Below are 114021 nucleotides of genomic sequence, written 5' to 3'. Positions count from 1 at the left end.
TCCACGACTTCATCACCCGGTACGCCTGGGGCGAGACCTGGACCAGACCGGGCCTGGACCGCCGTACCCGCAGCATCATCACGCTCACCGCGCTGGTCGCCCGCGGCCACCACGACGAACTGGTCCTGCACACCCGCGCGGCCCTGCGCAACGGCCTGACTCCCACGGAGATCAAGGAAGTACTCCTGCACACCGCCGTCTACTGCGGTGTCCCGGCCGCCAACTCCGCGTTCGCCGTCGCCCAGCGGGTGATACGGGAGGAGACCACGCCGGAGGCGTGAGCGCGGGGCAAGATGGCCCCATGGAACTCACCAAGAAGACGCACGCCTGTGTCCGGCTGGAGAAGGACGGGCGGGCCCTCGTCATCGACCCCGGTGTCTTCAGCGAAGCGGACGCGGCCGTCGGTGCGGACGCGATCCTCGTCACCCATGAGCACATGGACCACTTCAACGAGGAGCGGCTGCGGGCGGGCATGGAGGCCAACCCGGCGGCCGAGATCTGGACGCTGGCCAGCGTCGCCGAGCAGCTGTCGGCCGCGTTCCCCGGCCGGGTGCACACGGTCGGCGAGGGGGACACCTTCAGCGCCGCCGGCTTCGAGGTGGAGGTGCACGGCCAGCTGCACGCCGTCATCCACCCCGACATCCCGCGCATCACCAATGTCGGCTACCTGATCGACGGCGGTGCGGTCTTCCACCCGGGCGACGCCCTCACCGTCCCGGAGGGCCGGTCGGTCGACACTCTGCTGCTGCCCGTCCACGCCCCCTGGAACAAGGTCGCCGAGATCATCGATTACGTCCGCGAGGTCGCGCCCCAACGGGCCATCGACATCCACGACAGCCTGCTCCAGGACCATGCCCGCCCGATCTACGACTCCATGATCGACAAGCTGGGCGGTACCGATCACGGCCGGCTGGTCCCCGGCACCAGCACCGCACTCGGCTGACGGCCTGACTGTCAGTCCCTCGCTGTAGGTTTACAGACATGCGCATCGCGACCTGGAACGTCAATTCGATCACCGCCCGCCTCCCGAGGCTGCTGGCCTGGCTGGAGAGCACCGGCACGGACGTGCTGTGCCTCCAGGAGACCAAGTGCACCGCCGAGCAGTTCCCGCGCGACGAGCTGCGCGAGCTCGGCTATGAGGCCGCGGTCAACGCCAACGGCCGATGGAACGGTGTCGCCCTGCTGTCCAAGGTGGGGCTCGAAGACGTCGTCATGGGCCTCCCCGGCGGTCCGGACTACGAAGGGGTGCAGGAGCCGCGGGCCGTCTCGGCGACCTGTGGCCCGGCCCGCGTGTGGTCGGTGTACGTCCCCAATGGCCGCGAGGTCGGCCATGCGCATTACGCCTACAAGCTCGGCTGGTTCGAGGCGCTCAAGACGGCGGTCGCCGGGGACGCGGCGGGCGCCCGCCCGTTCGCGGTCCTCGGCGACTACAACGTCGCACCGACCGACGAGGATGTCTGGGACCCGGCCGTCTTCGAGGGCGCCACCCATGTCACCCCCGCCGAGCGCGCCGCCCTGACGGCCCTGCGCGAGGCGGGCCTGGCGGACGTCGTCCCGCGGCCCCTCAAGTACGACCGGCCGTACACCTACTGGGACTACCGCCAGCTCGCGTTCCCCAAGAACCGCGGTATGCGCATCGACCTGGTCTACGGCAACGAGCCGTTCGCCAAGGCCGTCTCGGACGCCTATGTGGACCGCGAGGAGCGCAAGGGCAAGGGCGCCTCGGACCATGCCCCGGTCGTGGTGGATCTCGACGTCCAGGGCTGAGTGGCAGGGCAGGGCCCCGAGGTCACTCCCCGGGGCCTGCCGCCCGTCTCCCGTGCGACGGGCACCGGTGCGTCAGCTCCGCCCCGGTACCAGCGACCGGAGGTCCACCGATTCGCCGAGGGCCTTGAGGCCCGCGTCGCCCGGGTGGAGATGGTCGCCGCTGTCGTAGGCGGGCAGCATCCGCTGGGGCCGCTGCGGATCGCGGAGCACGGCGTCGAAGTCCAGGGTCGCGTCGAAGACGGCGCCGGTGTTGGCGCGGAGGAAGGCGTTGACGGCCTGGCGGCGGGCCTCGACGGCCGGGGTGCAGTCGTGGTAGCCCTCACAGGGCACGACGGTGGCCACCACGACCCGCAGCCCCCGCTCGTGCGCCCGCCGCGCCAGGGCCCGCAGACCGGCGATGACCTCGTCGGACGACGTCCCCCAGCGCATATCGTTGATGCCCTCGAACACCACCACCGTCCGCGCCGAAGGCTGCGCCAGCACATCCCGCTCCAGCCGGTGCTGGGCACTGACCCCGCCGGTGTCGGTGCTGACCCCGTCGCCCGGGTAGCGGTCGGTGACGATGCGGTTCGCCGAGATGCCGTGGTTGAGCACGCCGTAGCGGGGCAGCGCGTGCTGCGTCTGGAAGCGGCGGGCCAGTACGTCGGGCCAGCGCCGGTTGGTGCCGCTCGTCGACCGCACCCCGTCGGTGATCGAGTCGCCCAGCGCCACGATCGAGCCGGGGCCGCCCTCGACCTCGACCCCCGTCAGGAACGGCCAGACGGCCAGCGTCTCCGGGTAGGCCGCGCCCCCGGCGTCCGCGGTGCGGTCCCCGCTGCCCGCCGCGCTCAGATACGACAACTGGGCCGCCTCCTGGTGCACCGGCGCCGCTGTCACCGTCCCCGGCAGATGGATGCTCACCAGCAGATCGGTGCCGGCCGGAACGGCGAAGTCCACGGGATCGCTGAACGCCTCGGCCCCGGCCGCTATCCGGGTCCCGTTGTGCCCCTGCCCGAAGGTCAGCGGTACCGGCCCGTGGTCCGCCGCCGCCCCCGTGCCGCGGACCGCGATGCTGGCCGCCCCGATGTCCACCGGTCCGGCCGCGAAGGTGTTGGCGAGCCGTATGCGTGCCCGTGGCCCGCCCGCGCCGCTGTGCACGACGAGCCGCAGCGTACGGTCCGTCCAGGGCCCGACCGCCCGGTAGCCCGCGGTGCTCGCCGCCCAACTCCCGGTCCGGCGCCCGGTGTCACGTACCGACACCGCGAACACATGGAGCGCGCCCGCCGCCCCGTCCGCCGTGGGCAGCACCACCGAGGCCACCTCCCGCCCGGCCCGCAGCGGAACGGTCACGGCGTACAGCCGAGCCGGCCCGTCCGACGGTCCGTCCGGAGTGTTGAGGTGCGGCAGTGCCACCGCCTTGGTGCTCAGTGGCCCCGACCGCCAGTCGGGCGCGGTGAGTTCATAGCTGCTGCGGGAGCCGTCCCGGTAGTGCACGGTCCCGGTGCCGGAGGCCGCGCCGCCCGTCCCGGTGATCAGAAAGGTGAGCGCCCCGCCCCGGCCGCGGACCGCCACCGCCTGGCCGTCCGCCACCACGTTGTCCGGCGCGCCGGGTGCCGTACGCGGCAGGCCGAGCCGCGTACCGTCGAGCGTCAGGGCGCTCCCCGGCGACCAGCCGGCCGCCGCCAGGTCCTGGGCGGACAGCGAACGGCCCGCACCGTCGAAGTCGGCCGCGCCGGGTGCGGAGTTGTCACTGACCGCCCGGTTGTCGAAGTGTCTCGCCAAGGGCAGCGGGCGGTGCGGAGTCCGGGCCGGGCCGGCCGGCGCGGCCGTGGCCGTGCCGGGGCCGGTGGCCGGCAGTGTGGTCGTGGTGAGCAGCAGTGTCAGGGCGGTGCCCCATCGTCGTACACGCATCGGTCCGTATCCCTCCGGATGGCGCCAACGGGCAGGTGGTGCGCTGCGATCCAGGCCGGTCCCGCGAGGGGCAGAGGCTTCTGCGGATCCCGCAGATCCGATCCGAGCGCCATGAAGCTAGGGAGACGAGGGGGGAGCGTCAAGGTGACGAACGGGGCACGATGGCGCCGCGCGCCTGTGGCCGCGTCCGCAGGTCGGGTGGGACCCTGCGCAACATGAACATGTCTTTCCTGGACAAGTGGCGCAAGCGTCAGCGAGCGCACCGGTCCGTGCCGCTCGCGGAGTCGGTGCGGGCCGACCCCGAGAGCGTCGTCGAGCTGCTGTCCGAGTGCGAGCTGCTCCGGGCCCAGGCGGCCACGGCAGGCGTGGAACTGGACGACTCCGTGCGCTCGTTGGAGCTGCTGGACCAGCTCCAGCCCGTATGGCGGGACGATCCGGAGGTGCTGCCCTGGCTCGGCAACGACGCCGGCCTCTACCTCGGTACGGTGCTGGTCCGCACGGTGCGCGGCGCCGTCTGGCATGTCTGGCCGGACGGACAGCCGGTGGTCCGGCTGGCGTCCGGGCGGGAGATCGATGTGGTGGCGGCGGGCCATGAATGGGCCGACACCGGCGTACCCGAACTGTCCCAGGTCTGTGCGGAGGTCTCCGAGGCCTGATACCGGCGTCGAGGTGCCGGGTGGCGGTCCCGTACCGGGCCCGGGGGACGTTCATCGGTAACCCTGATTTATCCGCCCATCTCCGCCCATCTCCGTGCATGCGTGCGTGTCAGTGGGGAAGTGCCCCATTCGCCCCGGTAGGTTGCGGGCTCTCCGCTGTACGGATGAGAGTGGGCAGGTCTGCATATGGCCGGTGATGCGCTGATTGAACTGCGCGGGGTCAACAAGCACTACGGAAAACTCCATGTCCTCCGGGACATCGACCTCACCGTCGGCCGCGGGGAGGTGGTCGTGGTCATCGGGCCCTCCGGGTCCGGGAAGTCCACTCTGTGCCGGGCCATCAACCGCCTGGAAACCGTCGAGTCGGGCAGCATCGAGCTGGACGGCAGACCGCTGCCCGAAGAGGGCCGGGCGCTCGCCCAGTTGCGCGCCGACGTCGGCATGGTCTTCCAGTCCTTCAACCTCTTCGCCCACAAGACCGTGCTGGCCAATGTGATGCTGGCGCCGGTCAAGGTCCGGAAGAAAAAGAAGGACGAGGCCGCCCGGCGCGCCCGCGAACTCCTGGACCGGGTCGGGCTCGCCTCCCAGGCCGACAAATATCCCGCGCAGCTCTCCGGCGGCCAGCAGCAGCGCGTCGCCATCGCCCGCGCCCTCGCCATGGACCCCAAGGCACTGCTCTTCGACGAGCCGACCTCCGCCCTCGACCCCGAGATGATCAACGAGGTGCTGGAAGTCATGCGCCAGCTCGCCCGGGACGGCATGACGATGGTCGTGGTCACCCATGAGATGGGCTTCGCCCGCTCCGCCGCCAACCGTGTGGTGTTCATGGACGACGGCCGCATCGTCGAGGACCGCACCCCCGAGGAGTTCTTCACCGCGCCGCGCAGCGACCGGGCGAAGGACTTCCTCTCCAAGATCCTCAAGCACTGAACGGGGGCGTCGCGATGCCGCACAGTCACTCCTCGCCCCTGCGCCGCGCCTTCGTGGCGCTCGCGCTCACCGTGCTCGCGCTGGCCCTCGCCGGCTGCGGCCGGGCCGGCAGCCCGCCGGTCAAGGGCCCCAAGGGCAGCGAACTGCCCCAGTACCCGGTCGCCAAGAACTTCTCCCTGCCCGAGTCCCCGACCTGGGTGGCGGCCAAGCGCCGCGGCCATCTCATCGTCGGGGTCAAGGAGGACCAGCCCTACCTGGGCGAGAAGGACCCGGCCTCCGGCCTCTACACCGGCTTCGACATCGAGATCGCCAAGATGATGTCCGCGGCCCTGGGCTTCCCGCCCCGCACCATCGAGTTCAAGACGATCGCCTCCGCCAACCGCGAGACCGCCCTGCAGAACGGCCAGATCGACCTCTACGTCGGCACGTACACCATCAACGACAAACGCAAGAAGCTGGTCGGTTTCGCCGGCCCCTACTACATGGCCGGCCAGTCGCTGCTGGTGCGCACCGACGAGAACGACATCAAGGGACCGCAGGACCTGGCCGGCAAACGGGTCTGCTCGGCGGCCGGCTCGACGCCGTACCAGCGCATCCAGGCCGAGTACCCCAGGGCGGTGCTGGTCGCCTACGACACCTACTCGGTGTGCGTCGACAACCTGCTCACCTACCAGGTCGACGCGGTCACCACCGACGACGCGATCCTGCTGGGCTACGCCGCCAAGGTGCCCGACGAGCTGAAGGTGGTCGGCAAACCGTTCTCCGAGGAGCCGTACGGCATCGGCGTCCCGCGCGGTGACAACGCGCTGCGGTTCGCGCTGGACGACGCCCTCGCCGCGGGCGAGAAGAACGGGCTCTGGCGGAAGGCGTACAACGCGACCCTCGGCCTGTCCGGAGTGCCCGCCCCCAAGCCGCCCCCGATCGACCGCTACCCGGCGACCTGAGCCGGCAAGGAACTGACCCATGAACGTTCTCCTGGACAATCTCTCCCTGTACGGGGAGGGCCTGCTGGGCACCGTCGAACTCACCGTCTACGCCTCCCTGCTCGCTCTCGCGCTCGGCTTCCTGATGGCCGCGTTCCGGGTCGCGCCGGTCGGCTCGCTGCGGGCCTTCGGCACGGCATGGGTGACGGTGCTGCGCAATACGCCGCTGACGCTGCTGTTCTTCGCCGTGGTGCTGGGGCTGCCGCGGTTCGGCCTGGTCCTGCCCTTCAAGCTCTTCGCCATCCTCGCGCTGGGCTGCTACACCTCCGCCTTCATCTGCGAGGCGGTGCGCTCCGGCATCAACACCGTGCCGGTCGGGCAGGGCGAGGCGGCCCGCAGTCTGGGCATGACCTTCCCGCAGACCCTCGGTGACATCGTCCTTCCGCAGGCCTTCCGGTCCGTCATCCCGCCCATCGGCTCCACGCTGATCGCGCTCGCCAAGAACTCCGCGATCGCCGGCGCCTTCAGCGTCGTCGAACTGCTCGGGGTCTACAAGCCGCTCAACGAGATGGGCTACAGCATCATCTGGACCTTCGTCTGGATCGCCGTCGGCTATCTGCTCGTGACCCTGACCATCAGCGCGATCTTCAACGTGCTGGAGAAGCGCTTCGGAGTCGCCCGATGACCACCGCTCTCTACGATGTCCCCGGCCCGCGGACCCGGCAGCGGCACCGGCTCTACGGCCTCGGCGGGACGGTCGTCATCCTCGGGCTGATCGCCTGGATCATCTATCTCCTCTTCGCCAGCGGCCAGTTCGTCGCGGCGAAGTGGACTCCCTTCACCTACACGGGAATTCAGGAACTCCTGCTCCGGGGCCTGGGCAACACCCTGAAGGCCTTCGCCTTCGCGGCGGTGCTGTCGGTGGCACTCGGCGCGGTGCTCGCGACCGGCCGGCTCTCCGAGCACCGGATCGCCCGCTGGGTGTGCACTCTGCTGGTGGAGTTCTTCCGGGCCATGCCCGTGCTGGTCATGATCTTCTTCATCTATGTCGCGCTGAAGGTGGAGCCGCTGCCCGCCCTGGTCGCCGGGCTGACCCTCTACAACGGCTCGGTGCTCGCCGAGGTCTTCCGTACCGGAGTCCACTCCGTCGACCGCGGCCAGCGGGAGGCCGCCTACGCCCTGGGTATGCGCAAGACCCAGGTCATGACGCATGTCCTGGTGCCGCAGGCGGTCCGGGCGATGCTCCCGGCGATCATCAGCCAGCTGGTGGTCGCCCTGAAGGACACCTCACTCGGCTTCCTCATCACCTACGAGGAGTTCCTGCACGCGGGCAAGCTCATCGCGTCCAACCTCGACTACGACCTGCCGTTCATCCCCGTCGTCATGATCATCTCGCCGATCTACATCGGGATGTGCATGCTGCTGTCCTGGCTGGCCAACTGGGTCTCCAAGCGGCAGAAGCGCAACCCCAAGGTCGAGGCCGTCGAGGTGGCCGCCCCGGAACCGGGCACCTTGCTGCCGGGGGGCCGCCCGAAGCCGCCGGCCTGAGGGCCGGGCACCCCCGGTTCAGCGGGCGCTGCGCGCGAGCCAGGGCGTGCGGGCGCCGCGGAAGATCAGCTCCTTGTAGGTCTCATCGCCGGGCAGCGGCACGACCAGCCACTCGCCCGGCGGGAAGAGCCGCCCCTTGACGTGGGCGAGACCGCCGTACACCGACCGCAGAAACGCCGGCACCGCATCCCGGGGGACATCGGCGAACTCCACCCCGTCCACGGTGATTTTCGCATCGTCCTCGGGGAAGAGCTGGACGGTGACCGCGGGCGAACCGCCCAGCTCCGCAAAGGCCTCGTGCGGCAGCGAGCCGTCCGGGTCCAGGACGGTGAACGGCCCGGCGGAGGTGCGGCGGGAGGCCCGGTCCGCGCCGATGTCGTCCGTGACGGTCAGTTCGCGGTGGTACTCGGCCGCGAGGTCACGGAGGGCGCAGACGGCGGACTCGGTCGTGGGCAGATGCGGGTGCGGGTGCGGGTGCGGGTGCGGGTGCGGATCGGATTTCCCCATGCCCTTGATCATTCCCCATGGGGCACGTCCCGTACGCCGCGGACGGAGGGGACCAGGCCGTCCGGGACGAACCGGCCCGGCCCGGCCGCCCACTCCTCGGGCCCCTCACACCCGCCAGACCCCGTCCCGCATCAACTCCCGCTCCGCCAGCTCGTTCACCTCGCGCCACACCAGCACCCGGCGCGGCCGGAACACGAGGAACACCCAGGCATCCCGCCCCCGCGGATCCCAGCCCAGCTTCTTGACGAAGGCCTCCCCGGCGCCGTCCGGCAGACCGTCCGAGGCGATCACCTCCGCCGTGCTCTCGATGAGCACCACATCGCGGGTAGGTCCCAGGGCGACCCAGCACGCCCCCTGCGCCCGGAGGTTGCGGGTCGTCGGGTTCTTCGCCTTGGTGGCCATCCACAGCCGCTCGTCATGCCAGACGAAGGACAGCGGCACGAGACAGGGCGGGCCCTCGCCGGGCGCCGACGACACCCACGCATCCTCGTCCGTCTCCAGCCGCCTGAGCGCATCCCGCTTCCGCTGACCGGCCTCGCGCGCCGGTGGGTAACCCGTCATGCCAGGAGGTTATCGATCACGCGCCGGTGCCGCCTCGGCCCGGAGCGGTACGTCGCAGGTCGTACGACCGGGCGTCCGGGTCGCCGGGTTTCCCGGGCGGAGCGCCGGTGGGCGCCCCGCGCCCGGGAGTTACTGGTCCCGCACCGGTACCGACACATACGACGGATCGCTCGCCGGGGAGGAGAACGTCAGCCGGGCGCCGGACGGGTTGTGCTCGATGTACAGCGGATCGACGGTGTCCATGACCACGGCGAGGCGGTGGCCGGCCGGTACGTCGTAGGCGGTGGAGAACAGCTCCAGGTCCACGCCGAAGGGCTGGTTCGGGGTCTTGCCGTGGAAGGTGTACGGGGCGTGGGTGACCAGCTTGCCGATGCCGAGCGGGCCCACGTCGTAGAGGTAGGCGATGGCGGTGCCGCTCTCGGCGGTGCTGGTCACCGTGGTGTGCAGCCGGGTGGTTCCCCTGACCCGCTGTCCGGTGTCGTAGCGTTCGGACTTCCAGACGGCGGCGAGGGGGCGGGGCAGCAGCGGGATCGAGGCCATCGGCGGCAGCCGGAAGAACTGGTCCATCATGCTGGAGAGGAAGATCAGGCCGCCGTTGGCGCCGGAGTCCCAGTTGGTGTGGATCTGCCGGCTGTCGCCCAGCTCGATCTTCCGGTGCGCGGACGGCACGTCCTGCCAGCTCTTGTAGCCCTCGTACGCGCCGGTGGAACGGGACTTGAGCAGCACCGGCGACTCGTGGTCGATGCCGTTGTCCGCGCCCTGGAGGTAGTGGTCGAACCACCGCTTGGTGTTGGTCCAGGTGTCGTTGGGCAGCCCGAAGAGTCCGAGCCCCTCGGCCGTGGCATGGTCACCCGGGCGGAACTCCAGCCGCTTGGGGCCCTTCAGCTTCTCGTAGAAGTCGGCGTACTCGTTGGGCGGGAAGAGGGAATCGCCCCAGGCGTTGCCCAGCATGATCGCGGCGCCATTGGTGTTGATCTTGTCGAGGTAGGTGCTGGGGGAGCGCTTCTTCCCCCACTCGATCATCTCCTGTTCCTTGGAGAGATCGGAGGCGAGGAAGTCCTTGAGGATCTTCCGGAGTTCGGGGCTGGGGCGTCCCGTCAGGGCGCCGGTGCCGCCGAGCATCGCGGCCGCCTGCTTGTGCTGTGTCCGGCCGCTGTAGATCGAGCTGATGAGGTCGCCCCAGCCGCTGAGTGCCGCAACTGCCTTGATCCGCTTGTCGAATGCGGACGCCAGCAGGCTGATCCCGGCACCGTAGGAGACCCCGGCCATGCCGACCTTCTGCGGATCGGCGGGGGTGTGGGCCAGCGCCCAGTCGATGACCTTCGAGGCATCGGCGATGTCCTTCGGACCGGCTGTCTCGATCTCCCCGCCGGACTGCCAGAACCCGCGGGAGTTGTATCCGACGACCACATAGCCCGCTTCGGCCAGTTTCCTGGCTTGCGCCAGATACTCGACCTGCGGCATCGACCAGCTCGTGGGCAGCACGATGACGGGGTGGCGCCGGGTGCCGTCGGCACCGGCCGGGGTGAAGACGTTCGCCTTGAGGGTGATGCCGCCGTCGCCCTCGATGTCGACGAACCGCAGGGAGGCGGAGCCGCCCGAAGTCGCCGCCGCGGGGGCGGATTCCGGTGTCGCCGCCTCGGCGGTGGCCGGTGCGCCGGTAAGCACCGTGGCGGCGAGGACGGCGGTGGAGACGGTGCCGATCGCGACGCGCAGCGTCGTACGGGAGGGCGTCATCTTCTGCTCCAGATCTCGATGCGGGCGGCCGCACGCTGTCCGGGGACAGGTGGGGCGTACGGCGAACCCGAATTTGACTGGAGAGTAAGGTCCGCTCCTTACCTCTGGTAACCCGTCGGTAGGTTACGGGTGGGTAACGTCCTTGGGTCCAGGGGGAGTCGGGGGTGCAGTAGGGGCTGCGCCCCCGGGGCCACCGCCCGGCCGGCCGGCGGCTTACGATCCGGGGGCGAGAGAGTCGTCACCGTCGACCGAGGGGAGTGGGGGAGCGGCATGGCTGCGGGAGAAGAGGTGCTGGTCGTCGGGGCCGGTGTGGTGGGCGCTTCGGTGGCGTATCACCTGGCGCGTCTCGGCCATGAACGGGTGACCGTGCTGGACTCCCGGGGCCCGGACGCCCTTCCCGGTTCAACGGGCCTGGCTCCGGGGTTCGTCGGCCAGCTCAGCGCCACACCGGAGCTGGCCGTATTGGCGCAGGACAGCGTGGCCACGTACCGGGAGCTGTCCGCCGCCGCGGACGAACCGGCCTTCTGGCAGGTCGGCTGCCTCGAAGTGGCCACCACCGAGGAGCGCCTCGCGCAGGCCCATCAGGATGTCGCGCACGGCCGCGGGCTGGGCATCGGGGCGCGGGTGCTCGACGCGGCGGAGGCGGTGGCGCTGGCTCCCGCGCTGGTCGATGCCGAGCGGGCGCTGGGGGCGCTGCACATCCCGTCCGACGGAGCCGCCGATCCGGTCGGTCTGACCCGGCTCCTCGTCGCCGCCGCCGAGTCGGCCGGCGCCCGCTTCCGCTGGCGGACGCCCGTACAGGCGCTGGAAGCGGACCGCGGGCGGCTCGTCGGGGTGCGCACCGGCGCGACGGGCGAACTGCTGCGCGCCGACCGGGTCGTGCTCGCCACCGGCATCTGGGGTCCGGTACTGGCCGCCGGGGTGGGGGTGCGGCTGCCGATGGTGGACGTCCAGCATCCGTACGTCTTCACCGCCGAGCGGCCCGAGCTCGATGACACCCCCGTCGACGCGCCGATCGTGCGCTACCCCGACCACGCCGTCTACACCCGCCGCCACGGCCGCCGCTATGGCCTGGGTAGCTATGCGCACCGCCCCCTCCCCTGGGAGCCGTCCGCCACCCGTGACAGCGCCGAACTACCGTTCCGCGAGGCTGATTTCGGCTCGGCGCTCGCCGAGGCGCGCCGGCTCGTCCCGGCCTTCCGGCAGGCCTCGCCGGGGCGCCGGCTCAATGGTGTCTTCGCCCTGACGCCCGATGAGCTGCCGCTGGTCGGCCCGGTGTCCGCGGTGCCCGGTCTGTGGGTCGCGGAGGCGAGCTGGGTCACCCATGCCGCCGGCGTCGGACGGCAGGTGGCGGCCATGCTGCTGGAGACCGGGAGTCCCGCCGTGGACCCCGGCCGACTGGCGCCGGGACGCTTTGACCACTGGAGTGACCGTACGGTGCACGAGACCGCGCTTGGCCACTATCAGGGCATCTACGACGCGCACTGAGGGCCGTTGAGAGGGAGGCGGGCGCGCGAGGCGGATCAGCCTCCGCGCCCTTTCCCGGTCCGGCGTCAGCCGCTCGCCGCCGCCGTTTCCGCGCTTTCCGGCAGGGAGCTGAGGAATGCCGCCAGCACGGTGTTGAACTCGTCCGGCCGTTCCAGGTTCGGCATATGAGCCGCCTGCTCGATGACCGCCAGCGTGGCGTCCGGGACCCGCGCATGGATGTCGCGGGCGTCGCTCACGGGGGTATAGGCATCCTCCGTGCCGACCACCACCAGGGCCGGTACCGAAATCTGCGACAGCAGTTCCGTGTAGTCGGGGCGTTCGGCACGGCCGCGCAGTGCGGCAGCCGCGCCCTCGGGAGGCGTGGCCGTCATCATGGCCAGGACGTGGGCGGCGACGTCCGGCCGTTCGGCGAGGGTGCGCGGGGACACCATCTTGGCCAGCACCTCCTGCGCATAGCCGGCCATTCCTTCGCGGAGCAGCCGTGCCGCCATGTCGTGGCGCGCGGTCCTGCCCTCCTCGGTCTCCGCCGCGGCGAAGGTGTCGGCGAGCGCCAGGCCCCGGATCCGCTCCGGGAAGAGCCGGTAGCACTCCATGACGATCTGGCCCCCCATGGACAGCCCGCCGAGGACGAAGCGCTCGGCCCCGAGCCGGTCGAGCAGGGCGAGGAGGTCGCGTGCGAAGACCTCCAGCGGGGTCGTGCCGGGGATGACCGTGCTCTCCCCGTAGCCGCGGAGATCCGGGGCGATCACCCGCCATCCGGCCCGGCTGAAGTGCTCGGTCTGCGGGCGCCACATCGAGCGGTCGAAGGGGTGGCCGTGCACGAGCACCAGCGGCTCGCCGCTGCCCTCGTCCTCGAACCCGACTGTGATCTCTCGGCAAGTGACCGAACCCATGGACTGTCCCCTCTGCTGCGACTTGACGCCTCGATGCTATAGAGGGCAATCTCTCGGTGCAATGTAAATAATGTGCTCGGTGCAATATTGGTTCCGGGTGCCACAGGGGAGACCGATGGACGACTATCGCGCGATTGCCGATGAACTCGCGGCCGACATCGCTGCCGGCCGCCTCCGCCCCGGGGACCGGCTGCCGCCACTGCGCCGGTACGCCCGGGACCGGCGTATCGCGAGCTCGACCGCGGCCCGGGTGTACCGGGAACTGAGCCGACGCGGGCTGACGGTGGGAGAGGTCGGCCGCGGCACCTTCGTCCGCACCGCCGCGCCCGCGGCCGAGCCCGCCCTGGCCGAGCCGGGCGAGGCCCGGGTCGACCTGGAGCTGAACTTTCCGGTGCTGCCCGGCCAGCCCGCGCTGCTCGCCAAGAGCCTGGGGCATCTGCTGCGTCCCGACGCGCTGGCCGGTGCGCTCCGCCCGGTGGGGGCCGTCGGCACGGCCGTGGCCCGGCAGACCGCGGCCGCGCACCTCGCCCGGGGGGACTGGACCCCCGACCCCCGGCAGCTGCTCTTCGCGGGCAATGGCCGGCAGGCGGTGGCCGCGGCGATCGCCGCGCTGGTCCCGGCCGGTGAGCGGCTCGGCGTCGAATCGCTCACCTACCCCGTCGTGAAGGGCATCGCGGCCCGCCTCGGCGTCACGCTCGTCCCCCTCGCCATGGACGAGCACGGCCCGACCCCCGAGGCGCTGCGCGCCGCCCCTCCGCTGCGCGCCGTCTACGTCCAGCCTGCCCTCCACAACCCGCTGGGTGTCACCATGCCGGCCCATCGGCGTGCGGAACTGGTGGAAATCCTGCGGGAGTTGGACCTGTACGCCATCGAGGACGCGATCTACGGATTCCTCCGCGACGACCTGTCCCCGCTCGCCGCCCTCGCACCGGAGCGCACCGTGGTCATCGACAGCCTGTCCAAGCGGCTCGCGCCCGGACTGTCGCTGGGGTTCCTCACCGTGCCCGAAGGCGCCACACAGGACTTTGCGACCGCCCTCAGAACGGGGACCTGGACCGCTTCCGGCTTCGCGCTCGACGCGGCCACCCGCTGGATGGCCGACGGCACCGCGGCGGCCATCGAGGAGGAGAAGCGCGCCGATGCCGCGGCACGTCAGCGGATCGCCGCCGAACGGCTCGCCGGCTTCCGGATCCGGGCCGATCCGCAGGCGTATCACTGCTGGTGGGAACTGCCGGACCCCTGGCGGGCCGACACCTTTGTCGCCGCCGCCGCGCGCCACGGCATCGCCGTCACCCCGTCCGGAGCCTTCGCCGTCGGTTCGGGCCACGCCCCCAGCGCCGTGCGTCTGGCGCTCGCCTCGCCGCCCCTCGGCGTCCTGGCCGAGGCGCTCGACGTCCTGGCCGGGCTGGCGCAGGGGGCGCCGGAGGACACCGGGGCGGAGTAAGGCGGTGCCGGGCCGGGCGGCGGCTCAGGTGCCGCTCATCAGCTGTCCGAGACCGGTGCGCAGCTCCGCGGTGTTCATCACCGGCTGCAGCGAGACCTTCGCGTGCAGATCCATGAAGAACGATTCGAGGAGCGTCGGCATCTGCGACGACTCCTTCATGTCGAAGTAGAAGTAGGCGGTGCGGTCACCGCCGTCGAGGGTGAAGTAGGCCGCCTCCGGCTGCAGGGCGGCGATGGCCGTCTCCATGATCTTCGGCAGACTGCCGTTCTGGATCACTTCGTTGCCTGTCTCTGTCGGTATCCGGGCCGTCAGAACCATCCTCATCGGGCTCACTCCTCGCATGGAGGGCGTGGGGCGGGTGGAGCGCGGCGGCAACCGGGAGCCCGCGCGCTCGGCGCCTCCACGGGAAGCTCCGGTGCACCGCTGGTAGGTGTCTGTCCCTTTCTGTTCTCAGGATCTCACGGTCCGGGAGCCGGGGTCGGGTTCCGGCCGCCGGGGTGCGGACGCGGGTCAGGAGCCGGTCAGCAGATGCTCGGGGCGTCCACCGGGCGGGACCTCCTCGGCCGGCGGCACCGGGCCCGGCGGGGTGCCGTCACTGAACGGGCGGCCGCCCAACTCCTCGCGGTGGTGCGGCGTCAGCCAGCCGGAGAGGTCCGGACCGTCCGGGACGATGCCGGTCGGGTTGATGCCCGTGTGTACCCGGTAGTAGTGGTGCTTGATGTGGTGGAAGTCGACGGTGTCGCCGAAGCCGGGCGTCTGGAAGAGGTCCTTGGCGTAGGCCCACAGCACCGGGTCCTCGGCCAGCTTGAACCGGTTGCACTTGAAGTGCCCGTGGTAGACGGCGTCGAAGCGGACCAGCGTGGTGAACAGCCGGATGTCGGCCTCCGTGAGGGTGTCGCCGACGAGATAGCGGCGGTCGTGGAGGCGCTCGGACAGCAGGTCCAGGCGGCGGAACAGATCGCGGAAGGCGGCGTCGTACTCACGCTGCCCGGTGGCGAAACCGGCCCGGTACACACCGTTGTTGACGTCCCGGTAGATGCCCGCCATGACGACATCGATCTCCTCGCGCAGCGGCTCCGGATACAGATCGGGTGCGCCGGGCCGGTGCAGCGCCGTCCACTCCGTCGCGAAGTCCAGGGTGATCTGCTGGAAGTCGTTGGTGACGAGCTGCCCGCTGGGCACGTCGACGAGGGCGGGGACGCTGACCCCGCCGGGGTAGTCCGCCTCGCGGGCGTCATAGGCCTCGCGGAGGAAGCGGATGCCGAGTACGGGGTCGCGGCCGTCCGGATCCAGGGTGAAGCGCCAGCTGCGGCCGTCCTGGATCGGGTCGGTGACGGCGAGCGAGACCGCCTCCTCCAGACCGAGCAGCCGTCGTGAGATGACGGCACGGCTCGCCCAGGGGCAGGCGCGGCTGACCACCAGCCGGTAGCGGCCGGCCTCGACCGGCCAGCCGTCGCGGCCGTCCGCCGTGATGCGGTCCGCGAAGTGGCTCTTGGACCGCTTGAAGGGTTTCCTGCCGTACGCGACGTTGCCGTCGGTGGTGGCGCCCGATGTGCCGTCCGATGTGCCGTCCGTGGGGCCGCCGTTGTCACCGGCGTCGGGGTGGGGCATCACCGACTCCTTCCGTCTGCGGTTGCTCCGGGTCCTCAGGGCGATCCTTCCCGGCCGGGGGCGGGTATTCCCCCGTGTCAGCCGCCCGGCGCACGGCCACGCAGGTGCCGCGGCCGGGCCACCGGGCGGCCCGGCTCAGCCGAGGTGGGTGAGATCGGGCCGCAGCCGGTGCCAGATCGGATGCCGCAGCCGGCCGGCCGAGGTCCAGCCGGTGAGCGTGATCTCCGCGACGAGCCGGGGCTCGGCCCAGTGCGCCCCCGCCGTGTCCACGGGGTTGATGAACGGGGAGCGGTCGAGCGGAATCACTTCCAGGTACCGCGCCAGCTCATGGCGCTCCCGGTCGGACAGCCCCGAGCCGACCGAGCCGACATAGCGCAGCCCCGAGGGTTCCGCCACGCCCGCCAGGACGGAACCGGGGAGCCCGGCCAGCCCGCCATGGCCTTCCGTCCAGCCCCCGATGATCACGTCGAGGGTCAGCAGATGCTTCGTCTTGCGCCACTCGGGTGACCGCACACCCGGCAGATAAGCCGAGGTCAGCCGCTTTGCCACCACCCCTTCCAGACCGGCCTGCAGCGAGGCCTCCCACGCCTGCTGCCCATGACCCTCCACATATCCGGGCGCCGACCAGTTCGGGCCGCGCAGCCCCAGCCCGGACAGCAGGGACCGGCGCTCGTAATACGGCGACCCGAGCAGCGAGCCGTCCAGATACATGAGGTCGAAGAGGACGAGGTGTACGGGGTGCTCCATGGCCAGCCGGGCCGTGCGGCGCGGGTTCACCACGCCCATCCGGCGCTGCAGCAGCCCGAAGTCGGGCCGTCCGCGCGCGTCCAGCACCACCACCTCACCGTCGAGCACCGCGGCCCGGCCCCGCAGCTGCTCACCCATGGGCGCCAGCTCCGGGTAGGTGCCGGTCGCCTCGTTGCCCGCCCGGGTCACCAGCCGGACGGTTCCGTCGCCGGAGGTGTTGACGATGCAGCGCGCACCGTCCCATTTGGCCTCGAACGCCCAGGCCGCCTCCTCGTGCCCGGCAGGCAGCGGGCCGACCGTGGCCAGCATCGGCCGGATCACGGGGTACGAGGCCGAGCCACGCTCGGCGGACGGGGCCATGGTTCGATGATCGGGCGATACGGGGGCGTTCGCAGATCGGACGGCGGCCGGGCACGGCGGTCACGCCGTGAGCGCTCAGGCGCCCCCGCCCGGACGTGCCCCGCTCCGAGGGGCGTCCCCGCGCGGCGCTCCCCCCGTGGGCAGCTGCTCCTCGCCCTCCGTACGGACATGCGGCAGGATCCGGTCCAGCCACCGGGGCGTCCACCAGGCCGCCCGGCCCAGCAGGGTCATCACCGCGGGCACCAGCAGCAGTCTGACCACGGTGGCGTCGATCAGAACGCTCACGGCCAGCCCGAGGCCCAGCATCTTCACCACGATGTTGTCGCTGATGATGAACGCGGCGAACACGCTCACCATGATCAGTGCGGCGCAGGTGATCACCCGGGCGGTGATCTCCAGGGCGTGCGCCACGCTCGCCTTCGGGTCGGCGGTGCGCAGCCATGCCTCGTGCACCCGCGACAGCAGGAAGATCTCGTAGTCCATGCTCAGCCCGAAGACGATCGCGAACATCATCATCGGCACATAGCTCTCGATCGGCACCGTGCCCGAGACCCCGAGCGCCGGCCCGCCCCAGCCCCACTGGAAGACCGCCACCACCACCCCGTACGAGGCGGCGATCGACAGCACGTTGAGCACCGCCGCCTTCACCGCGACCAGCACGCCCCGGAAGACGGTCAGGATGATGACGAAGGCGAGCGCGACGACCACGGCGATGATCAGCGGAAGCCGGCTGGCGACGATGTCCAGGAAGTCCACCTGGCCCGCGGTCGTGCCCGTCACATAGCCGTGCGCGTCGCTCCCCTGCACGGCCGCCGGCAGCAGATCGTGCTTGAGGCGGTTGACCAGATCCGTGGTGTCCGCGCTCTGCGGGGCCTGGGCGGAGTAGGCGGTCCCGGTCAGCACCGCGCCGTCCGGGGTGGCCTTCAGCGGCGTGATGAAGGCCGCGCCCGGGACATCCGTGAGCGCCTGGTGGGCCTGTGTGGCCAGCATCGGGCGGTCCGCCTGCGGGACCGCGGACTCGTCGATGACGAGGGTCAGCGGGCCGTTGGAACCGGGGCCGAACGCCGAGGACATCAGATCGAAGGCGCGCCGGTCGGTGAACGACTTCGGGTCCGCGCCGTCACCGATGTGCCCCAGCTGGATCGAGAAGACCGGGAGGGCCAGCACGACCACGACGAGCGCCCCGCCCGCCAGATACCACCACGGGCGGCGCTCCACCCGCTGCGCGTACCGGTGCCAGCTGCCGTGCGCCTCGGCACCCGGTCCGGCGTCCGTCTCGGCGATCGGGCGGCGGACCCGGAGCCGGTCGATCCGGCGGCCGGCCAGCCCGAGCAGCGCCGGGACGAGGGTGAGTGCGCCGAGCACCGCAGAGACCACGGTGATGGCGGCCGCCACGCCCAGTTTGCCGATGAAGGAGACGCCCGAAACCCACAGCCCCATCAGCGCGATGATGACCGTGCAGCCGGACACCAGCACCGCCCGGCCGCTGGTGGCCACGGCCCGGCCCGCCCCGGTGACCGGGTCCGCACCGTCCATGAGGTGCTGCCGGTGCCGGGTGATCAGGAAGAGTGCGTAGTCGATGCCGACGCCGAGGCCGATCATCGTGGCCAGGGTGGGGGAGACGGTGGCGAAGACGAAGACGGCGGCGATCAGCCCCAGACACGCCAGCCCGCAGAGGGCGCCGATCAGCGCGGTCAGCAGCGGCACCCCGGCCGCCAGCACACTCCCGAAGCCGACCAGCAGCACCAGGATCGCCACCCCGAAGCCGATCACCTCACTGGTCCGGTCGTCGGGCTCGGGCCGGGCCAGCTCGCCCAGCGGCCCGCCGTACTCCACCTCCACACCGGCGGAACGCAGCGGCCGCACGGCCGCGTCGACACCGTGCAGATAGTGCGGCTTCAGGGTGGACGGCTGCACGCTGAACCGCACCGTGATGTACGCGGTCCGGCCGTCGGTGGACAGCGGCCCGACGTTCGGCGTCCCGGGCGGCGGTTTGGCGGGCGGTGCGCCGGGTGCCGGCAGCGGGTTCTGCGCGGAGAGCACATCGGGCAGCTTGCCGAGCGCGGTGACGGCGCTGTCGATGCCGCTGCGGAAGTCCGTCAGCGGCCTGTCCGTGTCGTGCAGCACGACCTGGCTGCTGTAGCCCCCGGCCTTCGGCTCGTGCTCCTGGAGCACCTCGCGGCCCTGTGCCGACTGGACGCCGGGCAGCGCGAAGTCGTCGGAGTACTCCCCGCCGTACGCACGCTGCAGGAATTGCAGCCCTACCAGGGCGACCAGCCACAGCACGAGGACGATGACGCAGTGCCGGGCACACCACTCGCCGGTCCTGCGCAGCACACCCCTGTCGCCGGACGCGCCGGGCGCGTCCGCCCCGCTCGGATTCCTCGGCAACGACATATGTGCTCCCGATGCGGGCCGGCGCTCCTGGCACATGCGGACACGCAGCAGTCAACGCCCGTTCCGCCGCCGCGGCATGCCCACCGGGGAATACGGGTGTCGGCCGAACGGGTGCGCCGGCGGCGTCAAGCGCCGGTGGGGGCCGCTTCCTTGCGGAACACCAGCAGATAGCGCCAGAAGAGCAGCCGGCGGATCCGGCACCCGGGAAGCAGTGCGGCGGCCTCCTGGCCGATGCGGGGCAGCGGCATGCGCGGCTGTGCGACGGGCGGTTTCACCGGAGCCGTACCGGCCGGCCGGAGTCCCTCCCAGGCGCCGACGGCGAGCCTGGCCACCGCATTCACCGGCGCAGCAGCCAGGCCCCAGCTCCAGTCGGCCGGCCCCTTCTCCGCATAGCAGCCCAGGATGACCAGCACACCGCCCGGCGCGAGGGCCTCGCGCAGTGCGGTGACCGTGTCGAACGGCATGTGATGGAGGCTCGCCAGGCAGGAGATGAACCCGTAGTGCCGGTCGGGCAGTTCCAGCCGGGTGACGTCCGCGTGCTCGTAACGGGGCGCGCCGCCACCGTCCGCGGCCTCCCCGGCCGCCGCCCGCGCCTGCGCGAGGACTTCGGCCGACGGGTCCACCGCATGGACATCGAGCCCCAGCCCGGCCAGCCGGCGCGCGAACCGGCCGGTCCCGCACCCGACGTCGAGGGCGGTACGGCAGTCCCGCGGCAGGTGCCGTAACAGCAGACGGTGGTAGTGGTCGTTGTGGTCGAAAGGCATCCACCGACCCTAGGGGGTGTCCGAGGGGGCATGGCCGGGGTCCGCGGCCCCTGTCGGCAGCCCCGCCGGGATTTATCCGCTCACACCTGCCCCCTGCCGCTCCCTACGATTCCTTTCGATCATTCGAAGCACGGCATGAGGTAAAGGACCGATCTGTTGATGATGAGCCATTCCTGGGCGCCTGTTGAGCGCGCCATGTCCCTGAGGTGTTCCGGCTGTCGCCGTCGTACGTGTGCCGGGGCGGGGGGTGCCCGATGAGCCGGGCGGTGCTGGTGACCGGGGCGTCGCGGGGGATCGGGCGGGCGGTGGCGGAGACCTTCGCCGAGCACGGGGACCGGGTCGCGCTGCATTACGCGTCGCGGCGGGCGGCCGCGGAGGAGGCGTTCGCGGGGCTGGCGGGGAGCGGGCATGTGCTGGTGCACGGGGAGGTGAGTACGCCCGAGGGCGCGGCGGCGCTGGTCGACGCGGCCGTGGACGGGCTGGGCGGCGTCGATGTGCTCGTCAACAATGCGGCCACGAATGTGGCGCACCCCCTGGACCGCACCTCGTTCGAGGACTGGCAGAACGCCTGGCGGCAGGTCGTGGACGTGAATCTGCTGGGGGCGGCGCATGTCAGCTACTGCGCGGCGCGGAACATGATCGAGCGGGAGGTGGCGGGGCGGATCGTCAGCATCGGGTCGCGGGGCGCGTTCCGCGGTGAACCGGATCACCCGGCGTACGGCGCGTCCAAGGCGGCGCTGCACGCGATGGGGCAGTCGCTGGCGGTCCACCTGGCGCCGTACGGCATCGGTGTGGCATCCGTGGCTCCGGGATTCGTGGCGACCGAGCGGGTCGCGGACCGTCTCACGGAGGATGTGCAGCGGCAGAGCCCGTTCGGCCGGGTCGCCGCGCCGCGGGATGTGGCGTCCGCCGTCCACTACCTCGCCTCGCCCGAGGCGCTCTGGTCCTCCGGGACGGTGCTGGACGTCAACGGGGCGTCGTATCTGCGCTGAGAACGGGGAAGCCCCGGCCGAACGGGGGAATTCGGCCGGGGCGGTTTCGGGGGCGCGGGCGGCGACGGCGGTGGCCTCCGGGCCTGCTGCCGAGCGGCGGTGGGCCGGCTTCCCTGCTGCGGGCCCTGCGGCACCGTCGGGTCGGCACCCGCTTCCAATTGAACGATAAACCATTAGGGCGGTTTTCGGCCAACGAGTGGCCACTCTCCCCCATCGCCGGGCAGCCGTCGCCGGAGGGGGAGCCGGGGCACCGGCCGCGATGCGGCGCGGGGCCCGCGAGCCTCCCTCTCCCTCTGCCGGGCGGCCCATAGTTTGTCCGCCTATGAGCCAATTCTTCAGGCCGAAGCGGATGATGGTGGGCCGTCCGCTGGACAGTGCGCGGCTCGGGGAGACGCTGCTGCCGAAGCGACTGGCGCTACCGATCTTCTGCAGTGACCCCCTGTCCTCGGTCGCCTATGCCACCGAGGAAATCCTGCTGGTCGTCGGCCTCGGCGGGATCGCGCTGCTCCATCTGACCTGGTACGCCGCGGCTGCCATCGTGCTCGTGCTGGTCACGGTCGTGGCGTCCTACCGGCAGACCTGTTACGCGTATCCCGGCGGTGGCGGGGCGTACCGCGTCAGCGCGCAGAACCTCGGACGGAACGCGGCGCTCACCGCGGCCAGCGCGCTGCTGGTGGACTATGTGCTGACCGTCGCGGTGTCCGTCGTGTCCGGCGTCGCCGCGATCACCTCCGCGATTCCGTCCCTCGGCGGCCATGACGTGGCGCTGTCCGTCGGGTTCGTGGCACTGCTGGCTGTGATGAATCTGCGCGGGGTACGGGAATCGGGCCGGGTCTTCGCGGTGCCCACCTATGGCTTCGTCTTCTTCATCTACCTGATGTTCGCGTGCGCGGCCGTACGGCTGGCCACCGGCGCGAGCCTCCGCGCCGAGTCCGCGGACCTGCCGCTGCACGCCGTCTCGGACTACACGGGGCTGGCACTGGTCCTGCTGGGGATGCGGGCCTTCGCGTCCGGCTGCACCGCGCTGACCGGTGTCGAGGCGATCAGCAACGGAGTGCCCGCCTTCCGCCGGCCGAAGAGCCGCAATGCCGCCAACACGCTGCTGGTCATGGGCTTCTTCTCGGTCACCATGTTCGGCGGGATTACGGTCCTGGCCATGCTCTGCGACGTGCATGTCGCGGTGCAGCCCACCGAACTCGGGCTGCCGCCGGACACCCCGACCCCCACCGCGCTCGCCCAGATCGCCCGCGCCACCTTCGGCGATCTCGACACGCTCTTCTATCTGCTGCAGGCGTTCACGGCCGGGGTACTGATCCTCGCCGCCAACACCGCCTTCAACGGCTTCCCGATGCTGGCGTCGATCCTCGCCGAGGACGGATTCGTGCCCCGGCAACTGCACAACCGCGGGGACCGGCTGGTCTTCTCGAACGGCATCATCCTGCTCGCGCTGGCCGCGATCGGACTGATCGTCCTGTTCGACGCGGAGCTCACCCGCCTCATCCAGCTCTACATCATCGGCGTCTTCGTCTCCTTCACGCTCTCCCAGACGGGCATGGTCCGGCACTGGCGGACCGTACTCGCCGGACCGGGACTGCCGTCACGGGAGCGGGCCCGGCACCGGCGTTCCCAGGCGATCAACGCGGTCGGCGCGGTGCTCACCGGGGTGGTCCTGATCATCGTCCTGATCACCAAATTCCTGCACGGCGCCTGGATCGTGGTGATCGCCATGCCGCTGCTGTTCCTGGGGATGCGCGGCATCCACCAGCACTACCGGCGCCTCGAACGGGAGTTGGCGGTCGCCCCCGGCGCACGTCCCTGGGAGCCGGCCGGAAACCATGTGCGGGTGCTGGTCAGCTCCCTGCACGCACCCACTCTCAAGGCCCTCGGCTACGCCCGCGCGATGCGTCCCACCTCGCTGGAGGCGCTGACCGTCGCGGTCGATCCCGGCGATGTGCGGGAGCTGCGCGAGCAGTGGGACGCCCATGACATCGCCGTACCGCTCCAGGTGCTCAGCTCGCCCTACCGGGACTTCACCCGGCCGGTGATCGACCACATCCTGGACGTCTGTGCGCGGTATCCGGGCGCTGCCGTCACGGTCGTCATCCCGGAATACGTCGTCGGACGCTGGTGGGAGCAGCCGCTGCACAACCAGAGCGCACTGCGGCTGAAGGCCCGGCTGCTGTTCACGCCGGGCGTGACGGTGGTCAACGTGCCCTACCGGCTCCCGTCCGGGAAGGAGCCGGGGGTGGCCTAAGGGCTGTCCCGTACCCCCTGGCGGGCGCACGACGACAGCTGGCGAGGAGAGGCTGCCAGGGCGCTTCAGCGTCCTGGCAGCCTCTAGATCAATGCGCGCCGACTGCTGCTTTGTGACGGACTACCGGCCGGCGAACGACGTGATGATCTTCGTGAAGATGCCCCAGGCGGTTTTCACGCCTTCCGCGAACCAGTGGCCCGCGGTGGCGTCAGTTCTGCACTTCTCCTGGCCGCTCGACTCCTTGATGAACAGCTGACTGTCAGGATCTTGCTTGAATTGCGAGTACGAGTCGCACGCTGCGCCCTGCATGTGGAAACTCGCGTTCGCGTGGGTGCCGCCAATGACCCAGACGGACGTGACCCTGTCGTTCGCTCCGGAGCCGGCGAAGGTATTGCCCGCCACGTCGTCGAACTTGTAGTCGTTCGCCTTTTCCCACGTGAACCGGCGCAGCGTCACGGTGGCGGAGATCTTGCCTGCCGGCAACATTTCCGTCCTGCACTGCGTGACCGGGAACGAACTGATGGCGCGATGCTCCTTCTTCGGGGTATCGCTGTTGGGATCCGTCATGATCTCGTAGTCGATTGTCGCCCTGGCCGAGTAGCCGCCCCAGTTGCAGACCGTGATTTTGTTCTCGCCCAGTGCGATCGCCGAAGCGTTGCTGGGAATGGGAGGTGCCGCGTCGTCGGCGGTGTGCAGCTTCCACTGCTTGGTGACGTCGTCGCCGACGCATTCACTGAAGCTGACATCCTCGCCCCATTTCACGGCATTCGTGGGAGCCAGGCATTTGTTGCCCGGGCCGCGGATGAGGTAAGCGCCGCCCCCGTCGCTGGCAGGCTGGAGGGTGTAGTTGGTCGCACTGGAACAGTCACCGGCGTCGGAGATGCCCCCGGTGGAACTGTCCGCGTTGACGCATATCCCGGAGGAATCGTGCCGCAGGTGGAAGGACCCGTCGGCGTTGACCAGCATGCTGAACCCGACGTCCGTCGTGTCGCCCCAGGTGCCCGTGTTGCCCGTCGGGGTTCGACCGTCCAGATTGTTGTAGGCGAACACCGGGTTGCAGAGCGACGCCGTCACGACGCACCGTTCCGGCACGTACCGGGCAAAGGCGAGCTGGCCATTGCCCTGGTCCGCGGCCTGCATGAGGACGGTAATCTCGCGCGGCTTCTCATCCGCCTGAGCGGCGCCGGTGGCCAGGGGGGAGACCACGAGCCCCAGTGCGGCGACGAGCACCGCCAATACAGCATTCAGGCGCGCGGTACATCTGCGCCTGAGAAGATGAACGGTCATGGTTGTGACCTGCTTTCGGTAAGAGATCATGCCTTGCTGGCACCCTGTGCGCCTGAAAAGACTGATGAATTCCACGAGGGCGTGGCACTTGGTCAAACCGTCCGCGCTCTATGCGGTCTCCACGGGATGAGCAATTTATGGGCAGGCGCAGTGCCCTGCATCCGCCACATGACCTATTTGTTCGCCCAATGGCGCGGTGACAGGTGGGAGGGGCACCGACCGGATCCTCCCGATGCCCGACCCCCTCGGGGAGGCGGTGCCAGTGACCGCCCGAACGCCTCGTACGCCACCCCGGCCGCCGGCACCACGTCGACCAGCGCCGTCACCATCGGCTCCGGAACGCGCAGCACCATGCCTGACCGCTGCCGCCCTGACCGTTCCTGACCGCTGCCGCCCTGCAGACCTCGCGGCACCGCCCATGGGGGAAGTGGACCTGGGCAGGTCAACGTGCCCGGACAACCCCTCTAGGGGGTGCGTCCAGGTGCCCCCGTACGGGCCGGGGGCCGGCGCGGAACACCCGCGGCCGATGGGCCCCCGGTCGCCGCCGCCCCGCGGGGCTCAGGCCGCCGCCCGGTGCCCCTTCGGCTCCGCGGCCGTGAGCGCGGCCTTGGTGACATCCGCGACCAGCTCCACGACATCGGGCCCGTAAGCCTGCGAGTTGACCACCTTCAGCAGCAGACAGAACTGACCGTCGGTGCCGTGCTTCCGGGCCAGCCGGGCCCGGTTGCGGACGAGATGACGGACCGCGGCCCGGTGGGTGACCGGGCGCTGGCCGGCCGCCAGGAACACCGGACGGTCGCCCTCCCCGGCGGTCAGCCGGGCCAGCAGGACATACTCGACGGCCCCGGGCTCCATCCGGTACGTCGAGCCGCCGACCGTGAAGGTGCCGCGGCCCGCGCCGGACTCGTCGCCGGGGTGCACCGCGAGGCCCGGCAGCAGATTGGCCAGATGGGCCGCCAGCCGCCGGTGCGCGGTCGGGTCGCCGACACAGAACTCGGTACGCGCCCCGAAGCCCTGGAGACCGGTGTCGTGCGGGGCGACCTCGGGGTGCGCACCGCAGTTCTCGATCACCGCGGCCAGCCCCAGCAGCGCCAGCGCATCATGGCGCGGGATGCTCCAGTGGGCCGAGGAGCTGTCCCGGTGGGTGACCAGCACGCACTCCGAACCGCCCGGCAGCCCGAAGAAGCCTTGCTCGCGGGTCAGCTTCCGGCGGGCCACCGCGGATTGCACGGCCCAGCCGGCCGCCAGGCCCACGATCAGGGCCGCGGCCGCCACGGTCAGGAGCAGCACGGTGTCGTCCATGGCCGGGGAGCGTAGCGGCATCCCGGGTGTGCGTTCGAGGGCGGGGCGGGCGGCTGGGACGGCTTGTCCCGGTCCGTACGGGCATACCTGATCCGTACGGAAACGGGCAGCTGATCCCTTCCGTGAACGGGGCATCGGGCCCGAAATGCCCTCTGTCGGCGGGCTGTTGCCGCGAGTAGGCTCCGGGCCCCTGCTGCCCCCCGCGCACCCTCTTGGAGGAAACCCCGGTATGACCAGAGCCCGACGCCTCACCGTCCTGGGAGCAGCCGCCGCGCTGGCCGGCTCCCTGGTGGCGGTCCCGGCCGCCGCCGGATCCGCCGCGCCCGCGCGGCCCGCCCCCGCGGACCGGGGCAGCGCCACCGCCACACCGGAGAAGACTCCGGTCGCCGTCGGCTACGGCGGGGCCGTCTCCAGCGTCGACCCGGATGCCTCGGCCGCCGGTATCTCGGTGCTCAAGAAGGGCGGTAACGCCGTCGACGCCGCGGTCGCCACCGCCGCCGCCCTCGGCGTCACCGAGCCCTACTCCGCGGGCGTCGGTGGCGGCGGCTACTTCGTCTCCTACGACGCCCGGTCCAGGACCATACGCACCCTCGACGGCCGGGAGACCGCCCCACGCTCCGCCGGCAAGGACCTCTTCCTGGAGAACGGCACACCGCTCCCGTTCGACGACGTCGTCACCAGCGGGCTGAGCGTCGGCACCCCGGGCACCCCCGCCACCTGGGACACCGCCCTGCGCAAGTGGGGCAGCCGGTCCCTGCGCCAGGTGCTGCGCCCCGCACAGCGGCTGGCCGCGGGCGGTTTCACGGTCGACGAGACCTTCCGCCAACAGACCGCCGACAACGAGGCGCGCTTCCGCGACTTCCCGGCGACCGCCCGCCTCTACCTGCCCGGCGGCAAGCTCCCGGTGGTCGGCTCGACGATGAAGAACCCCGATCTGGCCCGTACGTACGGGGAGTTGGCGAAGAAGGGCGTCGGTGCGCTCTACGACGGTGCGCTGGGCCAGGACATCGTCCGTACCGTCCGCAAGCCGCCGGTGCGCGCCGGCTCCCCGCGCACGGTACGGCCCGGCGATCTGACCGCGGGCGATCTGCGGGCCTACCGGGTCCGGAGCCAGGCGCCGACCCATACCGGCTACCGCGGGCTCGATGTCTACGGCATGGCGCCGTCCTCCTCCGGCGGCACCAGCATCGCCGAGGCGCTCAACATCCTGGAGAAGAGTGAGGTCTCCCGGCTGAGCGAGAAGCAGTACCTCCACCGCTTCATCGAGGCGGCCCGGATCGCCTTCGCCGACCGCGGCCGCTGGGTCGGCGACCCGGCGCAGGAGGACGTCCCGACCAAGGGCCTGACCGCACAGCGGTTCGCCGATGCCCGCGCCTGCCTCATCCACGACAACAAGGCGCTGACCAGCCCGCTCGCGCCCGGCGACCCGCGCCACCCGCAGCGCTGCGCCGGCGCCGGCAAGGCCACGCCGACGACCTACGAGGGGGAGAACACCACCCATCTGACCGTCGCCGACAAGTGGGGCAACGTCGTCGCCTACACCCTGACCATCGAACAGACCGGCGGCAGCGGCATCGTCGTCCCGCACCGCGGCTTCCTGCTCAACAACGAGCTCACCGACTTCTCCTTCGCGCCCGCCGATCCGGCTGTCCATGACCCCAACCTCCCGGGCCCCGGCAAGCGGCCGCGCTCGTCGATGTCGCCGACGATCGTGCTGCGGCACGGCCGGCCGGTGGTGGCGCTCGGCTCGCCCGGCGGCGCGACCATCATCACCACCGTGCTGCAGACCCTGGTCAACCACCTCGACCGCGGCATGCCGCTGGTCGACGCCATCGCCGCGCCGCGTGCCAGCCAGCGCAACGCGGCGCGGACCGAGCTCGAACCCGGCCTGTGGAACAGCCCGCTCCGCCGGCAACTCGAAGCGATCGGACATGCCTTCAAGGAGAACCCGGAGATCGGCGCGGCGACCGGCGTCCAGCGACTGCCGGACGGCCGCTGGCTGGCCGCGGCCGAAAAGGTACGCCGCGGCGGCGGCTCGGCGAGGGTCGTGCACCGGTCGTAACGCCCGCGGCACAGGAGCTCGATGTCACACCGCCGACACGGACGGACCGCTGTGTGCCGTCCGTGTGTCGTCGATGTTCCGCTCCGCGCGGCGTCGTTGATGGCCATGGCGGTGGCGATTAGCCTCCTGGGACCGTTCGTTCGAATGAGCGGTCCCAGGGAGGGCACGCAGCGTGAGCGTTGACGAGAGCCAGGACAGCGAGACCGGGCAGGTCCCGGCCCGGCACATCGGTGCCACGGCGGGCGAGTTGGAGGGCCTCGCCGAGCAGGCGCGGGCGCTCGCCGAGGGCCGGGTGACCTCGACCGCGCTGGTACGGCGGTCGCTGGAGCGCATCGAGGCGACCCAGGACACCGTCAACGCCTTCCGGCGGGTACGGGCCGGGGCGGCGCTGGCGGAGGCCGCGGAGGCGGACCGCAGACTGGCGGCCGGGGAGCGGCTGCCGCTGCTCGGGGTGCCGGTCGCGGTCAAGGACGACACCGATGTGGCGGGCGAGCCGACCGCGTTCGGCTGCGCCGGAGAATTCCCGCCCAAGGAGCGCGACGCCGAGGTCGTCCGGCGGCTGCGCGCGGCCGGCGCCATCATCGTCGGCAAGACCAACGCCTGCGAACTGGGACAGTGGCCGTTCACCGAGGGCCCGGCCTTCGGCAACACCTGCAACCCGTGGAACCTCGCCCACACCCCGGGCGGCTCGTCCGGCGGTTCGGCCGCCGCGGTCTCGGCCGGGCTGGTCCCCGCCGCCCTCGGCACCGACGGCGCCGGTTCGGTCCGGATCCCCGCCGCCTGGTCCCACCTCGTCGGCATCAAACCCCAGCGCGGCCGCATCTCCACCTGGCCGGACCCCGAGGCCTTCCAGGGGATCACCGGTATCGGACCGCTGGCCCGTACGGTCGAGGACGCGGCGCTGCTGCTGGACGTGGCCAGCGGCAACCACGACGGCGATCTGCACCGGCCGCCCGCCATCGCGGCCCGCGAGGCGGCCGGCCGCGACCCGGGACGGCTGCGGATCGCACTGTCCTGGAAGGCGGCCTTCACCTTCACGCCCAAGCCGCTGCACCCCGACGTCCGGGCCGCGGTGACCGGTGTGGCCCGCACGCTGGCCCGCCTCGGGCACTTCGTCGAGGAGGCGGAGCCGGACTACGGGCTGGTCGGGCTGGCCTTCGTGCCGCGCGCCACGGCCGGGGTGGGGGAGTGGGCGGACCGGGTCCCCGACCGCTCGCTCCTGGACCGCAGGACGCGGGAGGCGGCCCGGATGGGCCGGCTGCTCGGCGGGCCCGTACTGCGCCGGGCGCGCGCCGTCGAGAAGCGCCAACAGCGCCGGATCGGCGCGCTGTTCGGCCCCTACGACGTGCTGCTGACGCCGACCACGGCCACCCCGCCGCCGCGGATCGGCACCCTCGCCAAGCTCAGCGGCTGGCGTACGGATCAGGCCATGATCGCCGCCTGCCCCTACGCCTGGCCGTGGAATGTCCTCGGCTGGCCGGGGGTGAGCGTCCCCGCCGGGTTCAGTACGGACGGCCTGCCGCTGGGCGCCCAGCTGCTCGGCCCGGCCCATGGCGAGCCGCAGCTGATCTCGCTGGCCGCCCAGCTGCAGGACGATCTGCGCTGGCACGAGCGGCGGCCGGCCGGACATCCGGTGCAGCACGAGGGCGTCCGTCCCTGAGCCGCGGGGGCGTCCGTCCCTGAGCCGCGGGGGCGTCCGTTCCTGAGCCGCGGGGGCGTCCGCCCCGAGCCGCAACGGCGTCCGCCCCTGAGTCGCGGGGGCGCGTCTGAGCCGCGGCTGCGGACGGCCCGACGCCGTCAGCCGGGCGCCGAAGGTGCGGCCGGAGCCGGTGGCGGAGGGCTCGCGGCACCGCCCGGCGTGTCCCTCGCGAGGCGTTCCGCGTCCCTTTCCGGCATATGTCCAGCGGGCGAGATTAACAGGCAAACTTATCAGTTTGGCTGTCGATTCTGTGAAGTGCCGGCGGACGCGCCACAGTGGAGATGGTCTTGCCACGGTCCGTGACGGGGCTTACGGTCACCTCCACACGCGTAGATCGCGGCGTAGATCATGCGCGGGCGCAGGCTGACGCATCGACAAAGGAGCAGCTCATGGCCGATGTTGTGCGTGCCGCACTGGTCCAGGCGACCTGGACCGGCGACACCGAATCGATGATCGCGAAGCATGAGGAGTACGCCAGAGCGGCGGCCGCGCAGGGCGCGAAGGTGATCGGCTTCCAGGAAGTCTTCAACGCCCCGTACTTCTGCCAGGTCCAGGAGCCCGAGCACTACCGCTGGGCCGAGCCGGTACCCGACGGCCCGACCGTCCGCAGGATGCAGGACCTGGCCCGCGAGACCGGCATGGTCATCGTCGTCCCCGTCTTCGAGGTCGAACAGTCCGGCTTCTACTACAACACCGCGGCCGTCATCGACGCCGACGGCACGGTCCTGGGCACCTACCGCAAGCACCACATCCCGCAGGTCAAGGGCTTCTGGGAGAAGTACTACTTCAAGCCGGGGAACGCCGGCTGGCCGGTCTTCGACACCGCCGTCGGCAAGATCGGCGTCTATATCTGCTACGACCGCCACTTCCCCGAAGGCTGGCGGCAGTTGGGCCTCAACGGCGCCCAGCTGGTCTACAACCCCTCCGCCACCTCCCGCGGCCTGTCCGCCTACCTCTGGCAGCTGGAGCAGCCCGCGGCCGCGGTCGCCAACGAGTACTTCATCGCGGCGATCAACCGGGTCGGCGTCGAGGAGTACGGCGACAACGACTTCTACGGCACCAGCTACTTCGTCGACCCCCGGGGACAGTTCGTCGGCGACGTCGCCAGCGACTCCAAGGAGGAACTGGTCATCCGGGACCTGGACTTCGCCCTGATCGACGAGGTCCGCCAGCAGTGGGCCTTCTACCGCGACCGCCGCCCCGACGCGTACGACGGGCTGGTGCAGCCATGACCCACGACCCCGCGGGCCTGCACGCCCGCCACCAGGCCGTCCTGCCCTCCTGGCTCAGCCTCTACTACGAGCGGCCCCTCGAACTCACCCACGGCGAGGGCCGCCACGTCTGGGACGCCGAGGGCAACCGCTATCTCGACTTCTTCGGCGGCATCCTCACCACCATGACGGCGCATGCGCTGCCCGAGGTGACCAAGGCCGTCAGCGAACAGGCCGGCCGCATCATCCACACCTCGACGCTCTACCTCTCCCGGCCCATGGTCGACCTGGCGGAGCGGATCGCGGCGCTCTCCGGCATCCCCGACGCCCGGGTCTTCTTCACCACCTCCGGTACGGAGGCCAATGACGCGGCCCTGCTCCTGGCCACCACGTACCGCCGCTCCAACCAGATCCTGGCGATGCGCAACAGCTACCACGGCCGGTCCTTCTCCACCATCGGCATCACCGGCAACCAGAGCTGGTCGCCCACCAGCCTCTCGCCCCTCCAGACGCTGTACGTCCACGGCGGGGTGCGCAGCCGCGGCCCGTACGCCGAGCTGAGCGACGCCGCGTACCTCGCGGCCTGCGTCGCCGACCTGGAGGACATGCTCCAGCAGACCGCGGGCGGGGTCGCCGCGCTCATCGCCGAACCGGTCCAGGGCGTCGGCGGATTCACCATGCCGCCGGACGGTCTGTACGCCGCGTTCCGCGAGGTGCTCGCCCGGCACGGCATCCTCTGGATCAGCGACGAGGTGCAGACCGGCTGGGGCCGTACCGGAGACCACTTCTGGGGCTGGCAGGCGCACGACGGCAACGGCCCGCCCGACATGCTGACCTTCGCCAAGGGCATCGGCAACGGCACGTCCATCGGCGGGGTGGTGGCCCGCGCCGAGGTGATGAACTCGCTCTCCGCGAACTCCATCTCCACCTTCGGCGGCAGCCCGGTCACCATGGCCGCGGGCCTGGCCAACCTCAACTACCTCCTCGAACACGATCTCCAGGGCAACGCCCGGCGGGTCGGCGGCCTGCTCATCGAGCGGCTGCGGGCGGTCGCGGCCGGCCTCGACCTCGTCCGCGAAGTGCGCGGCCGCGGCCTGATGATCGGCATCGAACTGGTCCGCCCCGGCACCGGCGAACGCTCGCCGGAGGCCGCCTCCCTGGTCCTGGAGGCCGCCCGCGAGCGCGGTCTGCTGATCGGCAAGGGCGGCCAGGGCGGCGCCTCGCTGCGGATCGCGCCCCCGATGACGCTGACCGTCGCGGAGGCGGAAGAGGGCGCGGATCTGCTGGCGGACGCACTGCGGACGGCGCAGGGGCGGCTGGCCCCGGCGTAGGGACACAGCCGTGGCCGGGGCGGGGGCTTCGTCGGGCGCGAGGCCCTCGTCCGCCTCCGCGGCCGGGCCCGGCACGCCTCATGCGCTCCCGGCGGTCTCCCGCACCGTGTCGGCCACCAGGGTGAAGAACTGCGTGTGGGCGCGCCGGCTGCACGGGGCCTCCGGGTTCCACGGCAGCAGCCGGGACCGGGCCTCCAGCGCACGCCAGTGGGCGTCGGACCGGAGCTGTTCGGGCCGGGCGGCGTTGGCCCGTACGTCCATCAGCACGATGTCCGGGGCCATCGCCGCGGCCTCCGCCCAGCCGACGGTGGACCAGTTCACCCCGGCCCCCGCGGCCGGCTGCAGCAGCCCCACGCCGTGTTCGGTCAGTGCCCGCAGATCCGGCCAGGAGCTGGGCCGGGCCAGATGCACCCGCTCCGGGCCCGCGGGCGACAGTGCCAGCACCCGCGGCCGTACCGCCCCGCCGGTCGCCTGCCGCAGGGTGTCCTCCGCGGCGTCCAACTCCCTTGCGCGGACGAGGGGTTCGCCCCGGCCGAGCGATCCGGCGAGCGCCGCGAACCGTTCCCGCACCTCGGCCAGGCTCCGGCCGGGGCCCACCGCGACGGTGGCGACCGGGACATGCGCCTCCAGCTCCAGGGCGGTCTTCTGCTCCAGCCCGTAGACCTGCTCGCCGTCATAGGTCACGGCCACCACGAGGTCCGGCTCCGCCTCCAGCAGGGCGTCCGGGTGCAGCGCGCCGCCCGAACCCAGATAGGGAATCTCCGCGAGCGGCAGCTCACCGCCCTTGGCGGGGTCGGGGGCGGCGCCGTCGTGCTGGGACCCGAAGAGCCCCACGGGGCGTATGCCGTGGTCCCACAGCGTCGCCCCCGCCTGTATGTACGCCACGATCCGTAACGGCCGGTCGCCGGCCACCGCCAGGCGCCCCCGGTCGTCGGAGAACTCCCACGGTGTGCTCTGCTCCATGAACCCGCCGCCTTTCCGATTCGTCCGTCAGAATGCCGCGCCGCCCGCGAGGTGCGCCCGCCGGTGTCGGCGGATATCTGCCCATCGCGCCACTCCCGCACCCCTCCCGCGGGTACCGCGCCCACCGTGTCCGTGCCCGGCGTTGAACCGTCCAGCTGATCGTCGGGGCAACACGAATGTCTCCGCTGATTAGCGGTCACGGTATTGCCACCGTGGGTGACATGCTTCTACGGTCTCCTTCTCGACCGTGATCTACGGGTGTAGACCGGTCGTGGCGTGGCGTCAGCGGAGCAGACCTGCCGAGGGGATGGTGCGCGTCGAGCTCCGCCTTCCCGTGCCGCCGATGTCGCTGGTGTGGAAGGGAGCAGGATTGTGAGCCGTACGGTCGTTCAGGGTGGATTGGTGATCACCGCCGCCGATGAGGTCCACGCCGATGTCCTGGTGGAGGACGGCCGGGTCGCCGCCCTCGCGGCGCACGGCAGCCCCACCGCGGACAGCTGGGCCGGAGCGGCGGACCGCGTCATCGACGCCACCGGCAAATACGTCATCCCAGGGGGTGTCGACGCCCACACCCACCTGGACTTCCCCTTCGGCGGAACCTTCTCCTCCGACAACTTCGAGACCGGGACCCGCGCCGCGGCCTGGGGCGGCACCACCACCCTTGTCGACTTCGCGGTCCAGTCCCGTGGCAAGTCGCTCCGCGCCGGCCTGGATGCCTGGCACGCCAAGTCCGACGCCCAGTGCGCCATCGACTACGCGTTCCACATGATCCTCTCGGATGTGAACGAGCACACCCTCAAGGAGATGGACCTCCTGGTGGCGGAGGGCGTCACCTCCTTCAAGCTGTTCACCGCCTACCCCGGCGTCTTCTACAGCGACGACGGGCAGATCCTGCGCGCGATGCAGCAGTCCGCCGACAACGGCGGGCTGATCATGATGCACGCCGAGAACGGCATCGCCATCGACGTCCTCGTCGAGCAGGCGCTGGCCGCGGGCCGGACCGACCCGCGCTACCACGGCGAGGTCCGCCGGGTCCTCCTGGAGGCCGAGGCCACCCACCGCACCATCCAGCTGGCGCGGGTGGCCGGCGCCCCGCTCTATGTCGTCCATGTCTCCGCGGAGGAAGCCCTCGCCGAGATCGCCCAGGCCCGCGACAAGGGGCTGAACGTCTTCGGCGAGACCTGCCCGCAGTATCTGTTCCTGTCCACCGACAACCTCGCCGAGCCGGACTTCGAGGGCGCCAAGTATGTGTGCTCCACGCCGCTGCGGCCGCGTGAGCACCAGGCGGCGCTGTGGCGCGGGCTGCGCACCAACGACCTCCAGGTGGTCTCGACCGACCACTGCCCGTTCTGCTTCCAGGGGCAGAAGGAGCTCGGCCGCGGCGATTTCTCCAAGATCCCCAACGGGATGCCGGGCGTGGAGAACCGGATGGACCTCCTCCACCAAGGGGTCGTGGAGGGCCGGATCAGCCGCCGCCGCTGGATCGAGATCGCCTGCGCCTCCCCGGCCCGGATGTTCGGCCTCTACCCGAAGAAGGGCACCATCGCCCCCGGCTCCGACGCCGACCTCGTCATCTACGACCCCACCGCCGAGCAGACCGTCTCCGCCGAGACCCACCACATGAACGTCGACTACTCGGCGTACGAGGGCAAACAGCTCACCGGGCAGGTCGAAACCGTGCTCTCGCGGGGCGAACTCGTCCTCGACCGGCGGGAGTTCACCGGACGTGCGGGGCACGGCCAGTACATCCCGCGTGGCACATGTCAGTACCTCATTTAAGGAGCGCCGCTGTGGATTTCGGAGTTGTCCTGCAGGCCGACCCGCCCGCTTCCGCCGTTGTGTCCCTGATGCGCCGCGCCGAGCGCAACGGCTTCCGCTACGGCTGGACCTTCGACTCGACCGTCCTGTGGCAGGAACCGTTCGTCATCTACAGCCGCGTTCTGGAACACACCGAGCGTCTGATCGTCGGCCCGATGGTCACCAACCCCACCACCCGCACCCCGGAGGTCACCGCCTCCACTTTCGCCACCCTCAACGAGATGTACGGCAACCGCACTGTCTGCGGCATCGGGCGCGGCGACTCCGCGATGCGGGTGGCCGGGCGCCCGCCCAACACCCTGGCCCGGCTGGGCGAGTCGATCGGCGTCATCCGTGATCTGGCCGAGGGACGGGAGGCGTACGTCGGCGACCATCGGATCAAGATCCCCTGGATCAAGGACGGCAAGCTCCCGGTATGGATGGCCGCCTACGGGCCCAAGGCCCTCGCCATGGCGGGCGAGTTGGCCGACGGTTTCATCCTCCAGCTCGCCGACCCCTTCCTCACCGAATGGATGATCAAGGCCGTACGGAAGGCCGCGGTGGACGCCGGCCGCGACCCGGCCGAGGTGACGATCTGCGTCGCCGCCCCCGCCTACGTGGGCGACGACCTGGACCACGCCCGAGAGCAGTGCCGCTGGTTCGGCGGCATGGTCGGCAACCACGTCGCCGACCTCGTCACACGCTACGGCGAGCACTCCGGCATGGTGCCGGACGAGCTGACCGACTACATCGCGTCACGGGAGAGCTACGACTACGCCCACCACGGCCGGTCGGGCAACCCGGACGCCGGCTTCGTGTCGGACACCGTCATCGACCGCTTCTGTCTGCTCGGCCCGCCCGCCGCGCACATCGAAAAGCTGCGGCAGCTCCAGGCGCTGGGCGTGGACCAGTTCGCGCTCTACGCCATGCACGACGCCAAGGAATCCACCATCGACGCCTACGGAGCAGAGATCCTTCCCGCATTCGCCGACTGAACGGGCCCTGGCCGCAGGCGCGTTGGGATCCCGCTCTCGTCGCGCCCGGCCGCCCGCCGGGCGCGACGACCGTGCCATCCGCCGCGCCGACCGGTGGCCGGCGGCCCGCACCCGGACGAAAGGCCCCGCATGTCCGCGCCCTCCTCACCCGTGCCGCCGGAATTCCCCCTCACACCGACGGGCCAGATCACCGCCCCGGACGGCCGCGTCGAACCGGCACCGGGCGCCATCACCCCGCACGGCCGGTACGTCAACGCCGACCTGCGCCCCGTACCGCTGGCCGAACGCCGCTGGACCACCTACAACTTCGCGGCCCTGTGGGTCGGCATGGCCCACAACATCCCCTCCTGGACGCTCGCCTCCGGCCTGGTCGCGCTCGGCATGGACTGGAAGCAGGCGGTCCTGACCATCGCGCTGGCGAACCTCGTCGTCCTGGTCCCGATGCTGCTCACCGGGCATGCGGGCCCCAAGTACGGCATCCCCTTCCCGGTGCTCGCACGGGCGTCGTTCGGGCTGCGCGGCGCCAATCTGCCCGCGCTGGTGCGCGCCGCCGTGGCCTGCTGCTGGTTCGGCATCCAGACCTGGATCGGCGGCCAGGGCATCTACATCCTGCTGGGCAAGATCTTCGGCGGCGACTGGGCCAAGGCGGCGTCCATCGGCGGCTACCCCTGGACCCTCTGGCTGTGCTTCCTGGTCTTCTGGGTCGTCGAACTCGCCATCATTCTCCGGGGCATGGAGACGCTGCGCCGCTTCGAGAACTGGGCCGCGCCCTTCGTCCTCGTCGGCGCGATGGCGCTGCTCGGATGGATGGCGGCCAAGGCGGGCGGGTTCGGCCCGCTGCTGGACCAGCCGAGCGCACTGGGCTGGGGCGAGGACTTCTGGCCGGTCTTCTTCCCGTCCCTCATGGGGATGATCGGTTTCTGGGCGACTCTGTCCCTGAACATCCCCGACTTCACCCGCTTCGGGGCCGGTCAGCGGGCCCAGGTCTGGGGGCAGTCCCTGGGGCTGCCGACCACGATGACGGCGTTCGCCCTGCTCTCCGTCCTGGTCACCTCGGGCTCACAGGCGGTGTACGGGGCGCCGATCTGGGACCCGGTCGCGCTGGCCGGCAAGACCGACAACGTCTTCGGCCTGCTCTTCGCGCTGGTCACCGTCCTGATCGCGACGATCTCCGTCAATATCGCGGCCAATGTCGTCTCGCCCGCCTACGACCTGGCTCATCTGGCGCCGAATCTCATCAACTTCCGTACGGGCGCGCTGATCACCGGCGTGGTCGGCGTCATCATCCTGCCGTGGAAGCTCACCGCCACCCCCGAGCTGTACATCTTCACCTGGCTCGGTGTGGTCGGCGGACTGCTCGGCACCGTCGCCGGCATCCTCATCGCCGACTACTGGATCATCCGCCGCACCGTCCTCGACCTCGCCGATCTCTACCGCCCCGGCGGCCGCTACTGGTACACGGCCGGCTGGAACTGGCGGGCCGTCCTCGCCTTCGTCATCGGCGGCCTGCTGGCGGTGGGCGGCTCGTACTCCCGGCCCGGCAAGGGCCCTTTTCCCGCCGACGGCCTCCTCCCGTTCCTCAAACCACTGGCCGACTACGGATGGGCGGTGGGCCTGGTGACCGGGCTGAGCCTCTACACGCTGCTCATGGCCAGGGCGATGAGCAGCCGGACGGGCCCCAGGGGTATTGATCACGAGCGTTGTTAACAGCCGTTGAGCCAAGGCGGCTGAAGCGACCGTCCACGTGGCCCCCCTGACCGGCTTGCGCGGCTGCAATGGGGGACTCACTTCCCTTCGGGGGCTACCGGTTGGTGATGATCCACCCAACGCCGCCCGATCCAGCGATGGTTGCGAAGGATACGAGTAACCAAGGAGGAATGCGGTACACGGAGAGACGCACGCTCTTGGTGTGGATCTTGATAATGGGGGTCTGAGGGTCGCTCACGGCTCTCTCCAGTGTTCGGGAACGCCAAATGACGCCCACGTGGGCGGTGTTGATGTCGAAGGCCGTGGACCCGGTTGGCCAGGTCCACCACCGTGGAGTGCCCGATCCGCCGGCCAGGACCGTCGACGAGCGAGGCGAACGGATCACCGGGCGGGAGGAAGTCGTCCACCGTGCGCAGTTCGGGTGAGGCGGTCGCTTCCTCTACAGCCGTTGCTGCCTCTGGCTCCCCCCTGGACACCCCTAAGACGGTAGCCAGGACCGGCAGCCATTCGCGCGGTTTCCGCTTCCACTGAGCCGTGTGCATCGTGAAGGTGCTGGTCACGGGTCTGGCGTGAGTTGTCTTCGGCGTACTCGTGCTGGTCGTGGGCGGCAGTCTGGGGCGTAGATCGTCTGGAAGGTGCGGGTTTTGCGATTTCTCGCCCGCCGTCTCGGGTTGCGCTCGTACGCTCCGGCGCATGGTGGACCCCGAGGTGCATGAGCGGATCACCGCGCGCTGCGCGGAACGGGGGGCACCGAAGCTGCTGGGCTGTTGCGGGAGCAGAAGCTCTTGGTCGGGCCGCTGCGGGAGCAGCGGCCGGCCCCGGTTAATCGGTTGCCGACCTTCGGGAGGGAGTGTCTGATCCCGGCTATGACGACTGTGCTGGGTACGCCGACTGTCGACGGGGTACGCGAGGCCATGGCCGCGCTGCGGGAGTGGCAGTACGACGAAGCGCCGATGCAGTTGCATTCCGGGGACATTGGCTGGAACTACCGGTTCGGAACGGCCGAGACGGCCGCGGTGGTCCGGACCTGGAGTCGGAACGGGCGGATTCTCGCGGTCGGGATGCTCGACTCGCCGACGCTGGTGCGGATGACGGTCGCTCCGGACGCTTTCCAGGATGAGGACTTGGCGCGGCGGCTCGTCGAGGACTTCTCGCTGCCTGAGCGCGGCGTGCTGCCGGAAGGAATGGTGTCCATCGAGGCCCCGCTGGGCCTGCTGCTCCACGACCTGCTGAGCAAGGAGTGCTGGGGCGTCGACGAGCCGTGGACGCCGCTCTTCCGCGACCTCACCGAGCCGGTGGAGGACCCCGGCGTGCGGATCAAGTCGATCGGCCCGGAGCAGGCGCAGGACTTTGCAGACGTCCTGCGGTCGGCGTTCAACACCTCCCGGCCTACGCGCGAGTACTGGCACGCGATGTCGGCGGGACCGTTCTACGCCGACGCCCGCTGCCTGGGCGCCTATGACGACCAGGGCAGCGTGGCGGCGGTGGTGACGGTGTGGTCGGCCGGCCCGGGGAAGCCGGGGCTGGTCGAGCCGATGGGCGTCCACGAGGACCACCGTGGTCGCGGCTACGGCCGGGCGATCACCGTGGCCGGGGCTGCCGCGCTGCGGGAGATGGGCTCGTCGAGCGTACGTGTGTGCACGCCGAGTTCCAATGTCGGCGGCGTCGCCACGTACAAGGCGGCCGGGTTCGAGGTGCGGCCGGAGGTGCGGGACCGGATCCGGACGGCCTGACGCCGGGGCTGCTCGGTAAGGCGGCAGTCTGGGGCGTAGATCGTCTGGCAGGCGCAGGTTTCCGGTTTCTCATCCGCCGTCGCGGGTTGCGCTCGTACGCTCCGGCGCATGGTGGGCCCCGAGGTGCATGAGCGGATCACCGCGCGCTGCGCGGAGCTGGATGAACTCGAAGAGAAGCTGGTCAAGCGTCTGTCCGAGGTGCGGGCCGAGCGGGACGAGCTGGCCGTGGCGGTGCGGGTGTGGCAGCGGATGAGCGAGCAGCTCGCTGACGAGCGGGCAACGGCCGGGTCGCCGGTGGTGCAGGTGGCGGGTCGGACGGTGCGGCTGGTCCCGGACCGGGCATCAGGGGTGGCCGAGTCCGCGCTGCCGGCGGACTACCAGCGCATCCCGGCCGCCGTGCGGCAGGCCGGTGGTCCGGTCGCCACCCGGGCCGTCGGTGAGGTGTTGGGTCTGGACACTGGGGTGCGGGGCAAGCTGGAGCCGCTGCGCGGGAAGTTGACCAAGCTGGCCGATCGCGGCTGGCTGCACAAGCGGGGGTGACGGCATGTTCACCGTGCGCCCCTAATCGCCGGACTCGAAGAGCTGTTGGGCCGACGACGGCCTGCACTACCCAAAGGGGTCGTACAGGCCGTCGTCACGCAGGCCCCCGGATGTGCCAACAGCGTCTGGGCATCCGGGAGGGGCGTCTGCGTTTCGGCGTACGCGCCTACGCGGGGAAGTCCCCTGCCTTTACGCCGGTGACGAACGCTGACCACGCGGCCGGCTCGAACGTCAGGGCCGGTCCGTTGGGGTCCTTGCTGTCCCGGACGGGAACGGTGCTGTGGGCGCCGACATGCGCCGGGGACCACTCCACGCAGTTGCCGCCATCTTGGCTGCTGTAGCTGGACTTGACCCAGGGGTGAGTCAGGGGAGTCACGATGCCTCCATAAGCTTTTGGATCATGCAGGTGGACACGTCACGCGCCAGGGCTGAAGCGGTGAGTACATCGTAAGACCGGGAGAGGTGGCGCACGGTTGACGGCTCATCAATGATCGCGCCCGACCTGATGCCTTCCGTGTAGATCACGGGTTGCCCATCGGCGGTGGTCAGAATCGACATGGATCCGTCCATCAGCCCGTGAGTCCCCGCGGAGAGCGGAAGCACCTGCAAAACGGTGGTGGGCCGGGCACCGTGGTGGAGCAGCGCGGCAAGCTGTTCCCGCATGACCTCCGGGCCCCCGACGTTCCGCCGAAGCACGGACTCACAGATGATGACGGAGAAGTCCGGCGGTGAGCTGCCACTGAGTACGTCCTGGCGGGCCATGCGCTTTTGAACCTTCTTCGCCAGTTCCTCCTCGCTGGCCCGCGGGTCACCCTCCCGGAAGAGTGCGTATGCATAGCCCGCCGTCTGGAGGAGTCCGGGCACGACGGTCGGTGACCACTCAGCAATCGCTATCGCCCGGGGCTCCAGCTTCATTCGCTTTCGGGAGTGCTCCGGAAAGGACTGGGCCATGATCTCTTCGTACAGCCGCTTGAACAGGCCGTCCGTCGAGAAGACCTGATCCAAGAGGGGCGGGAGATCGGCCGGCACCGGCCCCACGCACGTCTCCACACGGCTGATGGTGCTTTTGGACGTGCGGGTCAACCTCGCCAGTTGAGTCTGGCTCAGGGGCCCTTGCGGGCACAGCTCGCGGTGACTCCGGCACTCCTCACCGAATTGCTTGCGCGGGTCGTCTGAGTCCTCTGCGCCCCCTGGTGCGCCCCCGATACGGTCCATAACTCCCCCTGACCATTGACCTGGTCACGTGTGGTCGTCGCGTCATTTACGCCGGTCAACGGCGTACGCACATGCCGGCATGCCCAGTGCCCAGGTTGGGCGCTGAATCTCTCCTCACCGTACCGATTTCTACTCCACTCTTGTCACCAACCAGACGCACAGAGTGAGGGGTTCCGGTGACTGAGCGAACAGGTTCCGCGTCCACCGACGACGTGGCGGACCTGGGAGTGGCGATAGCTGAAGGCGCCCCCGGGCAGTCGACGCCGGACACCGTGACGTTCGCTCCGTGGATTCCGCTTCCCCCCGGTATCCCACGGGGTCCGTATACCCGACCGCACCGTGACCTCCTGAAGCGGCACGCTGCCGGACTGGAGCGGATGTGCGATGAGCGGGAGTGAAAAAGCGCCGGTGGGCCCGGTGTTGATCGGCCCGAAGCTGGAGCCCGTCCCGGTGCAGAGGTGCGATGTGTGTGAACTCTGCTGCCAGGAGCGGGAGGTGGCCCGGCGGGCGGGCCGTTCACTGGAGGTCCGGAGCCTTAACGGCGTCATTGCGGGCCACCCCCATGGAAGGGAGGCAGGGGAGTGATCGGAGCGGAGGCACCACTCGCCTTTTACACGACGCCCAAACAGATCACGACAGGGTCCGTCGTCTTCGACCGGGACGCCGAGATGGTGGCCGTGGTGCGGGACGTGAAGGGCCTGATGGTCGGACTGGAGCGACCCACGGGACTCACCTGGGAAGTGGCCTACGGCCGTCTGCGACCGGCCACGGAGCGCGAAGGGCTGCAGCTCCAGGCCCTGGCGAAGCTCCAGCGGGCACGGATGCGGGGTATGCCGTGAGCTGCACGAAGTGCGCCGACCTGGAACGGGAGTTGGAGGCGGCCGACAAGGCTGGTGACCGGAGCCGGGCCGTGGATTGCCGCGTCCTGCTCCGACGCCACCCGCAGCACGAGCCGGACGCCGACTAACCCCAGACTCCGCCCCCTTGTCGGATGCCCATTCCGGCGTCCCCCGCGTTGTGGAGTACTCCCGGCAGGGGGCGGGCAAGGCCGCGGCGACTGTCCACGGACAGCGGCAGTCGCCCGGGTAAACAATCACCAAGAGAGCACAGGAGGAACCGTGAAGTTCTTGATCCTTTCGAACGACGGTGGCGACAAGTTGCCGGGGGAGCCGTACCCCGGCCCGCATCAGCCTCCGTCCCCCGACGGTGGCCCGGGTCAGCCCAACCCGCCCAAGGACGCCTGACCAGTGACCACCGACGCACACAAGGAGCGCCCCGGCCTGGACGGGCTGGGGCGTGCCCTCATGTCTTCAGGGGCCCTTTCCTCCGACTGGGCTCCCTCGTACGCGGCCGTTCCCCGATCCACCGTGTTGCCGGACCTCATGTGGCCGTTCGACATGGAGGCCGGCCGGAGCGTGGCCGTTTCCAGGGCGGACGATCCCGCCAAGTGGCAGGAGTACGCGGACTCCGACGTACCGATCGTCACCCAGTGGGACGACGGGAAGCACACCGGCACGGAGCCGGGCCACGTCCCGACCAGCTCCGCGTCCATGCCCTCCGTGGTGTTCCGGATGCTCCAGGACCTGGACCTCCGGGCCGGCCACCGGGTGCTGGAGATCGGCACCGCCACCACCTGGAACGCGTTGCTCATGGCCCACCGTGCGGGGCCGGGGTGCGTGACCACGGTGGAGGTGGACCGGGCGGTGGCCACGGCCGCCATGGCGACGGTGGAGAGGCTGGGAATCCCCCTCTGTGTCGTCCACGGCGACGGGTTCCAGGGCTACCTGGAAGGGGCGCCGTATGACCGGGTGATCGCTACGTGTGGGCTCCGGTCCATCCCGTTCGCGTGGGTGGAGCAGTGCCGGCCCGGTGGGGTCATCGTGGCCCCGTGGGGGACGCACTACAGCCACGCCGACGCGGTGGCCCGCCTGGTCGTGGCGCCGGACGGTCAGAGCGCGTCCGGCCCGTTCACCGGCCCCGTGGAGTTCATGAAGCTGCGGTCCCAGCGGTTTGTCCACCGGGCGCATTCCGAGTACGTCGCGGGGAGCGTGGCGGACGGCGACGAATCGTCCACGACGATCACCGAAGCGGAGTTCGTGGGGGAGCAATTCGGCCCGGAACGGTTCGCCATGGGCGTCCGTGTCCCCCGGTGTTCGTACGTCGTGGCGGAGAAATGCGACGGCACACGGCCGGTCTGGTTCTACAGCCTGAGTGACACCTCATGGGCGTGTGTGCAGTTCCGCGACGGGAAGACGGCCCGTGTGTGGCAACAAGGCCCCCGACGGCTCTGGGACCAGGTGGAGAACGCGTTCCGCTGGTGGGTCCAGCGTGGAAAGCCGGATCAGACCCGGTTCGGTCTCACGGTGACGGCCAATGGCGAGCGGGTGTGGTTGGACGACCCGGCCGACTCCTGGGCCCTTTGACCGACGCCCGTCACGCGGCCGTACGCTCGCTACCGCCGGCCGCCGGCCGCCGGCTGGCGGCTGGCGGGTCCTTCGCCGTCAGCCCAGGACCAGCATGGTGGTGAGACCGGGCCGAGGGCTCGTCCCATGAAATTAGGTGAGCCGGCACAGGCCGATGCCGGTGGGGCGCCGGAGGCTGCGGCCTCCAACGGCGTCCGGCCTGGTCGGTCTGTTCGCGACGGCTGCGCGGTGGGGCTCGCTGCCGTCGCGCACACACAACTTCTCTGAGTTCACCGTTGGTTCCCGGCCTGCGGCGACCGCTGACGGTTAGGGCCGGCACCTGTCCGGCAGATCGGGTCGGGGCCGATGGAGGGTGTCCGAATGAGACCCGCTAGGGCACCCGGCCCAGCCACTCGGGCGAGCTGAACTTGCCCGCCGCCAGGTCCTGCGCCCGCGCCAGCTCCGCGTCCGAGACCACGCCGTCCGAGCCGCCGTAGCGTGCCCGGAACGACGCGATCATCCGCTCGATGACCTCGGCGCGGGGCAGCCCGGTCTGCCGTCGCAGCGGATCCACCCGCTTCCTGGCGCTGGCGATGCCCTTGTCCGACAGCTTCTCCTTGCCGATCCGCAGCACCTCGGTCATTTTGCCGGCGTCGATGTCGTACGACATGGTCACGTGGTGCAGCACCGCGCCGGCGCCCGAGGCGAGCCGCTTCTGCGCCGCCCCCGCGATCTTCCCGGCGTCCGTCGCGATGTCGTTGAGCGGCTTGTACCAGGCCTTGATGCCCATGTCGCCCAGCGCCGCCAGCACCCAGTCGTCCAGATACGCATAGCTCTCGGCGAAGGACAGCCCCTGCACCAGGGACTGCGGCACACTCAGCGAATACGTGATGGTGTTGCCCGGCTCCACGAACATCGCGCCACCGCCGCTGATCCGCCGGACGACGGTGACCCCGTGCCGCTCGGCGCCCCGCTCGTCGACCTCGTTGCGCAGCGACTGGAAGCTGCCGATGATCACCGCAGGCCGGTCCCACTCCCAGACCCGGAGTGTCGGGGGCCGCCGCCCCGCTGCCACCTCGCCCGTCAGCACCTCGTCCAACGCCATGTGCAGCGCCGGGGGTTGCGGGCCCGCATGGATGATCTGCCAGTCGAAGTCGGTCCACTCGGCGGCCTCCGCGACCGCCCGCCGGACCGCGATGCCCACCGCCTCGCTGCTGACCCCGAACAGTGCGGCACCGGCGGGCAGCGCCGCATCGATCCGCGCCGCCAGGTCCCGGGCCCCGGTGTCCGCCGGTGCACCCTCCAACGCGCCGTTGATGGCCTCCAGCGCCTCGTCCGGCTCCAGGAAGAAGTCCCCGGCGACCCGGACCCCGCGCAGCACCCCGCCCACCACATCGAGATCGACCACCACGAGCTTGCCGCCCGGCACCTTGTACTCACCGTGATGCCTGCCCTGCACGCCGCTCCTCCCTCCCTCGGAACCGCTGCCCTCTCTCACGGTCGCGCCGCCAGCTCCTCCAGCAGCCGGGGCAGCGCACTGCCGATCGGCTCGCGGATCACCTCGGCGGCGAGCTCGTCGTACGGCGTCGGCTCGGCGTTGACGATGATCAGCCGTGCGCCGTGCTCGGCGGCCACACCCGCGAGCGAGGCCGCCGGCTGCACCTGCAGCGTCGTACCGACCGCGAGGAAGATCTCCGCCGCCTTCGCCACGCCCAGTGCCGTACCGAGCACCTGCGGGTCCAGCCGCTCTCCGAACATCACCGTCGCCGACTTCAGAATTCCGCCGCACACCAGACACGCCGGATCCGGCTCGCCCGCGGTCACCCGCGCCAGTGCCTCCTCCATCGAGGACCGGGCATGACAGCGGGTGCACGTCACCGCGCGTACCGTGCCGTGCAGTTCGAGCACCTTGCGTTCGGGCATCCCGGCGCGCTGATGCAGCCCGTCGACGTTCTGTGTGATCACCCGCACCGGTGTCCCGGACCGTTCCAGCCTGGCCACCGCCTCGTGCGCGGCATTCGGCTGCGCCCGGAACGCCGGGCTCTCCTGCCGCATCCGCCACGACCGCCGCCGGATCTCCGGATCGCCCATGTACGCGTCGTAGGTGACCAGCTTCTCCGCCTCCGGGTCCCGCCGCCACAGCCCGTTCGGCCCGCGGTAGTCGGGGATCCCGGAGTCGGTGGAGACACCCGCTCCGGTGAGGATCGCGACGAGGGGGCGGCGGGGCGGCTGGTCGGGGGAGGGGGCGGTACCGGTCATGGGGCGAGCGTACGCAGTCCCTGTGCCGTCCGTCGTGTCAGTTTTCGGTGTCCGGGTGCCAGCCGGGGGCGTGCTGCCGGGCGAGTGCGTCCCAGGCGGGGGAGCCGCCGGGGAGGGGCCAGGCGCAGGTCCGGTCCGGGGTGGTGACCAGCTCGTGCAACTGCTGTCCCAGTCGGCGGTCGGCCGCCCGGGTCAGGGTTTCGACGAGCGGGGGGCACTCGGCGTGTGCCCGTTCCAGGCCGGTGACGTGTTCCTCGTGGTGGCTGATCAGGGGCTGGGCGTAGCGCGTGGCCCACTGGTCCGGGAGTTCCCGGGCCAGGGCGAGCACGTGCGGGCGGCCGTGCTCGGCGAGCGCGGCCGCCAGGCGGTCGTGACCGTCCACCACCAGGAAGGTGTCGAGGCCGCTCACCCACCAGAGGAGGACCGGAGGCAGGACGCCCTCACGGTATTGGCGCCGGTACGCCTTCACCCGCGCGGTGCCGGGGCCGGGCAGCGGGCGCAACGGCAGCATGTCACGGGCGTCCTCCTCGGGATCGCCGTAGCCGAACCAGGTGATGTGGCCGATGGCCGGGTCGTGTTGGGGCAGGCGCGCCCAGTTCGCGGTGATGTCCCACCTGGGGGGAAGGCCGCGGGTGAGCTGCCAATCCCCCTCGTGCAGCGGCCCGTTGGCGCTCTCCTGCAGCGCACTCGCGAAGTGATGCGCCCACCGGGCGAACCAGGCATCGTCGTCCGGGCAGGTCTCCCGGTACGTACGGGCCACCTCGGCGCGCAACGGAGGTATCGGCGAGGCGTACCGGCCGGTGCGTGCGTAGTGGACCCCGCGATGGGTGACGCGCTGCCGGGCCAGCAGGACGACCTGGTCTTCCTGGAAGAGCACCAGCCGCCGCCCGTCGGCGACTTCGGCCCGCAGCGGCGGCCGGGCCGGGCCGTCGACGCCCAGCGCCAGCCCTTCCCAGCGGACGCCTTCGGCGGAGCGGGGGAGTGTGGTGCGCTTCATGGGTGTCGCCTCGCTTCTTCGGGGGGCTCCGGAGGGGACGCCGGGCGCCGGGCGCCGGGCGCCGGGCGCCGGACTCCGGACTCCGGACTCCGGACGCCGGGCTGCCGGACCGGGCACGAGCCTATGGCCCGTGGTCCGGGGGCGTCTCCGTCCGGTCGGCGCCGGGCGCCATCGGCTACCCGCAGTGCCTCCGCTGCCCCCGCGGACCGTACGTAGGATCGCGAAGGGCGCCCGGCCGAACGGGAGCGGCCGCCCCGACCCACCGCACCACGATTCCACTGCACCGCGTTCCCACTGCACCGCGTTTCCACCGCACCGCGATTCCACCGCACCGCGTTTCCACCGCATCACGTTTCCACTGCACCCCGGAGGAGCCACCGTGTTCACCACCCGCCCGACCCTCCAAGGCACTTTCGGCATGGCCTCCACCACGCACTGGCTGGCGTCCCAGTCCGCGATGGCCGTCCTGGAGGACGGCGGAAACGCCTACGACGCAGCGGTGGCCGCCGGGTTCGTGCTGCATGTCGTGGAGCCGCATCTGAACGGACCGGCGGGTGAGGTGCCGATCATCCTGGCCCCAGCGGACGGGCCCGTGCGGGTGCTGTGCGGCCAGGGCCCGGCACCGGCCGGAGCGAGCGTGGCGCACTACACCTCACTCGGCCTCGACCTGGTGCCCGGCACCGGTCCGCTCGCCGCCGCGGTCCCCGGCGCCTTCGACGCCTGGATGCTGCTGCTGCGCGACCACGGCAGCAAGTCCCTCGCCGAGGTGCTGCGGTACGCCATCGGCTACGCCGAGCACGGTCACCCCGCCGTGGAGCGGATCGGTGAGACCGTCGAGACGGTCCGCGAACTCTTCGAGACGGAGTGGATCTCCTCCGCCGAGATCTACCTTCCCGACGGCCGGCCCGTCGCCCCCGGAGGGCTGCTCAGGAACCGTCCGCTGGCCGCCACGTGGCGCCGGCTGACCGCCGAGGCGGAGGCCGCCGCGGCCGGCCGCGAGGCGCAGATCGAGGCCGCCCGCCGCATCTGGCGCGAGGGCTTCATCGGCGAGACCCTCGCCGCCTTCGCGGCCCGCCCCGCCATGGACACCACCGGCGAACGCCACGCGGGCACCCTCACCGGCGACGATCTGGCCGCCTTCTCCGCCACCTACGAGGCGCCCGTCACCCACGACTGGAACGGCTGGACCGTCGCCAAGGCGGGCGGCTGGTCCCAGGGCCCGGCCTTCCTCCAGCAACTGGCCCTGCTGCCACCGGAGTTGCCCGCGTACGGCAGCCCCGAGTACGTCCATCTGCTCATCGAGGGCTGCAAGCTGGCGATGGCCGACCGCGAGGCCTGGTACGGCGACGCCGCCGACGTGCCGCTCGACACCCTGCTGAGCGACGGATACAACGCCGAACGCCGGGCCCTCATCGGCGAGCGCGCCTCGTACGAGCTGCGCCCCGGCAGTCCGGACGGCCGCACCCCGCGGCTGAGCAAGCACGCGGTGGCGGCAGCGGCGGGCGTGGACGGCTTTGCGGCGCGGAGCGTCTCCTGGCGCGGAGCGGGCGAGCCGACCGTCGCGCAGGGGGTGCCGGGGACGGCCGGGTCCGGCGGCGTACGGGTGGATGTGGCGCCCGAGATCGACCGGAACGGTGCCACCCGCGGCGACACCTGCCATATCGATGTCGTCGACCGCTGGGGCAACCTGGTCTCCGCCACCCCGTCCGGCGGCTGGCTGCAGTCCAACCCCGTCGTCCCGGCGCTCGGCTTCCCGCTCGGCACCCGGCTGCAGATGGCCTGGCTGGAGGAGGGCCTGCCCAACTCGCTCACCCCGGGGCGCCGCCCCCGCACCACCCTCACCCCGTCCCTCGCGCTGCGCGACGGCGTCCCGGTGATGGCCTTCGGGACGCCGGGCGGCGATCAGCAGGACCAGTGGCAGGTGCACTTCTTCCTGGCCGTGGCACTGCGCGGGGCGGTCCGCGGCGGTCTCGACCTGCAAGGCGCCGTCGACGCCCCGAACTGGCACAACGACTCCTTCCCCGGGTCCTTCTTCCCGCGCGGGATGCGGCCGGGGAGCGTGACCGTGGAGTCCCGGATCGGGCAGCGGACCATCGACGGGCTGCGCCGGCGTGGTCACCGCGTCACGGTGGGTGACGCCTGGTCCGAGGGGCGGCTGTGTGCGGTGGCGCGGGACCCGGAGTCCGGGGTGCTGTCCGCGGCGGCGAATCCGCGGGGGATGCAGGGGTACGCGGTCGGGCGCTGAGGCGCTCCGCCGGGCCGTGCCCGGGCGCGCGCCTGGGTGCGCCTCCGGTGCGCCCCGGGCGGCCCGGCGCCCGGCCGTGCCCGCCGCGGCATCCGGAATTCACCTGGAGTCCAGCCGTCGTGTCAGTGGCTCGTGTTTCGATGGACACATGATCGAAGCACTTCGTACCCAAGATTCGGGAGAGACCGCGATTACCCCGATTGCCACCACCCCGTCCGCCGCGCGCCCGGCCACCGCCCCGGAGGAGCCGTCGCTCGACCTGTCGGCGCTGGATCTGGCCGCCGTCGAGGCCGCCGTCCGCCGTGCCGCGGCCGACGAGATCATGCCCCGCTTCCGGCAGCTCGCCGCCGAGGACATCGTCGAGAAGAACGGGCCGCACGACCTCGTCACGGTCGCCGACCGGCTCGCCGAGGAGCATCTGACCGCCTCCCTCACGGCCCTGCTGCCCGGCTCCCGGGTGGTCGGCGAGGAGGCGGTGCACGCCGACCCGCGGGTGCTGGACGCACTGCACGGTGACGACCCCGTCTGGATCGTCGACCCGGTCGACGGCACCCGCCAGTTCGTGCACGGCGACCCGGGCTTCTGCACGCTCGTCGCGCTCGCCCACCGCGGCGAGGTGCTGGCCTCCTGGACGTACGCCCCCGCACTCGGCCTGATGGCCATCGCCCGCCGCGGCGCCGGCGCACAGCTGAACGGCATACCGCTGCAGGCCGGCAGCCCGTCCTCCGGTGCGGTCCTCGATGTCGCCACGTCCCACTACGACTTCACCGACGACGAGCAGAAGCGGGTGCTCGCCACCCTGGAGACCGGCGGTATCGCCCCCCGCCCCTGTGGTTCGGCGGGCCTGGAGTATCTGCACATAGCCCGCGGCGAGATCGACGCCATTGCCTTCAGCTGGGAGAACTCCTGGGACCACGCGGCCGGGCTGCTGCTGGTCCATGAGGCGGGCGGCGCGAGCGGCACGGTCGCCGGTCAGCCGTTCCGTATCGAAGGCGGCAATGCGCTGCCCTTCACCGCAGCGCGGGACGCCGAAACGGCGCGGCGTATCCTCGGACTGCTGGCAGCCGCCAACTGACCCTCAAGGACGAGGGCCGGACTTGAGGGGAGTGGCGCAGGTGCCGAGGATGCTCGATGCCGTGGTGATCGGGGCGGGACCCAACGGCCTGACGGCGGCCGTCGAACTGGCCCGCCGCGGCATGTCCGTGGAGGTCTTCGAGGCCCGGGACACGATTGGCGGCGGCGCCCGCACGGAGGAGCTGACCCTTCCCGGCTTCCGCCACGATCCCTGCTCGGCGGTGCACCCCACCGGCGTCGGCTCACCCGCCTTCTCCGCCATGCCGCTGGACCGCCACGGCCTCGAATGGCTGCACCCCGACCTCCCGATGGCGCACCCGTTCCCGGACGGCACGGCCGCCGTGCTCGCCCACTCCGTCGGTGAGACCGCCATGTCCTTCGGACCGCGCGACGCCGGCACCTACCGCAGGCTCATGGCGCCCTTCGTCGGCAAGTGGGACACCATGGCCCACGACTTCCTGCGCACCCAGTGGCTGGGCCTGCCGCAGGACCCGGTGACCTACGCCCGCTTCGGCCTGGTCGGGATGCAGCCGGTCAGCCTCCTCAACCGCCGCTTCCAGGACGCGAAGGCCCGCGGACTGCTGGCCGGACTCGGGGCGCACGCCAATGCCCCGCTCAGCGGCTTCGGGACCTCCGGTATGGCCCTGATGTTCGCGCTCGCCGCCCACCACAAGGGCTGGCCGGTGCCGCGCGGCGGCTCCCAGGCCATCTCCGACGCGCTCGCCGGGCTGCTGTCCGCCCACGGCGGAGTGGTGCACACCGACTTCGAGGTCAAGCGCCTGGACGATCTGCCGCCGGCCCGCGCGTATGTCTTCGACACCTCACCGACCGCGCTCGCCCGGATCGCCGGTCTGGGCAACGCCTACCGCGAGGTGAAGTACGGCCCCAGCGTCTTCAAAATCGACTACGCGCTGTCGGCCCCGGCACCGTGGACGGCCAAGGAGGCCCACCGCGCCGGCACTGTCCACATCGGCCCCACCAGCGGCGAGATCGGTGCCGCACTCAACGCCGCCACCCACGGCCAGGACCCCTCCGTCCCCTTCCTGATCACCGCCCAGCCCAGCCTGATCGACCCCACCCGCGCCCCCGAGGGCAAGCACACCTTCTGGGCGTACGGTCATGTCCCCAACGGCTGGGAGGGCGACGCTACCGACGTCGTCGAGCGGCAGATCGAGCGCTTCGCCCCCGGCTTCCGCGACCTCGTGCTGGCCCGCGCGGTCGCCGGCCCGCCCCAGATCGCCGCCCGCAACGCCAATTACGTCGGCGGCGACACCAACACCGGTTCCGCGGCCGGCCTGCGCCTGCTCATCCGCCCCAAGCTCGCCCGCGTCCCCTACGAAACCGCGCACCCCGCCGTCTTCCTCTGCTCCCAGGCCACCCCGCCCGGCCCCGGCGTCCACGGCATGTCCGGCCACTACGCCGCCAAGGCGGTCTGGCGCCGACTGCGCGCCAACCGCCGCTGACCGATCGGGGTGGGCTCCAGGGGGAAAGCGTGCGGGGTGGCCATGGTGTGGTTCCTTACTACGCGGCACGGGGTCTAGGTGGCAGAGCGGCTGGATCCACATGGCAGGCCCTGTCTCGCTCGGTGCGAGGCCGTGGAAGTCCGAGGTCAACGGCGGTGCGTCGTGGTGAGCGGATGACCTCGGCTTGTTTGGTCCGCAGGAAGGTCAGGGTCAGGTCGATGCCCTCGATCTCGCCGAGCCACTGCTCCTCGAAGAGGAGCTGATCGGCGTTGTGGGCTCGGATGAACACGCTACGGCCTCCCCGGGCCGCGGGTGCGACGACCTGATTCTGAGGAATGGACCCGCGGGTTCGCCCTCAACTCGCTGGGCCGGCCTCGGCGCCCTGCTCCAGCACAGTCTGTGCGGAGTCCGCGTGGCGCACTGCGGTGGTGTCATCCAGTCCTGAACCGATCATGGAGCTCACCGCCGCTCTTGCCGCAGCCACAAAAGCGGCGATCGCCGGGTGAGTACCGCCGCCCGCGCGGAAGGCGACCTTCGATCGACGGAACAACGGCAACTTGGTCAGCACCACACCTGCGCGGCTGTGCGCAGTTGCCATTTCCGGTACAAATCCGGCCCCTTGTCCGGTAGCGGCCAGGGCCAGCACTGTGCGGAAATCGTTGACCTGGTGGCGAATTCTCGGCTGGAACCCGGCCGCCTGGCAGGCGCGCACAGCCATCGCGTGACCGGTCGTACCGTCCCGCGCGGTTATCCACGGGACCTCGGCATAGGGTCCGAGCAGCTCTGCCAGCGTGCCGCTGCGGCTGGTGGTATGGGCCGCAGTATTGGTGACGAGGTACACCGCCTCGTCCAGCACGGGTACCTCGTCCACCGTGGTGTCCGGTGACGCGGGTACGAAGTCGTAGTCATGGACAAGGGCCACGTCGAGTTCGCCGGCTCGCAGGCCGTCGGAGACGCGCGCAGAGTCGATCTCTTGCACCATCGGTTCCAGCGCGGGATGCCGTTGAGTCAGCTCTGCCAGCGCGGCGGGCACGATGGTGTGGCCACCGGAGGGGAAGGTCCCGATACGCAGCGGTCCGCCGATGCCCTCCCGCGCGCTGGCCAGCTCGGCGACCGCCAGCTCAAGGCGTTGCAGCACGGCGTCGGCGTGTGCGACGAGGGACCGGCCTGCGGGCGTGAGGATCACACGCCTGCCGCTGCGTTCCAGCAAGGCCACGCCTGCCTCGCGTTCCAGCACCCCCAGCTGCTGGGAGACGGCGGATGCGGTGAAGGTCAGCGCCTCGGCCACGGCCGCGATCGTGCCCCGCCGGTCCAGCTCGCGAAGCAGGTGGAGACGACGAACATCAAGCATAAGTTCACCTTAGGCATAAAGGTAGAAATCAGAAATGGATCTACCGGGTCAGTGTGAGCCAGGGTGGGACCATGAAGCCCAACCCCCTCTTCAACGGCCTGTACGTGCCCTTGGTGACTCCGTTCACCAACGACCTGCGCCTGGCCCCCGATGCGCTGGCCCGACTCGCCGACGAGGCGCTGTCGGACGGCGCCTCCGGACTCGTCGCCCTCGGCACCACCGCGGAATCTGCCACGTTGACCGCGGAGGAGAAGCAGACTGTGGTGCGAATCTGCTCGGCCGCCTGCCGGGGACACGGCGTCCCGCTGATCGTCGGGGTCGGCACCAACGACACTGCCACCGCCATCGAGTCGCTGCGCGAGCTGGCGGCCACCGGTGACGTAGCCGCGGCGCTGGTTCCCGCGCCGCCCTACATCCGGCCCGGTGAAGCGGGGACACTCGCGCATTTCACCGCGCTGGCCGAACACGGGGGCATACCACTGATCGTGTACGACATCCCCTACCGCACCGGACAGACTCTCAGCGCCGCCACGATCGCCGCACTCGGCCGCCTGCCAGGGATCGTCGGGATCAAGCACGCAACCGGCGCGATCGACGCGACCACGGTGGAGTTGCTCGGCTGCGCCCCGCCCGGCTTCGCCGTGCTCGGCGGCGACGACGTCGTCATATCACCGCTCGTCGCGGCGGGCGCCCACGGCGGAATTGTCGCCTCGGCCAATGTCCGCACCGCCGACTACGCCGAACTGATCTCGTTGTGGCGTCTCGGCTCCGCTGCACCCGCCCGCAGGCTCGGAGCCGAGCTGGCCCGGTTGTCAGCTGCCCTCTTCGCCGAACCGAACCCGACAGTGATCAAGGGAGTACTGCACGCTCAGGAACGCATTCCCAGCCCGGCCGTCCGGATGCCGTTGCTGGCCGCCTCCACCAGTACGGTCCGCCGAGCGGCGCTCCTGGCCAGCAGTCGTGCACGCCAGGCCTCCCCAGCCTGACTGGTCACTCCAGCCGCTGCTGGTGGGAGGGGTATCGGTGGTCACGGTTCACCTCCGCCTGCGCGGAGAGAACCTCCGCGGCCTGACGTGGATGCGCGGCTGCGTTCCGGTGGTGCTACTAGTCTCAGCCACCATGAGCACCTCCCTCACCCTCATCCAGGGCGACATCACCGAACAAGCCGTGGACGCCGTGGTCAACGCCGCCAACTCATCACTCCTCGGCGGCGGGGGAGTGGACGGCGCGATCCACCGGCGCGGCGGCCCGGAGATCCTCGACGCATGCCGCGATCTGCGCGCCGCACAGTACGGCCGCGGCCTGCCCACCGGCCAGGCCGTCGCCACCACCGCCGGCCGGCTGCCGGCCCGCTGGGTCATTCACACCGTCGGCCCGGTCCACTCCGCGACCGAGGACCGCTCCGCCCTGCTCGCCTCCTGCTACCGGGAGTCCCTCCGGGTCGCTGACGAACTGGGCGCGCGGACCGCCGCGTTCCCGGCCATCTCCACCGGCGTCTACAGGTGGCCGATGGAGGACGCCGCTCGCATCGCCGTCGAGACGGTGCGCGACGCGGACACGGCTGTCGAAGAGGTGCGCTTCGTCCTCTTCGACGAGCAGGCGTTCGCGGTGTACGCCGCGCTCATTGGCTGACTGCGGCAGAAACGCATCCAGCGTGGCGAAGACGCCTGCTCCATCCCCTGATCTACGGGGTGACCTGCGGGAACGCAGGCTCAGCCGTTGCTGGGTCCGGCGGTCCTGGTCCGGTACGTGAGCCGGAGCGCCATGAGGGCGGAGACGGACTGCAGCCACCGGGCGACATCCTGGTCGCCCTCCACGGTACGCACCAGGGACGCCGCCGACTGCAGCCAGTCGCGTACCAGTTGTGCCGCGGCGTCGCCGGGCACCGGCTCGGGGAGCGCCGCGGCGTACGTGGTCCCGCCGCTGCGGACGACTTCGGCGAGGAAGGCCACCGCGCGCGGAAGGACGCCCTGCCGGTCGAGGACGACGGCGGCGCCCACCGCCCCGTCCCCGAAGAGTGCGGTGCGGTGCGGGCCACCGAATCCGATGCCGTAGCGCAGCAGCGCCGTGACATCCAGCGCGGCGAGTTCGTCGTCGGTCCTGCCTGGGGGAGGTGAGGGCTGCATACCTGTCTCGGAATCGGTCACTTCACGGTGACGGTGTAGGTGTGGTAGCTCGGACGGCTCGATGCCGGTGCGGCCGTGGAGCCGGCGGGCGGGGGCGGGGAAGCCGTGGCCGAGTCATCGCCCTTGTCGACGCAGGCGTGCACGGGGCAGTGGATCAGCCGGATCGTGGTGCTTCCCCGGCCGACGGCCTTGAAGCGGAACAGCTGACTGCCGCCGCCTGCCCCGTCCGCCTCGCTCCCCGGGTTCTCCTGATCCTCGCCCGCCGCGCGCAGTACACGGGCGGCGGGCTTCGGCTCGGCCACGTACCAGCGTTCACCGAGCGAGGCGTTGGAGGGCACGGACAGCGTGAACTCCTCGCCGGAGTCGGCCTCGATGGCGGTCTCGTCCGTGTCGTATGTGGTGGGACCGAGGAGACCGCATCCGGTGAGGGCGGCGAGGGCGGTGAGCGTGGTGAGTGCCGGTGTGAGTGCCCGGCGAAGGACGGTGTCCGGGAGTTGAGTACGCATCATGGATCGCTTCAGTCGGCGGGCAGGTGGACGGCGTAGGCGTCGGGCATGCGGTTGTCGGAGGCCTTGTCCATGCGGCCGTTGACGAAGTCGTCCTCACTGACCCAGGTGGTGGTGCCCCAGGGGTTGTAGACCTGGAGCATGTCGCCCTCCTGGCCGATGATCATCATCGCGTGGCCGGAGCGCTCATCGTCCTTGTTGTACCCCTCGACGCCGATCGGCACCGGCTTGCCCTCGGCCACGGATTTCTCGATGTCCGGCAGCACATCGCGCCGGGCATCGGCGCTCCTGGTCTCCTGGAAGTCGTACGCCGCTCCGGTGTGCGGGCTGATCTCCTTGTCGACCACGGTGGTCTTGCCGTCGTTGTCCATGCCGTTGGGGTGCCGGGAGAACGGGAAGTCATAGTCGTAGTTCCCGTCGCCCTCGTCGTGCACCCGCTGCTGCTCGGCACCCAACCGGTCGCGGAACGCCTCGGGGTCGTCCTCCTGGCCGGACGGGCCACCGGTGAGTCCAAGGGCATAGACGGGGTCGACCATGGCCCGTGCGCTCACGGTGGAGGACGGAACGCAGGTGTTTCCGTCCTGCGACCACCGTTCGCCGTTGAAGGCCTGGTCGTCGGTGTTGTTGTTCCTGCCGTCCTTGGCGCGCCCCTCGTTGTCCATGCTGTCCGCGGCGGTGGTCACCGGTGTGAGGTGGCGCTGGAGCCAGGCCGGGTCCTTGCCATGGATCTTTCCCTGGAATTCCGACACGGCGTTCAGGTCGTACCCCGCGGCCAGCGCCTTGACCAGGTAGGCGCGTTCCTGCGGCGTCTTGGAGTCGGCGAGCATCTTGTCGAACGCGGCGCGGTCGCGGGCGTTCATCTTCTCCATGTACTGGCCGGAGCGTTCGAGGTCGTTCGCGCTGAGCAGCTCGTTCATCTCCGCTGGGCCGTTGGGGCCCGCAGTGTCCGCGAGGGCGAGTTTGTCGGCGGCGGAGAGGCCACTCGTGTGCATCTTCCCGGCCCGCGCCTCGGATGCGAACTTGTTGAGGTCACGGGCGGCCGCGCGGCCCGCGTCGTCGGCGGACCGTGCCGCGGAGCGCATCTTCTCGACACCGGCGCAGGCCACGGTGCCGGCCCGCCAGATCGCGTCCTCCTCCTCGTCGGTGTCCACCATGTTGTCGAAGAAACCGTCCTCGGAACCGAGAATGGACAGCGCCTCGTGCAGTTGGCCGCGGCCGGTCTCGTCCAGCTTCTGGGCGGCGTCGACCGCGTCGCTCAGGGACAGCAGCGCATTGCCCCCCTTTTGCAGGGCTTCGGACATCTGCCGGGCCGCCCGGGCCGCGGCCTGGACGACCTCGGACGCCGCCACGCCGGACTTCCCCATCCAGACCTCCGGCAGGCCTGACGTGGCCACCTGGTCGACCTTGACGGTGACCTCTTCGGCGGTCTTCGACTGGGTGCGGTAGCGCTTGCCCAGCAGTTCGAGTGTTCCGGGGGAGCCAACCGGGGCCGGGACGGCGAGGGCGGCATTGATCTCGGCGATCATCTCGTTCTTGTCGTCGCAGTCGAGGAGCCGCTTGTAGCACTCCTCCAGCTTGGCGCGACGCTCCGTGGTGGATCCCTGCTCAGCCATCGAGTGTGGAAAGACCTTTGTGTGCGATGCGGTCGTGGGGCAGAAGTCGTGGGGCAGAAAGCGCGGGCCCGCCTCAGCCGAAGGGGGACGGGCCGGTCGCGGGGGCAGGCCTCGTCGACACCGGAGAGCCTCCGGCGCCTGCCGCCGAGTTGACCTGGGTGATCACTTCGTGGTCGGCCTGGTCGTAATTGGACCGGGAGGCACGGACTTTGCCGGCGAGTTCGTGGAGCGCGCTTTCGAGGGTCTTCGCTTCGTCCTGCCAGGCGGTGGAGAACGACCGGTAGGCGGGGCCGGAATCGGAGCCGCCGAGCATGTCGTCGTCGAAGCGGACCGCGTCGGCTATGGCGGACTTGATGTCACCGGTGTCGTCTCCCGCCGAGTCGAGCTTGTCCGCCTCGGCGTCCATACCGCCCTGTTGGACGTGGTATCCGGAATGGCCGGCCATGGATCCCCCGAGTGTTCGTTCCGTGACGCCCGCACCTGGCGTGGTACGCCGAAGGGGCAGCATGCCCCTGACATGCTGCCGCGAGGTGACGTCTGAGTGGAGGTCATCTTAACCGCGCGGCGGATGGCCGGGCGGTGGGTCATTGCCGCCGTCCAGGCGAGGGCGCAGGCGGCCACAGCGCTCCCACCCGCCGTGGGGCCTCGGGCGGCAGTCCTGGCTGCATGAGCCTGGGGAAACCCTTCAGACAGTGGGGCCGGTCCACCTTGCGGGGGAGGCCGCCCTCCCCGGTCGCCCGACGTAGATGTCGGATTCTCGCCAGCCGGAGGCCCTCGGCTGAGGAATCCTGGGGTGATGCACACCGACACCGAGCGCTGTCTGCGCGCCGTGCAGTCCAAGGACGCCCGCTTCGACGGCTGGTTCTACACAGCCGTGCTCACGACCCGTATCTACTGCCGTCCCAGCTGCCCCGTGGTGCCTCCCAAGCCGGAGAACATGCGCTTCTACCCGAGCGCGGCCGCCGCCCAGCAGGCCGGTTTCCGGGCCTGCAAGCGGTGCCGCCCGGACGCCAGCCCGGGGTCCCCGGAGTGGAACGAGCGGGCCGACCTCGTCGCCCGCGCCATGCGGCTGATCGCCGACGGCATCGTCGACCGCGAGGGCGTCCCCGGACTGGCGGCGCGGCTCGGCTACAGCACCCGGCAGATCGAGCGGCAGCTGCTGGCCGAGCTGGGGGCGGGGCCGCTCGCCCTGGCCCGCGCCCAGCGTGCGCAGACGGCCCGGCTTCTGGTGGAGACCACCGCACTGCCGATGGCCGAGGTCGCCTTCGCCGCCGGTTTCGCCAGCATCCGCACCTTCAACGAGACGGTGCGGGAAGTCTTCGCACTGTCCCCGACGGAGCTGCGGCAGCGCGCCCGGCCCGGCCCGAGGGCAGCGGTGCCGGGAGCGCTCGCGCTGCGGCTGCCCTTCCGGCAGCCGCTGAACCCCGACAACCTCTTCGGGCATCTCGCCGCCACCGCGGTCCCCGGAGTCGAGGAGTGGCGGGACGGCGCCTACCGCCGGACCCTGAGCCTCCCCTACGGGCACGGCATCGTCGCCCTCTCCCCCCGCCCCGACCACATCGACTGCCGCCTCTCCCTCACCGATCTGCGCGATCTGGCCGGCGCCATCGCCCGCTGCCGCCGGATGCTCGACCTCGACGCGGACCCGGAAGCCGTCGACGGGCTGCTCCGCGAGGACCCGCTGCTGGCGCCGCTCGTCGACAAGGCACCGGGACGACGGGTCCCGCGTACGGTCGACGCCGAGGAATTCGCGGTCCGCGCCGTCCTGGGCCAGCAGGTCTCCACCGCGGCGGCCCGCACCCACGCCGGACGGCTGGTCCGTGCGCACGGCGAACCGGTCGATGACCCGGACGGCGGCCTCAGCCATCTCTTCCCGTCCGCCGCCGCGCTCGCCGGGCTGGACCCGGAGCAGCTGGCGATGCCCCGTACCCGGCGGGCCACCCTCATCGGCGTCATCGCCGCCCTCGGCTCCGGTGCGCTGCAACTGGGTATCGGCAGTGACCGGGACGCCGCCCGGGCGCAGCTCGCGGCGCTGCCGGGCATCGGCCCCTGGACCGTCGAATGCATCGCCATGCGCGCGCTCGGCGACCCGGACGCCTTCACCGCGACCGACCTCGGTCTGCGCCGCGCGGCCGCCGGCCTCGGTCTGCCGCACACCCCGGCGGCCCTCGTCCGGCACTCCGCGCTCTGGCGCCCCTGGCGCGCCTACGCCGTCCAGTACCTCTGGGCGACCGACGACCATCCCATCAATCACCTTCCGATCAATCACCTTCCGACGAACTGAGCCCACCGCCATGACCGTTCACGCACCCGAACCCGCCGCCCCCGTCACCCACACCGTCCTGGACGGCACCCCGGTGGGGCCGCTCACCCTCGTCGCCGCCGGCGAGGCCCTCAGCGGCCTCTACATGACCGATCAGCGCCACCGCCCGCCCCAGGAGACCTTCGGCGACCCGGCGGACCCCGGCGAGCCGCCGTTCGCCGAGACCATCGCCCAGCTCCGGGCCTATTTCCGCGGCGAGTTGACCACCTTCGACCTGCCGCTGGCCCTGCGCGGCACGCCCTTCCAGCGCCGCGTGTGGGCGGCGCTGTGCACGATCCCGTACGGCGGGACCGTCTCGTACGGGCAGCTCGCCGAGCGGCTCGGTGCCCCGTCGGCGTCCCGCGCGGTCGGCCTGGCCAACGGACGCAATCCGGTCGGCATCATCGTCCCCTGCCATCGCGTCGTCGGCGCCAACGGCAGCCTGACCGGCTACGGCGGCGGCCTCGACCGCAAGCGCCGCCTGCTCGCCTTCGAACGGACGGAGGACGGCCTGTTCCCGGTGGAGGAGTGCGGGTGAGGGTGACGGACGGGGTGCTGTCTCGCCGCTCAGAGGGGGAGACAGGGAGTCGGCCGCCCGGCCGGTCAGGTGAAGGTCAGGGTCCGCGTCTGCGTGAAGAACTCGCGGGCGGCGAGCCCCTGTTCGTGCGGTCCGAATGCGGAGGCGCGGCTGCCGCCGAAGGGTGCGTGGAAGTCGGCGCCGGTGGTCGCCGAGTTGATCTTGACCATGCCCACCTGGAGCTCGTCGCAGAAGGTCATGGCCGCCTCCAGGTCGGCGGTGAAGACCGAGGCCACCAGGCCGTACGAACCGTGGTTGGCCAGCGCGAGGGCTTCTTCACGCGAGCGGGCGCGAACCACCGCGGCGACCGGCCCGAACACCTCTTGTTCGACGAGCACATCGCGTGAGCTGCGGACGTCGACCAGCGTCGGGTGGACGTAAAAGCCTTCCAGCCCGTCGACGGCCGTTCCGCCGGTGATCGTGCGACCGCTGCTGCGCGCGACCGCCGCGAGCACCGACTCTCTCGCAGTGGCATCGATCAGCGGGCCGACGCCGGTGCCCGGCAGCGCGGGGTCGCCGACCTTCAGGGCTTGCAAACGGTCGGCAAGAAGGTCGACGAAGGCATCGCCCAGTGGGTCCTCGATGATCACGCGACTGGTCGCCGTGCACTTCTGGCCGGCGTAACCGGTGATCGCAGCGGCGATGGTCGAGGCCGCGTGCTCCAGGTCGCAGTCGCGGAGCACGACCGACGCGTTCTGGCCGCCCATCTCGCACTGCGTGGCGACTCCCCGTGCCCCTGCCCTCGACGCGACCGAGCGGCCGACCGCAGTGGATCCGGTGAAGGACACGGCCGACACCGACGGATGGTCGATGATCGCTTCGGCGACGTCACGGTCACCGGTCAGCAGGTGCACGATGCCGTCGGGAAGGATCTCCTGTGCCGCGGCGGCGAACCTCTGCGCGACACCGATGGCCGGGGAAGCGGGCTTGAGCAGCACCGCATTGCCGTAGGCGAGGGCGGGTGCCACCTTCCACGTGGGGATGGCCAGCGGAAAGTTCCACGGGGTGATCATGCCGATGACACCGACCGGGTAGCGGCGGGACATCAGCCAGCCTCGACCGGTGCCGGCGGGCAGTGTCTCGCCGTCGGGCAGCAGCACCACCCCGGCGTAGTAGCGCAGAATGTCGAGGGAGCGGGTGACTTCCGCACGGGCTTCGCCGATCGGCTTGCCGACCTCTTCGCAGATCAGCGCCGCAAGCGAGTCCGCCTCGCGGGACAAGCGGTCGGCGAACGCCATCAGTGCCTGACCGCGCTCGCCCGCCGGCAGACGGGCCCAGGCCCGCTGTGCGTCGGCGGCGTGCCGCGCGGCCTCGTCTACGTCCTTCGCGCTGCTGGCCGGGCGCCGGGCGATCTCGACGAGCGGGTGTGCCGGGTTCCGGCTGACGATGTCCGTCACGGGGTCATCTCCTGGGAGTTGGGGGGAACGAGGGCGGAGGACGGCCCGCCCAGCCAGGCACGCAGCTCCGGTCCGTGCTCATCGAGCCGCGGTGGCGCGAGCCGGGTCCGCGGCGGTGTCGCGCTGAGTTCGATGGGCGACCGGACCGACGCGAAACCGTGGAGACGGTCGACCGACTTGAGCCCCAGTGACTGCGCCATACGGAAGGCGTCCGCAAGGTCGTTGACCGAACCGCAGGGCACGCCGGCCTTCGAGAGGACCGAGGTCCAGTGCTGCCGGTCGCGGCCGGCCAGAGCCGTCACCAGCACCGGACGCAGCTCGCTGCGGTGGGCCACCCGCGCCCCGTTGGTGGCGTAGCGCGGATCTCCGGCCAATTCGGGAACACCCAGCACCTCGCAGAGCGCCCTGAACTGCCGGTCGTTGCCCACACAGAGCATGAGCGCCCCGTCGGCCGTGGGGAAGGTCGAGTACGGCTCGATGCTCGGGTGTGCGTTACCGACCCGGGCCGGGACGACATCGGCGTTGAGGTAGGCGGACGAGTGGTTGGCCAGCGCCGAGAGGACACTGTTGAGCAGTGACACATCGACGCGCTGACCGCCCGCCCCGCTGTGACGCGCGTGCAGGGCCGCCAGGATGCCGGCCAAGGCGTTGAGGCCCGCCAGCACATCGACGACCGCAACTCCGGCCTTGACCGGGTCGGCGTCCTCGGTGCCGGTGACGCTCATCAGCCCGCCGACCGCCTGGACGACCGCGTCGTAGCCGGCCATCGCGGCGCCTGCCTCCCGGCCGAAGCCGCTGATGGAGCAGTAGATCAGCTGGGGATTGAGCGCATGGGCGTCCTCCCAGCCGAAGCCCAGGCGATCCATCACACCGGGCCGGAAGTTCTCGACGAGCACATCGCTGCGCCGGATCAAGCGCCGGGCGACCTCACGGTCGGCCGGGGTCTTGAGATCGAGCGCCAGGGACCGCTTGTTGCGGTTGGCGGCCAGGAAGTAGGTGGCATTGCCGTCCGGGGCGTGCGGCGGCCCCCACTGCCGTGTGTCATCACCGCCCGGGGGCTCGACCTTGATGACGTCGGCACCGAGGTCCCCGAGCGTCATGGTGACTATCGGACCTGACAGGACCCTGGAGAAGTCGGCGACACGCACGCCGGAAAGCGCGGACCCATCCATTTATGAATCTCCTTGTCTCCGATCGCCGACGGCCATTGAATGACACACGGCAACGGGATTCTTGGAACCGCGCTTCGGTTCGACCCCGCCATCGGCATCCTTACAGAACCGATCAGCAGCATCCAAGACCGAATCCGACTGGCCCCATAAGCAAGGAGTATCGATATCGGCGGCGTGGCGGAAGGTGCCCGAACTGCGCAGGCAGAACGGGCGCCTTGTCCACCTCAACCGGTGCCGGAAAGCGCCTACCGGACAGCCCTTAGTTCTTGAGGAAGTCCTCCAGGTAGCGGCCGAATTCTTCGCTGCCCACGGATGACGCCTGCGCCCACGACTCGAAGTCGAGCGAGGTTTCGAGGTCGGACGTCGCGGCGATCCGCACCGACCGCTTGATGTCGGCATTGAGCTGCCTGCTGCGACTTGCGTACCGAGCGGCCAACTCCGTGGCCTTGACCTCGGGATCCTCGGCCAGCAGATTGGCCAGGCCCAGTCGTACGGCGTCCTCGGCCTTGATGATGTCGCCCGACAGCAGCGCCGCGGTGGCGTGGGCGGCACCCATGCGTTCGGTCAGCATGAAGGAGCAGCCGCCGCCGGGATGCAGGCCGATTTCGGCAAAGGTCGGCCCGAAAGCGGCGCGCGGACCGGCGATGACGATGTCGCAGGCAAGGGCGATATTGAGCCCGGCTCCCACGGCCGCGCCCTGGACCGCGGCGACCGTGGGGATCGTGAGTTCACGCAGGCCGAGGAACGATGCGTAGACCTTTTTCAGGTGCTCGCGGAGTTCGTGCACGGGCCTGGTGACGTCGCCGAACATGCTCTCCAGGTTCGCTCCGGCACAGAACGCCTTGCCGGCGCCGGCGACGATCAGGGCGCGAGCATCCGCATCGGCTTTGACCGTGGCGATTGCGGCCGCGAGTTGGCCGAGCAGGTCGAGGTCGAGGGCATTGCGGCGTTCCGGTGCGTTGAGGCGGATGGTGCGGATCGGGCCATCGCTTTCGAGCAGCACAAGTTTGGGGTTCATGAGAGTCAGCCTAGGACGGTGCGCAAGGTGCCTCTTGTGAGAGGTGGCAGCCAAGCCCTGTACAAGTCCAGGTCCGGCGCTATTCTGAAGGCTCCCCACACCCGTGCAATAACGGAGCGGGTCCGCTGCACGCTGAGACCATTTGTGGCGATCCATCAGTCACCGGACAGGTGCGAAGTAGCGTTTACTCCGGCGTCTGCGCAGTGGGGTGAGTAACGACCTGCTCGCAGGTCCGGATTCACGAAGCAGAACTGCGTGGTCCCGACCGCTGGACAGGCCCTTTCCTCCTCCTTAAGATCCTCATCATGGTGCACAAGATCGAGCCCGCGGCAGAACCTCCGGTGACGCTCACCAGCCCGTACGAGCTCCTCACCGGCTACCTCGACTTCTACCGGGACGCTGCCCTGCGCAAGGTGCAGGGAATGTCCGACGAGGACCTGAGGAACAGCCGGCTACCGACCGGCTGGGCGCCGCTGGGCTTGCTCAAGCACTTGGCCTGCGTGGAACAACGCTGGCTGCAATGGGGGTTCATCGGCGAGGATGTCGCACATCCATGGGGTGAATTTCAAGAAAGACCCGGCCCATGGCACGTTGACTCCGGAGAATCCTTCGAGGACGTCAAGAAATTCTTCCAGGAGCAGTGCGCACGATCCCGCGCCATCGTCGCTGCGGCGCGGCTGGAGGACCAGGCTGCCACCCTCGGCGGACGTGTCCCGGCCGAGGAGGACCGGCCCACCCTGATCTGGATCCTCTTCCATCTGCTGCAGGAATACGCACGACACGTGGGGCACCTCGACATCGCACGGGAACTCGCCGACGGAGCCGTGGGCGAATAGCCGGTGGGGGCGTATGCGGCCGGGGCCGGAACGGGGCCCGCCGAGGGGCGGGCTCTTCGGGCATGCGTCAGCTGTACGGACGGTGCTGAACGGGTTGCGGCTGACCAGGTGGGGCGACCCCGCAAGAACGACGGCCCGGAGGCGGGAGACGGTCAGGTCCCCTGGGAGTCATGGGCACGGGTGAAGGCCTCCAGGATGATCTCCCTGAACGCGAGGGCTCCGGGCGAACTGCCGGCCTCGGGCGTAGCGATCACGATGCGACGGACAAGCTTGGGCGGCCCGATGCGCACGACGCTCACCGCAGGCCCGGCGACCTCCGCCTTGGAAAGCGGCATCAACGCGATGCCCAGCCCGGCCGCCACCAGTTCGCGGACGGTGTCGAGTTGCAGTACTTCGATCATCACCCGCGGTGTGAAGCCTGCCTTCTTGGATGCCGACCGCAGGGTGCGTTGCACGCCCGACCCCCGGTCCAAGGTGATGAAGTCCTCGGTGGCCAGTTCCGCCATCCCCACCGCATGACGGCGGGCAAGCCGGTGCCCGAGCGGGACGATCAAGACGAAGTCGTCCCGGGCGAGTTCGTCGATGATCAGGCCCGGACGATTCCCGTCGGGCGCCTGAGCGATGGCCAGGTCGATTGCTCCGGCGGCGAGCTCGTCGAGCATGGAGGTCGTGGTCAGCTCACGAAGGACGAACCGGACGGACGGATGATTACGCCGGAAAGTGTGGATGAGCGCCGGCAGATGTACCCCGGGCAGCGATTTGATGGCGGCGACCGTGAGATCCTCGGTGACTTCCTGTGCCGAAAGGCGCAGCTGCCCCTCGATCGCGTCCACTTGTGCCAATACCGGCTGAGCAAGCGCCAGAAGCTGCTGTCCCGCCGCAGTCAGATTCACGCGGCGTGACGTCCGCTCGAACAGGCTCCGGCCCAAAGCCCGCTCCATCTCGCGTATCCGCTGAGAAACAGCGGGCTGGGCGACCAGTAGTCGCTCGGCAGCGCGGGTGAAGTTGGCTTCTTCGGCCACGGCGACGAAGTACCGCAGGTCCCGAATTTCCATAAGTTCAGGCTACCCCGAAGCGCCTCTGCGTACCGGAAAAGAAGCGGTACGGACTTCTCCTGGACCGGCCCGACTCAGCGTCTCTGGACCGGCCCGACTCGGGTCTGGGGAGCCGCGACGGCGAAATACACCGACAAAGTTCGCAGCACTAGGAGTGATAGTCGATAACTCCCGCTTATGGAACCAGTCGCATTAGATCTTGGAGGCCATTCATCGGATCTGCGAGGATGCGAATGGCCGGGGAAAGCTGAAGCACGCTACTCGGAGCCCCGGAACTCAACCAAAATGAGGGTGGAGTCATGGACGAAGAAGTCCAGCAGGAGATCGATCGCGTATTCGAACTCCAGCGCGACTATCGATGGGCCGCAAAGGTTTCGTCGGCCGCGCACCGGCGGTCGATGCTCGAAAAGCTGCGCGCCGGCGTGCTGCGGCACGCTGACCGAGCGGTCGAGGCACTGCACGCGGACCTGGGCAAGCCGCCGGGCGAGGCGCAGGCACACGCCGAGATCAACAACATCATCGATCACATTGATCGTGCGCGGAAAGAGCTCGACAGCTGGCTGACTCCGGTTGATCTCGGTCCCTCTCCCGATTACCCCGGTGCCGGTGTCCGGCTCGAGTACGAGGCGCGCGGCGTGGTGCTGATCTTCGGACCCTGGAATTTCCCCTTCCAGCTCGCCTTGCAGCCGCTTGTGCCGGCGATCGCCGCGGGTAACACCGCCATCGTCAAGCCGAATGAGATGTGTCCGGAGACCTCCAAGGTCACGGCAGCGATCATCAAAGAGGTCTTCGACGACCGGGAGGTCGCGGCGATCGAAGGCGGCGTCGATGTGGCCAATGCGCTGCTGGAGAAGCCGATCGACCATGTCTTCTTCACCGGCAGCCCGGCCGTCGGCAAGGTCGTCATGGCCGCGGCCGCCAAGCATCTGGCGTCGGTCACCCTTGAGTTGGGAGGGAAGTGCCCCGGCATCGTCGACGGCACGGCCGATCTCGCCGAGGTTGCGGAGCTGGTGGCAGAGGGCCGGCAGTACAACAGCGGTCAGATCTGTCTGGCCGTGGACCACCTCTGGATCAGGCAGGACCTTCGCGACGAATTCCTCAGCTCCTACTGGGCCGCGGTCGACCGCAAGCACTACCGCGACGGCGTCTTCGACCAGAGCACCATCTCCCGGATGGTCGACGCCCGTAACTCCGACAGGGTGCAGGCGTACATCGACGACGCCGTGGCAAGAGGAGCGGTGCTGCCCCGAGGCGGCCGCGCCACGGACGGCAGCGGCAACTTCGAGCCTGCCGTGCTGCTCGATGTCCCGCTGGACGCCCGGGTGATGCAGGAGGAGATCTTCGGCCCGGTCCTCCCCGTCCTCACGTACCGCGACATCGCGGAAGTGACAGGCTTCCTGCAGCAGGGGAACAAGCCGCTGGCGATGTACATCTTCAGCGAAGACGACGCCTTCGTGGACACCGTCCTGCGGAGCACCTCCTCCGGTGGTGTGACCGTCAACGGCTGGGCTTCTCACTGGGGTGACTCGGCCCTCCCGTTCGGGGGCGTGAACCACAGTGGGGTGGGCAGCTACCACGGTCTTTTCGGGTTCAAGGAACTCTCACACGAGCGCGCGATCCTGGTGCATTCCGGAAAGGACGACAACGGCGAGAGGTCAGCCTGGGACGGCCGTCTGATCGTGCCGCCTCCGACCGTGCCGTCCGACAAGTGAGCTGACCTCGATGATCGAATCACCGAGAAGAGGTGCGGCAGCGGAGAACAGCGCCCGCGCCCACGAGCTCAAGCGAGACTTCGGTTTCTGGTCGGCGTTCGCGCTCGCCTTCGCGTTCATCTCCCCGATCATCGGGCTGTACACGATCTTCGCGCTCAGTATCGGGACCGCCGGGCCCGGGTTCTGGTGGGCGATCCTCATCGTCCTAATCGGGCAGCTGCTCGTTGCGGCGGTGATGGCCGAGGCCGCCTCTCGGTGGCCGCTGGTCGGGGGTGTGTATCAGTGGTCCAGGAGGCTGATCGGCGCGGGCTACGGGTGGTTTGCCGGGTGGGTGTACGTCTGCACGCTGGTCGTGGCAACCGCGACTCCGGCGTATGTCGGAGCGTCCTTCCTCGCCCCCCTGCTGGGGATCCACGAGCCGAGCAACCCCCAGCTCATCGCCCTGTCACTGGTCATCCTCGCCGCTGCGACGGCGATCAACGCACTCAACCGCAGGGGGCTGCGGCTCGTCACCCTTGTGAGCATCTCCGCCGAAGTCCTCGGAAGCCTGGTGATCGGGACGATCCTGCTGGTCTTCTACCGGGAGAACAGCTTGTCGGCCGTCTTCAACGGCATCGGCAACCACGGTCTGACGCTCTCGGGTCTGCTCGCCGCGGTGGCCATCGTCGGCTGGGCGTTCGTCGGCTTTGAAAGCGCCGGGTCGGTGGCCGAGGAGACCGTCGATGCGTCACGGACGGCCCCGAAGGCCATCGTCCTGTCGCTGCTGGTGGTCGGACTCGTGGTGATGTACTCAGCACTCGCACTGATCCTCGCCATACCGGAGGATTCGCTCGGTGGGAGCGCCGACCCGATCACCGACACGCTGTCCGCCCAGTTGGGTTCCGGCATCACCCAGCCGTTGTTCGCCATCGTGGTCATCGGATTCACGGCCGGAACGGTCGCCGGGCAGGCCTCGGTGTCACGGGTGATCTATGCCCTGGCGCGCGACGGACTGCTGCCGGGACACCGGTCGCTGAGCAGACTGTCGCGACGTCAGCGACTTCCCTGGGTCGCCGTGCTCGTCGTGACGATGGGCGCTGTTCCCCTGCTGCTGCTGACCGGTACCGATCTCTACGTCACCCTGTTCAGCCTGGCCACCGGCGGGTTCTACGTGGCCTTCGGGTTCCCGGTCGTCGCGATGCTGATCGCCCGTCTGCGCGGGCGGTGGACACCGGGGCCGCTGGCGCTCGGCAGATTCAGCACAGTGATCAATGTCGCCGCGGTCGCCTGGCTGGCGTTCGAGATCGTCAACATCGCCTGGCCCAGGCTCGACGGGGCGCCCTGGTATCAGAACTGGAGCGTCGCGATCATGCTCGTCGTCATCTTCACCGGAGGCGCCGTCGCGTACCGGTTCGTACGCGGCGCCGTGAAGGAGCTTGACGCACCCCTCGCTCCCGTCCCTGAGTACGTACACCCCCAAACCTGAGAGGAAGTCCCCCATGACCCTCCCGTCATCATCGAAGCCGCTCTGGGGCCAGGACGTCGCCCCGGGGGCAGGTGCATCGGGCCGTGTGGCCGCCGGACAGACCCTGCGCATCATTGACCTGGAAGGCCAACAGGTCGCCGACCTGGTGTCCTTCAGCGCCGAGAACCCCAGTGAGCACCTGGACGTGACCTACACGACATTCGCCGCCGAGTCCTGGCAGCTGGGGAAGGGCAATGTGTTCGTCACCAACCTCATGCGTCCGATCTGGACGATGACCGAAGACACCTGCGGCGTGCACTACGCCGGCGGAGGCTTCTGCTCACGCGAGCTCAACGCGCTGTTCGGCGCCGACCAGCTGGGCTGCTACGAGACGATCCTCAACGAGCTCCACCAGCTCAACGCCCCCACGACGGGACTGAACCCGGCCAGCTGCTTCAACGTGTTCATGAACTTCCCATACGGCATCGACGGCGACCTCAAGGTGCGGGATTCGTACGCGCAGCCCGGAGACATTGTCGAACTGCGCGCCGAGATGGACCTGTTGTGGGCGGTCTCGGTATGTCAGATGCCTGGCCCGTGCAATGGACCACAGCCGACTCCGATGAGGTTTGAACTGCATGCCTGAGAGAGAAGCGAGCGAACTCCTGGCGCTCATGGAGCGCTTCGCAGCAGCCTGGAATCGCCACGACATCGACACACTGATGTCCTGTATGCATCCCGAGGGGATCTACGAGGCGTCGACCGGAGCCGAACGTGACGGTGAACGCTTCAGCGGCGCAACGGCGGTCCGCGAGGGCTACCAGGCGCTGCTGGACCGGATGCCGGACGCACAGTGGCTCGATGCGCGGCACTTCGTCGCCGGCGACCGTGGCGTGACCGAATGGACGTTCACGGCGACCAAGCCCAACGGTGCGCGCGTGGAAACCGACGGCTGCGACCTGCTGACGTTCCGCGACGGTCTGATCGTCCGCAAGAGCTCGCTGCGCAAGATCCGCCCCGACGTGCCGGCCGGCTGACTCCTCTCCGGGTGCGCGCTCCCTGAGCGCGCGATGCACCAAGCGACGAGCTGAAGAGCCACTGCCACGCCCGCCCCCTCCCCAGGGGAGTACACCGCAACGTGTGATCCGTACAAGAGCGGGGCGGGCCAGGCAGTCCCCAGGCGAAGCCAGTGGGACCGGCCGGGGACTCCACCCGGACGGAACCGCCGGAGACGGCCTTGTTGCCGGAGTGGCGGGAACCTGGCGGGCCACGGAAGACTCTTAAGAATTGCCCCGCACCGCCGCTCTCGGCGGGCTTCTGCGGGCTTCTGCGGTGTGCGGCACTGCGCCACCTCCGTTCGGGACCACCCGCGACTGCCCTCCCTCCATATTTCGGACAGGAAAGACATCCCATGTCCCACACTCCCAGCGTTCGCGCGAAGAACTGCACCCGTCGCACCCGTCGGATGCGCGTATGAGATCCGATGCGGGACGGGTTGTCGCGGAGCTGCGGACGCCCCGTCTCCGGGGGCGGGAGGAAGAGCAGGCGGAACTGGACCGCCTGCTGGCTCGCGCCGCCAAAGGGCCGGGAGCGGGAGTGCTGTTGACGGGTGAGCCGGGCATCGGAAGGACAGCCATGCTGTCCACGGCCGCGGCCCTCGCGCGGCGCTCAGGGACCCAGGTGCTCAGCGCCGCGGGGAAGCAGCTCGAACGCCGGATGGCGTTCAGTGTGATCGCCCAGTGTCTGGGCATCCACCCGGCCGCCGCTGACCCCCAGCGGGCCACAGCCGTGGAAATCCTGTACGCCCGGCGGCGCGGCACGAACACGGCCGGCTACCCCCGGCCCGGCATGGCCGCGGTGCAGGCCCTCATCCATCTGGTGGAAGAGCTGTGTGCGCAGGGCCCGCTTGCCCTCCTTCTCGACGATCTGCAGTGGGCGGACCCGGCAAGCCTGCTGGTGCTGCACCGACTGAGCCTCGCCTGGCACGACCTCCCCCTGTTCGTGCTCGGCGCGCATCGACCCGACCACGACGGGACGGGGCTTGCCCCACTGCGGCGCAGCCTGGGTACCGAGGGCTGGAGCGAACTCCGGCTCGGAGGGCTCGATCCGGACACGATCGCGTGCGTGATCGCGCACCACCTCGGCGCCCGGCCCGGACCCGGGCTGCTCAGACTGGCCGAGGCAGCGGCGGGCAACCCGTCGTACCTGGTCGATCTGTGGACGGCCCTGCGCACCGATGGATGGATCGAGCGTCGTGACGGGAGAGCTGAGGTCGTGGCACCCGGTGTGCCGCCCTCGCTCACCGAGACCGTGACACGCCGGCTGGACTTTCTCAGTGACCCGGCCCTGCACGCCCTGCAGGCGGCGACCGTCCTCGGTGTGCGCTTCGCCGCCGCGGACTGGTCCACTCTGCTCGGTGTTCCCGCGCAACAACTGCTGGGTCTGGTGCACGAAGCGCAGCAGAGCGGTGTACTGCACCATGACGGGAACCTGCTGACGTTCCAGCACGGCCTGATCCGGCAGGTGTTGTACCAGAGCATGCCGGACACCCTGCGGTCCATGCTGCGGGCCGGCATGGACCGTCTGACCACACCTGCCGGGGCAGTCGATGAGGCTGCCGCGGCGCCCCCCTGCGATGTGCCCCGACGCCTGCCGTTCTGGCCGGTGCCCGTGCCGGCGCCGGACGGGGGAGACGCGGTACCGACCGTCAGCGATCCGTTCCGCCGCCCGGCACCGACCGACCGCAGCCGCCCGATGCGGGCCCAGGCTCTGTACGCCCTGGGGCTGCAACGTGCCCTGGAGGCCGACTTCGTAGAGGCCATCCGCCTTCTCCAGCAGGCGCTGCGGCTGACGCCCGAGAAGACCCACCCCACCCAGTGGCTGGGCATCCGGCTCACCATGGCCACCTGTTTCGCCGACATGGACGGCACCGACGAATGCGTGCGGCTTCTGGGCGCAACCCACCGGCAGGCAGCGGAGGCCGGAGGCGTCTTCCTGCCCTGGTTCCATATGGCCAACGCCGTGTGCCACTTCGTCGCGGGCCGCTGGGACGACGCACTCGCGCAGGTCGGCGCCGGGCTGCGGGAGGACGCTTCTTCGCTGTCCGGCGCCCTGAACGGGCTGGCGGCGCTGATCGCCCTGCACCGGGATCAGCATGTGCAGGCCGTGACCCACCTGGAGGCAGCGGCGCGTGCGCCGGCTCAGAGCACCTCGGCGCTCCTCTGGCCCCCGGACCTGCTCCCCTGGTGCGCAACAGCGCTGCTCCACGAGATGCGAGGCGAGACACAGCAGGCCTTCGACGCCCTCCGGCAGCTGTGGGACCAGGGCGAGGACCCGCTGCACGAAACACCCGTACTGACCTTCCTCGCCCCCGAGTTGCTGCGGCTCGCCCTGGCGCACGGCGACACCGGCTACGCTCGGCAGGTCCTCAACAGGGCCGAATATCAGGCCCAGCGCACCGGTGCGGTCTGCCACCGCGGCGATGCCCATCACAGCAGAGGGCTGTTCGACGGAGACCCCGCCTTGATCCTGCGGGCGGCCGAGTCCTACCGCAGCGCGCCGCGGCCCTTGAAGGAAGCGTATGCCTACACCGACGCGGCCGAACTCCTCGGCCGTGCGGGCCGTATCAAGGATGCCTCTCTCCTGCTTCGCAAAGCGCTCGACATCTATGACGGCCTCGGCGCCACCTGGGACAGGAACCGCGCCGTCCAACGACTTCACACAGCAGGAATCCGCCGAGCGTTCCGCGGCCGGGACCGCCGCCCCGCCAAGGGGTGGGATGCCCTGACCGCCACGGAACTGCGCATTGCCGCTCTCGTTGCCGAAGGCTGTACCAATCCCGAGATCTCCGCACGCATGGTCCGCTCACGCAACACCGTTCAGACCCATGTCTCCAGCATTCTGCGAAAGCTCGACCTGACCTCCCGAGTGGAAATCGCAGCCGAGTACACGCGCCGGAACCAGGAATACCTACCGGGAAGGACCGGCCAGGTGACCGACGTCAGGTCCGGGATCTACGGCGCAGAATAGGCCGCGATCGGGCCACGCGACAGCAGCGGGCCACACGACAGCGGAGCGCAACCGAGGCGGCGGTCGCTCCATCACGCCACAAAGGAAAGCCGATCGCCGAAACCGACCTCACGCGCTGCACCGTCCGGACCGTCCGCGGCCGCGCCGTCTCCGGCATCAGGGCGTGACCACGTCCCGCACCTCGTCCACCAGCTCCGCCGCGGTCTCCAACGACCGCTTCAACTCCGTTGCCCCGTGCCCGATTCCGCCGAGCAGGGCGGTGGCACGGGCAGCGAAGCCGGACGGTGTCTCCGGCATCGCCGAGGTAGCCGCGAGTGCGCCCTTCTCATTGAGACACCAGATGCGGTGATGGGCATGCAGGGCCTGGACGAGGTCGCCGACGGCCCGGGACAGACACAGGGCGGCATGCAGCACGTCCAGGGCCGCGAACGACTTGCCCGCCATCGTCACCGAGAACCCTGCGTCCCAGACCCCGTCACGGGTCAGCGCCGTGCGCAGGGCCTCGGGGTAGGTCCGGGTCTCCTCCCGTAGGCGGGCCAACTCCCCGTCGGTATCGGCGAGCACCCGGCCCAGCGCCACCTCCCCCGGGTAGGCGGGGGACCAGAAGCCGAGCGGGTGGCCGGCCTGGACGCCGATCTCGAAGCGGCCCGCGCGGCACTCCTCCCACACCTGCCGCACCCGGTCGACGTCCCGCAGGATCCAGTCCACATGGCGGCCGTCGGGCAGCACCAGCCAGGCGCCGCCGTTGACCCATGCGCCCCAGGATCCCGGCCCGTATACCTCGACAGGACCGCCGGTCACCTCCGCGGCCAGCGCCTCCAGCGCCTCCAGATCCAGCTCGCCCCGGTAATGGACGCCCAGATCCCAGTCGGAGTCCGCCCGGTGAGTGCCCCGTGCCCGGCTTCCCCCGAGCATCACCCCGACAACTCCCGGCACGTGTGCGACCTTTGCTGCGATGTCGTCCATGACGATCACCCTAGGCAGCACGGCCGCTCCGGTGTCATCCCCTTGACGGCGGACCGTCCGCCCCGCTCGGCGGAACGCCATCTTCCAGTTCTGCCGGGCCACGGCCGGCCGTGCGGGCCTTCAGCGCGGCGTCGATACGCAGGGCCATCTCGTGGCTCACCAGGGTCTGGGCCTCGTCCCACTGCACCATCCGCCAGGAGAGCAGCTCCTCCTCCTGCAGCCGGATCGCGGCGAGCTGTGCGGCCTCCAGCACTCCGCCGTCGTAGAGGTACGACACCAGCGGCGGGCGGTTCTTGCCGCGTGCCCAGTCGACGGCGAGCAGCGGGCCCGGCTCGATGTCCAGGCCGATCTCCTCGGCGGTCTCGCGGCGGGCGGCCTGGCGGGGCGATTCACCGGCGTCCGACTCGACGGTGCCGCCGGGCAGGGTCCAGGTGTCGCGGTAGTTGGGCTCCACGAGCAGCAGGCGGCCCTCCGTGTCGCGGAAGATGGTGCCCGCGCCCGCGAGCACGCGGGGCAGGCCGGCGATGTAACTGGCGTAGTCCATGGTCGTCACGGCGCGAGCCTAGACGGAGCGGGTCCGGGGCCGCGCCCGACCGGCGGATCTTCGAGGGGCGCACTCCGGGGGCGCTCGGCGGCACCGTGGGACCGATGTGCCCTGTTCGCCGCGCCATGTGCCGGATAAGGTCACAGCGGCGCGACTGCCAGTTCGAAAGCAAGGGGTCACACGGTGGCGGACGCATCAAGGACACACACAGCACATGTGCTGATCGCCGCGGACAAATTCAAGGGTTCGCTCACGGCCGTCGAGGTCGCCGCGCATGTCACGGCCGGTCTGCGGCGCGCGGTCCCCGGTCTGGAGGTCTCGGCCGTCCCGGTCGCGGACGGCGGCGACGGCACTGTGGCGGCAGCCCTCGCGGCCGGCTTCACCCGCCACGAGGCACGGGTCACCGGCCCCACGGGCGTGCCGGTCACGGCCACCTTCGCGCTGCGCGTGGGGGCACCCTCAGCGGTAGCCGGGGGAGGCACCGCGGTGGTCGAGATGGCGGAGGCGTCCGGACTCCAGCACCTCCCCGAGGGCGTCTTCGCCCCCCTGACGGCCACCACGTACGGCACCGGCGAGCTGCTGCTCGCCGCCCTCGACGCGGGCGCGACCTCGATCGTCTTCGGTGTCGGCGGCAGCGCCACGACCGATGGCGGGGCGGGGATGCTCGCGGCGCTCGGCGCGCGGTTCCTGGACGCGGACGGCGAGCCGGTCGCCCCCGGCGGCGGCCCGCTGCGCGACCTGGCCACCGCCGATCTGTCGGGGCTGGACCCCCGGCTGGCCAGGACCACGATCGTGCTCGCCAGCGACGTCGACAACCCGCTCGCGGGCCCGAAGGGCGCCCCGGCGGTCTACGGCCCGCAGAAGGGCGCGAGCGAGGAGGACGTGGCCACGCTGGACGCGGCCCTGGCGCACTACGCCGAGGTGCTGGAGCGTGCGGTGGGCCCCAAGGCCGCGGAACACGCCCTGGCGCCCGGCGCGGGCGCCGCCGGCGGTGTCGGCTACGGCGCGCTGGTCGGCCTGGACGCGGCCTTCCGGCCGGGTATCGACGTGATGCTCGACGTCCTGGGCTTCGCCCCGGCGCTGGCGAAGGCCACCTTCGTCATCACCGGCGAGGGCTCGCTCGACGCGCAGACCCTGCACGGCAAGGCGCCGGCCGGTGTCGCCGCCGCGGCCCGGGCGGCCGGCGTGGACGTGGTCGCGGTCTGCGGCCGGCTCCAGCTGCCCCAGGAGGCGCTCACCGCGGCCGGCATCCGGCGTGCGTACGCCCTGACGGATCTGGAGTCCGACCCGGCCCGCTGTATGGCCGAGGCGGGGCCGCTGCTGGAGCGGGCGGCGGCGCAGCTGGCGCGGGACTTCCTGGTCTGAGGCGCGGTGCGGCCCACCGCGGGCCGCAGCCCACCGCGGGCCGCACCCACCACAACGCCGCGGGCCCCGAGCGAAAGATTCGCTCGGGGCCCGCGGCGTTGTTCGGCGTTCCGCTAAGGAAGCTGTGCGGCGCGGGACTCCGCGCGCGACTCACGGCGGTTGTCGCGGAAGGTGTTGACCCTCCGGGCCGTCGCGAACAGCGGGATCATCGCGCCCAGGACCACCTGCAGGGAGCAGCCGGTCTGCAGCAGCAGCTGGCCGCCGGGGGCGTCCAGTGCCCAGGCGGCGAGCATGCCCATGCTGAGCACGATCCAGCTGAGCATCGCCACCGCGAGCCGCCCCCGCGGCTTGGGGTACTCGACCCGGCTCACCATCAGCCAGGCCACGCCGATGATCGCCAGCAGCGTCGGCAGGAACGGCAGCTCCAGCAGGACGATGGCGACGACGGTCAGGGCGCCGAAGGGGCTCGGCATGCCCTGGAAGATGCCGTCACGCAACGTGACACAGGAGAACCGCGCAAGTCGGAGCACCACCGCCAGCAGCACCACGACCGCCGCGACGACCGACACCCGCTGGTGCGCGTCCTGGGCGACCATGCCCCAGGTCACCACGAAGTACGCGGGCGCCAGACCGAAGCTGATCAGGTCGGAGAGGTTGTCGAGCTCGGCCCCCATCGCCGAGGCGCGCAGCTTGCGTGCCACCAGTCCGTCGAAGAGGTCGAAGACCGACGCGAGCAGCATCAGGATCACGGCCATCGCCGCGCTGTGCCGCGCCATCCCGCCGTCCTCGTTGCCCGTCAGGTGCGGGATGAGGACCCCGGTGGTGGTGAAGTACACGGCCATGAAGCCGCAGATCGCGTTGCCGAGGGTGAGGGTGTCCGCTATTGACAGCCGCGTGGACAGCGGCATGTCGTCCTCGTCCTCGTCGGTCTCGGGCGCCCAGCCCGCCTGTGTTTCAGGATCAATCACGGTCAAGGCGTGTCACCCCCGCGGTGGTGGCCTGGCCGACCTCGACCGCTGCCTCGACGCCCTCCGGGAGGTAGACGTCGACCCGCGAGCCGAAGCGGATCAGGCCGATCCGTTCACCCTGCTCGACCTTGGTGCCCTGGGGCACGTAGGGGACGATCCGGCGGGCCACCGCGCCGGCGATCTGCACCATCTCGATGTCGCCGAGCTCGGTGTCGAAGTGCCAGACCACCCGCTCGTTGTTCTCGCTCTCCTTGTTGAACGCCGGAACGAATCCGCCGGGGATGTGCTCCACGGAGGTCACCGTGCCGGCCAGCGGCGCACGGTTGACATGAACGTTCAGCGGGCTCATGAAGATCGCGACACGAGTCCGTCCGTCCTTCCACGGCATGATGCTCTGCACCACGCCGTCGGCCGGGGAGATGACCCGCCCCTGAGCGATCTCCCGCTCGGGGTCGCGGAAGAACCACAGCATGCCCGCCGCCAGTGCGGTGGTGGGCACGGCAACGGCGGCCCAGCGACCCGACCGGCGGGACCGGGCGAGGCTGACCGCTGCCGTGGCAACGGTCGGCAGGAGCCACGGCGACGCTCCGCGCGCGAGGCGGACGCGACCGCGTGGTGCAGAGGATTGGCTGTGGGGCATGGATGACCTTCGTAGCGGAGGATGCCGCGTATGGATACGGGGGACGGCGGCTTTCCATGGATGCTATCGGTTACGAGCGGCAACTGGCCAAGAGCCAGAGCCAATCCGTGGCCGAAGAATGATGACGGGGTGTGATCTTCGTCTAGGCCAAACCGGCCCAAACTGGATGTTCACCCCTGGATCCGGTACTCCTCGAGTAGCCGTCGCCCAATGATCATTTTCTGGATCTCGGCGGTACCTTCACCGATCAGGAGCATCGGGGCCTCGCGGTAGAGGCGCTCGATCTCGTACTCCTTCGAGAAGCCGTAGCCGCCGTGGATGCGGAACGCGTCTTCCACTACCTCCTTGCAGTACTCGGAGGCCAGGTACTTCGCCATGCCCGCCTCAAGGTCGTTTCGCTGCCCCGAGTCCTTTTTGCGAGCGGCGTTAACCATCATTGCATGGGCCGCTTCGACCTTTGTCGCCATTTCTGCCAGTTTGAACTGGATGGCCTGGTGCTGCGCGATCGGCTTGCCGAAGGTGTGTCGCTGCTGCGCGTACGAAACACCCAGCTCGAAGGCGCGCTGGGCGACACCGCAGCCGCGCGCGGCCACATTGACCCGGCCGACCTCGACGCCGTCCATCATGTGATAGAAGCCACGTCCGGTCTCGCCGCCGAGTACCCGATCGGCCGGGATCCGCAGCCCGTCCATGATCAGTTCGGTGGTGTCGACGCCCTTGTAGCCCATCTTGTCGATCTTGCCCGGAATGGTCAGTCCGGGGCGCACCTCACCGAAGCCGGCCTCCTTCTCCACGAGGAAGGTCGTCATCGACTTGTGCGGCGCGGTGCCTTCCGGGTGGCCCTCGTCCGTCCGGCACAGCACCGCGACGAGGGTGGACGTACCGCCGTTGGTGAGCCACATCTTCTGGCCGTTGAGGACGTAATCGTCACCGTCCCGCACGCCCTTGGAAGAAATGGCCGAAACATCCGAGCCCAGTGCAGGCTCCGACATCGAGAAGGCGCCCCGGATCTCACCGGCCGCCATCTTCGGCAGGAAATAGTCCTTCTGCTCCTGCGTGCCGTGCTGCTTGAGCATGTACGCCACGATGAAGTGGGTGTTGATGATGCCCGAGACGCTCATCCAGCCACGGGCGATCTCCTCGACCGTCAGCGCATAGGTGAGAAGGGACTCACCCAGACCGCCGTACTCCTCGGGGATCATCAGGCCGAACACACCGAGTTCCTTGAGGCCCTCGACGATCTGCGACGGGTATTCGTCGCGGTGCTCCAGCTCCGTGGCGACCGGCAGGATCTCCTTGTCCACGAAATCGCGGACGGTGGAGAGGATCTCCCGCTGAATGTCGGTCAGACCCTCGGTCTGCGCGAGACGGGTCATGGCTACTTCTCCTTCTTGGCCGGCGGGGCCTGCAGCTCCGGGCGGCCGGGCTGCTCGCCGCCGCGCTCCTTGATGTAGGTGGCCGTGGGGACCATGACCTTGCGCCGGAAGACGCAGACCAGGGTGCCGTCCTGCTTGTAGCCCTTGGTCTCGACGTGCACGATGCCGCGGTCCGTCTTGGAGCGCGAGGGCGTCTTGTCCAGCACGGTCGTCTCGCCGTAGAGCGTGTCGCCGTGGAAGGTGGGCGCCACATGCTTCAGCGACTCGATCTCCAGATTGGCGATGGCCTTTCCGGAGACGTCGGGCACCGACATGCCCAGCAGCAGGGAGTAGATGTAGTTACCGACGACGACGTTCTTTCCGAAGTCGGTGGTCTGCTCCGCGTAGTTGCTGTCCATGTGCAGCGGGTGGTGATTCATCGTGAGCAGACAGAAGAGGTGGTCGTCGTATTCCGTGACGGTTTTCCCCGGCCAGTGCTTGTACACATCGCCGACGGTGAACTCTTCATAGGTACGGCCGAACTGCATCGCGCTTAAGCCTCCGGGGCCTCGAACTTGGACGTGCGGATCATGCCGGCGGCCCGGCCCTTGCCGGCGACGACCAGCGCCATCTTCCGGCTCGCCTCGTCGATCATCTCGTCGCCGAGCATCGCGGAACCCTTGGCTCCGCCCGCCTCCGAGGTGTGCCACTCGTAGGCGTCCAGGATCAGCTCGGCGTGGTCGTAGTCCTCCTGGGAGGGGGAGAACACCTCGTTGGCGGCCTCGACCTGACCCGGGTGCAGCACCCACTTGCCGTCGAAGCCGAGGGCGGCGGCGCGGCCGGCGACCTCGCGGTAGCCGTCAACATTCTTGATCTGAAGGTACGGACCGTCGATCGCCTGTAGATCGTAGGTACGTGCGGCCATCAGAATGCGCATCAGGATGTAGTGATAGGCATCCGCCCCATAGCCGGGCGGCTGCTCGCCGACCACCAGGGACTTCATATTGATGGAGGCCATGAAGTCGGCGGGGCCGAAGATGATGGTCTCCAGGCGCGGTGAGGCACCGGCGATCTCATCGACGTTCACCAGGCCCTTGGCGTTCTCGATCTGCGCCTCGATGCCGATCCTGCCGACCTCGAAGCCCATGGTCTTCTCGATCTGCGTCAGCAGCAGGTCCAGCGCCACGATCTGCTGGGCGTCCTGGACCTTCGGCAGCATGATGCAGTCGAGGTTGGGGCCGGCGCCCTCGACGACCGTGATGACGTCCCGGTACGTCCAGTGCGTGGTCCAGTCGTTGACCCGCACGACCCGTGTCTTGCCCGTCCAGTCGCCCTCGTTCAGCGCTTCGACGATGTGCTGCCGGGCGCCCTCCTTGGCGAGCGGCGCACAGGCGTCCTCCAGGTCCAGGAAGACCTGGTCGGCCGGAAGGCCCTGGGCCTTTTCCAGAAAGCGCGGGTTGCTGCCGGGGACCGCGAGGCAGGAGCGTCGCGGGCGCAGGCGGTGCACCGGGGGGTGAGCCTGGGTCATGCGGGGACCTCCAGAGGGTCGAGCTGGTTCGCTTTCCGGATTTCGTCGACGATACGGCCGATGATCTCCGTAATACCGAAATCCTTGGGGGTGAAGACGGCCGCCACTCCGGCTTCCCGGAGGGCCGCCGCATCGGCGGAGGGGATGATGCCGCCGACGATGACCGGTATGGGAGGGCCGCCGGGCCCGGGAGTGGTGTCCACGCCGGTGCGGCGCAGCCGGTCCAGTACGTCCGGCACCAGCTCGGCGTGTGAGCCGGACAGGATCGACAGCCCCACACAGTGCACGTCCTCGGCGACGGCGGCCGAGACGATCTGCTCCGGGGTGAGCCGGATGCCCTGGTAGATCACCTCGAAGCCGGCGTCCCGGGCCCGTACGGCGATCTGCTCGGCGCCGTTGCTGTGCCCGTCCAGGCCGGGCTTGCCGACCAGCAGGCGCAGCTTGCCGCTGCCGAGCTCGGCCGCGGTCTTGGCGACCTTCTCGCGAACCGCGGCGAGCGGGCTGCCCTCCTCGGCGGCGACCGCCAGGGGGGCACTGGAGACGCCCGTAGGAGCCCGGAACTCGCCGAAGACGTCCCGCAGCGCCCAGGCCCACTCACCGGTCGTCACACCGGCACGTGCGCACTCCACGGTGGCCGCGAAGAGGTTGCCGTCGCCCGCCGCGGTCTTCTTCAGGACCGACAGCGCGTCCTGGGCGCGCGTCTCGTCGCGGTTGTCCCGCCAGTCGTGCAGCGCCCGGACCACCCGTGCCTCGTTGGCCGGGTCCACGGTCATGATGGCCGTGTCGAGATCCGCGGTGAGCGGGTTGGGCTCGGTGCCCTCGAAGCAGTTGACGCCGACGATCTTCTCCTCGCCGGCCTCGATCCGGGCCCGCCGCTCGGCGTGCGCGGAGACCAGCTGCGACTTGAGGTAGCCGGACTCCACCGCGGCCATCGCGCCGCCCATCTCCTGGATCCGCTCGATCTCGGTGAGGCATTCGGCGACCAGGGAGTCCACCTTGGCCTCGATGACATGCGAGCCGGCGAAGATGTCCTCGTACTCCAGCAGATCGCTCTCGTGGGCGAGGACCTGCTGGATACGCAGCGACCACTGCTGGTCCCAGGGGCGCGGCAGCCCCAACGCCTCGTTCCAGGCGGGGAGTTGCACCGCACGGGCGCGGGCGTCCTTGGAGAGCGTGACGGCCAGCATCTCCAGGACGATCCGCTGGACGTTGTTCTCCGGCTGCGCCTCGGTCAGACCGAGCGAGTTGACCTGGACGCCGTAGCGGAACCGGCGCTGCTTCTCGTTCTCGATGCCGTAGCGCTCGCGGGTGATCTTGTCCCAGATGCGGCCGAAGGCGCGCATCTTGCACATCTCCTCGACGAACCGGACTCCGGCGTTCACGAAGAACGAGATACGGGCCACGACATCGCCGAACTTCTCCGGCGGCACCTGCCCGGAGTCCCGCACCGCGTCCAGTACCGCGATCGCGGTGGACATCGCGTAGGCGATCTCCTGGACCGGGGTGGCGCCCGCCTCCTGCAGGTGGTAGCTGCAGATGTTGATCGGGTTCCACTTGGGGATGTGGGCCACCGTGTACGTGATCATGTCGGTGGTCAGCCGGAGCGAGGGTCCCGGCGGGAAGACATGCGTCCCGCGCGAGAGGTACTCCTTGACGATGTCGTTCTGCGTCGTCCCCGACAGCTTGGAGATGTCGGCGCCCTGCTCCTCGGCGACCACCTCGTACAGCGCCAGCAGCCACATGGCCGTCGCGTTGATGGTCATGGAGGTGTTCATCTGGTCCAGCGGGATGTCCTGGAACAGCCGTCGCATGTCACCGAGGTGGGACACGGGGACCCCGACCCGGCCGACCTCGCCGCGGGCGAGGACATGGTCGGGGTCGTAACCGGTCTGCGTCGGGAGGTCGAACGCGACCGACAGGCCCGTCTGGCCCTTGGCGAGGTTACGCCGGTACAGCTCGTTGGACGCTTCGGCGGTGGAGTGGCCGGCGTAGGTCCGCATCAGCCACGGACGATCCTTCTGACGCTCAGTCATATCAGGCCCGTATCTTCGTGGTCCGGAGTCCGAGTTGCCTCAGACGTTCCGGAACCGGTTGATGGCGTCGAGGTGCTTGGCGCGCATTTCTTCGTCGCGCACGCCCATCCCCTCCTCGGGGGCCAGTGCCAGCACGCCGACCTTGCCCTGGTGGAGGTTGCGGTGCACGTCGTACGCCGCCTGCCCGGTCTCTTCGAGGGTGTACGTCTTCGACAGGGTCGGGTGGATCTTGCCCTTGGCGATCAGGCGGTTGGCCTCCCACGCCTCGCGGTAGTTGGCGAAGTGCGAGCCGACGATCCGCTTCAGCGACATCCACAGGTAGCGGTTGTCGTACTCGTGGTTGTAGCCCGAGGTGGAGGCGCAGGTGACGATGGTGCCGCCCTTGCGCGTGACGTACACGGACGCGCCGAAGGTCTCCCGGCCGGGGTGCTCGAAGACGATGTCCACGTCCTCGCCGCCGGTCAGCTCGCGGATGCGCTTGCCGAAGCGCTTCCACTCCTTGGGGTCCTGGTTGTGCTCGTCCTTCCAGAACTTGTAGCCCTCGGCGTTGCGGTCGATGATCGCCTCGGCGCCCATCTTCCGGCAGATCTCCGCCTTCTGGTCGGAGGAGACCACACAGATCGGGTTGGCGCCGCCGGCCAGCGCGAACTGGGTGGCGTACGAGCCGAGTCCGCCGCTCGCGCCCCAGATCAGGACGTTGTCGCCCTGCTTCATCCCGGCGCCGTTCTGCGAGACGAGCTGGCGGTAGGCGGTCGAGTTGACCAGACCGGGCGACGCCGCCTCTTCCCAGCTCAGGTGCTGGGGCTTGGGCATCAGCTGGTTGGACTTGACCAGGGCGATCTCGGCCAGGCCGCCGAAGTTGGTCTCGAAGCCCCAGATGCGCTGCTCGGGGTCGAGCATCGTGTCGTTGTGGCCGTCGGAGGACTCCAGCTCGACGGACAGGCAGTGCGCGACGACCTCGTCGCCGGGGCCCCAGGCGTTGACGCCGGGACCCGTGCGCAGTACCACGCCGGCCAGGTCGGAGCCGATGACGTGGTACGGCAGGTCGTGCCGCTTGGTGAGCGGGGAGAGCCTGCCGTAGCGCTCCAGGAACCCGAACGTCGACACGGGCTCAAAGATCGAGGTCCACACGGAGTTGTAGTTCACGGAGGAGGCCATGACGGCCACCAGCGCCTCGCCCGGGCCCAGCTCGGGCACCGGCACCTCGTCGACGTGCAGCGACTTGCGGGGGTCCTTCACCTTGCTTTCGAGGCCGGCGAACATCTCGGCCTCGTCCTTGTGCACGGTCACCGCGCGGTAGGACTCGGGGATGGTCAGGCCGGCGAAGTCGGCGCTGGTGGTGTCAGGCGCGAGGATTGCGTCCAGGATTTCGTTCACGGGGTGCCTCCGGCGAAGCTCGTTGGGGAACGGCTTTGAGGGAACGTCGGGGGTGGTGCAGAGGTGGTGCCGTCGGTTCGGCCGGGGTGGCCCCGTTGCCGTCGCCTCTGCGGGGGTCGCAGAGCCGTCGGCCGCGGTGCCTGGCAGCGCTGGGTGAGCGCGGTGCCCAGCGGCAGCTGGGAGGTGCCTGTGACGCAGGCATCCGGGCGGACAGCCACATAGGGCTGGTGGGACAGCCGGCGTGCGTGGGTTCGCAGCACGCCGGCCGCCCGGACACCTTCAACGTATGACACCGCGTGCCAGGCGACAAGACACTGAGTGCCAAGAATTTCTCTCAGATGTCATCTGGGTGGCACGCATGAGCAAAAGACGGCCGATGGGAGGCCTGGAGGTGACGCAAAGAAAGGGGATATGCGCGCAGCGTGCGCAGGGAGGGCGTTACGCCATCCGGGTCGCGGCCCGGTCAGCCGAAGGGTGCCGGGCCGCGCTCGTGTCGTGACGGCCGAAGAGCCGCTACTTCCGCTCTGTGATCGCCTTGCGGATGGTGCGCATGACCTCGTCCAGCGGGGCGTCCGTACGGGCCACCGCGACCAGTACCTCGCCCTCCCGGGAAACGGCCGCCGGGGGGTTCTCTCCGCTGCCGGTGCGGCCCGCGCCGATGCCGGCGCCGAAGGTCTCCCGGACGATCTCGAAGGCATGGTCGAGCTGGGCCTCGACATCGCCCTCCGCGCCGGCCCGCAGCCAGCGCCGCAGCACATGGTTGTGTGCGGTGACCACGGCGGACGCCGCGACCTCGGCGAGCAGCGGGTCGTCGTCGCCCTCGCGGTGTGCGCCCTCGTCGAAGTGGCCCAGGAGATAGCGGGTGAAGAGCCGCTCGTAGCGGGCCACCGAGGCGATCTCGGCCTCACGCAGCGTGGGGACCTCACGGGTCAGGTGGTAGCGGGCCACCGACACGGCCGGGGAGGCCGCGTACATCCGCATGACCTCCTTGATGCCGCGGCAGACCGTGTCGAGAGGGTTCTCGTGCGGCGGGGCGGCGTCCAGGACCGCCTCCGCGCGGACGAGGGTGTCGTCGTGGTCGGGGAAGATCGCCTCTTCCTTGGAGCGGAAGTGGCGGAAAAAGGTGCGCCGGGCGACGCCCGCGGCGGCCGCGATCTCATCGACCGTCGTCGCCTCGTAGCCCTTGGTCGCGAACAGCTCCATCGCCGCAGCCGACAATTCCCGGCGCATTTTGAGCCGTTGGGCCGCCGCACGGCGGGTACCGGGAGTGGCGGCGTCGGGGTCGGAGGGCTGTGTACGAGCGGGCTGGGACATGTGGGGACGGTACTGCATATTTACGCGACCTGCGGCATGAGGTGCCACCTCCGCCCCGGTGAGCGGGGGTGGACCGCCGTCGGGTTCCAGCAGTCCACCCCATCCTCCCCCGGCCGGGCCGGGGTGCCGCCACGCGTCAGCGCCGGGCGTACTCACGGAAGCCGCGGCCGGTCTTGCGGCCGAGGCAGCCCGCGGCGACGAGGTGCTCCAGCAGCGGCGCCGGGGCCAGCCCGGGGTCGCGGAATTCCGCGTGCAGCACCTTCTCGATGGCCAGCGACACGTCCAGCCCGACCACGTCGAGGAGTTCGAACGGGCCCATCGGGTAGCCGCCGCCGAGCTTCATGGCGGCATCGATGTCGTCGAGCGTCGCGTAGTGCTCCTCGACCATCTTGATCGCGTTGTTCAGGTACGGGAACAGCAGCGCGTTCACGATGAAGCCGGCCCGGTCGCCGCAGTCCACGGGGTGCTTGCGGACCTTGGCGCAGACCGCCCGCACGGTGGCGTGGACGTCGTCGGCCGTCAGGACCGTACGGACCACCTCGACCAGCTTCATGGCGGGCGCCGGGTTGAAGAAGTGCATGCCGATGACGTCCTGCGGGCGCGAGGTGGCGCGGGCGCAGGCCACGACCGGCAGTGACGAGGTCGTGGTGGCCAGGACGGCGCCCGGCTTGCAGACCTTGTCCAGGGTCTTGAACAGCTCCTGCTTGACCGCCAGATCCTCCGCCACCGCCTCGACCGCGAGGTCCACGTCGGCGAACGCGTCCAGCGACCCGGCCGGGGTCACCGCCGCCAGCGCGGCGTCCCGGGCCTCGGCGCTCATCCGGCCCTTGTCCACCGAGCGGCCCAGCGACTTGGCGATCCTGGCTTTCGCCTTCTCCGCCTTCTCCAGGCTGCGGGCCGCCAGCACGACCTTGAAGCCCGCCTTGGCGAAGACCTCGGCGATACCGCTCGCCATCGTCCCGGAACCGGCCACACCGACGCCGGTGACGCTACGCCCGCCGGCCTGCTCGTCGGCGGCTGCCGGGCTCTCCGCGTCCGGCACGGCCGTGGCTCCGCCCGGCGCGTCGTAGGTGTAGAAGCCGCGGCCCGCCTTGCGGCCGGTCAGCCCCGCCTCGGCCAGCTGGCCCAGGATCGGCGCGGGGGCGTGCAGCCGGTCCTGGGACTCGGCGTACATCGCCTCCAGGACCGTACGGGCGGTGTCCACGCCGATCAGGTCTAGCAGCGCCAGCGGGCCCATGGGCAGACCGCAGCCGAGCCGCATCGCGGCGTCGATGTCCTCGCGGGTGGCGTACTTGGACTCGTACATCGCCGCGGCCTGGTTCAGGTAGCCGAACAGCAGGCCGTCCGCGACGAAGCCGGGGCGGTCGCCCACCGCGATCGGGTCCTTGCCCAGGTCGCGGGCGAACTCCGTGACGGCCGCGACCGCGGTCGGCGCGGTCAGCACCGAGGAGACCACCTCGACCAGCTTCATGGCCGGCGCGGGGTTGAAGAAGTGCACGCCGAGCACCCGCTCGGGGCGCGGTGAATCGGCGGCCAGCCGGGTCACGGACAGGGCGTTGGTACCGGTGGCCAGGATGGTGTCCGGCCGGACCACCGCGTCCAGCTCGGCGAAGACCTGCCGCTTGAGCTCGTAGTCCTCGGGCACCACCTCGATGACGAGATCGGCGTCCGCGGCGGCCTGCAGATCGGTGAAGGTACGGAACCGGGCCAGGGCGTCCCGGCGCTCCCGCTCCGTGAGCCGCTCGCGCTGCACGGCGCGGGCGGTGGCGGCTTCGAGGGCGGAGACGGCGTGGCGGGCCGCGGCCTCGTCGGTGTCGATACCGATGACCTCGCGGCCGGCCCGGGTCAGCACCTCGGCGATACCGGTGCCCATGGTGCCCAGGCCGATGATGGCGACGGTGGAAAGGGACAGCGTAGAGGCTTGAGTTGAGAGATCAGGGGTGGACTGAGGGCCCATCGCGAGACTCCTGAGGGTGTTCCCCTGAGGGCAGGGGAGAGGTGACGACTGAGGGGTATCCGCGCGGACGCGAGGCCTGCGATCGCAGCGGCAGAACGGCGGCGGAGAGCCGCGAGGAGCCGCAGCGCCATGGCAGCGCCGGCGGGGCGGGAGACGCGGCGGAAGCCCTGTCCCGGGGGCCCTGCCGTGTGCTCCGTACTGTGTCGTGCTGTGCCGAACCGACTTCACTCTGTGGCGGCTGCGTCACCAGGCCGCCCGAGCAGTGGTGCTGCTCGTTCCAGCAGGTTAACCGGTGAGTAACCAGAGCGCCAGGGGTAGCGGGGGTCACTAGGCTGTGGTGCAGGCCACGTCGCGGGAACCGGGGCGGCCCGGCGGGAGGGGAGCGGCAAATGGAAGAGGAATTCCACGAGTTGACCGACCGGGTGCGGGCCGAACTCCGCTCCCCACAGGATCTGGTCGCCTACGAGCGGTTACTCGGGCTGGCCCGCAAGAACACCCCGGCCGGGCGTGAGGAACTGGCCCGGATGCTGGTCGCCGTCGAACGCCCGCTGTGGGCCCGGGAGATCGCCGCCTTCGTCCTCGGCTGCGCCGGCGACAAGCGGGCCTTCGAAACGCTCGTCCTGTTACTGAACTACCGCGACCCGGTGCGCTGCGCCACCGCCGCGCATGCGCTGGGCCGGCTCGGCGACCCCCGCACCGCCCGCGCCGCGGCCGCGCTCGCCACCAACCCGCTGCGCACCGCCTACGCCCTGCACCCGGTCCGGCTGCTCGCCGAACTCCGCGCACCGCAGTCCGTACCCGCGCTGATCGCGACCCTGGAGCGGCTGCTGACCCCGCACAACCCCTACTGGCGGGTGGCGCTCGCCTGTGTCGAGGGCCTGGGCGCGCTGGGCGACCGGCGCGCCGTCCCCGCGCTCACCACCGCCGTCACCCATCCACGGCTGGCGGCCGCCGCGGCGGCGTCACTGGCGCGGCTGGGGGTGCACGAGGACATGACGGCGGCGGACGGACAGGGCGGCGGGGCGGACGGACAGGGCGGCGGGGCGGACGGGCAGGACCACGGGGCGGACGGCCGTGCAGCCCGCGGAGCGGACCGGGTCCCCGGGCCGGAGCGGGGTGCGGGGCCGGGCGGCGGTCAGGGGGTGTCCGGCTAGGCAGGCGTCCGGCCGGCTGCTGCCCGGCCGGTTCTGATCGCCTGGTCCTGATCGGCCGGTTCCTGATCGCCTGGTTCCTGAACGGCCGGTTCCTGATCCGCGGACCGCTGCGGACGGCTCAGGGCTCCGGCGTCAGCGCGCGTCGGTAGCGCAGCTCCGGGACGCTGCTCCCACCCACGTCGTACGCCTCCTCGGCGCCGTCCGGCACAAAGCCGGCCCGCTCGTAGAACCGCTGGGCGCGGGTGTTGCCGCGTACCACCCACAGATACAGCGTGTGGAAGCCGTGCGCCCGGGCGCGGGCGGTGCCGGCGGCCATCAGGGCGCGGCCGATGCCGGTGCCGATCAGGCCGGGCGCCACATAGAGGGCGAGCAGTTCGCCCGCGGTCGGCTTCGGTGCGGGCAACTCCCCGGCCCCCGGGGCGATATCGGGGTCACGGGCCGGACCGACGCACGCCCAGCCGACGACCTCGCCGTCCCGCTCGGCCACCAGGTCCGACACCTCCGGCGGCCGGCGCCCGAACCACGACCGCCGCTGCCCGGCATCCGCGGCCACGCTCATCGCGTCCAGATACGCCTGGGGCATCAGCCCGCGGTAGGCCGTCTGCCAGCCGCGGACCCGCACCGCGGAGACGGCGTCGATATCGGCCTCGGTCATTTCCCGTATCCGTACGGGGTGCGGTGGCTGCGCGGCTACGCGGGCAGAAGTCCTCTCGGTCCCATCCATGCCGGAGAGGCTAGGGGGCCCGTCAAGGGATTTTTCCGGCCGCAGGCGGGGAGCGGCTTGACCTTGCCCCAGGTGTCAGGGTTCGAGACTCCCGGCATGGAACAGGCAACGAACGCCGGGCCGCCCGGGCCCGGAACACACCCCAGGACCGTGCTCGTCACCGGCGCCGGCACCGGGATCGGGCGCGCCACCGCCCACGCCTTCGCGGCGGAAGGCGCACGGGTGCTGGCGGTGGGCCGCCGGCCCGGACCGCTGGCGGAGACGGCCGCGGGGACCGGCACCGGGGACGGCGAGATCGTGCCGTACGCCGCCGACATCACCGCGGATGGTGTGCCCGGGGAACTCGTCCGCCACGCGGTCGAGACCTACGGCCGACTGGATGTGCTGGTCAACAATGCCGCGGTGGTGGGCAGCGGGGCGCTCGGCAGCTTCACCAAGGAGGGGATGGCCCCGCAGCTGGCGACGAACCTCGTCGCGCCGGTACTGCTGACCCAGGCGGCCGTCCCTCACCTGGAGCGGACCGGCGGGGTGGTGGTGAACATCAGCACCTCGGTCGGCCAGCGGGGCTGGCCGGGCAACTCGGTCTACGCCGCGACGAAGACCGGGCTCGAACTCCTCACCCGCAGCTGGGCGGTGGAACTGGCACCGCGCGGCGTACGGGTCGTCGCGGTCGCGCCCGGTGCGATCGAGACCCCGATCGCACAGCACCAGGGCTGGTCCCCGGAGCAGCGGGCGGCCCTACGGAAGTGGCAGATCGCGCACACACCCCTGGGGCGGGTGGGCCGTCCCGAGGAGGTGGCCTGGGCCGTCACCCGGCTCGCCGCGCCGTCCGCCTCGTTCGTGACCGGGGTGATCCTCCCGGTCGACGGGGGAGCGGTGGTCGGCTGACGGACCGGCCGGGGCAGGTCCGGGGCGCCCGCCCCGCCCTGGTAGAAACAGTGCCGGACGGGGAGGTGATCCGGTGCGGATCGGGGAGCTGGCGCAGGTCACGGGGGCGTCGCCGCGCGCGCTGCGCAACTACGAACGCGAGGGGCTGATCGCCTCGGAGCGGTCGGCGAACGGCTATCGCCACTACGACGCGCGCGCGGCCGTACGGGTCCGCAACATCCTCCACCTCCTGGCCGCCGGACTCACGCTCGCCGACGTCCACTGCTTCACGTCCTGCCTGGACGGCGATATGACCACTGCCCCGCCGTCCCCCGAGGGGCTGCGCATCGCCCGCGAGCGGCTGGCCGTCATCGATGCCCGGATCGCCGCCCAGACCGCAGCCCGCAACCGGCTGGCGCGGGCCCTGGAGTCGGTGCCGGCCGGCCCGGCCTGACGGCTGCCGCGGTCACATCAGGGTCAACTGGGTCGGCTCCGCAGGGTGGTCGGAGGTCTCGTCACCGGGGCTTCCGGCCGGTCCGGGAGCGGCGTCCGGCGGCGGGATCCGGCGGGCCCCGCCGGACCGGGCGGGCCCGATGCCGTACTCCGCGGCGAGTTCATGGACCTGGCGGGTGATCCGGCGCTGGTACCACGTGGGGGCATAGGCGCCGTCCGCGTACATCGTCGTGTAGCGCCGCACCAGATGCGGGTGGTGCTGCCCCAGCCACGCCATGAACCATTCGCGGGCGCCGGGCCGCAGATGCAGCACCAGCGGGGTGACGGAACCGGCACCGGCCTCCGCGATGGCCCGGACCGTGGCCCGCAGCTGGTCCGGCCGGTCCCCGAGGAACGGGATCACCGGCGCCATCAGCACACCGCACGGGATGCCGTGCGCGGCCAGCGTCCGCACCACGTCCAGCCGGCGGTCCGGGGCGGGCGTGCCGGGCTCGACCGTGCGCCACAGCTCGCGGTCCAGGAAGCCGACGGAGACCGAGATACCGACGTCGGTGACCGCGGCGGCCTCCCGCAGCAGCGGCAGATCGCGCAGGATGAGCGTGCCCTTGGTGAGGATCGAGAAGGGGTTGGCGTGGTCGCGCAGCGCCGCGATGATGCCGGGCATCAGGCGGTAGCGGCCCTCGGCGCGCTGATAGCAGTCGACGTTGGTGCCCATGGCTATGTGGTCGCCGCGCCAGCGGCGCCCGGCCAGCTCGCGGCGCAGCAGCTCGGGGGCGTTCACCTTCACCACGATCTGTGAGTCGAAGCCCTGCCCGGTGTCCAGGTCGAGGTAGCTGTGTGTCTTGCGGGCGAAGCAGTAGACACAGGCGTGACTGCAGCCGCGGTACGGGTTCACGGTCCATTCGAACGGCATCCGGGAGGCGCCCGGGACACGGTTCACGATCGAGCGGGCGCGCACCTCGTGGAAGGTGATCCCGCGGAACTCGGGGCGGTCGACCGTCCGGCTGACGACATCCGTGCCGAACAGCGCGGACGGGCTTTCGCCGAGATTGTCCCAGCGCATCGGGCCTCCTTCTGGATACTGCCGAGCCCCCCGTTCGCCATAATAGAACACATGTTCCCTTACGGCCTGGCGCCCCTGAATTTGGGCGCGCCGCCGCGGGGTGGTTGGCTGGGCGGCGCACCGCAGGACCGGCAGTCACTACTGGAGGAAGACACACATGGGTCAGGTCGAGGCCATCACGCAGCGCGAGATCGCGGCGGACCCGGAGGACGTGTTCGACGCGCTCGCCGACTACGCCGGCACGCGCCGGCAGCTGCTGCCCGAGCACTTCAGCGAGTACGAGGTCCGCGAGGGCGGCGACGGCAAGGGCACCCTCGTCCACTGGAAGCTCCAGGCCACGAGCAAGCGGGTGCGCGACTGCCTGCTGGAGGTCGACGAGCCGACCGACGGCCAGCTCGTGGAGAAGGACCGCAACTCCTCGATGGTGACCACCTGGGTCGTCACCCCGGCCGGTGAGCGGCGCGCCAGCGTCGTCGTCACCACCACCTGGCAGGGTGCCGGCGGTGTCGGCGGCTTCTTCGAGAAGACCTTCGCCCCCAAGGGGCTCGGCCGGATCTACGACGCCCTGCTCGCCAACCTCGCCGCCCACGTGGAGAAGTGAGCGGCGGTCACTCCCGTCACCCGGCATGCATGCCGTCACACTCACCGGTTCGGGTGGTTTCCGGTGAGCCGAAGTGTCCGTCCCGCTGGAGCACTTCCGTACGGAAAGCCCTGATGGGAGCCCAATAGCCGCCCCGGGCAACGTACTTGACGTCCGGTCCCGCCCCGTCCGCACCCCTTTGCCGCGCTTGATCGGTGTTGTCGCCCAATGCGAGAACTTGGGCGGCAACAGGCGTGACGAGGGGAGCAGCACGTGGGCGGGACCACTCTGAGCGAGCGGGTCGAGCGCACCGATCCGCCCGCATCCGGTGCGACAACGGCAACGCCAATGGCTACGGCTACGGCTATGGCAACGCCAATGGCAGTGCCACCGGCTCCGGCTTCGGCTCCGGTCGCGAGCGCCGGGCCAGAGGCGCTCGGCCCCGGTGCGCCGGTGCCGGTCAGCCCCCGCTGTATCCGGCTGATCTTCGGCGGCCTGATGCTGACGCTGCTGCTCGCGGCCCTCGATCAGTCCATCGTCGCCGCCGCGCTCCCGAAGATCGTCGGTGAGCTGCACGGTCTGGGCCCGATGTCCTGGGCGGTGACGTCCTACCTGCTCGCCTCGGCCATCGGACTGCCCCTCTACGGGAAGCTCGGCGACCTCTTCGGCCGTAAGCCCGTCTTCCTCTTCGCCCTCCTCGTCTTCACCGTCGGCTCGGCGCTGGCCGGCTGGTCACGGACCATGGACGAACTGGTCATCTTCCGGGCGGTCCAGGGCGTCGGCGGCGGTGGGCTGATCATCGGCGTCCAGGCGATCATCGCCGATGTCGTACCGCCGCGGTCCCGCGGCCGCTCCATGGGCCTGATCGGTACCGCCTTCGGCCTCGCCTCCGTGGCCGGACCGCTGATCGGCGGCTTCTGCGCCGACCATGTCTCCTGGCGCTGGTGCTTCTACCTCAACGTTCCGTTCGGAGCGCTGACGTTCCTGGTCATCGCCTGTGTGCTGAAGCTGCCCCGGCCCACGCGGCGCATCAAGCTGGACATCGCCGGGGCGCTGCTGCTCGCCGCGTTCTCCACCTGCCTGGTCCTGCTGACCAGTTGGGGCGGCACCACCTACGCCTGGGACTCGCGGGTCGTCCTCGGCCTCGGCGCCGGCGCGCTCGGCACCGCCCTGCTGTTCCTCGCGGTCGAGTACTTCGCCACCGAACCGCTGCTCCCGCTGCGACTGTTCCGCGACTCGGTCTTCCATGTCACCGGTCTGATCGGCGCCGCCGTCGGCATCGCGCTCTTCGGCGCCGCCAGCTATCTGCCGACCTTCCTGCAGAGGGCCGACGGCGCCACGGCTACCGAGTCCGGGCTGCTGATGCTGCCCCTGATGGGCGGCATCGTCCTGGCCTCCCTCGTCTCCGGCCACCTCATCGGCCGCACCGGCCACTACAAGGTCTTCCCCGTCCTGGGGTGTGCGGTGGCCGCGGTGGGGATGTGGCTGCTGTCGCGAGGGCAGCAGGACACCGCGCGGGAGCTCTACAGCCTCTGGACGGGCCTCCTCGGCCTCGGCATCGGCTTCGTCCTGCCGGTGCTGGTGCTTGCCGTGCGGAACTCCCTGCGCACCGCCGACCTCGGCACCGCGACCAGCGCCACCCACTACTTCCGGCAACTCGGCGGCTGCGTCGGCGCGGCCCTCTTCGGCTCCCTCCTCGCCGACCGGCTGGCCCGCCGGCTCGGTGACCGGCAGTCGGCGTCGGCGCAGCTGTCCGATCCGGAGTCGATCACCCCGCAACTGCTGCGTGTGCTGCCCGCCTCGCTGCGCGACAGCTCTGTCGCCGCGTATGCGGACGCCATGCCGGGGATCTTCTTCGCTCTCGTGCCGGTGCTCGTCCTGGGCCTTGTGCTCGCCTTCTTCCTGAAAGTGAAACCCCTGGTGTCCCACGCTTCTCATGCTCCGCAGGCCGCCCCGTCCCCGCAGGCCGCCCCGTCCCCGCAGGCCGCCCCGTCCCCGCAGGCGCCGTACGGCGACCCGGCCGACCCCGCCGCCGTACCGCAGGCGCGTTCCGCCACGGACACGACCACCGTCAACTCCCGTGGCTCCGGCTCCGCTTATGCCCGTGCGCACAGCTACGCCACCACCGGACACACCGCCGTCATGGCCGGCGTCCCGGTCTGCGGCACCGTCCAGCACCACGACGGCAGCATCGTGCCGCGCGCCGCGCTCACCCTCATCGATGTCGCCGGCCGGCAGATCGGCCGCGGCGCCACCGGAGAGGACGGCCGGTATGCGCTGAGCACCCCGGGTGCCGGCTCGTATGTGCTGATCGCGGCGGCGGGCGGCCACCAGCCGCAGGCGGTCACCGTCACGGTCGGCGAGCGGCCGGTCGAGCTGGATGTCGTGCTCGGCGGCGCGGGGCGGCTCGCGGGTACCGTCACCACCGCCGACGGCACCCCCGTGCGCGATGCCATGGTCACTCTCACCGATGTCCGCGGTGAGGTCGTCGCCACCACCCGCAGCGGGCGCGAAGGCGGCTATGTCATCGGGGAGTTGGTGGCCGGCGAGTACACCCTGGCCTCCAGCGCCCCGGCGTTCCGCCCCGCCGCGCTGCCGGTGACCGTCCAGGCCTCCCGGGAGACCCGCCAGGACATCGAGCTCGCCGGTGGCGCGGTGCTGCGCGGGACCGTACGGGCCGGCGGCGGCCGTACCGTCGAGGACGCCAGGGTCACCCTGCTGGACGCCGCCGGGAATGTTGTCGACACCGCGACCACCGGGCCCGACGGGCTGTTCCGCTTCGTGGATCTGTCGGCCGGCGAGTACACCGTCATCGCCGCCGGATACCCGCCGGTGGCCACCGTCCTCCAGGTGGCCGGCGGCGGCCGCACCGAACGTGACCTCCAGCTGGGGCACGAGGACTGAACGCACCGCTACGGTTACCGGAACAGCCGGAACAGCCGGAACAGCCGGAACAGCCGGAACAGCCGGAACAGCCGGAACAGCCGGAACAGCCGGAACAGCCGGAACAGCCGCACCTGACGTAGCGTCAAATGTGCCTGTGCTCAGGGGAGATGGGATGAGGGACCGGCCCCCGGCGGCAGGCGCGGCCGTGATGGGATGACCGGATGGCGGAGATCAGCTTTCCGGAGCCACGCATCGGACCGGAATGGGCGCGGCGGCGCATCGGGGCGTTCCGTGACGCGGCGGCCTTCGAGCGGTTCGCGGCGGTGTACCGGGAGGCGATGGAGGGGCTGCCCGAGCCCGTTGAGCAGCGGACCGTGGAGACCTCGTACGGGACGGTGCGGGTGTACCGCTTCGGTTCGGGGGACGGAGTGCCGCTCGTCCTGATGCCGGGAAGACAGTCGTGCACCCCGCTGTGGCGGACGAATCTGCCGGGGCTGATGCGGAGCGGGCGCCCCGTGTACGCCGTCGACGGGCTCGGGGAGCCGGGCTGCAGCGTGCAGTCGGCGCCGATGACGTCCGGTGCCGATCAGGCGGCCTGGATCGACGAGATGCTCGCTCGGCTCGCACTGCCCCGGGCGCATGTGCTGGAGGTGTCGATCGGGGGCTGGCTGGCGGTGCAGGTCGCCCTGCACCGTCCGGAGCGGATCGCGTCGGTGATCGCGCTGGATCCGGCGAACACCTTCGCGCCGCTGAGCTGGAAGATGATCGTGGTCTCGCTGGGGAGCGTGCTCCCCGAGATGCCGGAGGGGCTGCGCAACCGCCTGCTGGGCTGGATCTCGGGCGGGATCGGCGACGCCTCGGAGCACATCGAGGGCCGGCTGATCGCCTCCGGTATGCGGGACTTCAAGGTCAGCTTCCCGGCCCCGGCCCTGCCCGGCGAGGACGAGCTGCGTTCCCTCCGCGTCCCCGTACTGGCACTGATCGCCGGGAAGAGCATCGCGCATGACGCCGGGAAGGCCGCGGCCCGCGCCCGTACCCTGCGCGAGCGCACCGTGGAGGTCTGGCCGGAGGCCTCCCACGCGATCAGCGGGGAGTACCCGGAGCGGCTCGCGGAGCGGGTGGACGCCTTTCTCGACGGGGTGGAGAACCGTCAGGGCTGACCCGTGAGGGAGGCGGGGGCCGCGCCGAAGCGCAGCCGGGTGATGAGCGGGCGGTCCGTGCGCAGCAGCGGCAGGGCGGCGGCGCGCGGTGCGAGATAGCCGAGGAAGCCGCGGCCCGCGGGGAGCGGCACCTCGGACACCTCGCTGATGGTCGGATGGGCCTGCCACAGGTGGTCCCGGTCGGCCGCGTCCATGCCCCAGGGCATCGGGGGCAGACGATGGCCGCCCGGCCCCTTCGCACGGGTGCGGGTGCGGGCGCTGAAGCGCCGCGAGACGGTGTCGAACACCATCGCGCCGCCGGGGAACGCACCCGCGCAGGCGGCGATCAGCCGGTTCACCTGCGCGGGCTGCAGATACATCAGCAGGCCCTGTGCGGTCACCAGGACACCGCGTGCGGGATCGATGTCCGCCATCCACTGGCTGTCCCGGGCGTCGCAGGCCACCAGTCGCTGCCGCGCCCCGTGGGGCAGCACGCGCTTGCGCAGCGCCAACGGGCCGTTGAGGTCGACGGTGACCCACTGGGCCCGGCCGTTGTCCACCCGCCAGAACTGCGTCTCCAGGCCCTCGCCGAGAGCGACCACGGTGCCGTCCGGACGGTCGGCGAGAAACGCCCGCACCACACGGTCGAACCCGAGGGCGCGCAGGGCGATGGCCTGCGCCAGCCAGGGCCGGGCGGCGCCCATCCGTTCCTGGAAAGGGAAGTCGATCTCGGTGATGAGCTGTACGGCGCGTGGATCGGGCAGCACCGTGTCCGGGCGGGCGGCCTCGGCGGCGCGGTGATAGAGCGTCCACAACGCCGTTTCGGGAACTCCCTTGAGGTCTGCCTTGACGCGGCCTGGCACCGAGTTCCTCCCAGAGTGCGGTGTGGGGCGGTGAGCGGGCGGCGCGTATGCCCGGCGGACCACCGGTGGCGCTGCCTCGCTCATGCGGCGTTGATATCCCGGCGCAGCCCCGTACGGGGCCGTTCGGGGTGCCGGTCACCCTGGGGAGTGCAAAGTCGTACCGCCTCGTAGGGCGTCCGAAAGGAGCCGGAAGCGGACGGGGCGGCCCGCCAACGGCCCGTGCCCGTGCGGCGCGTAGGGTTCTGCGCCGCGGGTTCCCCGGGAATCCGCCGACGAGCCAAGGGGGATGGGGGAGTCATGGCGGCAGCGGGGTGGCGGAGACGGATACCGGGCCGGCGGGCGGTGGCCGTCATCGTGGTGGTCCTGGCCGTGCTCGCGGGTGGCGGATATGCGGCGAAGCCGCTGTGGCAGCCGTGGTGGTACGCGACGCACCTCTGTGAGGGGCTGCTCTCGGCGGACGACCTGGCGGAGGTACTCCCCACCGAGCAGCTGCGGGCCGGCAAGGAGGAGGCGGATCTCGCCCACGGCCGGTTGCGGTGCGCCGCGGCTGCCGCTGCCGCAGCGGGCGGTGCTGCGTCCGAAGGCCGTGCCGCTGGAGAAGGGCGGCGCGGGCTGCGGCTGGCTGGCCCGTGCCCGGCTCCCCGAGAACCCGGCGGGCAGGCCCTGGCGGGTCGTCGCCCGCTCCGACGCGCAGGCGGCGATCACCAGCTGCGCCCTCGTGGACGGCACGAGCGGGGAGTCGTATGCCGAGTTCAGCGGCTGGTACGGCGACTGGACGGACAAGTCCTTCGACACACTGATCGGCGCCAACGTCCGGCTTCCGCGCGACTTCCCGGACGACGGCCAGGTGATGAGCGAGGACTTCGGCACCGCCGCCGCCCGCTGCGACGGGGAGTCCGCCCACTACGAGGCGAGCAGCTACCCGGGCAGTACGGACCGGCGTCTCGCCGCGAGTGAACTGCGGCCGCTGCTGGTCGCGTTCGCCCGGGACCAGGCCGGGCGGCGGGGCTGCAGCCGGCTGGCGCTGCCGGGGCGGCGGATCATCCCGAACGGGAGATGAGACAGGGCGGTTCCGCCGCCGGCGCGCGGGAGCGAGCCGGCAGCTGCGTGCGCAGACACCCGCCCGGCGCATCCGGCGGACGCCGTGGGGCCGGGGGCCCGCCGGAGGTCAGGGCGTCAGATCGCGGTGGATGACCCGGGCGGCGCGCTCGACGGTGGCCACGCCGTCGTCCATGGTGTGGTTTCCGGTGGAGAGGACGGCCATGCCGTAGTCGTTCCCGCTGCCGTTGAAGGCGCCGACGCTGTTCACCCGCCAGCCGTCGGTCTTGCGCGGCAGCCAGCCGTTCTTGACGTGGACGGTGGCACTGCCGGGGGCACCGGCGGGGACACCCCAGCGCTGGTCGGGGACGACCCGGTGCATCAGGCCGAGGGCGTAACCGCGGGAGGCGGCCTTGAGCACCGGGCTGTCCGTGGTGAGCAGCCGCATCAGGGTGAGCTGGTCACCGGCCGTGATCTGGGTGAGACCCCAGGCGCCGTGCGGGCCCGGGACGGTGTGCCGCATGCCGGCCAGGGACAGGAAGTGCTGGACGCCGGCGGGGCGGATCCGGCGCCAGAGCTCGGTGGTCGCCTTGTTGTCCGACTTGGTGATCATGGCGGTGGTCAGCTTCACCTCGTGCGGGGTCAGCTTGCGGTGCGCCTCCTCGGCCTGCCGGAGCAGCGCCGCGAGCACCGTGACCTTCACCACGCTCGCCGAGTCGAAGTGAGCGCCGGCCTTGAACTCGCAGTGGGTCCTGGTGCGCCGGTCGTAGATCGCCAGCGCCGAGGCGCCCTCCCGCCCGTGGAGGGCGTCGGCGATGTCCTGGGACAGTGCGGGCGCCAGGCCGGGCTGCTCCGAGGTGCACACGACCTTGGAGCCGCCCACCGGCGCGCTGCCGGAGCCGGCCGAGGCCGGGGTCGCTGTGGTGAGCACCGTGAGCAGCGATCCGGCGGCCACGACCGCGGCCAGCCCGCGGCGCGCGTAGGTCGATATGCGTGATCCGTGCATGGGGGTGATGTCCTGTCCCGCTGTGTATCGGAGGCTCGCCGTCGGGCGGCCGGCCTCGTGCGACCGGCTGTGCGTCGGGTCGCAGCGGCCGTGCGGCCGGCCGGTGTCCCGCTTCAGGGGTCACGGTGACGATACGTGGCGGGGGTGCGGACACCCTGGGCGTGATGGGTGGATTGTCCGTATTTGGGGGGTGTGTCGGGATGTGACATTCGCCAAATCCGAGGGCGAATGCGGGCAGTGTCTCTAGGGGCGTGGCAGGGCCTTCCGGGGCTTGGCGGTGGTGCGCGGGCGGCGGGTGGCGGCCGCCCGGCGCCGGCGTGCGGCCGCCATCAGCTGGCGGCTGCGGAGGGCCATCTCGATCTCGAAGCGGGTCCGTGGATCCCGGAGGCGGGCGCCGAACAGCTTCTCCAGCTGACGCATCCGGTAGCGGACCGTCTGCGGGTGGATGCTGAGCGCCTTGGCCACCTCCGGGGCCCCCATGCCGCCGAGCCAGGCGAGCAGCGTGGCCTCCAGGCGCTCGCACCGCTCCGGTGTCAGCCCCGCGAGCGGACGCAGACGGTGGGCGATCAGGGTGTGGGTCAGTGACTCGTCCTGGAGGAGGACGAGGGAGGAGAGGTGGTCGTCGACGAACACCACTCCGGCCTCGGGGCCGTCGTGCGCGGACGCCAGGTCCAGCAGCCGGGACGCGGCGCGTACGGAGGCGGCGGCCTCCGTCGGCGGCACCGCCTGGCCGACCACCGCGGCGCGATGGCGCAGGACACCCTTCAGCCTGGCCCGTCCGCTCTTGCCGTCGGCCAGCTCGGCGGGGATCAGCAGGCCCGGCGCCTCGCCCGGTGTGCTGACGAGGCAGTCGCCCAGTGCGGACGCCACCAGATGGATATCGGTGTCGGTGCGCAGCATGACCGCGCGCACCTTCTCGGGCAGCGGACGGCCGGACCGCAGGACATCCTGGATCAGCCGGGCCACCTGCTGGTGACCACCCCGCTCGATCACTTCCTTGAAGCTCGGATTGCGATCGCAAAGGGATTGCGCGATCAGTTCGGTCAAGATCGCGAGTTGGGCTTCGCTGTCGGCTCGCGTGTCACCGCATTGCGGTAACCGGACGCCATTGAGTGCCTCGCTCACCATTCTGCCTCTGTTTCCTCGCGTGGGAAGCTGGTCCGGCCTGTTGTACCTCACCTGGCATGTGCCGTCGGCAGCTGACAGAACTCGTTCAGAAGTCCTTACGGATTCCGTCGGAAGTCCTTCCGCTTTGCGACAGAAACTGTGCGAGATGCGGTGGGAGACGAGCGTACCCCCAGCTTCCGCTTGGAAGGAATCGTGGTGCTGCGATGAAGAAGTCGTGCTGGTGTCCTCAACGGGGCAGCCCTGGAACGCGCTGGACGGGGCGTCAGAACGAAGGCCCTGGTTAGGCTGGGCAAGCCGTTCGGGATCGCTGAAACTGTGGTGTGACCGGGCGACGTCAGGTGTCGTGCGTACCGCCTCCTAGCTGCGACGGGACTGGTGCATGTGAAAATCCTCATCTCCGCGGACATGGAGGGCGCCACGGGTGTGACCTGGCCGGCCGATGTGCTGCCGGGCACACCGCAGTGGGAGCGCTGCCGCCATATGTTCACGTCCGACGTCAATGCGGCGATTGCCGGATTCTTCGACGGCGGAGCCGACGAGGTACTGGTCAACGAGGCGCACTGGACGATGCGCAATCTGCTGCTGGAACAGCTCGACGAGCGCGCGCAGATGCTCACCGGACGGCATAAATCGCTGAGCATGGTCGAAGGTGTGCAGCACGGAGACGTCGACGGGATCGCCTTCGTCGGCTACCACACCGGGGCAGGCACCGAGGGCGTCCTCGCGCACACCTACCTCGCCAACACCCTCACCGGCGTCTGGGTCGACGGCACCCGCGCGAGCGAGGGCTATCTGAACTCCCTGGTGGTCGCCGAGTACGGCGTCCCCGTGGTGCTGGTCACCGGCGACGACCGCACCTGCCAGGACGCGCTGGGGTACGCCCCGCAGGCGCCCGGTGTGGCGGTCAAGGACTATGTGTCGCGCTATGCGGCGGTCTGCCGTCCGCCGGCCCGCACGGCGGCCGAGATCCGGGCCGCCGCCCACAAGGGAACGGCGCTGGCGGTGCGTCATGAACCGTCCTGGCGCGGGCCGTTCCGGTTCGAGCTGGAATTCGACGCCGAACATCTGGTGGGCGCGGCGACCTGCGTGCCCGGCGTGGAACGATGCGGGGAGCGCCGCATCGCGTATACCGGTCAGAACATGTACGAAGCCATCCGGTGCTTCAAGGCGGTCACCACCGTCGTGTCGTCCGCCGTGGAGGAACAATATGGCTGAGGTGGAGTTCGCCGGGGAGCCCGGCACCGGGCAGGCCCCCGGCGTGGACCGGCAGGCACTCGACGAGGTGGTGCGGTTCACCTCCGAACTGATCCGGATCGATACCAGCAACGCCGGTGACGGCGCCTGCCAGGAGCGCCCGGCCGCCGAGTACGTCGCCGAGCGGCTGGCCGGGGCCGGCCTGACGCCGACGCTGCTGGAGCGCAGCAAGGGCCGTACGAATGTGGTCGCCCGTATCGAGGGCACCGACCCCGCGGCCGATGCCCTGCTGGTGCACGGCCATCTCGACGTGGTGCCCGCCGAGCCCGCCGACTGGAGTGTGCACCCCTTCTCCGGGGAGATCCGCGACGGTGTCGTCTGGGGCCGCGGCGCCATCGACATGAAGAACATGGACGCGATGGTGCTCGCCACGGTCCGCCAGTGGGCCCGCAGCGGTGTGCGGCCGCGGCGGGACATCGTGCTCGCCTTCACGGCCGACGAAGAGGCCAGCGCCGAGGACGGCTCCGGCTTCCTGGCCGATCAGCACCCCGGGCTCTTCGAGGGCTGCACCGAAGGCATCAGCGAGTCCGGGGCGTTCACCTTCCACGCCGGCGGCGGGATGCAGTTGTATCCGGTGGCGGCGGGGGAGCGCGGGACGGCCTGGCTGAAGCTGACCGCACGGGGGCGGGCCGGGCACGGCTCGAAGGTCAACCGCGACAACGCCGTCAGCCGGCTGGCCGCGGCCGTGGCCCGGATCGGCGAGCACGACTGGCCGGTCCGGCTCACCCCGACGGTACGGGCCGCGCTCCGCGAACTCGCCGCGCTGCAGGCCATCGAGGTGGATGTCGACTCGCCGCGCTGTGATGTCGATGCGCTGCTCGGCAAGCTCGGCCCGGCCGCCAGACTGGTCGAGCCGACCGTCCGCAACAGCGCCAATCCGACGATGCTGGCGGCCGGTTACAAGATCAATGTGATCCCGGGAACCGCCGTCGCCCATGTCGACGGCCGGGTGGTCCCCGGCGGCGAGACGGAGTTCCGCGAAACCCTGGACGAGCTCACCGGACCCGACGTGAGCTGGGAATACCACCATCGCGAGGTCGCGCTGGAGGCTCCGGTCGACTCCCCGACGTTTGCCGCGATGCGGGCCGCGATCGAGCGCTTCGACCCGGACGGCCAGGTCGTGCCGTACTGCATGTCCGGCGGTACCGACGCCAAGCAGTTCTCCCGGCTGGGCATCACCGGCTACGGCTTCTCACCGCTGAAACTGCCCGAGGGGTTCGACTACCAGGCGCTCTTCCACGGCGTGGACGAGCGTGTGCCGGTCGAGGGGCTGCACTTCGGTGTCCGGGTCCTCGATCATTTCCTGCGTGCGGTCTGACCGGCCGACGCATCGCCCGACCGGTGTGGAGAGGAACTGCAGCATGGTGACCACGGCTCCGTACGGCGGCTGGACGTCCCCGATAGATGCCCGGACGGTCGCCGCGCACGACGGCCGGCCGGCCTTCGTCGGTGTTGTGGGCGACGAGGTGTGGTGGACGGAGCCGCGGCCCGCCGAGGGCGGCCGGCGGGCGCTGGTCCGCCGGCGGCCGGACGGCACCGAGGAGTCGGTGCTGCCCGCGCCCTGGAACGTCCGCAGCCGGGTGCTGGAGTACGGCGGCCAGCCCTGGGCCGGTGCGGTCACCGAGCGCGGACCGCTGGTCGTCTTCAGCAACTTTGCCGACCAGCGGCTGTACGCCTACGCACCGGCCAGCGACGAGGCCCCGCGCCCGCTCACCCCGCACTCCGGCATCGGTGACGGGCTGCGCTGGGCCGATCCGGTGCTGCGCCCGGAGCTCGGTGAGGTGTGGTGCGTCCTGGAGGAGTTCACGGGCGACCGGCCGACCGATGTGCGCCGGGTGATCGCAGCCGTCCCGCTCGACGGCTCGGCCGCCGAACACCGCTCTTCGGTAAGGGAGTTGAGCGACGACCGGCATCGCTTCGTGACCGGTCCGCGGATCTCCCCGGACGGGCGGCGGGCCGCCTGGCTCGCCTGGGACCACCCCCGGATGCCCTGGGAGGGCACGCTGGCGATGGTGGCCCGGGTCACCGGAAAGGGCGAGTTCGAGGACGTCCGGCCGCTCGTCGGCGACCTCGGCCCCAGCGCCCCGCACGGCGGTGCGGCCGGTGAGTCCGTCGCCCAGATCGAGTGGGCGGCCGATGGCTCCCTGCTGTTCGTCTCGGACCTCAGCGGCTGGTGGGAGCTGCAGCGCATCGACCCCGACGGTGAGGGTCCCCCCGCGCGAGCGGAGCCGAGTGCGGGGGAGCGCGACGGCGTGGTGGCGAGCCGCGCGCTGTGCCCCGCCCGACAGGAGGAGTTCGGCGGGCCGCTGTGGACCGTCGGCCAGCGCTGGTTCCTCCCCCTGGAGAACGGCACCCTCGCGGTGATCCACGGCCAGGGCTCCACCACCCTGGGCATCCTCGACCCGGTGACCGGCGAACTGGTCGACGCGGCGGGCCCGTGGACCGAATGGGCGCCCAGCCTCGCCGTACACGGCAGCCGCGTCCTCGGCATCGCCGCCGGCCCGCACAGCTCGTACGAGATCGTCGAACTGGACACCTGCACCGGACGCGCCCGGGTACTGGCCTGCCGGCATGCCGACGTCCTGGACCCGGCCTACTACCCCCGGCCGCTGAGCCGGACCTTCACCGGCCCCGACGGGCGGGACATCCACGCCCACCTCTACCCGCCGCACAACCCCGACCACCGCGCCCCCGACGGTGAGCTGCCCCCCTTCGTGGTGTGGGCGCACGGCGGCCCCACCGGCCGCGCCCCGCTGGTGCTCGACCTGGAGATCGCCTACTTCACCACCCGGGGCATCGGCGTCGCCGAGGTCAACTACGGCGGCTCGACGGGCTACGGCCGCGAATACCGCGAGCGGCTGCGCGGCCAGTGGGGAGTGGTGGACGTCGAGGACTGTGCCGCCGTCGCCCGCGCGCTGGCCGACGAGGGCGCCGCCGACCGCGCCCGGCTGGCCATCCGCGGCGGCAGCGCGGGCGGCTGGACCGCCGCCGCCTCCCTGACCGCCACCGACCTCTATGCCTGCGGCACCATCAGCTATCCGATCCTGGACCTGACCGGCTGGGCCACCGGCGAGACCCATGACTTCGAGTCGCAGTATCTGGAGTCGCTGGTGGGACCGTTCGCCGATGTGCCCGACCGCTATCGCGAGCGCTCGCCGCTGCACCGCGCGGACCGGATCGCCGCGCCGTTCCTGCTGCTCCAGGGCCTGGACGATGTGATCTGCCCGCCCGCGCAGTGCGAACGGTTCCTCGCCGAGGTCGCCGGGCGCGGCATACGGCACGCCTATCTGCCGTTCCCCGGGGAAGGACACGGCTTCCGCCGCGCGGAGACCATCGTCCGCGCCGTGGAGGCCGAACTCTCCCTCTACGCCCAGACCTTCGGCATCACCCGCAGCGATGTCCCGACGCTGGAGCTGCGCGGATGACGGTGTCCTGGCCGGTCCGGCCACCGCGGCTGCGGCCCGGCGACCGGGTGGCGGTGGTGGCGCCCAGCGGCCCGATCGTGGCGGAGCGGCTGGACCGCGGGCTGGACGTGCTCCGCGGCTGGGACCTCGACCCGGTCGCCGCGCCCCATGCCCGCGGGACCCACCCCACACTGAGCTATCTCGCCGCCTCCGACGAGGAGCGGGCCCGCGACCTCCAGGAGGCGTGGTGCGATCCGTCCGTCAAGGCGGTGTTCGCGGCGCGCGGTGGCTATGGCGCCCAGCGGATGGTCGACCTGCTGGACTGGGACGCCCTGTGTGCCGCGGCGCCCAAACCGCTGGTCGGCTTCAGCGATGTGACGGTGCTGCACGAGGCGTTCGCGGTACGTGCCGGGGTGTCCACCCTGCACGGGCCGGCCGTCGCGGGGGAGGTGTTCCTCAAGGACGACGCCACCCGTGACCATCTGCGGCGCACGCTGTTCGCGCCGGAGACCGTCCGCACCCTGGTGTCGCCGTCCGCCCGGCCGCTGGTGCCGGGCCGGGCCCGCGGGGTCACCCTCGGCGGCTGTCTGGCCATGCTCGCCACCGAGCTGGGCACCCCGCGGGCCCGGCCGGGCGCGGCGGGCGGACTGCTCCTGCTGGAGGACGTCGGGGAATCGCCCTACCGCATCGACCGGGCGCTCACCCAGCTGCTGCGCGCCGGCTGGCTGGACGGTGTCGCCGGGATCGTCCTCGGCTCCTGGGCCCGCTGCGGTCCCTACGACCGGGTGCGGGAGGTGCTGGTGGACCGGCTGGCCGGGTTCGGGGTGCCGGTGGCCGAGGAGTTCGGGTTCGGACACGGTGAGTCCGCGCTGACCGTGCCGCTGGGCCTCCCCGCCGAGCTGGACGCCACGGCCGGCACGCTGACCTTCGAGGAACCGGCGGCGGTGTGAGCGCGTAACCGGCCTGAGGGCTGGTCATCGCCCCGCCGTCCAGGGCCTCATGGGGAATCCGCGGCTCGCCCCGGCCGAAGACGCCACTGAACGCACGTCCTAACAGCGACGCGTGTCAGGAGCGTTGACTTGCCGATACCCGTGTCACAGCATGAGCGCGCCGCTACCGACTGGTTGGTACGACCTGTGTGGAGGTCCTCGTGCCCAGCGTGTCCCGAGCCGTGTCCCGCCCCGTGCTCCGCAGGTCCCTCGCCCTGCTGGCCGGCTCCGCCCTCGCCGCGCCGCTCTTCCTGACCGCCCCCGCGGTTGCCGCCGCCGACCCGTACACCGTCAGTTCGCTGAAGGTCACCGTCCGGGCCGGAGAACGCAATTGCACCCTGGACGCGGATGTCTACCGCCCGGCCGGAGCCGACGCCGCCCACCCGGTGCCCGCCGTGCTGACCACCAACGGCTTCGGCGGCAGCAAGGCGGACGGCTCGACCGACGCCCTCGCCAAGGCCTTCGCCGCCCGCGGCTATGTGGCGCTGGCCTACTCCGGGCTCGGCTTCGGCAAGACCGGCTGCCCGATCTCCCTCGACGACCCCGGGATCGACGGCCGGGCGGCGAGCGGGCTGGTCGACCTGCTGGCCGGTGCCCGTACGGCCGACAACGGGACACGGGTCGACTATGTCGCCAAGGACGGCGCACGCGATCCGCGGGTCGGCATGATCGGCGGCTCCTACGGCGGCGCGATCCAGCTGGCCACCGCCGCCGTCGACCACCGGGTCGACGCGCTGGTGCCGCTCATCACCTGGAACGACCTCTCCTACTCCCTCGACCCGAACAACGCCGGCCGTACTCACGGTGTCACCGGCCCGCTGCCCGGCGCCTACAAGTGGCAGTGGACGAACGGGTTCTTCCTGATCGGTGAGGCGCAGGGGCTGCTGCATCCGCAGCTCGACCCGTCGCGCACCGGCGGTTCCGGCTGTCTGCACTTCGTCGCGCGGGCCTGTGAGACCAAGCGGCTGCTGGATTCCGGAAAGTACCCGGCGGAGAAGACCGATGCCGTGCTCCGTTATGTGCGCAGCGTCTCCCCGGTCTCGTATCTGCCGTCGGTCACGGCGCCGACGCTGCTCGTGCAGGGCCAGAACGACAGCCTGTTCAACCTCAACGAGGCCACCGCCACCTACCGGACCCTCGCCGCGCGGGGCACCCCGGTCAAGATGATCTGGCAGGCATGGGGACACAGCGGCGGGATGAAGAAGCCGGCAAAGGGGGAACTCAACCTGGCGCAGGGCAATCTGGACACCAGTTACGTCGGACAGCGGATCCTGGCGTGGTTCGACCGCTATCTGCGGCACCGGACGGCGACCGCGACCGGCCCGGCCTTCGCCTATTACCGGGACTGGGTGACCGAAGGGTCCGCCTACGCCACCTCGCCCGCCTTCCCGGCGGGCGGCACCCGGCGGCTCTATCTCTCCGGGGACGGCAAGCTCGTCGGCCACCGTGGTGCGGTGGCGCGCGGCAGCCGCGAGTACCGCAATCTGCGGACGGCCACCAGCCACTCGGAGAGTTCGCTCGCCGGGATGCTGGGGCTGCCGGACGTGGCGCCGTACGACGCCAGGGGCACCTACCTGGACTGGACGTCAGCGCCGGTGGCGGGCGGGCCGGTGGACGTGGTGGGCGCGCCCAGGGTGACCCTGAAGGTCGTCTCACCGCGGGCCGAGCGGGCGCAGAAGTCCTCGGACGCGGCCGACCGGCTGGTCCTGTTCGCCAAGCTCTACGATGTCGCGCCGGACGGCAGGAAGACGCTGGTGCACCGGTTGGTGGCCCCGGCCCGGGTGCCCGATGTGACCCGGCGGTTCACCGTGGAACTGCCGGGCATCGTGCACCGTTACGAGCCGGGGCACCGACTGCGCTTCGTGATCGCCGCGAGCGACGACGCCTATGCGGGCAATCGCGGCGTGAAGCCGGTGACGGTCACCAGTACGCCCGAGGACACCGGGGTCCTCGAACTGCCCGTCACCCAAGGGGTGTTGCGGTAGCGGATGGGGTGGATGCCGTAGGGACAAGTGGAGGGGCGGAGCGTCTCGGGCACGCCACAGGCGCCGGGTGTCAGCCGGAAGCCGTGCGCGTCAGCCGGGGCGTCCGCGAGGGGGGCTGCTCAGTCGTCCGTGACCGTGATGGCCTGCACGGGGCAGGCGCGGGCGGCTTCCCGCACCAGCGGGTCGCCCGCGCCGTCCTCACGGCCGGGCAGCAGCGCACTGAAACCGTCGTCGTCCTGGGTGAAGACCCCCGGCGTGGTCAGGGCGCACTGGCCGGCGCCGATACAGCGGTCGGTGTCGATCGCGATCCGCATTCCGGACCCCTTTCTCTGGTCTGCCGTCCTGGCTGCTACCAGGCCAGCGGCAGTTCGATCATGCCTTGCAGAGTGTCTCCGGCCTTGAACGGAATCTCCGCGGCCGGCACGGCGAGCCGCAGCTCCGGGATCCTGGTGAACAGCGAGCGCAGCGCGATCTCCATCTCCGCGCGGGCGAGGTTCTGCCCCAGACACTGGTGGATCCCGAAGCCGAATGCCACGTGATGGCGGGCCGAACGGCCGAGGTCCAGCTCGTCCGGTGCCGGGTAGGCGGCATCGTCCCGGTTGATCAGCGAGGTGGGGAGCAGGACCCCGTCGCCGGCGCGGATGAGCTGTCCGCCGATCTCGATGTCCGCCGTCGCCACCCGCAGCAGGCCGTCCGCGATGGACAGGAACCGCAGCAGCTCCTCGATGGCGGCCGGCATCAGACCCTCGTCGGCCTTGAGCTGCGCCAGCTGCTCGGGGTGCTCCAGCAGGGTGAAGGTGGCGAGCGAGATCATGTTGGCGGTGGTCTCATGCCCGGCCACCAGCAGGATCATGGCGAGCCCGGCCAGCTCTTCACGGGTGAGCGCGCCGGTCCGCAGCCGGTCCGCGATCAGCTCGTCCAGCAGCCCGTCGCCCGGGTTCTTCTCCTTGGCGGCGATCAGCCCGGTGAAGTACTCCTCCAGCTTCAGCCGGGCGTCCTCCGCTTCCCCGGCCGATCGGCCGCGCAGGATACGGCGGGACTCCTCCTCGAAGAACTCATGGTCGGCGTACGGGACACCGAGCAGTGCGCAGATCACCATCGAGGGGACCGGCAGGGCGAACGCGGAGACCAGCTCGGCGGGCGGGCCCTGGTCCAGCATCCGGTCGAGCAGCCCGTCGACGACACGCTGGATCTCCGGACGCAGCGTGGCGGTCCGCTTGAGGCTGAAGCTGGGGATCAGCATCCGGCGCTGGGTGTTGTGCTCCGGGTCGTCGACCCCGATCAGCGGTGCCCGGCCCCGGCGGATGGCCGCGAAGCGTTCGAACGGGACCGGGAAGGCCGGGTTCTGCCGGTCGGCGGAGAGCCGCTGGTCGGTCAGCAGCGCCCGTGCCTCGGTGTGGCCGGTGACCGCCCACACCGTGCGGCCGTCGTAGAGCGTGACATGGGTCAGCGGGCCGGCCTCGCGCAGTGGCTGATATGCGGCGGGCGGGTGGTAGGGACAGGTGCGGTTCTGAAAGTAGGGGATGGCTTCAGTCACGAAATTCCTCCCTTACGAGTCTCGAGTGGCTCGAGTTGCTCGTGTGTGAGATGGCAACGCTGTGGCGCGCCGTGTTCGCCGCGCCGATCTCACCTCATGCCTCGGATGCCGGGTATGTCTACGCGCAGTTCGGCCAACTTCGTGCAGGAAAGGCCGTGTTCGGCCCGCTCCGCTCCGTTCCACGGCTGGGCGAGGGGGCGAGCGCGCCGTCCGGAGAGCGGTCGCGGGCGGCCGGGTCACCCTCGGCACGGTCGCCCGCCTCACCGCACCGGTGGCCCGGGGCTGACCGGGCGGATCACCTACGGCGGTCCGCCCGGACTGCTGGCGGCCGGGCTCCCGGTGCTGCCGCTGGCCCGCTCGGTCGCGGTCTGCGCGCTCGCGGCGGCCGAGCTGGCCGCCCGCCGCGACGGCGGTCCGCTGCCCGCCGTCCACGTCGACGACGGCGCCGTTGCCACCGCCTTCGTGCGGTCTGCGTACGATCTTCCGGTGACGAGCAACGACCGCTATCTCGCGCGCGGCCCGCGGGTGGGTATCCGGCACTTCACCGCCGCCGACCGGGAAGAGTTCACCGCGCTGGCGCGGGAGAGCGCGGAGCTGCACCGCCCCTGGCTCTTCCCGCCCACCACGGACGCCGCGTACGACGGCTATCTGCTGCGGCTCCAGGAGCCGCAGCGCGAGGGCTTCTTGATCTGTGAGGCGGCCGGTGGCCGGATCGCCGGCTACCTCACGGTCAACAACATCGTGCACGGCGCGTTCCGCTGCGGCGCGATCGGCTACGGCGCCTTTGCGCACGCCGCCGGCCGCGGGCTGATGAGCGAGGGCCTGCGGCTCGTGGTGCACCACGCCTTCACGGAGCTGGGGCTGCACCGGCTGGAGGTCAACATCCAGCCGGCCAACGAGCTGTCGATCGCCCTGGTCAAACGGGCCGGGTTCCGGCTGGAGGGATTCTCCCCGGACTTCCTCTTCATCGACGGCGCCTGGCGCGACCACGAACGCTGGGCGATCACCGCCGAGATGGTCTCCGGGCGGACAGAGTGATTCGATGTCCGCATGACCATCGACTTCCACCGCACCGTGCCGGTCTTCCGGATCTTCGACGTCGCCAAGGCCCATGAGTTCTACCTCGACTACCTCGGCTGCACGGTCGACTGGGAGCACCGCTTCGAGCCCGGTATGCCGCTCTACACCCAGGTGTCGCGCGGCGATCTCGTGCTGCATCTGTCGGAGCACCACGGCGACGCGACGCCCGGCTCCACGGTGTACGCCGAGCTGAGCGGGGTGCGCGCGCTGCACGCCGAGCTGGCCGGGAAGGACTACCCGTATCTGCGGCCCGGTCTGGAGCAGGACGAGATCGGGACCTCGCTCACGCTGACCGATCCCTTCGGCAACCGGTTGCGGTTCAACGAACCCGGCGCCGCCGCGGAGCCGTCCGACGGGGCCCCGGCTACCGGGACTTGCGGTTGATCTTCATGGTGTGCTTCGCCCGGGACCCGGCCGTCAGCCCGTCCCACTTGCCACGGACGATCACTCGGTAGGCGTGCTGGGGCGTCATGGGTGCCGACTTCCGTTCTGCCTGCGCCAATGAGCCGAAGTACCAGGCTATTTCGCCGGGTCTCCCCGGGCCTCCCCATTTCCGGTGCGGCTGTGTGACGATCACCGTATGCGCCGTACCGTACTGATCGATGCCCCCTCCAACCTGGGGCTGCGACCGCCCGCGCCCGGCACCGTTCCCGGCTGCTACAAGCTCGCGGGCGCACTGCGTGAACAGGGACTGCTGCGCCGGCTCGGTGCGCTGGAGGGCGGTGTGGTGGTGCCGCCGCGTTACGACCTGGGGGAGTGGAAGGAGGGCGACGGCGACTTCAACGCCGCCGCCATCGCCGCCTATACGGGCCGGCTCGCGACACGCATCGAGGGGCATGTGGGCAGTGGTGACTTCCCGGTGGTGCTGGGCGGTGACTGCAGCATCCTGCTCGGTGCGGTGCTCGCGCTGCGGCGGCTGGGGCGCTACGGCGTCGCCTACCTCGACGGGCACGGCGACTTCCGGCACCCGGGCAACACGGCGGTCTCCGGCCCGGTCGGGGCCGCGGCCGGCGAGGGTCTGGCGCAGATCACCGGACGGGGCCAGGCGGACCTCACGGACCTCGACGGGCTGCGGCCGTACGTCCGCGACGAGGATGTGTGCGCCCTCGGCATCCGCGATGTGGACGAGGACCAGGAGGAGCTGACCGGCCTCGGCATCAGCCACGTCCCGGTCGGCGAGATCCGGCAACGCGGCCCGGAGGCGGTCGCCCGCGACGTCCTCACTCACTTCCAGCACCCCCCGCTCGACGGCTTCTGGATCCATCTCGACGCGGATGTCCTCGACCCGTCCGTCATGCCGGCCGTCGACAGCCCCGACCCCGACGGACTGCTCACCGGTGAACTCCGGGCGCTGCTCGGCCCGTTGGCCGCCTCACCGCGCTGCGTCGGTATCAACGTGACCATCTACGACCCGGACCGCGACCCCGAAGGGACCGGTGCGGCGCTGCTCGCGGACCTCCTTGAGGGTGTCTTTGCGCAACCCTGACCTCGCCCGGCATCGCGCAGCCCTGTGCAGAGCGGCGATCACGCGGTTCCATGGTCAACAGGAGGCCGCCGCAGCCGGGGTGGCCCGGTCCAGCATTGCGAGGCAGCCGTGGCCACCCGTGTGCGACGCACCACCCTGACCCTTCCCGCCGCTCCCCTCGGCCCGGACAGCCCCCTCCCCGCGCTGCGCGCCGGCCACGACCCGCACCGCATCGAGGTCCCTCAGGACGCCGGTCTGCCCGCCGACATGGCGCGGCAGATCGGCTGGGCACCGCTGCGCTCGATCCTGCCCGCCCCGCTGCGCGACGGCTACGGCCGGGCCCGCCGGAGCACCGACCTCGATGCGCTGGTCATCGAGAACGACCGGCTGCGCGCCACCGTCCTGCCCGGCCTCGGCGGCCGGGTGTACTCCCTGCACCACAAGCCCAGCGACCGTGAACTCCTCTACCGCAACCCGGTGTTGCAGCCCGCCGCCTTCGCCCTCAACGGCGCATGGTTCTCCGGCGGAATCGAGTGGAACATCGGCGCCACCGGGCACACCACCCTCTCCTGTGCCCCGCTGCACGCCGCCCGTGTCCCGGCGCCGGACGGCGGGGAGATGCTGCGGCTGTGGGAGTGGGAGCGGCTGCGCGATCTGCCCTTCCAGGTGGACCTGTGGCTGCCCGAGGGGTCCGATTTCCTCCATGTGGGCGTGCGCATCCGCAATCCGCACCACCACACCGTGCCGGTCTACTGGTGGTCCAATACCGCCGTGCCCGAAGGCGAGCGCACCCGTGTCCTGGCCCCCGCCGACGAGGCCTGGCACTTCGGCTACGCACGGACCCTGCGCCGCGTCCCGGTCCCCGAATGCGACGGCACCGACCGCAGTTACCCCCTGCGCAGCACCTACCCCGCCGACTACTTCTACGACGTGCCCGACCGCGCCCGCCGCTGGGTCACCTCCCTCGACGCGGACGGCCGCGGGCTGGTGCAGACCTCCACCGACACCCTGCGCGGCCGCAAGCTCTTCCTGTGGGGCGCGGGGCGGGCCGGGCGGCGCTGGCAGCAGTGGCTCACCCAGCCGGGCACCGGCGGCTACGCCGAGATCCAGGCCGGTCTGGCCCGTACCCAGCTGGAGCATGTGCCGCTGGATGCCGGCGGCGAGTTCACCTGGCTGGAGGCGTACGGGCCGCTGGCCACCGACCCCGCGACGGTGCATGGCGCGGACTGGGGTGCGGCCCGCGAAGAGGTCGCCGCCCGGCTGCAGGCCGCCCTGCCCCGGACGGACGTCGAGGCCGCGTATGCCGCCTGGCTGCCGTATGCCGACCAGGAACCGAAGGAGTCGCTGGCCACCGGCTCCGGCTGGGGCGCACTGGAGGCGGCCCGCATGGGCCTGGATCTGCCCGGTACGCCCTTCGGCCCGGCCACGCTGGGCGCGGAGCAGGAGCCGTGGCTGACGTTGCTGAGGACCGGGGACCTGCCGGCCGGTGGCCCCGTACCCGGACCGGTGCTGACCGCGCCCGCCTGGCGCGATCTGCTGGAGTCCGCACCGTCCGGCCCGTCCACCGACTACCACCTGGGGCTCGCCCAGTGGCAGGCCGGCGACCGTGCCCAGGCGGTCCGCAGCTGGGAGCGGGCCGTTGGGCACGGCGCCGGCTGTCTGCCGCTGTACTGCCTGGCCGTTGCCGAGTCCACGGCGGGCGATCCGGCCCGCGCCGCCGACCGGTATGCGCAGGCCTGCGCCGAGGCGGTCCGGGCGGCATCGGCACCGGACCCGGCCGCACGGGCCTGGCGGGTGGTGCTGCCGGCGCTCGCCCGGGAGGCGGTGCCCGCGCTGCTCGCGGCCGGCCGTACCGATGAGGCCGCGCAGCTGCTGGCGGACCTGCCGCCGGCCGACCCGGCCGACGGCCGCTTCCGGTTGCTGACCGCACAGGTGCTGCTCGCCCAGGGCCGGCCGGCCGCGGCCCGGGAGATCTTCGAGGCCGGCTTCGAGATCGCAGGTCTGCGGGAGGGCGACGAGGTGCTCGGCGACACCTGGTACGCCATCGCCGAGCAACTGGTCGCGGGTGGCGGCCCGGTCACCGAGGAGGTCCGCGCCGCGGCCCGGTCCGCGCATCCGCTCCCGGAGCGCTACGAGTACCGGATGCGGCCGCTGGGCGAGCAACCTCGGCCCGCAGCCGGACACCGGCAGTCTCAAAGGTGACCTCGCCGTCCTGCTCCGGGACAAGGCGGAAACGCTGGAGGGCCCCGGCGGACGGCTGCTGACGGGCAGGAGCAAGGGCGTCCGGGAAGGGCCGCAGCGGTGACCGGCGTTGAGGGCGGCCTCTCCGCGCGCCTCGTACGCCATCTCGGTGACCGTCCGCGCCACATCTCGGTGAACGTCCGTGCGACCGTGGAATGAACCCCGGCCGTTCACGCGTTGTAGCGGATCATGAAGGCAATCATCGCAAACAGCTACGGCGGCCCCGAGG

The 114021-nt window shown here is 70.8% G+C and carries 102 protein-coding genes (2 of these 102 running past the window's edge); 56 read left to right on the top strand and 46 right to left on the bottom strand.

The annotated features are described in order from the left end of the window. The 3 genes in view from pcaC to AB0C46_RS09150 are tightly spaced (at most 38 nt apart) and all read left to right on the top strand, a layout consistent with a single transcriptional unit that may run on beyond the window. A protein-coding gene (gene pcaC, locus AB0C46_RS09160) for a 4-carboxymuconolactone decarboxylase (RefSeq protein ID WP_362826953.1) crosses the window boundary here: on the top strand, window positions 1–281 show its 3' end. The gene continues 1003 nt to the left of window position 1, outside the view; the window shows 281 of its 1284 coding nt (coding positions 1004–1284); its start codon lies beyond the left edge, outside the window; its stop codon occupies window positions 279–281. A gap of 20 nt (window positions 282–301) precedes the next feature. After that, window positions 302–943 (top strand): MBL fold metallo-hydrolase, encoded by a 642-nt coding sequence (locus tag AB0C46_RS09155; RefSeq protein WP_362826951.1) that lies wholly within the window; start codon window positions 302–304, stop codon window positions 941–943. A gap of 38 nt (window positions 944–981) precedes the next feature. Next, window positions 982–1767, top strand: a complete 786-nt coding sequence (locus AB0C46_RS09150; protein WP_362826949.1) for an exodeoxyribonuclease III — start codon at window positions 982–984, stop codon at window positions 1765–1767. Window positions 1768–1839: 72 nt separating this feature from the next. Here AB0C46_RS09150 and AB0C46_RS09145 read toward each other — a convergent pair whose 3' ends face one another. Then, window positions 1840–3657 carry an SGNH/GDSL hydrolase family protein gene (locus AB0C46_RS09145; RefSeq protein WP_362826947.1) on the bottom strand — a complete coding sequence of 606 codons (1818 nt, stop codon included), beginning with the start codon at window positions 3655–3657 and terminating at the stop codon, window positions 1840–1842. Between the two features lie 215 nt (window positions 3658–3872). Between AB0C46_RS09145 and AB0C46_RS09140 the strand changes: the two genes are divergently transcribed. The 5 genes from AB0C46_RS09140 (at window position 3873) to AB0C46_RS09120 (ending at window position 7714) form a co-directional block, all read left to right on the top strand. Further along, window positions 3873–4313 (top strand): DUF6278 family protein, encoded by a 441-nt coding sequence (locus tag AB0C46_RS09140; RefSeq protein ID WP_208680284.1) that lies wholly within the window; start codon window positions 3873–3875, stop codon window positions 4311–4313. A 186-nt stretch (window positions 4314–4499) separates the two neighbouring features. After that, window positions 4500–5243 (top strand): amino acid ABC transporter ATP-binding protein, encoded by a 744-nt coding sequence (locus tag AB0C46_RS09135; RefSeq protein ID WP_362826946.1) that lies wholly within the window; start codon window positions 4500–4502, stop codon window positions 5241–5243. Window positions 5244–5257: 14 nt separating this feature from the next. Beyond that, window positions 5258–6187 carry a glutamate ABC transporter substrate-binding protein gene (locus AB0C46_RS09130; RefSeq protein ID WP_362826944.1) on the top strand — a complete coding sequence of 310 codons (930 nt, stop codon included), beginning with the start codon at window positions 5258–5260 and terminating at the stop codon, window positions 6185–6187. 19 nt (window positions 6188–6206) lie between these two features. Beyond that, a complete protein-coding gene (locus AB0C46_RS09125; protein ID WP_018090409.1) occupies window positions 6207–6851 on the top strand; it encodes an amino acid ABC transporter permease in 645 nt (214 codons plus the stop codon). Beyond that, complete coding sequence (locus AB0C46_RS09120) at window positions 6848–7714, top strand: amino acid ABC transporter permease (protein ID WP_362826942.1); 867 nt, start codon at window positions 6848–6850, stop codon at window positions 7712–7714. Before AB0C46_RS09125 ends, AB0C46_RS09120 begins: the two co-directional genes overlap by 4 nt. A gap of 18 nt (window positions 7715–7732) precedes the next feature. Here AB0C46_RS09120 and AB0C46_RS09115 read toward each other — a convergent pair whose 3' ends face one another. From AB0C46_RS09115 to AB0C46_RS09105, 3 genes are all read right to left on the bottom strand, one after another. Further along, entirely contained in the window at window positions 7733–8221 is a 489-nt protein-coding gene (locus AB0C46_RS09115) for a hypothetical protein (protein WP_362826941.1), read from the bottom strand. A 105-nt stretch (window positions 8222–8326) separates the two neighbouring features. Next, window positions 8327–8782 carry a pyridoxamine 5'-phosphate oxidase family protein gene (locus tag AB0C46_RS09110; RefSeq protein WP_362826939.1) on the bottom strand — a complete coding sequence of 152 codons (456 nt, stop codon included), beginning with the start codon at window positions 8780–8782 and terminating at the stop codon, window positions 8327–8329. Window positions 8783–8911: 129 nt separating this feature from the next. After that, the gene (locus tag AB0C46_RS09105) at window positions 8912–10519 is read right to left on the bottom strand and encodes an alpha/beta fold hydrolase (protein WP_362826937.1); all 1608 of its coding nucleotides are present in this window, start codon (window positions 10517–10519) and stop codon (window positions 8912–8914) included. Between the two features lie 270 nt (window positions 10520–10789). Here AB0C46_RS09105 and AB0C46_RS09100 point away from each other — a divergent pair, with 270 nt between their 5' ends. Then, window positions 10790–12007 (top strand): FAD-binding oxidoreductase, encoded by a 1218-nt coding sequence (locus AB0C46_RS09100; protein WP_362826935.1) that lies wholly within the window; start codon window positions 10790–10792, stop codon window positions 12005–12007. Between the two features lie 65 nt (window positions 12008–12072). On the opposite strand, the gene AB0C46_RS09095 is transcribed toward AB0C46_RS09100, so the two are convergent. Beyond that, entirely contained in the window at window positions 12073–12900 is an 828-nt protein-coding gene (locus tag AB0C46_RS09095) for an alpha/beta hydrolase (RefSeq protein WP_362826933.1), read from the bottom strand. A gap of 115 nt (window positions 12901–13015) precedes the next feature. Here AB0C46_RS09095 and AB0C46_RS09090 point away from each other — a divergent pair, with 115 nt between their 5' ends. Then, window positions 13016–14344, top strand: a complete 1329-nt coding sequence (locus AB0C46_RS09090; RefSeq protein ID WP_362826931.1) for a PLP-dependent aminotransferase family protein — start codon at window positions 13016–13018, stop codon at window positions 14342–14344. Window positions 14345–14368: 24 nt separating this feature from the next. Here the strand turns inward: AB0C46_RS09090 and AB0C46_RS09085 are convergent, their stop codons facing one another. From AB0C46_RS09085 to AB0C46_RS09065, 5 genes are all read right to left on the bottom strand, one after another. Next, the gene (locus AB0C46_RS09085) at window positions 14369–14668 is read right to left on the bottom strand and encodes a hypothetical protein (protein ID WP_362826929.1); all 300 of its coding nucleotides are present in this window, start codon (window positions 14666–14668) and stop codon (window positions 14369–14371) included. 186 nt (window positions 14669–14854) lie between these two features. Next, window positions 14855–15955 carry a glutathione S-transferase C-terminal domain-containing protein gene (locus tag AB0C46_RS09080; protein ID WP_362826928.1) on the bottom strand — a complete coding sequence of 367 codons (1101 nt, stop codon included), beginning with the start codon at window positions 15953–15955 and terminating at the stop codon, window positions 14855–14857. A 135-nt stretch (window positions 15956–16090) separates the two neighbouring features. Further along, window positions 16091–17062: a non-homologous end-joining DNA ligase gene (gene ligD, locus AB0C46_RS09075; protein ID WP_362826926.1), complete on the bottom strand. Its 972-nt coding sequence runs from the start codon at window positions 17060–17062 to the stop codon at window positions 16091–16093. 75 nt (window positions 17063–17137) lie between these two features. Further along, window positions 17138–19459: an MMPL family transporter gene (locus tag AB0C46_RS09070; protein WP_362826924.1), complete on the bottom strand. Its 2322-nt coding sequence runs from the start codon at window positions 19457–19459 to the stop codon at window positions 17138–17140. Between the two features lie 125 nt (window positions 19460–19584). Continuing rightward, a complete protein-coding gene (locus tag AB0C46_RS09065) occupies window positions 19585–20223 on the bottom strand; it encodes a class I SAM-dependent methyltransferase (RefSeq protein WP_362826923.1) in 639 nt (212 codons plus the stop codon). Between the two features lie 254 nt (window positions 20224–20477). Here AB0C46_RS09065 and AB0C46_RS09060 point away from each other — a divergent pair, with 254 nt between their 5' ends. Together AB0C46_RS09060 and AB0C46_RS09055 are read left to right on the top strand one after the other, a co-directional pair. Beyond that, window positions 20478–21215 carry an SDR family oxidoreductase gene (locus tag AB0C46_RS09060; RefSeq protein WP_362826921.1) on the top strand — a complete coding sequence of 246 codons (738 nt, stop codon included), beginning with the start codon at window positions 20478–20480 and terminating at the stop codon, window positions 21213–21215. A 322-nt stretch (window positions 21216–21537) separates the two neighbouring features. After that, window positions 21538–23469, top strand: a complete 1932-nt coding sequence (locus tag AB0C46_RS09055) for an APC family permease (protein ID WP_362826919.1) — start codon at window positions 21538–21540, stop codon at window positions 23467–23469. Window positions 23470–23589: 120 nt separating this feature from the next. Here AB0C46_RS09055 and AB0C46_RS09050 read toward each other — a convergent pair whose 3' ends face one another. Beyond that, the gene (locus tag AB0C46_RS09050) at window positions 23590–24786 is read right to left on the bottom strand and encodes a hypothetical protein (RefSeq protein ID WP_362826917.1); all 1197 of its coding nucleotides are present in this window, start codon (window positions 24784–24786) and stop codon (window positions 23590–23592) included. A gap of 528 nt (window positions 24787–25314) precedes the next feature. After that, the gene (locus AB0C46_RS09045) at window positions 25315–26058 is read right to left on the bottom strand and encodes a hypothetical protein (RefSeq protein ID WP_362826915.1); all 744 of its coding nucleotides are present in this window, start codon (window positions 26056–26058) and stop codon (window positions 25315–25317) included. Between the two features lie 229 nt (window positions 26059–26287). Between AB0C46_RS09045 and ggt the strand changes: the two genes are divergently transcribed. The 4 genes from ggt to AB0C46_RS09025 all read left to right on the top strand — a co-directional run bounded on the left by ggt (window position 26288) and on the right by AB0C46_RS09025 (window position 32361). Continuing rightward, complete coding sequence (gene ggt / locus AB0C46_RS09040) at window positions 26288–28120, top strand: gamma-glutamyltransferase (protein WP_362826913.1); 1833 nt, start codon at window positions 26288–26290, stop codon at window positions 28118–28120. A 172-nt stretch (window positions 28121–28292) separates the two neighbouring features. Continuing rightward, the gene (locus AB0C46_RS09035; protein WP_362826911.1) at window positions 28293–29780 is read left to right on the top strand and encodes an amidase; all 1488 of its coding nucleotides are present in this window, start codon (window positions 28293–28295) and stop codon (window positions 29778–29780) included. Between the two features lie 428 nt (window positions 29781–30208). Next, the gene (locus tag AB0C46_RS09030; protein ID WP_362826910.1) at window positions 30209–31051 is read left to right on the top strand and encodes a nitrilase-related carbon-nitrogen hydrolase; all 843 of its coding nucleotides are present in this window, start codon (window positions 30209–30211) and stop codon (window positions 31049–31051) included. Beyond that, complete coding sequence (locus AB0C46_RS09025; protein WP_362826909.1) at window positions 31048–32361, top strand: aspartate aminotransferase family protein; 1314 nt, start codon at window positions 31048–31050, stop codon at window positions 32359–32361. Before AB0C46_RS09030 ends, AB0C46_RS09025 begins: the two co-directional genes overlap by 4 nt. Before the next feature lie 78 nt (window positions 32362–32439). On the opposite strand, the gene AB0C46_RS09020 is transcribed toward AB0C46_RS09025, so the two are convergent. Continuing rightward, window positions 32440–33324: an ABC transporter substrate-binding protein gene (locus tag AB0C46_RS09020; protein ID WP_362826907.1), complete on the bottom strand. Its 885-nt coding sequence runs from the start codon at window positions 33322–33324 to the stop codon at window positions 32440–32442. Between the two features lie 372 nt (window positions 33325–33696). On the opposite strand from AB0C46_RS09020, the gene hydA reads away from it, so the two are divergent. The 6 genes from hydA (at window position 33697) to AB0C46_RS08990 (ending at window position 40096) form a co-directional block, all read left to right on the top strand. Next, window positions 33697–35103 carry a dihydropyrimidinase gene (gene hydA / locus AB0C46_RS09015; protein ID WP_362826906.1) on the top strand — a complete coding sequence of 469 codons (1407 nt, stop codon included), beginning with the start codon at window positions 33697–33699 and terminating at the stop codon, window positions 35101–35103. 11 nt (window positions 35104–35114) lie between these two features. Then, window positions 35115–36116: a TIGR03842 family LLM class F420-dependent oxidoreductase gene (locus AB0C46_RS09010; RefSeq protein WP_362826904.1), complete on the top strand. Its 1002-nt coding sequence runs from the start codon at window positions 35115–35117 to the stop codon at window positions 36114–36116. 129 nt (window positions 36117–36245) lie between these two features. Then, entirely contained in the window at window positions 36246–37823 is a 1578-nt protein-coding gene (locus tag AB0C46_RS09005; protein ID WP_362826902.1) for an NCS1 family nucleobase:cation symporter-1, read from the top strand. A 266-nt stretch (window positions 37824–38089) separates the two neighbouring features. Beyond that, window positions 38090–38248 (top strand): hypothetical protein, encoded by a 159-nt coding sequence (locus AB0C46_RS09000; protein ID WP_362826900.1) that lies wholly within the window; start codon window positions 38090–38092, stop codon window positions 38246–38248. A 441-nt stretch (window positions 38249–38689) separates the two neighbouring features. Further along, a complete protein-coding gene (locus tag AB0C46_RS08995) occupies window positions 38690–39556 on the top strand; it encodes a GNAT family N-acetyltransferase (protein ID WP_362826899.1) in 867 nt (288 codons plus the stop codon). 108 nt (window positions 39557–39664) lie between these two features. Beyond that, window positions 39665–40096 carry a hypothetical protein gene (locus tag AB0C46_RS08990; RefSeq protein WP_362826897.1) on the top strand — a complete coding sequence of 144 codons (432 nt, stop codon included), beginning with the start codon at window positions 39665–39667 and terminating at the stop codon, window positions 40094–40096. Between the two features lie 166 nt (window positions 40097–40262). Here the strand turns inward: AB0C46_RS08990 and AB0C46_RS08985 are convergent, their stop codons facing one another. Both AB0C46_RS08985 and AB0C46_RS08980 read right to left on the bottom strand, forming a co-directional pair. After that, the gene (locus AB0C46_RS08985; RefSeq protein WP_362826895.1) at window positions 40263–40472 is read right to left on the bottom strand and encodes a DUF397 domain-containing protein; all 210 of its coding nucleotides are present in this window, start codon (window positions 40470–40472) and stop codon (window positions 40263–40265) included. Next, window positions 40469–41179 carry a DUF5753 domain-containing protein gene (locus tag AB0C46_RS08980; RefSeq protein WP_362826894.1) on the bottom strand — a complete coding sequence of 237 codons (711 nt, stop codon included), beginning with the start codon at window positions 41177–41179 and terminating at the stop codon, window positions 40469–40471. The genes AB0C46_RS08985 and AB0C46_RS08980 overlap by 4 nt, the downstream gene beginning before the upstream one ends. 713 nt (window positions 41180–41892) lie before the next feature. Between AB0C46_RS08980 and AB0C46_RS08975 the strand changes: the two genes are divergently transcribed. From AB0C46_RS08975 to AB0C46_RS08965, 3 genes are all read left to right on the top strand, one after another. Next, window positions 41893–42150 carry a hypothetical protein gene (locus AB0C46_RS08975; RefSeq protein WP_362826893.1) on the top strand — a complete coding sequence of 86 codons (258 nt, stop codon included), beginning with the start codon at window positions 41893–41895 and terminating at the stop codon, window positions 42148–42150. Continuing rightward, entirely contained in the window at window positions 42147–42278 is a 132-nt protein-coding gene (locus tag AB0C46_RS08970; RefSeq protein WP_362826891.1) for a hypothetical protein, read from the top strand. Before AB0C46_RS08975 ends, AB0C46_RS08970 begins: the two co-directional genes overlap by 4 nt. 280 nt (window positions 42279–42558) lie before the next feature. Continuing rightward, window positions 42559–43734 carry a protein-L-isoaspartate(D-aspartate) O-methyltransferase gene (locus AB0C46_RS08965; protein WP_362826890.1) on the top strand — a complete coding sequence of 392 codons (1176 nt, stop codon included), beginning with the start codon at window positions 42559–42561 and terminating at the stop codon, window positions 43732–43734. A 370-nt stretch (window positions 43735–44104) separates the two neighbouring features. On the opposite strand, the gene AB0C46_RS08960 is transcribed toward AB0C46_RS08965, so the two are convergent. From AB0C46_RS08960 to AB0C46_RS08950, 3 genes are read right to left on the bottom strand one after another with little or no spacing between them, the layout of a single operon-like run. Further along, window positions 44105–45172: a biotin/lipoate A/B protein ligase family protein gene (locus tag AB0C46_RS08960; protein ID WP_362826888.1), complete on the bottom strand. Its 1068-nt coding sequence runs from the start codon at window positions 45170–45172 to the stop codon at window positions 44105–44107. Between the two features lie 35 nt (window positions 45173–45207). After that, a complete protein-coding gene (locus AB0C46_RS08955; protein ID WP_362826886.1) occupies window positions 45208–45972 on the bottom strand; it encodes a Sir2 family NAD-dependent protein deacetylase in 765 nt (254 codons plus the stop codon). Between the two features lie 37 nt (window positions 45973–46009). Then, window positions 46010–46969: a hypothetical protein gene (locus AB0C46_RS08950; RefSeq protein ID WP_362826884.1), complete on the bottom strand. Its 960-nt coding sequence runs from the start codon at window positions 46967–46969 to the stop codon at window positions 46010–46012. A 379-nt stretch (window positions 46970–47348) separates the two neighbouring features. On the opposite strand from AB0C46_RS08950, the gene AB0C46_RS08945 reads away from it, so the two are divergent. From AB0C46_RS08945 to AB0C46_RS08935, 3 genes are all read left to right on the top strand, one after another. Beyond that, window positions 47349–49214 carry a gamma-glutamyltransferase gene (locus tag AB0C46_RS08945; RefSeq protein WP_362826883.1) on the top strand — a complete coding sequence of 622 codons (1866 nt, stop codon included), beginning with the start codon at window positions 47349–47351 and terminating at the stop codon, window positions 49212–49214. Between the two features lie 148 nt (window positions 49215–49362). Then, window positions 49363–50289 (top strand): inositol monophosphatase family protein, encoded by a 927-nt coding sequence (locus AB0C46_RS08940; protein WP_362826881.1) that lies wholly within the window; start codon window positions 49363–49365, stop codon window positions 50287–50289. Window positions 50290–50329: 40 nt separating this feature from the next. After that, window positions 50330–51751 (top strand): NAD(P)/FAD-dependent oxidoreductase, encoded by a 1422-nt coding sequence (locus AB0C46_RS08935; RefSeq protein ID WP_362826879.1) that lies wholly within the window; start codon window positions 50330–50332, stop codon window positions 51749–51751. Window positions 51752–51809: 58 nt separating this feature from the next. Here AB0C46_RS08935 and AB0C46_RS08930 read toward each other — a convergent pair whose 3' ends face one another. Beyond that, complete coding sequence (locus tag AB0C46_RS08930) at window positions 51810–52040, bottom strand: hypothetical protein (protein ID WP_362826877.1); 231 nt, start codon at window positions 52038–52040, stop codon at window positions 51810–51812. Between the two features lie 66 nt (window positions 52041–52106). Then, a complete protein-coding gene (locus tag AB0C46_RS08925; RefSeq protein WP_362826876.1) occupies window positions 52107–53102 on the bottom strand; it encodes a LysR substrate-binding domain-containing protein in 996 nt (331 codons plus the stop codon). 71 nt (window positions 53103–53173) lie between these two features. On the opposite strand from AB0C46_RS08925, the gene dapA reads away from it, so the two are divergent. Continuing rightward, window positions 53174–54088 (top strand): 4-hydroxy-tetrahydrodipicolinate synthase, encoded by a 915-nt coding sequence (dapA, locus tag AB0C46_RS08920; RefSeq protein WP_362826874.1) that lies wholly within the window; start codon window positions 53174–53176, stop codon window positions 54086–54088. A gap of 133 nt (window positions 54089–54221) precedes the next feature. Further along, window positions 54222–54734 (top strand): O-acetyl-ADP-ribose deacetylase, encoded by a 513-nt coding sequence (locus AB0C46_RS08915; protein ID WP_362826873.1) that lies wholly within the window; start codon window positions 54222–54224, stop codon window positions 54732–54734. 80 nt (window positions 54735–54814) lie between these two features. Here AB0C46_RS08915 and AB0C46_RS08910 read toward each other — a convergent pair whose 3' ends face one another. The 4 genes from AB0C46_RS08910 to AB0C46_RS08895 all read right to left on the bottom strand — a co-directional run bounded on the left by AB0C46_RS08910 (window position 54815) and on the right by AB0C46_RS08895 (window position 57792). Further along, on the bottom strand, window positions 54815–55249 hold the full coding sequence (locus AB0C46_RS08910) for a hypothetical protein (RefSeq protein ID WP_362826872.1): 435 nt from the start codon (window positions 55247–55249) through the stop codon (window positions 54815–54817). Then, window positions 55246–55737, bottom strand: a complete 492-nt coding sequence (locus AB0C46_RS08905; RefSeq protein ID WP_362826871.1) for a protease inhibitor I42 family protein — start codon at window positions 55735–55737, stop codon at window positions 55246–55248. The genes AB0C46_RS08910 and AB0C46_RS08905 overlap by 4 nt, the downstream gene beginning before the upstream one ends. A gap of 8 nt (window positions 55738–55745) precedes the next feature. After that, a complete protein-coding gene (locus AB0C46_RS08900) occupies window positions 55746–57347 on the bottom strand; it encodes a peptidoglycan-binding protein (RefSeq protein WP_362826869.1) in 1602 nt (533 codons plus the stop codon). 73 nt (window positions 57348–57420) lie between these two features. Next, on the bottom strand, window positions 57421–57792 hold the full coding sequence (locus AB0C46_RS08895) for a type VII secretion target (RefSeq protein WP_362826868.1): 372 nt from the start codon (window positions 57790–57792) through the stop codon (window positions 57421–57423). Window positions 57793–58143: 351 nt separating this feature from the next. On the opposite strand from AB0C46_RS08895, the gene AB0C46_RS08890 reads away from it, so the two are divergent. Together AB0C46_RS08890 and AB0C46_RS08885 are read left to right on the top strand one after the other, a co-directional pair. Then, window positions 58144–59631 carry a DNA-3-methyladenine glycosylase 2 family protein gene (locus tag AB0C46_RS08890; RefSeq protein WP_362826867.1) on the top strand — a complete coding sequence of 496 codons (1488 nt, stop codon included), beginning with the start codon at window positions 58144–58146 and terminating at the stop codon, window positions 59629–59631. Between the two features lie 10 nt (window positions 59632–59641). Continuing rightward, window positions 59642–60187 (top strand): methylated-DNA--[protein]-cysteine S-methyltransferase, encoded by a 546-nt coding sequence (locus tag AB0C46_RS08885; RefSeq protein ID WP_362826865.1) that lies wholly within the window; start codon window positions 59642–59644, stop codon window positions 60185–60187. A gap of 65 nt (window positions 60188–60252) precedes the next feature. Here the strand turns inward: AB0C46_RS08885 and AB0C46_RS08880 are convergent, their stop codons facing one another. The 3 genes from AB0C46_RS08880 to AB0C46_RS08870 all read right to left on the bottom strand — a co-directional run bounded on the left by AB0C46_RS08880 (window position 60253) and on the right by AB0C46_RS08870 (window position 63813). Continuing rightward, complete coding sequence (locus AB0C46_RS08880; protein ID WP_362826863.1) at window positions 60253–61623, bottom strand: aldehyde dehydrogenase family protein; 1371 nt, start codon at window positions 61621–61623, stop codon at window positions 60253–60255. Then, window positions 61620–62795, bottom strand: coding sequence for a CoA transferase (locus AB0C46_RS08875; protein WP_362826861.1), 1176 nt, complete (start codon window positions 62793–62795; stop codon window positions 61620–61622). The genes AB0C46_RS08880 and AB0C46_RS08875 overlap by 4 nt, the downstream gene beginning before the upstream one ends. 259 nt (window positions 62796–63054) lie before the next feature. Further along, a complete protein-coding gene (locus tag AB0C46_RS08870) occupies window positions 63055–63813 on the bottom strand; it encodes an enoyl-CoA hydratase (RefSeq protein WP_362826860.1) in 759 nt (252 codons plus the stop codon). A gap of 305 nt (window positions 63814–64118) precedes the next feature. Between AB0C46_RS08870 and AB0C46_RS08865 the strand changes: the two genes are divergently transcribed. After that, complete coding sequence (locus AB0C46_RS08865; protein ID WP_362826858.1) at window positions 64119–64649, top strand: DinB family protein; 531 nt, start codon at window positions 64119–64121, stop codon at window positions 64647–64649. Window positions 64650–64801: 152 nt separating this feature from the next. On the opposite strand, the gene AB0C46_RS08860 is transcribed toward AB0C46_RS08865, so the two are convergent. Further along, window positions 64802–65704: a LysR family transcriptional regulator gene (locus AB0C46_RS08860; RefSeq protein ID WP_362826857.1), complete on the bottom strand. Its 903-nt coding sequence runs from the start codon at window positions 65702–65704 to the stop codon at window positions 64802–64804. Between the two features lie 299 nt (window positions 65705–66003). On the opposite strand from AB0C46_RS08860, the gene AB0C46_RS08855 reads away from it, so the two are divergent. The 5 genes from AB0C46_RS08855 (at window position 66004) to AB0C46_RS08835 (ending at window position 72889) form a co-directional block, all read left to right on the top strand. Continuing rightward, window positions 66004–67416: an aldehyde dehydrogenase family protein gene (locus tag AB0C46_RS08855; protein WP_362826855.1), complete on the top strand. Its 1413-nt coding sequence runs from the start codon at window positions 66004–66006 to the stop codon at window positions 67414–67416. 10 nt (window positions 67417–67426) lie between these two features. Beyond that, the gene (locus tag AB0C46_RS08850) at window positions 67427–68881 is read left to right on the top strand and encodes an amino acid permease (protein WP_362826853.1); all 1455 of its coding nucleotides are present in this window, start codon (window positions 67427–67429) and stop codon (window positions 68879–68881) included. 13 nt (window positions 68882–68894) lie between these two features. Continuing rightward, a complete protein-coding gene (locus tag AB0C46_RS08845) occupies window positions 68895–69506 on the top strand; it encodes an urea carboxylase-associated family protein (RefSeq protein ID WP_362826852.1) in 612 nt (203 codons plus the stop codon). Next, window positions 69499–69897, top strand: coding sequence for a nuclear transport factor 2 family protein (locus AB0C46_RS08840; RefSeq protein WP_362826850.1), 399 nt, complete (start codon window positions 69499–69501; stop codon window positions 69895–69897). The genes AB0C46_RS08845 and AB0C46_RS08840 overlap by 8 nt, the downstream gene beginning before the upstream one ends. A gap of 436 nt (window positions 69898–70333) precedes the next feature. Then, window positions 70334–72889, top strand: coding sequence for an AAA family ATPase (locus AB0C46_RS08835; RefSeq protein WP_362826849.1), 2556 nt, complete (start codon window positions 70334–70336; stop codon window positions 72887–72889). Window positions 72890–73045: 156 nt separating this feature from the next. On the opposite strand, the gene AB0C46_RS08830 is transcribed toward AB0C46_RS08835, so the two are convergent. Together AB0C46_RS08830 and AB0C46_RS08825 are read right to left on the bottom strand one after the other, a co-directional pair. Continuing rightward, window positions 73046–73855 carry a nucleotidyltransferase domain-containing protein gene (locus AB0C46_RS08830; protein ID WP_362826847.1) on the bottom strand — a complete coding sequence of 270 codons (810 nt, stop codon included), beginning with the start codon at window positions 73853–73855 and terminating at the stop codon, window positions 73046–73048. Between the two features lie 34 nt (window positions 73856–73889). Further along, window positions 73890–74399 carry an NUDIX hydrolase gene (locus AB0C46_RS08825; RefSeq protein ID WP_362827022.1) on the bottom strand — a complete coding sequence of 170 codons (510 nt, stop codon included), beginning with the start codon at window positions 74397–74399 and terminating at the stop codon, window positions 73890–73892. A gap of 216 nt (window positions 74400–74615) precedes the next feature. Between AB0C46_RS08825 and AB0C46_RS08820 the strand changes: the two genes are divergently transcribed. Further along, window positions 74616–75764 (top strand): glycerate kinase, encoded by a 1149-nt coding sequence (locus tag AB0C46_RS08820; RefSeq protein ID WP_362827021.1) that lies wholly within the window; start codon window positions 74616–74618, stop codon window positions 75762–75764. Between the two features lie 113 nt (window positions 75765–75877). Here AB0C46_RS08820 and pssA read toward each other — a convergent pair whose 3' ends face one another. The 9 genes from pssA to AB0C46_RS08775 form a co-directional block, all read right to left on the bottom strand. Further along, on the bottom strand, window positions 75878–76738 hold the full coding sequence (gene pssA, locus AB0C46_RS08815) for a CDP-diacylglycerol--serine O-phosphatidyltransferase (RefSeq protein ID WP_181018717.1): 861 nt from the start codon (window positions 76736–76738) through the stop codon (window positions 75878–75880). Further along, window positions 76725–77372: a phosphatidylserine decarboxylase gene (locus AB0C46_RS08810; RefSeq protein ID WP_127153886.1), complete on the bottom strand. Its 648-nt coding sequence runs from the start codon at window positions 77370–77372 to the stop codon at window positions 76725–76727. The genes pssA and AB0C46_RS08810 overlap by 14 nt, the downstream gene beginning before the upstream one ends. A 170-nt stretch (window positions 77373–77542) precedes the next feature. Next, on the bottom strand, window positions 77543–78748 hold the full coding sequence (locus AB0C46_RS08805; RefSeq protein WP_362826845.1) for an acyl-CoA dehydrogenase family protein: 1206 nt from the start codon (window positions 78746–78748) through the stop codon (window positions 77543–77545). Window positions 78749–78750: 2 nt separating this feature from the next. Continuing rightward, window positions 78751–79275: a MaoC family dehydratase gene (locus AB0C46_RS08800; RefSeq protein ID WP_030079426.1), complete on the bottom strand. Its 525-nt coding sequence runs from the start codon at window positions 79273–79275 to the stop codon at window positions 78751–78753. A 5-nt stretch (window positions 79276–79280) separates the two neighbouring features. Next, entirely contained in the window at window positions 79281–80255 is a 975-nt protein-coding gene (locus tag AB0C46_RS08795) for a CoA ester lyase (RefSeq protein WP_362826843.1), read from the bottom strand. After that, the gene (locus tag AB0C46_RS08790) at window positions 80252–82288 is read right to left on the bottom strand and encodes a methylmalonyl-CoA mutase family protein (protein ID WP_362826842.1); all 2037 of its coding nucleotides are present in this window, start codon (window positions 82286–82288) and stop codon (window positions 80252–80254) included. Before AB0C46_RS08790 ends, AB0C46_RS08795 begins: the two co-directional genes overlap by 4 nt. A 39-nt stretch (window positions 82289–82327) precedes the next feature. Beyond that, window positions 82328–83665: a crotonyl-CoA carboxylase/reductase gene (ccrA, locus tag AB0C46_RS08785; RefSeq protein ID WP_362826840.1), complete on the bottom strand. Its 1338-nt coding sequence runs from the start codon at window positions 83663–83665 to the stop codon at window positions 82328–82330. A 513-nt stretch (window positions 83666–84178) separates the two neighbouring features. After that, window positions 84179–84979, bottom strand: coding sequence for a TetR family transcriptional regulator (locus tag AB0C46_RS08780; RefSeq protein WP_362826839.1), 801 nt, complete (start codon window positions 84977–84979; stop codon window positions 84179–84181). Window positions 84980–85115: 136 nt separating this feature from the next. After that, on the bottom strand, window positions 85116–86936 hold the full coding sequence (locus AB0C46_RS08775; protein WP_362826838.1) for a 3-hydroxybutyryl-CoA dehydrogenase: 1821 nt from the start codon (window positions 86934–86936) through the stop codon (window positions 85116–85118). 389 nt (window positions 86937–87325) lie between these two features. On the opposite strand from AB0C46_RS08775, the gene AB0C46_RS08770 reads away from it, so the two are divergent. Continuing rightward, window positions 87326–88090, top strand: a complete 765-nt coding sequence (locus AB0C46_RS08770; protein WP_362826836.1) for a HEAT repeat domain-containing protein — start codon at window positions 87326–87328, stop codon at window positions 88088–88090. Window positions 88091–88208: 118 nt separating this feature from the next. On the opposite strand, the gene AB0C46_RS08765 is transcribed toward AB0C46_RS08770, so the two are convergent. Then, window positions 88209–88745: a GNAT family N-acetyltransferase gene (locus tag AB0C46_RS08765; protein WP_362827020.1), complete on the bottom strand. Its 537-nt coding sequence runs from the start codon at window positions 88743–88745 to the stop codon at window positions 88209–88211. A 165-nt stretch (window positions 88746–88910) separates the two neighbouring features. Here AB0C46_RS08765 and AB0C46_RS08760 point away from each other — a divergent pair, with 165 nt between their 5' ends. Together AB0C46_RS08760 and AB0C46_RS08755 are read left to right on the top strand one after the other, a co-directional pair. Continuing rightward, window positions 88911–89702: an SDR family oxidoreductase gene (locus AB0C46_RS08760; protein ID WP_362826835.1), complete on the top strand. Its 792-nt coding sequence runs from the start codon at window positions 88911–88913 to the stop codon at window positions 89700–89702. 73 nt (window positions 89703–89775) lie between these two features. Beyond that, window positions 89776–90135 (top strand): MerR family transcriptional regulator, encoded by a 360-nt coding sequence (locus AB0C46_RS08755; protein ID WP_362826833.1) that lies wholly within the window; start codon window positions 89776–89778, stop codon window positions 90133–90135. A gap of 12 nt (window positions 90136–90147) precedes the next feature. On the opposite strand, the gene AB0C46_RS08750 is transcribed toward AB0C46_RS08755, so the two are convergent. Continuing rightward, window positions 90148–91197 (bottom strand): Rv2578c family radical SAM protein, encoded by a 1050-nt coding sequence (locus AB0C46_RS08750; RefSeq protein ID WP_362826831.1) that lies wholly within the window; start codon window positions 91195–91197, stop codon window positions 90148–90150. A gap of 157 nt (window positions 91198–91354) precedes the next feature. On the opposite strand from AB0C46_RS08750, the gene AB0C46_RS08745 reads away from it, so the two are divergent. The 3 genes from AB0C46_RS08745 (at window position 91355) to AB0C46_RS08735 (ending at window position 95823) form a co-directional block, all read left to right on the top strand. Beyond that, complete coding sequence (locus AB0C46_RS08745; RefSeq protein ID WP_362826830.1) at window positions 91355–91798, top strand: SRPBCC family protein; 444 nt, start codon at window positions 91355–91357, stop codon at window positions 91796–91798. 357 nt (window positions 91799–92155) lie between these two features. Next, window positions 92156–94681, top strand: coding sequence for a DHA2 family efflux MFS transporter permease subunit (locus AB0C46_RS08740; RefSeq protein WP_362826829.1), 2526 nt, complete (start codon window positions 92156–92158; stop codon window positions 94679–94681). A 203-nt stretch (window positions 94682–94884) separates the two neighbouring features. Then, window positions 94885–95823 carry an alpha/beta hydrolase gene (locus tag AB0C46_RS08735; protein ID WP_362826827.1) on the top strand — a complete coding sequence of 313 codons (939 nt, stop codon included), beginning with the start codon at window positions 94885–94887 and terminating at the stop codon, window positions 95821–95823. On the opposite strand, the gene AB0C46_RS08730 is transcribed toward AB0C46_RS08735, so the two are convergent. After that, window positions 95814–96665 (bottom strand): class I SAM-dependent methyltransferase, encoded by an 852-nt coding sequence (locus AB0C46_RS08730; protein WP_362826825.1) that lies wholly within the window; start codon window positions 96663–96665, stop codon window positions 95814–95816. The genes AB0C46_RS08735 and AB0C46_RS08730 overlap by 10 nt on opposite strands. Before the next feature lie 568 nt (window positions 96666–97233). Here AB0C46_RS08730 and AB0C46_RS08725 point away from each other — a divergent pair. Further along, window positions 97234–97725, top strand: a complete 492-nt coding sequence (locus tag AB0C46_RS08725; protein ID WP_362826824.1) for a hypothetical protein — start codon at window positions 97234–97236, stop codon at window positions 97723–97725. Between the two features lie 108 nt (window positions 97726–97833). Here the strand turns inward: AB0C46_RS08725 and AB0C46_RS08720 are convergent, their stop codons facing one another. Together AB0C46_RS08720 and AB0C46_RS08715 are read right to left on the bottom strand one after the other, a co-directional pair. Next, window positions 97834–98709 (bottom strand): serine hydrolase, encoded by an 876-nt coding sequence (locus AB0C46_RS08720; RefSeq protein WP_362826822.1) that lies wholly within the window; start codon window positions 98707–98709, stop codon window positions 97834–97836. Window positions 98710–98952: 243 nt separating this feature from the next. After that, window positions 98953–99756, bottom strand: coding sequence for a helix-turn-helix domain-containing protein (locus AB0C46_RS08715; RefSeq protein ID WP_362826821.1), 804 nt, complete (start codon window positions 99754–99756; stop codon window positions 98953–98955). Between the two features lie 462 nt (window positions 99757–100218). On the opposite strand from AB0C46_RS08715, the gene AB0C46_RS08710 reads away from it, so the two are divergent. The 5 genes from AB0C46_RS08710 (at window position 100219) to AB0C46_RS08690 (ending at window position 107469) form a co-directional block, all read left to right on the top strand. Then, window positions 100219–101052, top strand: a complete 834-nt coding sequence (locus AB0C46_RS08710; protein ID WP_362826820.1) for a M55 family metallopeptidase — start codon at window positions 100219–100221, stop codon at window positions 101050–101052. Next, window positions 101045–102409, top strand: coding sequence for a M20/M25/M40 family metallo-hydrolase (locus AB0C46_RS08705; protein WP_362826818.1), 1365 nt, complete (start codon window positions 101045–101047; stop codon window positions 102407–102409). Before AB0C46_RS08710 ends, AB0C46_RS08705 begins: the two co-directional genes overlap by 8 nt. A 43-nt stretch (window positions 102410–102452) precedes the next feature. Next, window positions 102453–104516: a prolyl oligopeptidase family serine peptidase gene (locus AB0C46_RS08700; RefSeq protein ID WP_362826816.1), complete on the top strand. Its 2064-nt coding sequence runs from the start codon at window positions 102453–102455 to the stop codon at window positions 104514–104516. After that, window positions 104513–105445: an LD-carboxypeptidase gene (locus AB0C46_RS08695; protein ID WP_362826814.1), complete on the top strand. Its 933-nt coding sequence runs from the start codon at window positions 104513–104515 to the stop codon at window positions 105443–105445. The genes AB0C46_RS08700 and AB0C46_RS08695 overlap by 4 nt, the downstream gene beginning before the upstream one ends. Before the next feature lie 209 nt (window positions 105446–105654). Then, window positions 105655–107469 (top strand): CocE/NonD family hydrolase, encoded by a 1815-nt coding sequence (locus AB0C46_RS08690; protein ID WP_362827019.1) that lies wholly within the window; start codon window positions 105655–105657, stop codon window positions 107467–107469. A 119-nt stretch (window positions 107470–107588) separates the two neighbouring features. Here AB0C46_RS08690 and AB0C46_RS08685 read toward each other — a convergent pair whose 3' ends face one another. Together AB0C46_RS08685 and AB0C46_RS08680 are read right to left on the bottom strand one after the other, a co-directional pair. Beyond that, window positions 107589–107783, bottom strand: a complete 195-nt coding sequence (locus AB0C46_RS08685) for a ferredoxin (protein WP_362826812.1) — start codon at window positions 107781–107783, stop codon at window positions 107589–107591. 35 nt (window positions 107784–107818) lie between these two features. Continuing rightward, window positions 107819–109006 carry a cytochrome P450 gene (locus tag AB0C46_RS08680; protein ID WP_362826810.1) on the bottom strand — a complete coding sequence of 396 codons (1188 nt, stop codon included), beginning with the start codon at window positions 109004–109006 and terminating at the stop codon, window positions 107819–107821. A 486-nt stretch (window positions 109007–109492) separates the two neighbouring features. Between AB0C46_RS08680 and AB0C46_RS08675 the strand changes: the two genes are divergently transcribed. The 5 genes from AB0C46_RS08675 to AB0C46_RS08655 form a co-directional block, all read left to right on the top strand. Continuing rightward, window positions 109493–110044 carry a GNAT family N-acetyltransferase gene (locus AB0C46_RS08675; RefSeq protein ID WP_362827018.1) on the top strand — a complete coding sequence of 184 codons (552 nt, stop codon included), beginning with the start codon at window positions 109493–109495 and terminating at the stop codon, window positions 110042–110044. Between the two features lie 12 nt (window positions 110045–110056). After that, window positions 110057–110470 (top strand): glyoxalase superfamily protein, encoded by a 414-nt coding sequence (locus AB0C46_RS08670; protein WP_362826809.1) that lies wholly within the window; start codon window positions 110057–110059, stop codon window positions 110468–110470. Window positions 110471–110666: 196 nt separating this feature from the next. Then, window positions 110667–111572, top strand: coding sequence for an arginase family protein (locus AB0C46_RS08665; RefSeq protein WP_362826808.1), 906 nt, complete (start codon window positions 110667–110669; stop codon window positions 111570–111572). Window positions 111573–111680: 108 nt separating this feature from the next. After that, complete coding sequence (locus tag AB0C46_RS08660) at window positions 111681–113753, top strand: DUF5107 domain-containing protein (RefSeq protein WP_362826807.1); 2073 nt, start codon at window positions 111681–111683, stop codon at window positions 113751–113753. 228 nt (window positions 113754–113981) lie between these two features. Further along, window positions 113982–114021 carry the 5' end (the start) of an NADP-dependent oxidoreductase gene (locus tag AB0C46_RS08655; RefSeq protein WP_362826805.1) on the top strand. 884 nt of this gene lie beyond the right edge of the window, so 40 of the gene's 924 nt are visible here — the first part of the coding sequence; it begins with the start codon at window positions 113982–113984; the stop codon falls past the right edge of the window.

Source organism: Streptomyces sp. NPDC048637, assembly GCF_040650675.1.
Taxonomy (GTDB): Bacteria; Actinomycetota; Actinomycetes; order Streptomycetales; family Streptomycetaceae; genus Streptomyces.
This window is presented reverse-complemented; position numbering and strand designations above follow the sequence as displayed.

Excerpts from the sequence above, each read along its gene's own strand:
- AB0C46_RS09115 (WP_362826941.1), bottom strand. The coding sequence starts at position 8,221 with ATGGGGAAATCCGATCCGCACCCGCACCCGCACCCGCACCCGCACCCG.
- AB0C46_RS09050 (WP_362826917.1), bottom strand. The coding sequence starts at position 24,786 with ATGATCTCTTACCGAAAGCAGGTCACAACCATGACCGTTCATCTTCTC.
- AB0C46_RS09020 (WP_362826907.1), bottom strand. The coding sequence starts at position 33,324 with ATGGAGCAGAGCACACCGTGGGAGTTCTCCGACGACCGGGGGCGCCTG.
- AB0C46_RS08925 (WP_362826876.1), bottom strand. The coding sequence starts at position 53,102 with ATGCTTGATGTTCGTCGTCTCCACCTGCTTCGCGAGCTGGACCGGCGG.
- AB0C46_RS09120 (WP_362826942.1), top strand. The coding sequence starts at position 6,848 with ATGACCACCGCTCTCTACGATGTCCCCGGCCCGCGGACCCGGCAGCGG.
- AB0C46_RS08830 (WP_362826847.1), bottom strand. The coding sequence starts at position 73,855 with ATGGACGACATCGCAGCAAAGGTCGCACACGTGCCGGGAGTTGTCGGG.
- ligD (WP_362826926.1), bottom strand. The coding sequence starts at position 17,062 with ATGGCCCCGTCCGCCGAGCGTGGCTCGGCCTCGTACCCCGTGATCCGG.
- AB0C46_RS08770 (WP_362826836.1), top strand. The coding sequence starts at position 87,326 with ATGGAAGAGGAATTCCACGAGTTGACCGACCGGGTGCGGGCCGAACTC.
- AB0C46_RS09145 (WP_362826947.1), bottom strand. The coding sequence starts at position 3,657 with ATGCGTGTACGACGATGGGGCACCGCCCTGACACTGCTGCTCACCACG.
- AB0C46_RS09140 (WP_208680284.1), top strand. The coding sequence starts at position 3,873 with ATGAACATGTCTTTCCTGGACAAGTGGCGCAAGCGTCAGCGAGCGCAC.
- AB0C46_RS08865 (WP_362826858.1), top strand. The coding sequence starts at position 64,119 with ATGGTGCACAAGATCGAGCCCGCGGCAGAACCTCCGGTGACGCTCACC.
- AB0C46_RS09095 (WP_362826933.1), bottom strand. The coding sequence starts at position 12,900 with ATGGGTTCGGTCACTTGCCGAGAGATCACAGTCGGGTTCGAGGACGAG.
- AB0C46_RS09135 (WP_362826946.1), top strand. The coding sequence starts at position 4,500 with ATGGCCGGTGATGCGCTGATTGAACTGCGCGGGGTCAACAAGCACTAC.
- AB0C46_RS08850 (WP_362826853.1), top strand. The coding sequence starts at position 67,427 with ATGATCGAATCACCGAGAAGAGGTGCGGCAGCGGAGAACAGCGCCCGC.
- AB0C46_RS08765 (WP_362827020.1), bottom strand. The coding sequence starts at position 88,745 with ATGACCGAGGCCGATATCGACGCCGTCTCCGCGGTGCGGGTCCGCGGC.
- AB0C46_RS08750 (WP_362826831.1), bottom strand. The coding sequence starts at position 91,197 with ATGCGCTGGGACAATCTCGGCGAAAGCCCGTCCGCGCTGTTCGGCACG.
- AB0C46_RS08760 (WP_362826835.1), top strand. The coding sequence starts at position 88,911 with ATGGAACAGGCAACGAACGCCGGGCCGCCCGGGCCCGGAACACACCCC.
- AB0C46_RS08705 (WP_362826818.1), top strand. The coding sequence starts at position 101,045 with ATGGCTGAGGTGGAGTTCGCCGGGGAGCCCGGCACCGGGCAGGCCCCC.
- ggt (WP_362826913.1), top strand. The coding sequence starts at position 26,288 with ATGACCAGAGCCCGACGCCTCACCGTCCTGGGAGCAGCCGCCGCGCTG.
- AB0C46_RS09030 (WP_362826910.1), top strand. The coding sequence starts at position 30,209 with ATGGCCGATGTTGTGCGTGCCGCACTGGTCCAGGCGACCTGGACCGGC.
- AB0C46_RS08795 (WP_362826843.1), bottom strand. The coding sequence starts at position 80,255 with ATGACCCAGGCTCACCCCCCGGTGCACCGCCTGCGCCCGCGACGCTCC.
- AB0C46_RS08845 (WP_362826852.1), top strand. The coding sequence starts at position 68,895 with ATGACCCTCCCGTCATCATCGAAGCCGCTCTGGGGCCAGGACGTCGCC.
- AB0C46_RS08905 (WP_362826871.1), bottom strand. The coding sequence starts at position 55,737 with ATGATGCGTACTCAACTCCCGGACACCGTCCTTCGCCGGGCACTCACA.
- AB0C46_RS08780 (WP_362826839.1), bottom strand. The coding sequence starts at position 84,979 with ATGTCCCAGCCCGCTCGTACACAGCCCTCCGACCCCGACGCCGCCACT.
- dapA (WP_362826874.1), top strand. The coding sequence starts at position 53,174 with ATGAAGCCCAACCCCCTCTTCAACGGCCTGTACGTGCCCTTGGTGACT.
- AB0C46_RS08885 (WP_362826865.1), top strand. The coding sequence starts at position 59,642 with ATGACCGTTCACGCACCCGAACCCGCCGCCCCCGTCACCCACACCGTC.
- AB0C46_RS08900 (WP_362826869.1), bottom strand. The coding sequence starts at position 57,347 with ATGGCTGAGCAGGGATCCACCACGGAGCGTCGCGCCAAGCTGGAGGAG.
- AB0C46_RS08840 (WP_362826850.1), top strand. The coding sequence starts at position 69,499 with ATGCCTGAGAGAGAAGCGAGCGAACTCCTGGCGCTCATGGAGCGCTTC.
- AB0C46_RS08800 (WP_030079426.1), bottom strand. The coding sequence starts at position 79,275 with ATGCAGTTCGGCCGTACCTATGAAGAGTTCACCGTCGGCGATGTGTAC.
- AB0C46_RS09055 (WP_362826919.1), top strand. The coding sequence starts at position 21,538 with ATGAGCCAATTCTTCAGGCCGAAGCGGATGATGGTGGGCCGTCCGCTG.
- AB0C46_RS08665 (WP_362826808.1), top strand. The coding sequence starts at position 110,667 with ATGCGCCGTACCGTACTGATCGATGCCCCCTCCAACCTGGGGCTGCGA.
- AB0C46_RS09000 (WP_362826900.1), top strand. The coding sequence starts at position 38,090 with ATGACGCCCACGTGGGCGGTGTTGATGTCGAAGGCCGTGGACCCGGTT.
- AB0C46_RS08740 (WP_362826829.1), top strand. The coding sequence starts at position 92,156 with ATGGCAGTGCCACCGGCTCCGGCTTCGGCTCCGGTCGCGAGCGCCGGG.
- AB0C46_RS08775 (WP_362826838.1), bottom strand. The coding sequence starts at position 86,936 with ATGGGCCCTCAGTCCACCCCTGATCTCTCAACTCAAGCCTCTACGCTG.
- AB0C46_RS08685 (WP_362826812.1), bottom strand. The coding sequence starts at position 107,783 with ATGCGGATCGCGATCGACACCGACCGCTGTATCGGCGCCGGCCAGTGC.
- AB0C46_RS08870 (WP_362826860.1), bottom strand. The coding sequence starts at position 63,813 with ATGAACCCCAAACTTGTGCTGCTCGAAAGCGATGGCCCGATCCGCACC.
- AB0C46_RS08995 (WP_362826899.1), top strand. The coding sequence starts at position 38,690 with ATGACGACTGTGCTGGGTACGCCGACTGTCGACGGGGTACGCGAGGCC.
- AB0C46_RS09130 (WP_362826944.1), top strand. The coding sequence starts at position 5,258 with ATGCCGCACAGTCACTCCTCGCCCCTGCGCCGCGCCTTCGTGGCGCTC.
- AB0C46_RS08950 (WP_362826884.1), bottom strand. The coding sequence starts at position 46,969 with ATGAAGCGCACCACACTCCCCCGCTCCGCCGAAGGCGTCCGCTGGGAA.
- AB0C46_RS09150 (WP_362826949.1), top strand. The coding sequence starts at position 982 with ATGCGCATCGCGACCTGGAACGTCAATTCGATCACCGCCCGCCTCCCG.
- AB0C46_RS09060 (WP_362826921.1), top strand. The coding sequence starts at position 20,478 with ATGAGCCGGGCGGTGCTGGTGACCGGGGCGTCGCGGGGGATCGGGCGG.
- AB0C46_RS08835 (WP_362826849.1), top strand. The coding sequence starts at position 70,334 with ATGAGATCCGATGCGGGACGGGTTGTCGCGGAGCTGCGGACGCCCCGT.
- AB0C46_RS08805 (WP_362826845.1), bottom strand. The coding sequence starts at position 78,748 with ATGACCCGTCTCGCGCAGACCGAGGGTCTGACCGACATTCAGCGGGAG.
- AB0C46_RS09065 (WP_362826923.1), bottom strand. The coding sequence starts at position 20,223 with ATGCCTTTCGACCACAACGACCACTACCACCGTCTGCTGTTACGGCAC.
- AB0C46_RS08695 (WP_362826814.1), top strand. The coding sequence starts at position 104,513 with ATGACGGTGTCCTGGCCGGTCCGGCCACCGCGGCTGCGGCCCGGCGAC.
- AB0C46_RS09080 (WP_362826928.1), bottom strand. The coding sequence starts at position 15,955 with ATGCCCCACCCCGACGCCGGTGACAACGGCGGCCCCACGGACGGCACA.
- AB0C46_RS08875 (WP_362826861.1), bottom strand. The coding sequence starts at position 62,795 with ATGGATGGGTCCGCGCTTTCCGGCGTGCGTGTCGCCGACTTCTCCAGG.
- AB0C46_RS08860 (WP_362826857.1), bottom strand. The coding sequence starts at position 65,704 with ATGGAAATTCGGGACCTGCGGTACTTCGTCGCCGTGGCCGAAGAAGCC.
- AB0C46_RS08825 (WP_362827022.1), bottom strand. The coding sequence starts at position 74,399 with ATGGACTACGCCAGTTACATCGCCGGCCTGCCCCGCGTGCTCGCGGGC.
- AB0C46_RS08735 (WP_362826827.1), top strand. The coding sequence starts at position 94,885 with ATGGCGGAGATCAGCTTTCCGGAGCCACGCATCGGACCGGAATGGGCG.
- AB0C46_RS09125 (WP_018090409.1), top strand. The coding sequence starts at position 6,207 with ATGAACGTTCTCCTGGACAATCTCTCCCTGTACGGGGAGGGCCTGCTG.
- AB0C46_RS09045 (WP_362826915.1), bottom strand. The coding sequence starts at position 26,058 with ATGGACGACACCGTGCTGCTCCTGACCGTGGCGGCCGCGGCCCTGATC.
- AB0C46_RS08955 (WP_362826886.1), bottom strand. The coding sequence starts at position 45,972 with ATGACCGGTACCGCCCCCTCCCCCGACCAGCCGCCCCGCCGCCCCCTC.
- AB0C46_RS09105 (WP_362826937.1), bottom strand. The coding sequence starts at position 10,519 with ATGACGCCCTCCCGTACGACGCTGCGCGTCGCGATCGGCACCGTCTCC.
- AB0C46_RS09155 (WP_362826951.1), top strand. The coding sequence starts at position 302 with ATGGAACTCACCAAGAAGACGCACGCCTGTGTCCGGCTGGAGAAGGAC.
- AB0C46_RS09100 (WP_362826935.1), top strand. The coding sequence starts at position 10,790 with ATGGCTGCGGGAGAAGAGGTGCTGGTCGTCGGGGCCGGTGTGGTGGGC.
- AB0C46_RS08810 (WP_127153886.1), bottom strand. The coding sequence starts at position 77,372 with ATGCCCCACAGCCAATCCTCTGCACCACGCGGTCGCGTCCGCCTCGCG.
- AB0C46_RS08895 (WP_362826868.1), bottom strand. The coding sequence starts at position 57,792 with ATGGCCGGCCATTCCGGATACCACGTCCAACAGGGCGGTATGGACGCC.
- AB0C46_RS09090 (WP_362826931.1), top strand. The coding sequence starts at position 13,016 with ATGGACGACTATCGCGCGATTGCCGATGAACTCGCGGCCGACATCGCT.
- AB0C46_RS08720 (WP_362826822.1), bottom strand. The coding sequence starts at position 98,709 with ATGCACGGATCACGCATATCGACCTACGCGCGCCGCGGGCTGGCCGCG.
- AB0C46_RS08855 (WP_362826855.1), top strand. The coding sequence starts at position 66,004 with ATGGACGAAGAAGTCCAGCAGGAGATCGATCGCGTATTCGAACTCCAG.
- AB0C46_RS08790 (WP_362826842.1), bottom strand. The coding sequence starts at position 82,288 with ATGACTGAGCGTCAGAAGGATCGTCCGTGGCTGATGCGGACCTACGCC.
- AB0C46_RS09085 (WP_362826929.1), bottom strand. The coding sequence starts at position 14,668 with ATGAGGATGGTTCTGACGGCCCGGATACCGACAGAGACAGGCAACGAA.
- AB0C46_RS08890 (WP_362826867.1), top strand. The coding sequence starts at position 58,144 with ATGCACACCGACACCGAGCGCTGTCTGCGCGCCGTGCAGTCCAAGGAC.
- AB0C46_RS08915 (WP_362826873.1), top strand. The coding sequence starts at position 54,222 with ATGAGCACCTCCCTCACCCTCATCCAGGGCGACATCACCGAACAAGCC.
- AB0C46_RS09025 (WP_362826909.1), top strand. The coding sequence starts at position 31,048 with ATGACCCACGACCCCGCGGGCCTGCACGCCCGCCACCAGGCCGTCCTG.
- AB0C46_RS08700 (WP_362826816.1), top strand. The coding sequence starts at position 102,453 with ATGGTGACCACGGCTCCGTACGGCGGCTGGACGTCCCCGATAGATGCC.
- AB0C46_RS08745 (WP_362826830.1), top strand. The coding sequence starts at position 91,355 with ATGGGTCAGGTCGAGGCCATCACGCAGCGCGAGATCGCGGCGGACCCG.
- AB0C46_RS08990 (WP_362826897.1), top strand. The coding sequence starts at position 39,665 with ATGGTGGGCCCCGAGGTGCATGAGCGGATCACCGCGCGCTGCGCGGAG.
- AB0C46_RS08940 (WP_362826881.1), top strand. The coding sequence starts at position 49,363 with ATGATCGAAGCACTTCGTACCCAAGATTCGGGAGAGACCGCGATTACC.
- AB0C46_RS09070 (WP_362826924.1), bottom strand. The coding sequence starts at position 19,459 with ATGTCGTTGCCGAGGAATCCGAGCGGGGCGGACGCGCCCGGCGCGTCC.
- AB0C46_RS09005 (WP_362826902.1), top strand. The coding sequence starts at position 36,246 with ATGTCCGCGCCCTCCTCACCCGTGCCGCCGGAATTCCCCCTCACACCG.
- AB0C46_RS08670 (WP_362826809.1), top strand. The coding sequence starts at position 110,057 with ATGACCATCGACTTCCACCGCACCGTGCCGGTCTTCCGGATCTTCGAC.
- AB0C46_RS09110 (WP_362826939.1), bottom strand. The coding sequence starts at position 8,782 with ATGACGGGTTACCCACCGGCGCGCGAGGCCGGTCAGCGGAAGCGGGAT.